Source organism: Rhizobium terricola (assembly GCF_012927355.1).
Classification (GTDB): Bacteria; Pseudomonadota; Alphaproteobacteria; order Rhizobiales; family Rhizobiaceae; genus Allorhizobium; species Allorhizobium terricola.
Genome location: NZ_JABBGK010000003.1, coordinates 396,122 through 508,309 on the forward strand (window position 1 = coordinate 396,122; position 112,188 = coordinate 508,309).

Consider the following 112,188-nt stretch of genomic DNA (forward strand, 5'->3'; position numbering starts at 1 on the left):
CCAGCCCGTCCCGTCGGTCCAGTCGGGCCAACTGCCACCGCCCAGTGGCGCTCCCGGCCAGTTCCCGGCCGCGCCCCAGGCCGCGACGCAAACCGCCGCCGCAGGCGTAGCACCGGCAACCGCGCTCGACGTGACGAAGGAATCGATGGTCGGCAACTGGCGCGTATCGAGCGCCGGCGCGTCCTGCGACATGTTCCTGACGCTGACCAACCTCGGCAGCGGCTCGCGCGGCGGCACGCGCGGTTGCGCAGGCCCGCTGACGGCCATGGGCTCCTGGGAAGTGTCCGGCAAGCAGGTCGTTCTCAAGGACCGCAGCGGAAATGAGCTGGGTCGTCTCTACAAGACAGCCGACGCCCGCTTCGACGGCACGGTCAGCACCGGGCAGCCGATCAGCCTGAGCCGCTAAGCTCCCCATTCATCAAAGCCGAGCGGCGGTGGCCCCGGCGGCGCCCCGCGTTTCAAGCGGAGCTTGCGCATGCAGCCCATCCCCGACTACGCGCTGAGCGTCGCCGAGCAATTGCGGTCGATGACCGAGGCCGGCACGCTCAGGGCGGACAAGGCGCAGATGGAGGTGGCTGACCACCTCGATCGAATTCTCCAGGACATGAAACAGCGCAAGCCGGCCGCCAAGAAGAGCGCGCTCGGCTGGATGTTCGCGCAGAAGCGCAAACCGCTGCAGCCCGGTCGCGGGCTCTACGTGCATGGCAGTGTGGGGCGCGGCAAGACCATGCTGATGGACCTGTTTTTCAAGCTCGCGCCGGTCGAGAAGAAGCGCCGTGCGCATTTTCACGAATTCATGGCCGATGTGCATTCGCGCATCCACGCCCACCGGATGAAGCTGAAGAACGGCGAGACGCGGCAGGCCGATCCGGTTCCGCCGGTTGCGGCGGCGCTGCGCGAAGAGGCGGAGCTCCTGTGCTTCGATGAGTTCACCGTGACCGACATCGCCGATGCGATGATCCTCGCGCGGCTTTTCACCGAGCTCTTTGCCCGTGGCTGCACACTGGTTGCGACGTCGAACGTCGAACCCGGCAATCTTTACCGCGACGGGTTGAATCGTGGGCTTTTCCTGCCCTTCATCGAGCTCCTGAAGCGGCACGTCGATGTGACCACGCTCGATTCCCCGACCGACTACCGCATGGAAAAACTGGAGAGCCTGCCGGTCTATGTGGCGCCGCTCTCGCCCGATGTCGGCCGCCTGATGGATCTTGCCTGGAAGCGGGTCACGGAGGGGCGGCCGGAAGCTGCTGCGGAGATCGACATGAAGGGGCGTGTCATTCCCGTCCCCCGTTCCGTCGGTCGCGCTGCACGCTTCAGTTTCGCCGAGCTCTGCGAGCGGCCGCTGGGTGCCTCGGACTATCTCGAAATCGCCAGGCGCTACGATGTGGTGTTCATCGACCACATCCCCCATCTCGGACCGGCGAAGCGCAACGAGACGAAACGATTTATTATCCTTGTCGATGCACTCTACGACGCGGCCGTCCGGCTCTTCGCCTCGGCCGAGGCCATGCCTGAAGAGCTTCTCACCGAGAAGAAGGGTACCGAAGGTTTCGAATTCGACCGCACCGTTTCGCGGCTTTTCGAGATGCGCAGTGCCGACTATCTGGCGCTCCACAAGGCTCAGCGTGGGCAATTGTGACGCTTCTACGTCAGAATGTTTGACGTTTACGTAAGAATTTTATGATCTAACCGATTGAAAATACTGCGCCAAAAATAATCGGTTGCAGTTTTTTTCAAGTGTCGTTATGCGATTTTTCACAATGCCCGGCTATATGAGGCCGTCAGCCTTGGTTTTGGATCTAAAAGGAAGCACTTCAATGGCGCGCAACAAGATCGCTCTTATCGGTTCTGGAATGATTGGTGGAACGCTGGCGCATCTCGCCGGCCTCAAGGAGCTGGGCGATATTGTCCTGTTCGACATCGCCGACGGTATCCCGCAGGGCAAGGGCCTCGACATCGCCCAGTCCTCCCCGGTCGAAGGCTTCAACGCCAAGCTGACCGGTGCCAGCGACTACTCCGCCATCGAAGGCGCAGACGTCTGCATCGTCACCGCCGGCGTCGCCCGCAAGCCGGGCATGAGCCGCGACGACCTGCTCGGCATCAACCTCAAGGTCATGGAACAAGTTGGCGCCGGCATCAAGAAGTATGCCCCGAACGCCTTCGTCATCTGCATCACCAACCCGCTCGACGCGATGGTCTGGGCCCTGCAGAAGTTCTCGGGTCTTCCGACCAACAAGGTCGTCGGTATGGCCGGCGTTCTCGACAGCGCCCGCTTCCGCCTGTTCCTTTCGGAAGAATTCAACGTTTCGGTCCAGGACGTCACGGCTTTTGTGCTTGGCGGCCACGGCGACACCATGGTGCCGCTTGCCCGCTACTCCACGATCGGCGGCATTCCGCTGACAGACCTCGTCAAGATGGGTTGGGTCACCAAGGAACGCCTGGAAGAAATCATCCAGCGCACCCGTGACGGCGGCGCGGAAATCGTTGGCCTCTTGAAGACCGGTTCGGCTTACTATGCGCCGGCCGCCTCCGCCATCGAGATGGCTGAATCCTTCCTCAAGGACAAGAAGCGCGTTCTGCCTTGCGCCGCCTACCTGTCCGGCCAATACGGCGTGAAGGACATGTATGTCGGCGTGCCGACGATTATCGGCGCCGGCGGTGTAGAGCGCATCATCGAAGTCGAATTCAACAAGGCCGAGGAAGAAGCCTTCCAGAAGTCCGTCGGCGCGGTCGCCGGCCTCTGCGAAGCCTGCATCAATATCGCCCCCGCCCTCAAGTAACCGCCATTCGGCCCAGAACTAGGGACTAGACGATGAATATTCATGAATATCAGGCCAAGGCTCTCTTGAAGGGCTACGGCGCCCCGGTCGCCGAAGGTGTGGCGATCTTCTCCGCGGAAGAAGCCGAAGCTGCCGCCAAGCAGCTTCCCGGCCCGCTCTATGTGGTCAAGAGCCAGATCCATGCCGGTGGTCGCGGCAAGGGCAAGTTCAAGGAACTCGGTCCGGACGCCAAGGGCGGCGTTCGCCTCGCCTTCTCGATTGACGAAGCCAAGGCCCATGCCAAGGAAATGTTTGGCAATACTCTGGTGACCGCCCAGACCGGCGAAGCCGGCAAGCAGGTCAACCGTCTCTACATCGAAGACGGCGCCGACATCGCCCGCGAACTCTACTGCTCGCTGCTGGTCGACCGTTCGGTCGGTCGCGTTGCCTTCGTCGTCTCGACGGAAGGCGGCATGGACATCGAGGCGGTCGCCCATGACACGCCCGAGAAGATCCACACGATCGCCATCGACCCGGAAGCCGGCGTCACGGCCGCCGACGTTGCCGCCATCTCCAAGGCTCTCGAGCTTTCGGGCGCTGCCGCCGAAGACGCGAAGTCGCTCTTCCCGGCGCTTTACAAGGCCTTCAACGAGAAGGACATGGCGCTGCTCGAGGTCAACCCGCTGATCGTTATGAAGAATGACCATCTGCGCGTCCTCGACGCCAAGATGTCGTTCGACGGCAATGCGCTCTTCCGTCACGACGACGTCCGGGCACTGCGCGACGAGACTGAAGAAGACGCTAAGGAAATCGAGGCCTCCAAGTGGGATCTCGCCTATGTCGCGCTCGACGGCAACATCGGCTGCATGGTCAACGGCGCAGGCCTTGCCATGGCAACGATGGACATCATCAAGCTGTACGGCAAGGAGCCGGCCAACTTCTGCGACGTCGGCGGTGGCGCCGGCAAGGAGAAGGTGGCTGCAGCCTTCAAGATCATCACGGCTGACCCGAAGGTCGAGGGCATCCTCGTCAACATCTTCGGCGGCATCATGAAGTGCGACGTCATCGCCGAAGGCGTTGTCGCAGCCGTTCAGGAAGTCGGTCTGAAGGTTCCGCTGGTCGTCCGTCTCGAAGGCACCAATGTCGAGCTCGGCAAGAAGATCCTGAACGAGTCGGGCCTTGCGATCACGGCTGCCGATGACCTGGACGACGCGGCCAAGAAGATCGTCGCGGCGATCAACGGCTAATTTGAGGGACCTGAACCAATGTCGATTCTCGTCAATAAGAACACCAAGGTCCTCGTTCAGGGCCTGACCGGCAAGACCGGTACCTTCCACACCGAACAGGCGCTCGCCTATTACGGTACGCAGATGGTCGGTGGTATCCACCCCAAGAAGGGTGGCGAAAACTGGACCGGCTCCAAGGGCGAAACCCTGCCGATCTTCGCGACCGTCGCCGAAGCCAAGGAAAAGACCGGTGCCGACGCATCCGTGATCTACGTTCCGCCGGCCGGCGCCGCTGACGCTATCATCGAGGCGATCGACGCCGAGATCCCCTTCATCACCTGCATCACCGAGGGCATCCCGGTCATGGACATGGTCCGCGTGAAGGCAAAGCTCGACAAGTCGAAGTCGCGCCTGCTCGGCCCGAACTGCCCGGGCATCCTGACGCCGGAAGAATGCAAGATCGGCATCATGCCGGGCTCGATCTTCCGCAAGGGTTCGGTCGGTATCGTCTCGCGCTCCGGCACCCTCACCTATGAGGCCGTGTTCCAGACCTCGAACGAAGGCCTTGGCCAGACGACCGCTGTCGGCATCGGCGGCGACCCGGTCAAGGGCACCGAGTTCATCGACGTGCTCGAGATGTTCCTGGCCGACGAAGCCACGACCTCGATCATCATGATCGGCGAAATCGGCGGCTCGGCTGAAGAAGACGCAGCCCAGTTCCTGATCGACGAAGCCAAGAAGGGCCGCAAGAAGCCGATGGCCGGCTTTATCGCAGGCCGTACTGCTCCGAAGGGCCGCACCATGGGCCATGCAGGCGCGGTCGTCTCCGGCGGCAAGGGCGACGCAGAATCGAAGATCGCCGCGATGGAAGCAGCCGGCATCAAGGTTTCGCCTTCGCCGGCCCGTCTCGGCAAGACCCTGGTTGAAGTCCTCAAGGGCTGAGACCACCTAAAGAATGCCAGGCAGGAGGGCCACCCAGGTGTGGTCCGCCTGCCTGATTTGGCGTTTTAAGATCCGGATCGCACGGGGCGGTCCAAGAAAGCGGCAGGCCGGTCTCCGGTCATCACCTCAAGTCGGGAGGCGGACGGAAACGTTCGCAGGACACCATGGCAAGGCAAGAAGCCAACGAGCAGTTTCAGATCACGTCGTTCCTCGACGGTTCGAACGCTGCCTATATCGAGCAGCTCCACGCGCGTTATGAGGACGATCCGGCATCCGTGCCGGCCGAATGGCAGGCCTTCTTCAAGGCCCTTGCCGAAAATCCGTCCGATGTGAAGAAGGCCGCCGCCGGTGCGTCCTGGCAGCGCAAGAACTGGCCGATCGCCGCCAACGGCGAGCTGGTCTCGGCGCTCGACGGCAACTGGGGTCAGATCGAGAAGGTCGTCGAGACCAAGGTCAAGGCCAAGGCGGAAGCCGCCGGCCAGACGATCTCGGCCGAACAGGTTCTCCAGGCGACCCGCGATTCGGTGCGCGCCATCATGATGATCCGCGCCTATCGCATGCGCGGCCACCTGCATGCCAATCTCGATCCGCTCGGCATCGCCGCCCCGGTCGAGGACTTCAACGAGCTCTCCCCGGCAGCCTACGGCTTCACCGAGGCCGACTATAGCCGCAAGATCTTCATCGACAACGTGCTTGGTCTCGAATACGCGACCATCCCGGAAATGCTCGATATCCTGAAGCGGACCTATTGCTCGACGCTCGGCGTCGAGTTCATGCACATCTCCAATCCGGAGGAGAAGCACTGGATCCAGGAACGCATCGAAGGCCCCGGCAAGGGCGTTGAATTCACCGCGAACGGCAAGAAGGCCATTCTCTCGAAGCTGATCGAGGCCGAAGGCTTCGAGCAGTTCATCGACGTCAAGTACAAGGGCACCAAGCGCTTCGGTCTCGACGGCGGTGAATCGCTGATCCCGGCGCTCGAGCAGATCATCAAGCGCGGCGGCCAGGAAGGTCTTGAAGAGGTCGTGTTCGGCATGGCCCATCGCGGCCGTCTGAACGTCCTCACCAACGTGATGGCGAAGCCGCATCGCGCCGTGTTCCACGAGTTCAAGGGCGGTTCGTTCAAGCCCGACGAAGTCGAAGGTTCGGGTGACGTGAAGTACCACCTCGGTGCGTCCTCAGACCGTGAATTCGACGGCAACAAGGTTCACCTGTCGCTGACGGCAAACCCGTCACACCTCGAAATCGTCAACCCGGTCGTCATGGGCAAGGCCCGCGCCAAGCAGGACCAGCTCGCCAAGGTCTGGGAAGGCGACATCATTCCGCTGCGCGAACGCGTCAAGGTCCTGCCGCTCTTGCTGCACGGCGACGCCGCCTTTGCCGGTCAGGGCGTGGTTGCCGAAATTCTCGGCCTGTCGGGTCTGCGTGGCCATCGCGTCGCCGGCACCATGCACTTCATCATCAACAACCAGATCGGCTTCACCACCAACCCGGCCTTCTCGCGTTCGTCGCCCTATCCGTCCGACGTCGCCAAGATGATCGAGGCGCCGATCTTCCACGTCAACGGCGATGATCCGGAAGCCGTCGTCTACGCCGCCAAGATTGCCACCGAATACCGGATGAAGTTCCACAAGCCGGTCGTGGTCGACATGTTCTGCTACCGCCGCTTCGGTCACAACGAAGGCGACGAGCCTGCGTTCACCCAGCCGAAGATGTACAAGGCAATCCGCGCCCACAAGACCGTCGTTCAGCTCTATGCCGAGCGTCTGATCGCGGAAGGCCTGATCTCCGAAGGCGAATTCGAGAAGATGAAGGCCGACTGGCGTGCTCATCTCGAGCAGGAATTCGAGGCAGGCCAGTCCTACAAGCCCAACAAGGCCGACTGGCTGGATGGCGCGTGGTCCGGTCTTCGCACGGCCGACAACGCCGACGAGCAGCGCCGCGGCAAGACCGCGGTGCCGATGAAGTCGCTGAAGGAAATCGGCCGCAAGCTGTCGACCATTCCGGAAGGCTTCAAGGCGCACCGCACGATCCAGCGCTTCATGGACAACCGTGCGCAGATGATCGAAACGGGTGAAGGTCTCGACTGGGCAATGGGCGAAGCCCTTGCCTTCGGTTCGCTCTGCGTCGAGGGGACCAAGATCCGCCTCTCCGGTCAGGATTGTGAACGCGGCACCTTCTCCCAGCGCCACTCGGTTCTCTACGATCAGGAGACCGAAGACCGCTTCATCCCGCTTGCCAATCTGGCGCCGAACCAGGGTCGCTACGAGGTCATCAACTCGATGCTCTCGGAAGAGGCCGTGCTCGGCTTCGAATACGGCTATTCGCTGGCCCGTCCGAATGCGCTGACCCTCTGGGAGGCCCAGTTCGGCGACTTCGCCAACGGTGCGCAGGTCGTCTTCGACCAGTTCATCTCGTCGGGTGAGCGCAAGTGGCTGCGCATGTCCGGCTTGGTCTGCCTGCTGCCGCACGGCTATGAGGGCCAGGGTCCGGAGCACTCCTCTGCCCGCCTCGAGCGCTGGCTGCAGATGTGCGCCGAAGACAACATGCAGGTCGCCAACGTCACCACTCCGGCCAACTACTTTCACATCCTGCGCCGTCAGGTGAAGCGCGACTTCCGCAAGCCGCTCATCCTGATGACGCCGAAGTCGTTGCTGCGCCACAAGCGTGCGGTCTCCAGCCTGTCGGAACTGGCCGGGGAAAGCTCTTTCCACCGCCTGCTGTGGGACGATGCCGAAGTCATTAAGGACGGCCCGATCAAGCTGCAGAAGGACAACAAGATCCGTCGCGTCGTCATGTGCACGGGCAAGGTCTACTACGACCTTCTCGAAGAGCGTGAAAAGCGTGGCATCGACGACGTCTACCTGTTGCGCATCGAACAGCTCTATCCGTTCCCGGCCAAGGCGCTCATCAACGAGCTCTCCCGTTTCCGCAACGCGGAGATGGTCTGGTGCCAGGAAGAGCCGAAGAACATGGGCGCATGGTCGTTCATTGATCCGTATCTCGAATGGGTGCTCGCCCATATCGACGCCAAGTACCAGCGCGTTCGCTACACCGGCCGTCCGGCGGCTGCCTCGCCGGCGACGGGTCTGATGTCGAAGCACATCGCCCAGCTCGAAGCCTTCCTCGAGGATGCGCTGGGGGGCTGATGCCTCCCAACGCCGAGACCCCATCGACAGAAACGTTCTCTGATCAACGGAATTGAGATCATGGCCACAGAAATCCGCGTACCCACCCTGGGTGAATCCGTCAGCGAAGCCACCGTCGGCACCTGGTTCAAGAAGGTCGGCGATGTCGTCAAGGCCGACGAACCGCTCGTCGAACTCGAAACCGACAAGGTAACCGTCGAAGTTCCGGCTCCGGCTTCGGGCGTGCTCACCGAAATCGTTGCCGCCAATGGCGAAACCGTCGGCCTCGGCGCGCTGCTCGGCCAGATCGCCGAAGGTGCATCGGCGGGTGCCGCCGCTCCGGCTGAAGCCGCCAAGCCCGCCGCACCGGCTGCCGCTGCCGCTCCTGCTGCACCGGCCGTTTCCGCTCCGGCTCCCGCCGCAGGCGCAATGCCGGCCGCTCCGGCCGCCGCCAAGATGCTTGCCGAAAACAATCTCTCGGCCGACCAGGTCGAGGGTTCGGGCAAGCGCGGTCAGGTTCTGAAGGGCGACGTGATCGCCGCGGTCGCCAAGGGCGTCACCGCTGCAGCCGCTCCGGCGCCCGCTGCCGCTCCGCGCGCACCGTCGGCCGCCGAGGACGCCGTCCGCGAAGAGCGCGTCAAGATGACCCGCCTGCGCCAGACCATCGCGAAGCGTCTGAAGGACGCCCAGAACACCGCGGCCATGCTGACCACCTACAACGAGGTGGACATGTCGGCCGTGATGAGCCTGCGCAACAAGTACAAGGACATCTTCGAGAAGAAGCACGGCGTGAAGCTTGGTTTCATGGGCTTCTTCACCAAGGCCGTGACGCATGCGCTCAAGGAACTCCCGGCCGTCAACGCCGAGATCGACGGTACCGACATCGTCTACAAGAACTACTGCCACATCGGCGTCGCCGTCGGCACCGACAAGGGCCTGGTCGTTCCGATTGTGCGCGATGCCGACCAGATGTCGATCGCCGAAATCGAGAAGGATATCGGCCGTCTCGGCAAGCTCGCCCGCGACGGTGCGCTGTCGATGGCGGACATGCAGGGCGGTACCTTCACCATCTCCAATGGCGGCGTCTACGGTTCGCTGATGTCCTCGCCGATCCTCAATGCACCGCAGTCCGGTATTCTCGGCATGCACAAGATCCAGGACCGCCCGGTCGCCATCGGCGGCCAGGTCGTCATCCGTCCGATGATGTATCTGGCGCTCTCCTACGACCACCGGATCGTCGACGGCAAGGAAGCCGTGACCTTCCTCGTTCGCGTCAAGGAAAGCCTGGAAGATCCGGAACGCCTGGTTCTCGATCTCTAAGACAACACTTGCGAGAGGCTGCCCCGGCAGCCTCTCGTGCAATCCGGCATAGCGGCCAGCCGCATACTTGCGCTGCGCCGGAAGGGAAACGATGATGCACGCCTATCTCCTGGAACTCGCATCTCTGATGGCCGTCTTCTCCTTCGCGATCGTCGCGCCCGGAGCCGACACCGCGATGGTCATGCGGCAGGCGATGGTGCACGGGCGCCGCGCGGCGATCCTGACCAGTGTGGGGATCGGCACGTCGCTGATGTTCCATGTGACCTACACGATCCTCGGTCTCGGCATCATCATTTCCCAGTCGCTGCTCCTGTTCGGCATCATCAAGTGGGTGGGTGCCGCCTATCTCATCTACATGGGCGTGATGTCGCTTCGTGCCGGCAAGACCGAGCTGGAGCCTTCTGCGGGTGAAACGGACGCGCCGCGCCAGAGCGCGTTCCGCGCCTTCGGTCTCGGCTTCCTTGCCAATGCACTGAACCCCAAGCCCGTCCTCTTCTTCCTGTCGATCTTCTCGGCGCTCGTCAGCGCCTCGACGCCGGGCATGGTGAAATTCGGCTACGGCCTCGTGATGGCAACCTGCCTGATTACCTGGTTTGTCGGGGTTTCCTTCTTCATGACGACGCCGCGTATGCGTGCGGTCTTTTCCCGCATGAGCAAGTGGATCAACCGGGCTTCCGGTCTGGTGTTCATCGCCTTCGGGCTGAAGCTTGCCGCGGCAAAGGCGAACTGAGATGAGGCGCCGCCGAACGCTGTCGATCGCGTTGGCTTTCTGCGGCGGCGCCTTGCCGGCGATCGCCGCAGACTGCCCGATCGAACGGGCCGTCTATCGGGAAGCGGAGACCAACATGGAGATCCGCTTTCAGGCGGCGAGCGGCGAAAACACGCCTGTCAGCCACCGCTTCACGCTCGCGACCCCTTCAAGCAAGGCGACCGTCGAAGGCCATGTGATGTTCGATCCGGAAATCGAGCGCCCCGTCGCGATGGTCATGCACAATTGTCCGGAAGGGGATGTGACGGGGGCGGATCTCGCTGCCTGCACGATCTGGACCGGCATCATCTACGCTGCCGACAAGGCGACCGGCCATATCGATCTCCTGCCGCCCGAAGGGGCTGCGGCGCCGGACAGCCTGCTTCTGCCCGGTTTTGGGCCCGCCGTATCCCGGTCGGTGATCGGCAAGGATCTGGACGCCATGCCCTTTGATGTGTTCGCGCGCAATGAGTGCTCGAAATGACCGGCCGGCCCGTCGTCCTGATCACCGGCGGAAGCCGTGGTATCGGCGCAGCGGTTGCCCGCAAGGCCGCAGACCAGGGCTGGGACGTGCTCATCAACTATGTCGCCCGGAAGGAAGCGGCGCAGGTGCTCGCCGATGAGGTCCAGGCGGCAGGCGGACGCGCCGAGATCGTCCAGGGCGATACCGGCACCGAAGCCGGCATTGCCGCCATCTTCGCGGCCCTCGACGAGCGCTTCGGCCGGCTCGACGCCCTGGTCAACAATGCCGGCGTCGTGGACCAGACCGAGCGCGTCGAGGATTTCAGCCGGGAACGCCTGGACCGCATGTTCGCGATCAACGTGATCGGCAAGATCCGCTGTGCGGCCGAGGCGGTCCGGCGCATGTCGACGAAGCACGGCGGACAAGGCGGTTCGATCGTCAACCTGTCCTCCATGGCTGCAATCATCGGCAGTCCGGGACAATATGTCGATTACGCCGCCTCCAAGGGGGCGATCGACACCTTCACGGTCGGCCTGTCGAAGGAGGTCGCAGCCGAAGGCATCCGCGTGAACGCGATCCGCCCCGGCATCATCGATACCGACATCCACGCGTCCGGCGGTATACCCGACCGGGCGAGTGCCATGGCCTCGGCGATCCCCATGCAACGTCCCGGTCAGGCCGGTGAAGTTGCCGATGCAGTTCTTTATCTCATGTCCAGCCAGGCATCCTATGTGACTGGCGCCATCTTGAATGTCAGCGGCGGACGCTAGTCGCCGGAAACGAAGGAAGCAGCCCATGTCTTACGATGTCATCATTATCGGCTCCGGCCCCGGCGGTTATGTCTGCGCAGTGAAGGCCGCCCAGCTTGGTCTCAAGGTCGCGGTCGTCGAGAAGCGCGCCACCTATGGCGGTACCTGCCTCAATGTCGGCTGCATCCCGTCCAAGGCCCTCCTGCACGCTTCGGAGACCTTTCATCACGCGGCCCACGGCATGGATGCGCTCGGCGTCGAGGTTGCTGCGCCGAAGCTCAACCTCGCCAAGATGATGGCGCACAAGGACGCGACCGTTAAATCGAACGTCGAGGGCGTTTCCTTCCTGTTCAAGAAGAACAAGATCGACGGCTTCCAGGGCACCGGCAAGGTGGTTTCGGCCGGCAAGGTGTCGGTGACCAATGATAAGGGCGAGGAGCAGATCCTCGAGACCAAGAACATCGTCATCGCAACCGGCTCGGACGTCGCCGGTATTCCGGGCGTTGCCGTCGAGATCGACGAGAAGGTCATCGTTTCCTCCACCGGCGGCATCGCGCTCGACAAGGTTCCTGGCAAGATGATCGTCGTCGGCGGCGGGGTCATCGGCCTTGAGCTCGGCTCAGTCTGGATGCGTCTTGGTGCCAAGGTGACGGTGGTCGAGTATCTCGACACCATCCTCGGCGGTATGGACGGCGAAGTTTCCAAGCAGTTCCAGCGCATGCTCTCCAAGCAGGGCATGGAATTCAACCTCGGTGCCAAGGTCACCGGCGTCGCAAAGACCGACAAGGGCGCAAAGGTCACCTTCGAACCCGTCAAGGGCGGTGAGGCGCAGACCGTCGATGCCGACGTCGTGCTGATCGCGACCGGCCGCAAGCCCTACACCGAAGGCCTCGGCCTGGCGGAAGCCGGCGTTGCGCTCGATGGCCGCGGCCGCGTCGAGATCGACGGCCACTACCGCACCAACGTCGCTGGCATCTATGCCATCGGCGACGTCGTGAAGGGCCCGATGCTCGCCCACAAGGCTGAAGACGAAGGCGTGGCACTCGCCGAGATCCTCGCCGGCCAGCATGGGCATGTGAACTACGACGTCATCCCGGGCGTGGTCTACACGCAGCCGGAAGTGGCTTCCGTCGGCAAGACCGAGGAAGAACTCAAGACGGCAGGCGTCGCCTACAAGGTCGGCAAGTTCCCCTTCACCGCCAACGGCCGCGCCCGTGCGATGCTGGCCACCGACGGTTTCGTCAAGGTTCTCGCCGACAAGGAAACCGACCGCGTGCTCGGCGTTCACATCGTCGGTTTCGGTGCCGGCGAGATGATCCACGAGGCGGCCGTCCTGATGGAATTCGGCGGTTCGTCGGAAGACCTCGGCCGCACCTGCCACGCCCACCCGACGATGTCGGAGGCCGTCAAGGAAGCCGCGCTCGCGACCTTCTTCAAGCCGATCCACATGTGATCCAGCTCAGAGATTAAAAGTTCTCCATGTTGAGGGCCGCGTCTTGCTTAGCAGGGCGCGGCCTTTATCATTCGGAGGTAATTGCCCTCGACCTATTGATAAAAGGCAACTCTGATGTCTTCCTCCCCCGTTCTTTCCTATTCCATTCCCCAGCGTCTGATCCATTGGCTGATGGCCGGCCTGATCCTTTTCAACCTCCTCTTCGCCGAAGCCATGGAAGAGGTGAGCGAAGCCTTCGAAGATGGCCAGACACCCTCCGCGGACATGATCGCATCGGCCAATATTCATGCCTATGTCGGGATTGCGGTGCTCTGTCTTGCGATCATCCGTGTCATCCTGCGTTTCACGCATGGCGCACCTGAAGCTCCGGCCGATGAGCCGCCGCTGGGTAAGATTGCCGCCAAGGTTGCTCACGGCGCCTTCTACCTGCTGTTCTTCGCCCTGCCGATCAGCGGTGCGCTGGCCTATTACGGTGGCGTCGGAGCCGCTGGCGGCATCCATGGCGGACCGATGAAGCTGCTCATGTGGATCCTGATCGTCGTGCATGTCGTGGCCGTCCTGGTGCATCAGTTCGTCTGGAAGACCACCGTTGCCCAGCGCATGACCAAAGGCTAAGTGTGCAGTCTGCGGATTGTGAGCAAGAGGAAGCGCCATGGCCCATATCGTTCCGGAAGACCCGGCGCTTCCGCATTCCGCGCTGCCGGACGCAGACTGGGCCGATCGCTATGTCGTCCTGTCGCCCGAGCGGTCCATGCCGGCGATCCGTGCGGCGCGGCTTGCGCTCGGCCAATCACCGGCCTGGGTTCGCGGGCTTCTTGGCCTGCGCAACCGCATCGTCGCGCCGTTCGGCCTCAAGGCCGCGGAAATGAAGCTCGGTGAAGCGGGCGCGGTCGGCGCCTTCCCGGTCGTCAGCGTCCGGGACGACCAGGTCGTGCTCGGCTTCGACGACAGGCATCTGAATTTCAGGATCGTGGTCGATGTGGCTGCTGCCGGAGCGGAGGGGAGCAGCGTCGCGGTGACGACGCTCGTCGACCGCCACAATCTGTTCGGCCGGCTTTATATCCTGGCCGTCACGCCGTTCCACCGGCTGATTGTTCGCACGACGCTGGCGCGCCTGGCCGATCCGGCAGTGCTCAGCCGTTGACGGCCGTGACCTTGAAACCCTGCTTGCGCAGCAACTCTACCAGCCCGCCCTTGCCTGGCAGATGAAGTGCGCCGACGGCGACGAAAACGTTGCCCTCTGCCAGCATCGGCGCGGCGCGCTCGGCCATGACCTTGTTGCGATCGAGCACGATGCGCTGTTCGAAGGCGGCGTAGCCACTCTCGTCCTCACCGGGCTTGCCTGGGGTGACGGCTGCCAGCATCGGCATCGTCATGCCGGTCTCGCCGGCAAGATAGAGCATCGTCATGGTTTCGATCACGTCGTCCATGCGGTCGCCAAGTTCAAGCGTCTCGATCAGGGCCTGCAGATGGAATTCGACCGGCAGGTCAGCCATGGCCTTGAGCTGCTCGGCGAGCGTTTCCAGTCCGGCGACCTTTTTGCCGGCTTTGATCGCATCTTCGGCGATCAGCTTGTCGAGGAAGGAGGCGCCGCCTGCCTTGCGGGCGATTTCGCAGGCCGGCAGCGCGACGAAACTCGAGATGATCCACGGCTTCATCCGGGCGACGGCGGCAAGGGCGAGCCCGCGTTCCTTCAAGCCGTCCTCCAGCAGTGTCGCGTCTTCAGCGGAAAGATGGTCGCGGATCGTCGTGCCGTCCATGAACATGGTGAGTTCCGGATGCATCAGCATCGCTGCGGCAGCCTTCTTCTCGTCGAGGATCTCGTCGGATTCGATGACGATGGTCGAGGCGTCCGCCGCAGCCTTGCGCGCGGCCGCCGGCATCGTGAGCACCCGCGGGTCGGTGACGTGCATCGTGCCAAGCAAATAGGAGGGCTTGAGGCCCTCCTTTTCGATCTTCCAGAAGAGGCCCTTGCCGTTCGGCGTCTTCTCCGCCTCGGCGAGGATTTTCCGATAGGCGGCAGGGTCACTCTGCTGAAGGCCGGGCAAGAGGTTCTTGCCGTTGCAGGTGACCGGTTCGGCGGCGTTCGCCGACGCGACCGACAGGAGTGCCACGACGACCGCGGCAAGCAACGCCAGCGGCAGGGCTGCGGCGAGCCAGAGGAGAACATCGCCCGGCGACGTCATCGTCAGCCTGTGGCGGAAGCGGTCGAAGGAAAGCGCGATCATCAGCCCGTCCGTTTTTCGGTCGCGGCACTCTAACGACGGGGCCCCTCACGTTCCATTAAAAGGTTTGGTTAATGCGGGCGCCTTCTCAGGCGCGAGGATGGGCCTTGTCGTAGACGTCGAGAAGGCGCGCGGCATCGATGCCGGTATAGACCTGTGTCGTCGAAAGGCTCGCATGGCCGAGCAATTCCTGGATGGTGCGCAGGTCGCCGCCGCTGCCGAGGAGGTGGGTCGCGAAGGAATGGCGCAGCGCGTGCGGGGTGGCCGAATCGGGCAGGCCGAGGGCCGAGCGCAGGCGCTGCATCTCGCGCTGGATGATGGCCGGCTGCAGCTTGCCCCCGCGCGCCCCGCGAAACAGCGGTTCGGTGGCCGGCAGGTGATAGGGGCAGAGTTTGGCGTAGGTGTCGACGGCCTCGTGGATCGCCGGGAGCAGGGGCACAAGCCGGGTCTTCGAGCCCTTGCCGGTGACGCGGAGTGCCGTCGGGCGGCCGGTGAAATTACCCGGCGTGAGGTCGAGCGCTTCGGAGATACGCAGGCCACAGCCATAGAGCAGGGTGAGCACCGCCGCATCGCGGGCCGCGATCCAGGGTTCGTCATGCATCTGGGCCTCGCGGCTGACGACGGTCATCGCCTGGCTGCCGGACAGCGGTTTGGGCAGAGACTTGGGTTGCTTCGGGGAGCGTATCGCGCCGGCGCCGGCGGCGTTGACCAGGCCCTTCCGTTCGAGGTGCCTGAGGAATGACCTGAGGCCCGCCAGATGACGTCCGAGCGAGCGGGCGCCCGCCCCCTCCTTGCGGCGGAAGGCCAGAAAGGATCGAAGGTCTGCCGGGCGCAGGGCCGAGACATCGCTGATGCTCGCCGGCCCGCCGACATGAGCCGTCAGAAAGGAAAGGAACTGCCGGGTATCGCGCTCATAGGCATCGAGCGTATTGGCGGCAAGCCTGCGTTCGCCGGCGAGACTCTCCAGCCAGGCGGCCCGTTCGGCCAGCAGGTCTTCGGCGGCGAGGATCAGCAGCTTGTCCACGCTGTTTCCTTTGCAAAATCGTGTCGGTGGAGCATGTCATCCCGATCGTTAGGGAATGGCTAACGCAGGAATTGTCTGTCATTCTTCGATCACATTGGACTGCGATAGAATTGAGCCCGGTTTGATCGGAGTTTTGCATGACGCGGCGTGATTCGATGACCACTTTCGAGCAATTCGCCGAGGCCGTGGCGCTGGTTTCGCATGGCAAGCCCGGCCACATCGTCGATACGCTGATTGCCGAGCGCGGCCAGAAGATCGTCAAGAGCCCTCTTTGGCCGGTCATGCGGCCCTTCCTCTACACATTGCTGCGCTACGCCAAGGCGATCGAGTTCGCCAACGACATCGCCAACATGCCCGGTTGCCAGGCCTTCGAGTATCTCAGCGATATCCTCAGGCTTGAAACCAATGTCAGGTTCGGCGAACGAATCCCCGACCGTGGCGGGTTCATCCTGGTCAGCAATCATCCGACCGGGATCGCGGACGGCATCGCCATGTTCGACCTGCTGAAGGAGCGCCGGCCGGACATGATGTTCTTTGCCAATCGTGATGCGTTGCGCGTCAATCCGCGCTTTGCCGAGATGGTCATTCCCGTCGAGTGGCGGGAGGAGCACAAGAGCAAATTGAAGGCGCGCGAGACTCTCAAGCTGACGACGCGGGCGGTCGAGGAGCAGAAGGCGACGGTTCTCTTTCCCTCCGGGCGCATCGCCTACTGGGCGAACGGCCGGTTGAATGAGAGGCCGTGGAAGACGTCCGCGGTCGGACTGTCGCGCAAATACAATCTGCCGATCCTGCCGGTTCACATGGCGGCGCGCAATTCGGGGCTGTTCTACTGGTTCGCCAAATGGTCGACGGAACTGCGCGACATGACGGTATTCCACGAACTCTTGAACAAGAAGGGCGACCGGTTCGACTTCACGGTTGGCCGGATGATCCAGCCGGACCAGTTGAGCGGTGATCCGGTCGACGTGACGGCCGCGCTCGAACGGCATACCGTCCATGCGCTCGCGGCGGACGGCAATGCGGAATTCGGTTCCGGCATATGACCGGTCGCATCGCTCAGCTTCCCTGATCCTCTGCACGGCGCCGCCTTTTCGGTTTTCTTTCCAGCCGCGCAAGGGCAAACATGACGTCCCATGAAAGACGATTCGCCCGGACTTTTCGGCCCGCTGCCAACATCCCGCGTCGTGCCCGTGCTGGTGCCGATGCCGGCACCTGTCGCCTATAGCTATAGCGTTCCGGCCGGAATGGCTGTCGAGGCAGGCTCGATCGTGCAGGTACCACTTGGTCCGCGACAGGTCATCGGCGTGGTCTGGGACGGACCGGACGGCGGATCAGTCGATCCGAAGAAGCTGCGGCCGATCAGCAAGGTGTTCGATTGCCCGCCGCTCGACAAGGACATGCGCACCTTCCTCGACTGGGTGGCGGCCTATACGCTTTCCCCGCCCGGCTATGTCGCGCGCATGGCACTGCGGGCACCGGCGGCCTTCGATCCGGAACCGATGGTCGAGGGTTTTCGTTTTTCCGGCATCGAGCCGGAGCGCATGACGCCGGCGCGCCGCAAGGTGCTCGATCTTGCGGCCGACGGGCTGTCCTGGACGAAGAGCGGCCTTGCCCATGCGAGCGGCGTTTCGGCGAGCGTGATCGACGGCCTCGCGACCCAGGGCGTATTCGAGACGATCTTCCTGCCGCCGCCGCCGCTCGTGGCGCGACCGGATCCGGATTTCGCTGCTCATCGGCTTGCCGGTCCGCAGAAGGAAGCCGCCGACGAAATCCTCGACGGTATCGCCAAGGGCGGCTTTTCCGTCGCGCTGATCGACGGTGTCACCGGTTCCGGCAAAACGGAGGTCTATTTCGAGGCGATTGCCGAGACGCTGCGACGGGGCAAGCAGGTGCTGATCCTCCTGCCGGAAATCGCGCTCACCGCCAATTTCCTCGAACGCTTCCAGGACCGGTTCGGCGCCAAGCCCGGCGAATGGCATTCCGATCTGGCGACCCGCACCCGCGAGAAGGTCTGGCGGCAGACGGCGACGGGCGAGATCCGCGTCGTCGCGGGCGCGCGCTCGGCCCTGTTCCTGCCCTTCGAGGAACTGGGCCTGATCATCGTCGACGAAGAGCACGATCCGGCCTTCAAACAGGAAGACCGGGTCTTCTACAATGCGCGCGACATGGCGGTGGTCAGGGCGCGGATCTCCGGCTTTCCCGTCGTCCTGGTCTCGGCCACCCCGTCGGTCGAAAGCCAGGTGAACTGCCAGGCCGGCCGGTATCGGCGCATCCACCTGCCGACCCGCTTTGCCGATGCGGCCCTGCCCGATCTGCATCTCGTCGACATGCGTCGCCATCCGCCGGAGCGCGGCGGCTTCCTGTCTCCCATCCTGCTGAAGGCGATCGGCAAGACGGTCGAGCGCCAGGAACAGGCGCTGCTGTTCCTCAACCGGCGGGGTTATGCGCCGCTGACGCTTTGCCGCGTGTGCGGTCATCGCTTCCAGTGCCCGCAATGCTCGAGCTGGTTGGTCGAACACCGTTTTCGCGGCCAGATACAGTGCCACCAATGCGGCTATGCCGAGCCGACGCCGCAGGCATGTCCCGAATGCGGAACGCTCGATCATCTCGTTGCCTGCGGTCCCGGCGTCGAGCGGATTGCGGAAGAGGTGGAGCGGCATTTTCCCGACGCGCGCACGCTGGTGCTCTCCTCAGACCTCGGCGGGGTCAAGCGGCTGCGGCTCGAACTGGAGGCCATCGCCAACGGGGAGGCGGATATCGTCATCGGCACGCAGCTGGTCGCCAAGGGGCATAATTTCCCGCTGATGACGCTGGTCGGGATCGTCGATGCCGACATCGGGCTCGCCAACGGCGATCCGAGGGCGGCCGAGCGCACCTTTCAGCTTCTCTCCCAGGTAACCGGCCGGGCCGGACGAACCGGACGCAAGAGCCACGGGTTGCTGCAGACCTTCCAGCCGATGCATCCGGTGATGCAGGCGCTGGTGTCGGGGGATGCGACCGCCTTCTACGAGCGGGAGATCGCCGAACGGGAGCGAGCTGCCCTGCCGCCCTTCGGCCGTCTGGTCTCGATCATCGTCTCGGCCGATACACGGCCAGAGGCCGAGACGCATGCGCGCCAGCTCCGGCAGTCGGCGCCCATCGAGCGCGACATCGCCATTCTCGGTCCGGCGGAGGCGCCGCTCGCACTGATCCGCGGGCGTCACCGGTTCCGCCTGCTGGTGCATGGACGGCGCAACAGCGACATGCAGGGCTTCGTCCGGCAGATGCTGGCGAACGGTCCCAAGGAGCGGAAGTCGATCCAGGTCCAGGTCGACGTCGATCCGCAGAGCTTCCTCTAGCGTCCGGTCGGTCCCGGCGTTGCGCAAAAGCCGAGAAAAAAGCCGCCGGGCCGATACCTCGCCCGTCAATCTTGTGCGATAAGCGCGTCTCTCGATTTGCTTGAAGACGGGGACTGACGATGGAGTTCTATTTTCCGACGGAATTCGGCGAGCAGCTGGCTTTCGGTGCCGCCGCAATCGCGGGGGTGATCGGCTTGCTGGTCATGTTTGCACCGGGGCTGACGCTGAGATTTTTCGCGCTTGAACCGCGCGACATGCGGCCGGACGGCTATGGCGCGGTTCGCTCGGCCGGAGGGCTGATCACCGGATTTTCCGCAACGGCCCTGCTTCTGGCTCAGCCGATGGTCTATCTCGCGTTCGGTGCCGCGCTCGCGCTGGCTGCCTTCGGACGCATTCTGTCGATCATGTCCGATCGTGGCGCGACCGTTCGCAATTTTCTACTTCTGGTAGTGGAGATTGTTCTTGCAGCGTTGCCGATCGTTTACGTGTTCGGACTGGTCTGACGGGAGCGAGCGGCAGGTCTGGTCGCGGTTTTGCCAATTTGACGCAGAATTCGACAAAATTGCAGCCAAGGCCTTGTCCTAAAGGCTTATTCCGTTAATACGCGTGTTGCGAGTCCAAACTTCCTATGCTAGACGGACCGCGAAATTCGGAAAACGCAAGCGGGCGACCTTTGTGTTTTTCAGGAAAAACCTAACGATTTCAGGGAAATATCGCTTCGGCTGTCGATGCGAAAAAGACCTGGGTCAAAATCAGGGAATATTTTGCCCGTGGCAGACACATCCCAAGTCATTTCAGGTGTGGCGGAGCGCTATGCGACGTCCCTTTTTGAGTTGGCCCTCGAGGCTGGCTCGCTCGACGCGGTCGGCGCCGATCTCAATCGTTTCCAGGCCATGATCGACTTGAGCGATGACCTGAAGCGGCTGGTCGCCTCGCCCGTGTTTTCGGCCGAAGACCAGACCAAGGCGATCGTCGCCATCTGTGAGAAGGCCGGTCTCGGTGGTCTCGTCGCAAACTTCCTGAAGGTTGTTGCCGGCAATCGCCGTCTCTTCGCCGTTTCGGGCATGATCGCCGCCTTCCGGCAGATCGCAGCCCGCCATCGTGGCGAAATCACGGCCGATGTGAAGTCGGCTCATGCCCTGTCTTCCGAGCAGGAAAACGAATTGAAGGCGGCGCTGAAGAGCGTCACCGGCAAGGACGTAACGATCGCGGTCACGATCGATCCGTCCATTCTCGGTGGTCTGATCGTCAAGGTCGGCTCGCGCCAGATCGACACGTCTCTTCGCACCAAACTTTCCACCCTTAAGCTTGCACTGAAAGAGGTTGGCTGATGGATATCCGCGCCGCGGAAATTTCCGCAATTCTTAAAGATCAAATCAAAAACTTCGGCAAAGAGGCGGAAGTCTCCGAAGTCGGTCAGGTGCTCTCCGTCGGTGACGGTATTGCCCGCGTCTACGGTCTCGACAACGTCCAGGCCGGCGAAATGGTCGAGTTCCCCGGCGGCATCCGCGGCATGGCGCTGAACCTCGAAGCCGACAACGTCGGTGTCGTTATTTTCGGTTCGGACCGTGACATCAAGGAAGGCGACACCGTCAAGCGGACCGGCGCCATCGTTGACGTTCCGGTTGGTCCGGAACTGCTCGGCCGCGTCGTCGACGCGCTCGGCAATCCGATCGACGGCAAGGGCCCGATCAATGCGACCCGCCGTTCGCGCGTCGACGTCAAGGCTCCCGGCATCATTCCGCGCAAGTCGGTTCATGAGCCGATGTCGACCGGCCTCAAGGCCATCGACGCGCTGATCCCGGTCGGCCGCGGCCAGCGCGAGCTGGTCATCGGTGACCGCCAGACCGGCAAGACCGCCATCATTCTCGACACGATCCTGAACCAGAAGGCCATTCACGACAATGGTCCGGACGGCGACAAGCTGTTCTGCGTCTACGTCGCTATCGGCCAGAAGCGTTCGACGGTTGCCCAGTTCGTGAAGGTTCTCGAAGAGCGTGGCGCTCTCAAGTACTCGATCATCGTTGCCGCAACGGCGTCCGATCCGGCTCCGATGCAGTACCTCGCACCGTTTGCCGGCGCTGCCATGGGCGAGTATTTCCGCGACAACGGCATGCATGCCCTGATCGGCTACGACGACCTTTCCAAGCAGGCCGTCGCCTATCGTCAGATGTCGCTGCTGCTGCGCCGTCCGCCGGGCCGCGAAGCCTATCCGGGCGACGTCTTCTACCTGCATTCCCGCCTTCTCGAGCGCGCTGCAAAGCTCTCCGACGAAAAGGGTGCCGGCTCGCTGACCGCTCTGCCGGTCATCGAAACCCAGGGTAACGACGTTTCGGCCTTCATTCCGACCAACGTGATCTCGATCACCGACGGCCAGATCTTCCTCGAAACCGACCTGTTCTACCAGGGCATCCGCCCGGCCGTTAACGTCGGTCTGTCGGTTTCGCGCGTCGGTTCGGCCGCGCAGATCAAGGCGATGAAGCAGGTTGCCGGCTCGATCAAGGGCGAACTCGCCCAGTATCGCGAAATGGCAGCCTTCGCCCAGTTCGGTTCCGACCTAGACGCCTCGACCCAGCGCCTGCTGAACCGCGGTGCACGCCTGACCGAACTTCTGAAGCAGCCGCAGTTCTCGCCGCTGAAGACCGAAGAACAGGTTGCCGTGATCTTCGCCGGCGTTAACGGTTACCTCGATAAGATCGCCGTCAACCAGATCGGCAAGTTCGAGCAGGGCCTGCTCTCCTACCTTCGCTCGGAAGACAAGGCCATTCTCGACGCCATCCGCACGGAAAAGGCTATCAGCGACGACACCAAGGGTAAGCTCAAGGTTGCTCTCGACTCGTTCGCCAAGTCTTTCGCGTAATCGGGGCTCAAGCCAAGGACGGATAACGGATGCCTTCACTTAAGGATCTGAAAAACCGGATCGCCTCCGTCAAGGCGACGCAGAAAATCACCAAGGCGATGAAAATGGTCGCCGCGGCGAAGCTGCGTCGTGCGCAGGAGGCGGCCGAGGCCGCACGTCCCTATTCGCAGCGCATGGGTGCCGTCCTTGCCAACATCGCTCAGGCGGTCGGCAGCGATGACGGTGCACCGAAGCTGATGACCGGGACCGGCAGGGACGATGTGCATCTGCTCATCGTCTGCACGGCCGAGCGCGGCCTTTGCGGCGGTTTCAACTCGCAGATCGCCCGCTTTGCCCGCGATCACGCCCGCAAGCTCCTGGCGGCCGGCAAGACCGTCAAGATCTTCTGCGTCGGCAAGAAGGGTTACGACAGCCTGCGTCGCGAATTCTCCGCCAACATCGTCGAGCGCACCGATCTGCGCGAAGTCAAGCGCGTCGGTTTTGAAAATGCCGATACGATTGGCCGCAAGGTCATCTCGATGTTCGAGAAGGGCGAGTTCGACGTCGCGACGTTGTTCTATTCGGAATTCAAGTCGGTCATCAGCCAGGTGCCGACCGCTCAGCAACTGATCCCGGCTGCCGCTCCGGAAGCGGTTGCCACGACCGGTGCTGCCGCCGTCTACGAATATGAGCCCGATGCCGGCGCGATCCTCGAGGATCTCATCCCGCGCAATATCTCGGTGCAGATCTTCCGGGCCCTGCTCGAAAACGTCGCCGGTGAAATGGGCGCCAAGATGAGCGCGATGGACAATGCGACGCGCAATGCTGGTGAGATGATCAACAAGCTCACGCTTTCGTACAACCGTCAGCGCCAGGCCCAGATCACCAAGGAACTCATTGAAATCATTTCGGGCGCGGAAGCGCTCTGAGGTTAAGGAAAGAGGGTAAGAAACATGGCTAAGGCAGCTACCCCGAAATCTACCGCGGCGAAGGCCGCAGCCGGCTCCGCAGGCCGGGTTACTCAGGTCATCGGCGCTGTTGTTGACGTTGCGTTCGACGGCGAGCTGCCTGCGATCCTGAACGCGCTGGAAACCGACAACGGTGGCAACCGCCTCGTTCTCGAAGTTGCCCAGCACCTCGGTGAAAACCAGGTTCGCACGATCGCCATGGACTCGACCGAAGGTCTGGTTCGCGGTCAGCCGGTCAAGGATACCGGCGCTCCGATCACCGTTCCGGTCGGTCCCGAGACCCTCGGCCGCATCATGAACGTCATCGGCGAGCCGGTCGACGAAGCCGGTCCGCTCACCACGTCCGGCAAGCGCGCCATCCACCAGGAAGCCCCGGCCTACATCGAGCAGTCGACCGAAGCCCAGATCCTGGTTACCGGCATCAAGGTCGTCGACCTTCTCGCTCCTTACGCAAAGGGCGGCAAGATCGGCCTGTTCGGTGGCGCAGGCGTCGGCAAGACCGTTCTCATCATGGAACTGATCAACAACGTCGCCAAGGCGCACGGTGGTTACTCGGTGTTCGCAGGCGTGGGTGAACGTACCCGCGAAGGCAACGACCTCTATCACGAAATGATCGAGTCGGGCGTTAACAAGCACGGCGGCGGCGAAGGCTCCAAGGCCGCGCTCGTCTACGGCCAGATGAACGAGCCGCCGGGCGCACGCGCTCGCGTCGCTCTCACCGGTCTGACGATCGCTGAAGACTTCCGCGACAAGGGCCAGGACGTTCTGTTCTTCGTCGACAACATCTTCCGCTTTACCCAGGCAGGTTCCGAAGTGTCGGCTCTGCTCGGCCGTATTCCTTCGGCCGTGGGCTATCAGCCGACGCTGGCAACCGACATGGGCGCCATGCAGGAACGCATCACCACCACGACCAAGGGTTCGATCACCTCGGTTCAGGCCATTTACGTTCCGGCCGACGACTTGACCGACCCGGCTCCGGCCACCTCGTTCGCCCACCTGGACGCAACGACCGTTCTGTCGCGCTCGATCGCTGAAAAGGGTATCTACCCGGCCGTTGACCCGCTCGACTCCACCTCGCGCATGCTCGACCCGATGGTTGTCGGCGAAGAGCACTACGAAGTGGCTCGTAAGGTCCAGTCGACCCTGCAGCGCTACAAGGCTCTCCAGGACATCATCGCCATCCTCGGCATGGACGAACTGTCCGAAGACGACCGTCTGGCCGTTGCCCGCGCCCGCAAGATCGAGCGCTTCCTGTCGCAGCCGTTCTTCGTCGCCGAAGTCTTCACCGGTTCGCCGGGTAAGCTGGTTGCTCTCGAAGACACGATCAAGGGCTTCAAGGGTCTCGTCAACGGCGAGTATGACCACCTGCCGGAAGCTGCCTTCTACATGGTCGGCTCGATGGACGAGGCGATCGAAAAGGCCAAGAAGCTGGCCGCTGAAGCTGCCTGATAACGGACTTGGCGCGCGCTTCTCGGCGCGCGCCGTTCCCGCCTCTATCGAAGAAGTGAACAACCATGGCTGACAATTTCAATTTTGAACTCGTTTCGCCCGAGCGCCTGCTGCTTTCCGAAAAGGTGAGCGAAGTTGTCATTCCGGCAACCGAAGGCGAAATGACCGTCATGGCCAATCACGCGCCGACGATGACGACGATCAAGCCGGGCGTGGTTTCGGTCAAGCTGGCCTCGGGTCAGGTGACCAAGTATGTGGTTTTCGGCGGTTTTGCCGACATCGTTCCGACCGGCTGCACGCTGCTTGCCGAATCGGCTGTCGCACTCACCGATCTCAACCGCGAGACGCTCAGCAAGCGCATCGAAGACGCCCGTGCAGAACTCAAGGCGACTGAGAGCCATGAGCACCGCACCCGTCTCGAGCAGTATCTCGACGAGCTTACCCATCTGAACGGCATCCTGATCGCCGCCTGATGGCAGGTCGGCCTTAGCGGGTCGGATAACGAAATTCAAAAAGCCGGGCCTTGGGTCCGGCTTTTTCGTTTTCCGTCTACCGGGCGTCCTCGAGGACCAGGTCCGCTGCCTTCTCCGCGACCATCATGGTCGGCGCGTTGATGTTGCCGGCCGTCACATTGGGGAAGATGGAGGCGTCAACGATCCTCAGACCTGCAAGGCCGTGCACCCGCAGGCGATGGTCAACCACGGCGTCCTGCCTATCCGGACCCATCGCACAGGTCCCGCAGAGGTGATAGATCGAACCGCTGTTCTGTCGAAAATAGTCGAGAAGCTGTTCATCACTTTCCGCCGACGGAGAGGGGGAAACCTCTTCCTCGATGATGCCCGCCAGGGCGGGTGCCGCCGCAATCCGGCGAACGAGCCGGCTGCCTTGAACGGCCTCCGCGACATCGTCTTCGGTGGAAAGGAAGTTCGGGCGGATCAATGGTGCTGCGGAGGGGTCCGGCGAGCCGAGGAGGATGTCGCCACGGCTGGTTGGCCTGCAGGGGTTGAACGCTATCAGGAAGCCGGGATAGGGCTCCGGGCGAAGTCCGGCGCCGGGATTGTTCGGGATACGATAGGACAGCGGATTGAAATACAGCTGGATATTGGGTCTCGTGGCGTCCGGGCTCCCGCGGAAAAAGCCGCCGGCCTGGTTCACGCTCATCGCGAACGGGCCCTTGCCGGCCAGCAGATACTGCAGCCCGAACGCCGCCTGTCCGATGAGGCTGGCAAAGCTGCCGTTCAACGTTGGCCGGTTGGCGCGATAGTAGAAGCTGGCGCAAAGATGATCCTGAAGGTTCCTACCGACGGCCGGCAGGTGGTATCTTGTCTCGATACCCACGGCCGATAGCCGGCTACCATCGCCTATCCCGGACAGCTGCAGCAACTTGGGGGAATCCACCGCGCCTGCGGCCAGGATCACCTCGCGACGGGCGGAGAACCGTCGACGCCGTCCTTCCTGAATGACTTCGACACCCTCGAGGCGGCCGTTTGCAGCGAATAGAAGGCGCTGTGCGACGGCGTTTCGCTCGACGGCGAGATTGCTGCGCTTCAGGGCGGGGCGGAGATACTCGGCACTCGAGTGCGAGCGGCGCCCACGGCGGGTGTTGATGTCATAGACGCCGGCGCCCTCGATCGACGAACCATTGAAATCCTGATTTGCCGGAAGGCCGAGTTCGGCACAGGCGGCGAGAAACGCATCGCTGACAGGGTGGGTCATGCCGCGCATCGGCGTCACATGGATAGGCCCCCGGTCGCCATGCCAGTCCGATGCGCCCCGGGCGTGGGTTTCCATCTTCTTGAAGTGGGGCAACACGTCTTCAGCGCCCCAGCCGGGATTGCCTGCCGCCCGCCAGTCGTCAAAATCCTGAGCCGCTCCGCGGACGAAGACCATCGCGTTGATCGAGCCAGAACCGCCCTGCACCTTGCCGCGCGGCACGTAAAGGCGCCGGTTGGCGAGCTCGGGCTCGGGTTCGGTCGAGTACATCCAGTTGACCTTGGGATTGTAGTAGCTCTTCGCATAGCCGACGGGGATCTTGAACCAGAACGAATCATCGCTCCCGCCTGCCTCGACCAGCAAGACGCTGTGGCGCCCGTCTTCGCTGAGCCGGCTGGCGAGGATGCAGCCAGCCGAACCCGCGCCGATGATGATGAAGTCGAATGTCATGGCCCTTGATCAGCCCTTGGCCGGGATGAAGGCTTTGACGTCGGCTGGCTCGGCTGCCATCTGCAGGTGAAGGCGGTCGCCGGTATAGGGGCTATGGCGTTGGACAACCTCCAGGTCGAGCTCGATCCCGAGGCCCGGCTCTCGCGAGGGGATCAGGTAGCCATCGTCGAACTGAAGCTTGGACTTCAATACCTCCGCGTGGAACCCGCCGAAATCGATGATCGCCTCGTGGATCAGGAAGTTTGGCGTGGCCGCCGAAAGCTGGATGCTGGCGGCCGCGCCGACCGGGCCGTTGTAGAGATGCGGAGCGATCTGGGCATAGAAAGCCTCGGCCATGCCGGCGATCTTCTTGGCTTCCAGCAGGCCGCCGACGCGGGCGACATTCATCTGCAGGATCGAGGCAGCCCCGGTCTGGAGAACGCGCTGAAACTCGTATTTGGTGGTGAGCCGCTCGCCGGTCGAGACCGGAATGGATGTGCCCCGCGCTACCTCCGCCATCGCGGCCTCCTGACCCGGGGGAACAGGTTCCTCGAACCACAGCGGGTCGTATTTTTCCAGCCGCTTGGCGAGCCTTATCGCCGAGGACGGAACCATCTGTCCGTGGGTGCCGAAGAGGATCTCGGCGCGGTTGCCGATCGCGTCGCGGATCTTACGGCAGAACTCCTCGCAGCGATCCATGACGCCGAGCGAAAGCTGATGCCCGGAATAGTTGGTATAGGGTCCGGCCGGATCGAACTTCACTGCGGTGAAGCCCATCTCGACCATACGGACCGCCTCTTCCGCAGCAAGGTCGGGATCGTTGTAGTCGTATTCACCGGCCGCATTCTTCGGGTAGAGATAGGTGTAGGCCCTGAGCCTCTCATGTACCGTGCCGCCGAGCAGGTCTGCGACCGGCCGGCCGGCAGCCTTGCCGATAATGTCCCAGCAGGCGATCTCGAGGCCGGAGACGATGCCCATCATCGTCGGGTCGGGCCGCTGCGTGAAGCCGCTCGAATAGGCGGCGCGCCAGAAGCGTTCGATCCGGTGCGGGTCGTGGCCCAGGAGATAACGCTCAAAGACGTCCTCGATCAGTGGCACCAGTCCGGAAGGATGGAAGGCGCTGTCGTAGAGTTCGCCGACGCCCTTGATGCCGCAGGCCGTCTCAAGCTCGACGAAGATCCAGTACATCCCGCCGACATGCGGCGGCGGAACGGCGACGACATGGGTCTTGAGCGATGCGATCTTCATGGTTGTTCCCCGGGGCAATCTGTTTGGAGTGTTGGGCAGTGTGGCGTCGTCAGGCTCGTCGGTCAGTGCTTCAGGACGACGAGCCGGGTCTGGGTGAATTCCAGCATGCCGTGCTTGCCGTCGTCGCCGCCGAGGCCGGACCGTTTCCAGCCGGCGTGGTAGCCCTGGTAGGGATCGGCGGGGAAACGGTTCACGTAGAGCTCGCCGGCCTCGATCTCCGTCGCGGCTTTCATCACCTTGCGGTAGTTCTCGGTGAACACCACGGAGGCGAGGCCGAACTGGTGATCGCTGGCCATCACCAGTGCATGGTCGAAATCGCCATAGGACATCACGGCCAGTACCGGACCAAAAATCTCCTCCCGTACGATCTCCATGTCCTGCCGGCAATGGGAAAGAAGTGTCGGCGGGTAGAAGTAGCCTTCGCCCGGCGGAATGAAGCCGCCTGTCTCGACCTTCGCGCCGTCCTCCCTGGCACGCTCGACCATGTGGTGGACCCGCAGGCGCGCGGCGGCGTTGGCGAGAGGTCCCATGTGATCGGGTGCAGCCCCTCGGTCGCCATACGACCGTGCGGAAAAGGCATCGCGCAATTTCTGGAGGAGAGCCCCGTGTACCGAATGGTGCACGTAGAGCCGCTCGACGGAGGTGCAGACCTGTCCGCAATGGGCCGTCTTCGCGGCAAGGACCATGCGTGTCACCGCATCGAGGTCCGCGTCCGGCTCGACGATGACGGGCGTCTTGCCGCCGAGCTCAAGCGAGGGCTTGGCGATATTGGCCTTGCAGTATTCGAGAACCGTCTGGCCGGCCGCGACGCTGCCGGTGAGCGTAATCATGCCAACCTCGGGGCGCGTGCACATGACGCCGGCCGTCTCGTGGGTCATGGCCATGATGCTGACCAGGCCAGACGGAAGTCCCGCCTCCTCGATCGCTTCGGCGAACACCATGGCCGACGTGGGTGTGGTGTTGCTCGGCCGGACGACCACCGCGTTGCCGGTGATGAGCGCGGGCGCGATCTTGCGGACCAGCGTGTAGATCGGGAAGTTGAAGGGGATCAGGCAGGCGACGACGCCGATCGGGGCGCGCATCAGCATTAGCGTTTCGTCGGGCGTGTCGCTCTCGATGACTTCGCCCTCGATGCGTCGCGCCCATTCGGCGTGATAGCGCATCAGGACGACGGCGTAAGTGGTCTCCGCGAGGGCATCCGCGTGGCTCTTTCCCGATTCGCGCGCCAGCGCCTCACCGATCCGATCAGCCTTGCGTTCGACCGCGTCAGCGAGACGCCGAAGTGCGTCGGCCCGCTCGATGGCCGGCAGCTTCGCCCAGCTTCTCTGGGCGGCTTTCGCCAGATCGACGGCTTCGATCACATCGGCTTCGCTTGCCATCGTGCCGTGTGCAAAAGGCTTGCCGCTTGCCGGGTTGACGACCTCGATCGACGGGTGCGCGCCGCCTTCGATGAAGCGGCCGCCTATGAAGTTGCCATGGATGTTCATCGGCGTTTCCTCCCGCAGCGGATCATCCGCCAAGTAGGATCCGCCACGCCCTCCGGTGCAAGCGAGTTATTTTCTGGTTCATCATTCCAAAAAGGAATGTTTCAGAGAGAGGCCGTCTTCCTGGTGGCGGGTTCCTCAGGGGCGAGCTCCGTGCCGAGCCACCGGCGGAAGGCCGCCACATTGGCCGTTTCGGGCTGTTCCGTGCGGGTCACGAGCCAATAGGATTCATGGCCCTCGACCTCCACGTCGAGAACCTGCACCAGCCGGCCGCTTTCCATCAACGGGGCGACCATGGCGCGGTCCGCGACCGTGACGCCAAGCCCGCTGCAGGCCGCTTCGATCGCCATGTCGAGCAGATCGAATTCGAGACCGCCGCGCGTGTCCGTGTTGCTGAGGTCGGCGGCGTCGAGCCAGTGCTGCCAGGTCAGGTAACGCTGGTCGGAAGAGGCGAGCACATGCAGGAAGGTCAGCCCGGAGAGATCGATCGGCTGACCCGAAGTCCGGCCGGCCAGCAGTTGCGGGGCGCAGACGGCGATATGGCGTTCGGTCATCAGCAGCTGCGACTGCAGCAATGGCCATTCACCGTCGCCGAAGCGGATCGCGCAGTCGAGAATGCTGCGCTCCGTCAGGCTGTCCTGCAGGTCGGTGGTGATGCTGATCTCGATGTCCGGCAGAAAGGCGCGCAGGCTGCCGAGGCGTGGCATGAGCCAGCGCTTGGCGAATGTCGGCGGCACGTTGATGCGAAGCCGGTGGTGGTTGCTCTTTTCCATGATGTTGCGGACGACGAGTTCCACGCCGTGGAATGCCTGCTGCAACGCTTCCAGCAACTCGACGCCCGAGGGCGTCAATTCGAGATGATGATGGCGACGGATGACCAGCGTCTCGCCGAGCTGCTCCTCCAGATTACGCACCTGGCGGCTGACGGCGCTCTGGGTCAGGTTCAGCCGGTCGGCGGCGCGGGTGAAGCTGCGGGTCTGGCCCACCACCTCGAAGACCTTCATGGCTGAAAGGGCCGGCAACTTTCGCATGATTGTCCCATCTCGTCCGTGGATCGCTCGGTGTCGTCACATCATTCAAACAAAGGCAGCGTAACGACGTCACGCAGTTTCGCCTCCAGCTTTCTGTCGCGCAAGTCTTCGACTAGGATCAGCGCGCGGCGGACGGCATGGCCGTTTCGGCCAACGGAATTGAACGAGGGAGATCCGGGATCATGAAAGTCGGTATCGTCGGGGCGGGCATGGTCGGAAGCTCGGCGGGCTACGCCCTTGCCCTCATGGGCATTGCCAGCGACCTCGTGCTGGTCGACAAGAATGCCGCCCTCGCCCTTGCCCAGGCGGAGGACATCTCCCATGCCGTGCCTTTCGTCTCGGCGACCACGGTGATTGCCGGGGACTACGCTGCGCTGGCCGGGGCACGCGTGGTGATCATCGCTGCCGGCGTCAGCCAGAAACCCGGCGAGAGCCGGCTGGAACTTCTGGAGCGCAATGCCGCGGTGTTTCGCGATGTGGTCGCAGCCGTGCTCAGGGTGGCACCCGAGGCGATCCTGCTGATCGCCTCCAATCCGGTTGACATCATGACCCAGATCGCCACTCGCCTTTCCGGCCTGCCGCCGCAGCGGGTCATCGGCTCGGGCACCATTCTCGATACGGCGCGCTTCCGCAGCCTGGTCGGCCGTCATCTCGGGATCTCGCCGCAGTCGGTGCATGCCTATGTGCTCGGGGAGCATGGAGACAGCGAGGTTCTGGCCTGGTCCAGTGCCCGGGCCGGTTCGATCGCGCTCGGCTCGTTTGCCGATCAGGTGGTCAAGCCCCTGACCGACGAAGTCCGGTTGTCGATCGATGACGGTGTGCGCAATGCGGCCTACAAGATCATCAACGGCAAGGGATCGACCTATTACGGGATCGGGGCGGGTCTGGCGCGGATCGTCAAGGCGATCGCCCAGGACCAATGCGACGTCCTTTCGGTATCGATCGTCACGGCGAAGGTCGCCGACATCGAAGACGTGGCCCTGTCCATCCCGCGGGTGATAGGCGCCGGGGGCGTGATTGCCGATCTCTTTCCCGATCTCGATGACGGGGAGTATCAGTCGCTCAATCGCAGCGCCTCGATCCTCAAGGAACGTGCCGAGTCCGTCCGGCTCGCCTGACGCATGAGCCGGGCGAAGCCGGTTTACCATGGGCCTTTCGGACCAAGCTTCGACACAAACCTGCATTATTGGCATTTTCGTGCGCGGCGCGATATCGTATAGGCGATTGCGTATATATCTCACGAGGTCGGACCGCTTCATGAACTTACCGCAGATCAAGGCCGGGATGGAAAAGGAACAGCTCGAAGGCTTCATGTCGAAAGCCCGTGCTGCCAGCACTCTCCTCAAGGCGCTGTCCCACGAAACGCGCCTGCTGATCCTCTGCATCCTGAGCCAGGGAGAGAAGACGGTTGGCGAGATCGAAGGGATCCTGGGCCTACAGCAGGCGGTGGTGTCGCAACAGCTCGCGCGTCTCCGGCTGGAACAGATCGTCCAGACGCGCCGCGAGGGCCGGCTCATCTACTACATGATCGCCGATCCCGCACTCAACGAGCTGATTTCGGTCCTCTACAGCATGTATTGCGAGCCGCGCACGGTCGTGCCCTTTGCTCCGGTCGCGTCTGCCGACGACTGAACCCGTTCGAGGCGACGGTCCTCCGATCTCTCCATGGCATCCCGTCACCGCGCCATTTGCGCCCGGATCGCTTCGGCCCTAGTGTCACGGCCAAGGAGAGCCGATGATCGACAAGCTTGAATTCTTCATCGCGCTGGCGCGCGCCCAGCATTTCGGCCGGGCGGCGGAGGAGTGCGGCATCACGCAGCCGACATTGTCGGCGGCGATCCGGCAGTTGGAGGATCAACTCGGCGTGATGCTGGTGCAGCGCGGATCCCGCTATCAGGGCCTGACGCCCGAGGGGCAGCGCGTGCTCGAATGGGCGCGCCGGATCGTCGGCGACGCCCGCACTATGCGCGAGGAGATGCGCGCGGCGCGGCGGGGTCTTGCGGGCCACATCCGCATCGCGGTGATCCCGACGGCCCTTTCCATGGTGCCGCGCATCACTGGGCCCTTCCAGGAAAAGCACCCGGACGTAACTTTTTCGGTCAGTTCCCGCACCTCGCTGCAGGTCTTGAGCCTGCTTGAAAATCTCGAAGTCGACGCCGGCATCACCTATCTCGACAACGAGCCGCTCGGCCGCGTGACGTCCGTACCGCTCTACGAGGAGCGCTATCATCTCATCACCGCCGCTGGCACGCCGCTCAGCGATCGCGACGAAGTGACCTGGCGGGAGGTTGCCGATCTTCGGCTTTGTCTATTGACGGCCGACATGCAGAACCGTCGCATCATCAATCAGCATATGGCGGAGGCTGGAGCCTCGCCAAAGCCGACGCTCGAATCGAACTCGATGATCGTGCTCTTTTCGCATATACGCACCGGCCGCTGGGCCTCGATCATGCCGCGCAATGTGGCGGAATCCTTCGGCTTTTCCAAAGAGATCATGATGATCCCGATCACCGAACCGGACGCGGCACATTCGGTCGGCCTGGTCGCGCAATATCGCGAGCCCTTTACGCCGCTGGTGTCGGCCTTGTTGCACGAGGCGCGGCGGCTTTCCGACCTGCAGGCATTTCAATAGAAATCTTCTATCAATTCACGTGACTGCTTTATTGACCGCGCCCGGCTCGCGGGCGCATTCTATCAGAATGTCAAAGAGTTCTGCAGGAAAGCGGACTTCGCCAGCGCGTAAACATTGAAAATCGGCTGACATTCGCTTCTCATTGGCTCCTCTGGTTGGCGATGTTCGTGTCGGTTTGGGAGGGCTGATCATGAATATACGGTCATCTGCGGATGATTTGGTTTCCCGCACGCAAGCGATCGTGGCGGAATTGAAAGGTCTGGAAGGACCGCTTCTGCCGATCCTGCATTCGATTCAGGAAAGCTTCGGCTATGTGCCGGACGAAGTGAAACCCGTGCTTGCCGAAGCGCTGAACCTCTCGCGCGCCGAAGTCCATGGTGTGATCTCCTTCTATCACGATTTCCGGACGCATCCCTCGGGCCGTCATGTCCTGAAGCTCTGTCGTGCCGAGGCCTGCCAGTCGCGAGGCGGCGATGCGCTGGCCGATCGCGCTCGTGCGCTGCTCGGCATCGATTTCCACGAGACCACGCCGGATGGCGCCGTGACGCTGGAGCCGGTCTATTGTCTCGGCCTGTGCGCCTGTGCGCCGGCAGCCATGCTCGACGACGAGCTTCACGGACGGCTGGATGCCGACTGTCTCGAGGCGCTGGTCGGGGAGGCGCGCCGATGAGCGTTACGATTTTCGTTCCCCGCGACGCGGCGTCCGTCGCCGTCGGCGCCGACAAGGTGGCCGCCGCCATCGAGGCGGAGGCTCTCGCCCGTGGTCTCGACGTGACCGTGGTCCGCAACGGTTCCCGCGGGCTGCTCTGGCTCGAGCCGTTCGTCGAGGTCCGCACCGGACGTGGCCGTATCGGCTATGGTCCGGTGACCGTTGCCGACGTTGCCGGCCTGTTCGATGCCGATTTCCTGGGCGGTGGTGATCACCCGCTCTGTCACGGGCTGACCAAGGATATTCCTTATCTCGCGCGCCAGACGCGGCTCACCTTTTCCCGCTGCGGCGTGACCGATCCGTTGTCGCTCGCCGACTATCGTCACTACGAGGGTCTGAAGGGGCTCGAAAAGGCCATCGCCATGGGCCCCGCGGCGATCGTCAAGACCGTCACCGACAGCGGCCTGCGCGGACGCGGCGGCGCCGGCTTCCCGACCGGCATCAAGTGGAAGACCGTCGCCGATGCCGCCGGTCCGCAAAAATACATCGTTTGCAATGCCGACGAGGGCGACAGCGGCACTTTCTCCGACCGGATGATCATGGAGGGCGATCCCTTCGTGCTGATCGAAGGCATGGTGATCGCCGGCATCGCCACCGGCGCGACCAAGGGCTATATCTATACCCGTTCCGAATATCCGCATGCCATCCGCACCATGCGGGCCGCGGTGGACATCGCCCGTGTGGCCGGCATCCTTGGTCCGTCCGTCATGGGATCTTCCTACGCCTTCGACATGGAAGTCCGGATGGGTGCCGGCGCCTATGTCTGCGGTGAGGAAACCTCGCTCCTCAATTCGCTCGAAGGCAAGCGGGGCATCGTTCGCGCCAAGCCGCCGCTGCCGGCGCTGCAGGGCCTCTTCGGTCGGCCGACGGTGGTCAACAACGTGATCTCGCTCGCCTCGGTTCCGGTCATTCTCGACCGTGGTGCCAACTTCTATCGCGACTACGGCGTCGGCCGTTCTCACGGAACGATCCCGATCCAGCTGGCGGGCAACATCAAGCATGGCGGGCTCTACGAGACGGCTTTCGGCCTGACGCTCGGCGAGCTGATCTATGACATCGGTGGCGGCACGGCGAGCGGCCGTCCGGTCAAGGCGGTTCAGGTGGGCGGTCCGCTCGGGGCCTATTTCCCGCCGTCGCTGTTCGACACCGTCTTCGACTACGAGGCGTTTGCCGCCCGTGACGGGCTTATCGGCCATGCCGGCATCGTGGTGTTCGACGACACCGCGGACATGCTGAAACAGGCGCGTTTCGCAATGGAATTCTGCGCCGTCGAGAGCTGCGGCAAGTGCACGCCCTGCCGAATCGGTTCAACGCGCGGTGTCGAGACGGTCGATCTGATCGCCCGGGGCATCGAGCCGGAGAAGAACAGGGCGTTGCTCGCCGATCTCTGCAACACGATGAAGTTCGGTTCGTTGTGCGCGCTTGGCGGGTTCACGCCTTATCCGGTGATGAGCGCGCTTCATCATTTCCCCGATGATTTCGCGCCGGCACCGTTGGTGGAGGCTGCCGAATGAGCGGGACAGAAAAAGTGAAGGGACCGGCGTCCTACTTCCCGTCGATCGAGAAGACCTATGGCAAGCCGATCGCACACTGGCAGGACATCATCCGGGCCCAGGACGGCAAGGCGCATATGCAGATTGTGGCCTTCCTCAAGGAAACCCACGGTCTCGGCCATGGTCATGCCAATGCGCTGGTCGCCGCGACGCTGACCGAGCGCAAGTCATAAGCAGAGTTGAAGTTTCACCGCCCGGCCTCGCAGTGTGGCGGAATGATTTACCCGGAGGTTCCCATGTCCCTCGTTTCTGAAATCGACTACGGCACGCCCGCGTCCCGATCCACCGAGACGGTGACGCTCACCATTGACGGCCGTCAGGTCACCGTTGCGGCCGGAACGTCCGTGATGCGTGCCTCGATGGAGGCCGGCATCCAGGTGCCGAAGCTGTGTGCCACCGACATGGTGGATGCCTTCGGCTCCTGCCGCCTCTGTCTTGTCGAGGTCGAGGGTCGCAATGGCACGCCGGCTTCTTGCACCACTCCTTGCGCTCCTGGCATGGTGGTCCACACCCAGACAGAGCGGCTGAAGCAGCTCCGCAAGGGCGTGATGGAGCTCTATATCTCCGACCATCCGCTCGACTGCCTGACTTGTGCGGCGAACGGCGACTGCGAGCTGCAGGACATGGCGGGTGCCGTGGGCCTGCGTGACGTGCGCTACGGCTACGAAGGCGAGAACCACGTCAAGGCACGGCAGAACGGCGAGGCCAATCTGCGCTGGATGCCGAAGGACGAGAGCAATCCCTATTTCACCTATGATCCTTCGAAATGCATCGTGTGCTCGCGCTGCGTCCGTGCCTGCGAGGAAGTGCAGGGCACGTTTGCGCTGACGATCGAGGGACGCGGTTTCGACAGCCGTGTGTCGCCGGGTGCGCACGAGCATTTCCTGGAATCGGAATGCGTGTCCTGCGGCGCCTGCGTGCAGGCCTGCCCGACCGCGACGCTCACCGAAAAGTCAGTGATCGAGATCGGCCAGCCGGAGCACTCGGCCGTCACCACCTGCGCCTATTGCGGCGTCGGCTGCTCGTTCAAGGCGGAAATGCGGGGCGAGGAACTGGTGCGCATGGTGCCGTGGAAGGACGGCAAGGCCAATCGCGGCCATTCCTGCGTGAAGGGCCGCTTTGCCTATGGCTACGCGACCCACAAGGACCGCATCCTCAATCCGATGATCCGCGAGAAGATCTCCGATCCGTGGCGTGAAGTCACCTGGGAGGAAGCCTTCGCGCATGTGGCTTCCGAGTTCCGCCGCATCCAGTACCAGTATGGCCGGGAATCGATCGGCGGGATCACGTCGTCGCGCTGCACGAACGAGGAAACCTTCCTCGTCCAGAAGCTGATCCGGGCCGGCTTCGGCAACAACAACGTCGATACCTGCGCCCGTGTCTGCCATTCGCCGACCGGCTACGGCCTTGGCCAGGCCTTCGGGACGTCAGCCGGCACGCAGGATTTCGATTCGGTCGAATACTCCGATGTCATCATGGTGATCGGCGCCAACCCCTCCGCCGCCCATCCGGTCTTCGCCTCGCGCATGAAGAAGCGCATCCGCCAGGGTGCCAAGCTCATCGTGCTCGACCCGCGCGTGACCGAGACTGTGAACTCGGTGCATGCCAAGGCCGATTTCCACCTGCCGCTCAAACCCGGCACCAATGTCGCGGTCGTGACCGCTCTCGCCCACGTCATCGTCACCGAGGGCCTTTTCCACGAAGCCTTCATTCGCGAGCGGTGCGACTGGTCCGAGTTCGAGGACTGGGCCGCCTTCGTGTCGGAGCCGCAGCACAGCCCCGAAGAGACGGAAGCCTTCACTGGCGTGCCGGCCGATCTCGTGCGCGGGGCGGCCCGTCTTTATGCCAAGGGCGGCAACGGCGCGATCTATTACGGCCTCGGCGTCACCGAACACAGCCAGGGTTCGACGACCGTCATGGCGATCGCCAACCTTGCCATGGCAACCGGCAATATCGGACGCCCGGGCGTTGGCGTTAATCCGCTTCGCGGCCAGAACAACGTCCAGGGTTCCTGCGACATGGGCTCCTTCCCGCATGAGCTTCCCGGTTATCGCCACATCTCCGACGACGCGACGCGCGAGACCTTCGAGAAATTGTGGGGCGTCACTCTCAACAACGAGCCGGGTCTTCGCATTCCGAACATGCTGGATGCGGCCGTCGACGGCACATTCAAGGGCATTTACATCCAGGGCGAGGACATTCTGCAGTCGGATCCGGACACGAAGCATGTGTCGGCCGGTCTCGCCGCCATGGAATGCGTCGTCGTGCACGACCTCTTCCTCAACGAGACGGCGAACTATGCCCATGTCTTCCTTCCGGGTTCGACCTTCCTCGAAAAGGACGGCACGTTCACCAACGCCGAACGCCGCATCAACCGCGTCCGCAAGGTGATGACGCCGAAGAACGGCCTCGGCGACTGGGAGGTCACGCAGAAGCTGGCGCAGGCCATGGGGCTGCCGTGGAACTACAGCCATCCGTCCGAGATCATGGATGAGATCGCGGCCACGACGCCGAGCTTCGCCAATGTCTCCTACGACTATCTGGAAAAGATGGGTTCGGTGCAGTGGCCCTGCAACGAAAAGTATCCGGAAGGCTCACCGATCATGCACGTCAACGGTTTCGTGCGTGGCAAGGGCAAGTTCATCCGTACCGAATATGTCGCGACCGATGAACGCACTGGCCCGCGCTTCCCGCTGCTGCTGACCACTGGCCGCATCCTGTCGCAGTACAATGTCGGCGCCCAGACACGCCGGACCGAAAACGTCGCCTGGCATGCGGAGGACCGCCTGGAGATCCATCCGCATGATGCCGAACAGCGGGGCATCAAGGAGGGTGACTGGGTCCGGCTCGCCAGCCGCGCCGGAGAAACGACGCTTCGTGCTCTGATCACCGATCGGGTTTCGCCGGGGGTCGTCTACACGACCTTCCATCATCCCGAGACTCAGGCCAATGTCATCACCACGGATTTCTCCGACTGGGCGACCAATTGCCCGGAATACAAGGTGACGGCCGTGCAGGTCTCGCCGTCGAACGGTCCGTCCGAATGGCAGCAGGATTACGAAGACCTGTCGCGCCAGTCGCGACGTATTGCCGGCAAGCTCGAGGCGGCGGAGTAGGATATGCCAATGGGTGGGGCCGATACGCCATGAAGACCTCCACTTTCGTCCGCGAATTGCAGTTCCGCAACGGCGCGCTTGCCACGGCAAGCCGCGTCGTTCCGGAAGAGGTGCCGATTGCCTTCTCCTATGGCGGGTCGACGCATGCCGTGATGATGGCGACGCCGGCAGATCTCGAGGATTTCGCATTCGGTTTTTCGTTGACCGAGGCCATCATTTCCGATCGCGCCGACATTGTTTCGCTGGAGGCCGTCGATGCCGGTGACGGCATCGACCTGCAGATCGTGCTGGCCGACCGGACGGCGGCGGCGCTGACGACGCGGAGGCGGCACATGGCGGGGCCCGTCGGTTGCGGCCTCTGCGGAATCGAGTCGATCGAGCAGGCGACCCGGCAGGTGCCGTCTGTCGATCATTCGACCTTTACCATCACGCCGGCACAGATCGCCGAGGCCGTCCGCCTGGTCGACGAGGGCCAGCGGCTCAATCGCGAGACGCGTGCCGTTCACGGTGCCGGCTTCTATGTGCCGGGCCGCGGCCTCACCGCCCTTCGGGAGGATGTCGGCCGGCACAACGCGCTCGACAAGCTGGCGGGTGCGGTGCTGAAATTGAACGTTGATGGTTCGTCCGGGGCGGTGGTCGTGACCAGCCGGCTGTCCGTGGAAATGGTGCAGAAAGCCGCCGCGCTCGGATCGGCCATGCTGGTCGCCATTTCGGCACCGACGGCGCTGGCGATCCGCACCGCAGAGGCTGCCGGAATGACGCTCGTAGGCATTGCCCGCGGAGAAGAATTCGAGATTTTCACACGACCGGAGCGCATCGTCGCTGGAGCAGTTGCCAATGTCGCATGACACCCACGAAAAAATCGTCCGCATGGCGAACCAGATCGCCACATTCTTCCTGTCGCAACCCGAAGCGGTGCGCGTGGACGGGGTGGCGAATCATATCAACAAGTTCTGGGAACCCCGGATGCGCCGCCAGCTGTTCGAGCATATAGACAAGGGTGGCGAAGGCCTGTTGCCGCTGGTCATCGAGGCCTCCAAGGTGGTCAAGCGCCCGGTTGCAGCCTAAGGCATCGCACGCCCCCGATAGTTTTGGCGTTTGCCGCTACCTCTGCTATGCATGACCTGACGTTGAACGTGGGGAGGCGGGCGACAAGGTGCGTGCAGAAACGGCGCGAAAGGTCCAGGCGACCGAAAGGGATCCCGAGTTCGGGCCGTGGCTTGCGCAGGCGAGCATTCTCGTCGTCGATGACGAGCCCGGCATGCGGAACTTCCTGGTCCGGACACTGGCGCCGCGGTGCAAGCGCATCGAGGAGGCCGCCGACACGGAAGAGGCTTCCCGCAAGCTCGATCAGCACCATTTCGACGTCGTCATCCTCGACAACATCATGCCCGGCAAGAACGGCGTGGACTGGCTGAACGAACAGCGGGCAATCGGCTTCTTTGCCGATGCGATCCTGATGACCGCCTATGCGGACCTTGAAACGGCGATCCGGGCGCTAAGGGCAGGTGCCGTCGATTTCGTTCTCAAACCCTTCCGTTCCAACCAGATCCTCAATGCCGTCGCCCGCTGTCTCGACCGCATGCGGCTGCAGCGTGAAAATTTCGTCTTGCGATACGAGCTGAAGGCCACCGCCGATCATATCCTGCTTCGCGACAAGCTGATCGGCGGGTCGGCGGCCATCGAACAGGTGCGCGAGACGCTTGCGAAGGTCGCCCCGCTGCCGACGACGGTGTTGCTGACCGGTGCATCCGGTACGGGCAAGGAGGTGGCGGCCCGCTCGCTGCATGCCCTTTCCGACCGCGCGGCGAAACCCTTCGTCCCGGTCAACTGCGCCGCCATCCCGCCGGATGTGATCGAGTCCGAGCTCTTCGGTCATATTCGAGGGGCCTTCACCGGAGCCGAAGCCGACCGCGAGGGGCTGTTCCTGCATGCCCAGGGCGGCACGCTCTTTCTCGACGAGATCGGCGAGATGCCACTCGCAACCCAGAGCAAGCTGCTGCGGGTGATCGAGGACCGGCGGGTCCGTCCGGTCGGTGCCGAGCGCGAGGTGCCGGTCGACCTGCGCTTCGTTTTTGCAACCAATGCGGATCTCGAAAAGCTGGTCCAGCACGGTTCGTTCAGGGCCGACCTGTTTTATCGCATCAATGTGATGCAGCTGAAACTGCCGCCGCTCAGCGAGCGCGGCAACGACGTGATCGAGCTTGCGGAACTCTTCATGCGCAAACTTTCGCAGCAGCTCGGCATGCCGCCATTGCCGATCGACACGCGGGTCCGGGCGGCCCTTTCCGCCTATGGCTGGCCTGGAAATGTGCGGGAGCTCAGGAACCTCATCGAGCGGTCGCTGATCCTCGGCGGATTCCCTGCCGATTTTTCAGGAGGCGCTACACCGGGGGTCGCGGCACTGTCGGGAACCCTGGAAGAGGTCGAGCGGCGACATATCCTGGCAGTCCTTGCCGAGACGGGCGGCGACCGCGACGAGGCGGCCCGGCGGCTTGGTATTTCCCGCAAGACGATAGACCGCAAGTTCGTGGCCAGGAATGGCTAGGCGGGTTGCGGCAGGCACAAGGCCCGGCAATGGCGGCTCGATCCGTTTCCGCCTGCTTGCCATCGCCCTTCTGCCGACGCTGGTGATCCTGCCGCTGCTGCTTGCCGTCACCATGGCGCGGTGGGAGGCCAAGTTCGACGCGGTGCTTACCTCCAAGGTCAACGGCGATCTCACCATTGCACATCAGTATCTCTCGCGGATCCTCGAAAATACCGGGGAGCACCTCAATGCGCTGACCGCGTCTGTCGCCTTTCGCGAGGCGGTGATCAAGGACGACCGGGGCGCGCTCAACAGCTATCTCGACGACAATCGCAAGCGGCTCGGGCTTGATTTCCTGTTCATCATCGAGCCCGGCGGCGAAGCGATAGGGCTTCCGCAACGGCCCGATGCCGTCCGGGTGAGAACCGATTGGCCGGTGCTCGCTTCCGCCTTCGCCGGCGAGGCGAAGACTGCGATCGACATCCTTTCCGAAGCGGAGCTTCAGGCGATCTCGCCGCAACTGGCAGCCCGGGCGAGGCTGGAGCTGGTGGCGACGCCGAATGCGGTTGCCACCGACCGTTCCGCCGAGACGCGGGGCATGGTGGTGCATTCCGCGAGCCCGGCACTGGTTCCGGGGTCGAAGGCCGTGCTGGTCGGCGGTATCCTGCTCAATCAGAACCTCGTTTTCATCGACACGATCAACGATCTCGTCTACCGCGAGGCGAGCCTGCCGGAGGGAAGCAAGGGCACTGCGACGCTTTTCCTCGAGGATGTCCGGATCAGCACCAATGTCCGCCTGTTCGAGGATCGGCGCGCACTCGGTACGCGGGTTTCTGCTGCGGTCCGCTCGACTGTTCTCGATCAGGGGCGCGTCTGGCTCGACAGCGCTTTCGTCGTCAACGACTGGTATGTCTCGGCCTATGAACCGATCAGCGACAGCTACGGCAAGCGGGTCGGCATGCTTTATGTCGGTTTCCTGGAGGCGCCGTTCGCCCGGGCGAAGACCGAAACGATCGTCGGGATTGCCTTCGCCTTCCTCGTGGTGACTGCCGCAAGCGTGCCGATCTTCCTGCGCTGGGCGCGGGCGATCTTCAAGCCGCTGGAGCGCATGACCGGCACGATCGCGCGGGTCGAGGCGGGCGACCTCGGTGCCCGTTCGGGTCTTTCCGGTGCGCGCGACGAGATCGGTGTTGTTGCGACCCATCTCGACAGTCTGCTCGACCAACTGCAGCAGCGCGACCGCGAATTGCGCAACTGGAATGATGAGCTCAACGACCGGGTGGCCGAGCGCACGCGTGAACTCGAACTCGCAAACCGCCAGCTTGAGGCGACGACCAAGCAGCTCATCATGTCGGAGAAGCTCGCGGCGATCGGTGAGATCACGGCCGGCGTCGCGCATGAGATCAACAACCCGGTCGCGGTGATGCAGGGCAATCTCGACGTCGTGCGCAGCGTGCTCGGAGAGCGCGCCGATGAACTGGCGACCGAGTTCAGGCTGATCGACGAGCAGATCCACCGGGTGAACCAGATCGTCACCAAGCTGCTGCAGTTCGCCAAGCCTGAGGAGTATGCCGGTTATGTCGACAGGCACGTGGTCGCCGAGGTGATCTCGGACTGCCTGCCCCTCGTCCAGCATCTGCTCAACAAAGCCGAGATCACCGTCGAGCGCGACGATCGGGCGAGCCGGTGCGTCCTGATGAACCGCACGGAGCTGCAGCAGGTCCTGATCAATCTGATCGTCAATGCCATCCATGCTATGCCCGACGGCGGTCGTCTCGGGCTCGTGAGCCGCGACGAGGACCGCGATGACCGCCCCGGCATCGTCATTCAGGTGATCGACACCGGGATCGGCATGGCGCCCGAGGTGATGCAGCGCATCTTCGATCCGTTCTTCACCACCAAGCGTCGCGAGGGCACCGGTCTCGGACTGTCGATCAGCCAGACCCTGGTCACCCGCCAAGGCGGGACCCTGGTCGCCGAGAGCGCCCCGGGCAAGGGAACGACCTTCACGATCTGGTTGCCCGAGGCGAACTGAGGTTCACTGCTCTGGACATTTTGTCCCGCGAAACCGGACATTCTGTCCGTCACGAGCTTTCCCCAATCACTTAAGCCATTGAAAAGACGAAAGCCACCCGATTGGCATGCGGGTTGCTCCCTGTCCTGCGTCACCGGTCGCCGCAGATGCCCGAGGAGGGATGCGTTCGGTGCGGGGAGGAAGTGGCGCTTTGCTGCTTCAGGAGTGGCCGGCCAGGTTGGCGCAGCGTCCGGGGAAAAGGACGGGCTGCCGCCGCCATCTTGACGGTCTGGAACAGGCACCATCGGCATGGCCGATGGAAGGGAGGATTGCACATATGTCTGCTACAGAAACCTTGACGGGCGGATACGAAGGCACCGGCCTTCTTGACCGCGAACGCATCATTGCCAAACCCGGTTTCAATCGATGGCTCGTGCCGCCGGCGGCGCTCTCCATTCATCTCTGCATCGGCATGGCCTACGGGTTTTCCGTGTTCTGGCTGCCGCTCACCAAGTCGCTCGGCATCAGCCAGTCGGTCGCGTGTCCGGACCTGACGCTCGCTTCCGCCCTCTTCACGACCAGCTGTGACTGGCGGGTCAGCGACCTCGGGTGGATCTATACCCTGTTCTTCGTGCTGCTCGGCTCGTCGGCCGCAATCTGGGGCGGCTGGCTGGAGAGGGTCGGTCCGCGGCGGGCCGGTTTCGTTTCGGCCTGCTGCTGGTGCGGCGGCATCCTGATCGCAGCGCTCGGCGTGATGACCCACCAGCTCTGGCTGATGTGGCTGGGCGCCGGCGTGATCGGCGGCATCGGCCTCGGTCTCGGCTATATCTCGCCGGTCTCGACGCTGATCAAGTGGTTCCCCGACCGCCGCGGCATGGCGACCGGCATGGCGATCATGGGCTTCGGCGGTGGCGCGATGATCGGTGCGCCGCTGGCCGACATGCTGATGAATACCTTCAAGGGCGAGGCCTCCGTCGGTGTCTGGCAGACCTTCGTGGTGATGGCCGGCATCTATTTCGTCTTCATGATGGGTGGCGCCTTCGGCTACCGCATTCCGCCGGCCGGCTGGCTGCCTGAGGGCTGGACGCCGAAAACTACCAGCAACGCGATGATCACTCACGGTCACGTCCATCTGAAGGACGCGCACAAGACGCCGCAGTTCTGGCTGATCTGGGCGGTTCTCTGTCTCAACGTGTCGGCCGGCATCGGTGTCATCGGCATGGCCTCGCCCATGCTGCAGGAGATCTTCGCCGGTTCGCTGATCGGCCTGCCGGAACTGAAGTTCGCCGACCTCAGCAAGGAACAACTCACCGCGATCGCCGCCATTGCCGCAGGCTTCACGGGGCTCTTGTCGCTCTTCAACATCGGTGGCCGCTTCTTCTGGGCTTCGCTGTCCGACAAGATCGGCCGCAAGAACACCTATTACGTCTTCTTCCTGCTCGGCATCGTGCTCTACGCTTCCGCTCCCTGGGCCGCCGGCATCGGCAGCAAGGTTTTCTTTGTCGCGGCGCTCTGCATTATCCTGTCGATGTATGGCGGCGGCTTCGCCACCATACCGGCCTATCTGGCGGACATCTTCGGGACCCAGTTCGTCGGCGCCATTCATGGTCGGTTGCTGACCGCCTGGGCGACCGCCGGCATCATCGGGCCGGTTGTCGTCAACTACATCCGCGAGGCGCAGATCGCCGCGGGCATTCCGCGCGCACAGGTCTACGACTTCACGATGTATATCCTGGCAGGCATGCTGGCTCTCGGGCTGGTCGCCAATTTCCTCGTCCGTCCGCTCTCGGACAAGTGGTTCATGTCGGACGAGGAAGTTGCGGGGCTGCAGGCGAAGACAAAGGCTGCCTCGGCCGGTCCGACCGGCTCGTTCGGCATCGGCAAGGGCGGTCTCGACGGCAGGGCGGCGCTCGCCTGGGCGGTGGTCGGCCTGCCGATCCTCTGGGGTATCTGGATCACCCTGCAGAAGACCTTCGTGCTCTTCGGTTGAGGGCCGGCCTTCCAATCCGAAAGGGAAAAAGGCGGCGCAAGCCGCCTTTTTCATCGTGCCCGAGCGGGTGCTCAGGCGGCCGCGGCGATCCGGCGTTTGTGCCCCGCGGCGTCGATACGAAATTCCCGCAGCAGACCGTGAAGGCTGTCGGCCTCCCGTGCCAGTCCGTGGCTGGCTGCCGTCGTCTCCTCGACCATCGCGGCGTTCTTCTGCGTTGCCTGGTCCATCTGATTGACCGAGTGGCTGATCTCGCGAAGGCTAGCGGCCTGTTCGCGGGCGGCACCCATGATGGCGTTGACGTTCAGGTCGATCTCGCCGACGCGCGAGACGATCTCGCTAAGCGCCGCACCCGTCTTGCCGACGAGTGAAACGCCTGATGACACCTGTTCGCCCGAGGTGTGGATCAGTGTCTTGATCTCCTTCGCCGCGCCGGCCGAGCGTTGCGCGAGCTCGCGAACCTCCTGTGCCACGACAGCGAAGCCCTTGCCGGCTTCACCGGCACGGGCCGCCTCGACGCCTGCGTTGAGAGCGAGGAGATTGGTCTGGAAGGCGATGTCGTCGATCACGCCGATAATGCTGGTGATCTGGCCCGAGGACTGCTCGATGCGGCTCATCGCCTCGATCGCCTGCTCAACGATTTGACCCGAGGACTGGGCGCTTCGGCGCGTCTCTCCGACCAGGCGACCAGCCTCATCGGCCCGCTGGCTGGCATCGGCGACGGTGGTGGTGATCTCCTCCAGTGCTGCGGCAGCCTCCTCGAGCGCTGCCGCCTGGCGTTCCGTACGCTTGGCGAGGTCGTCGGAGGCCTCGCGAACCTCAGCGGCGGCCGAGGCAATGCCTTCTGCATTTCCCGCCACCGTCTGCATGGCGGCGCGCAACTTGGCGATCGCCGCGTTGAAGTCGGCCCGGACCTTCTCCATCGTCGGAACGAAGGCCTGCTGCAGGCACTGTGTGAGGTCACCGTCGGCTACTGCGGTCAGGGCTTCCCCGAGCGCGTTGATGGCGCTCATGCGGGGAGTGACGTCGGTCGCGAACTTCACCACCTTGTAGACCTGTCCGGAAAGGTCGTGGATCGGATTGTAGGTCGCCTGGATCCAGACCTCGCGGCCACCCTTGCCGTAGCGGACGAATTCGTTGGCAAGGAAGCGGCCCTGGGCGAGATCACCCCAGAAAGCCTTGTAGGCCGGGGACGCCACATATTCCGGTTCGCAGAACATGCTGTGATGACGGCCGACGATCTCGGACAGGGCATAACCCGTGGCCTGGCAGAAATTCTCGTTGGCGGACAGGATTTCGCCCGTCGGGGTGAATTCGATGACGGCTTGCGAGCGCGAGATCGCGCTGATCTTGTTGGCGTCTTCGAGTGCACGCCGCTTGGCTTCCGTGATGTCGGTGGCGATCTTGACGACCTTGTAGGGCTTGCCGCCGGAAAATACCGGGTTGTAGGACGCCTGGATCCAGATTTCCTTGCCGCCCTTGCCGAGGCGCTTGTACTCGCGGGCGTCGAACCTGCCGGCGGCGAGGTCATTCCAGAACCGCTTGTATTCGGCGGATTCCGCGTAGGCCTGTTCACAGAACATGCGGTGATGTTGACCGATGATTTCGTCGCGCCGGTAGCCAAGCGCGCTGCAGAAGTTCTCGTTTGCATCGAGAATCTTGCCGTTCAGATCGAATTCGATGAAAGCCTGCGACTTGGAAAGCGCAGCATGCACGTTCTTGTGGTCCTTGCCTGCAAACAGTCCCATTGTCTCACCCTTTGGCCCGATCTCACCGACCGGTGCCTTCCCCGCCGTCATCGCGCTTCCGCCGGTTCATCCGGTCAGGAGAGATGCGAATACACGCAATGATGGCGATCGCAGACTTAACAATCGTCTAATTTTGCTGGTGAATTTTTGTATTTTCTAAAAAGCAAAGATTTGCAGAAACGAAAAACCCCCCGGCGATGCGGGGGGCTTTCAATCCTTGCCGAGATCCGGAGGGACGAGCGTCAGGCCGCCAGGTCCTCAATCTCCGTTCCCTTGAACATCTTAGCGAGGTTCAGGAAGCAGATCATGCCGTGTTCGTTGGCGATGATGCCTTCGGAGAACGACTTGTCGAAGGAAGCCGAAATTTCGGGAACCGGCTGAACCTGGCTCGAAGGGATCGTCAGGATGTCCGAGACGCGGTCGACCAGCATGCCGATGACCATGTTGTGCACTTCGGCAACGACGATCGCGGAGCGTTCGTTGGCGACCGTGCTCTTCATGCCGAGCTTGTAGGCCAGGTCGATGATCGGGATCACCGAACCGCGCAGGTTCATCACGCCGATGACGTCGGCAGGTGCGTGCGGGATCGGCGTGGACGGTGCCCAGCCGCGGATTTCGCGGATGGTCGTGGTCTTTACGCAGAACTCCTGATCATGCAGCCGGAAAGCGATGATTTCGAGGGTTTCACCGTTGAAGCTTGTCGAGTTGATCGTCGTCGCCATTAAAATTCTTCCCAACTTTCCTGTGCCTGGGCGGTTGCAGCGCCACCGGTAGCGGCGCGAGCGACCTTTGCCATGAGTTTGCGTGCCGGGGATGCGACAGGTCTGGCATCAGGACGCGCTACAGTTACTGTATTCGAAGAGTGTTGCCCAAATCTAAACTGAGCCAGGAGATTGCGAAGGGTTTCGGCTTCCCTGGCAAGGCTGTGGCTGGCAGCGGTCGTCTCCTCGACCATCGCGGCATTGTGCTGCGTGTTCTGGTCCATGGCGTTGACCGCCTTGTTGATCTCCTGCAGACCGGTCGCCTGCTCACGGGACGCTTCGACGATGGCGATGACGTTCAGGTTGATGTCCTTAACTTCCGTGACAATCTGCTCGAGCGCCTTGCCGGTCTGGCCGACCAGGGTGACGCCGTTGCGGACCTGTTCGCCGGACGTGGTGATCAGCGCCTTGATCTCCTTCGCCGCATTGGCGGACCGCTGGGCCAGTTCGCGAACCTCCTGGGCGACGACGGCAAAGCCCTTGCCGGCTTCTCCAGCGCGGGCGGCTTCGACACCGGCATTCAGCGCCAGCAGGTTGGTCTGGAAGGCAATGTCGTCGATCACGCCGATGATGTTGGATATCTCGCGGGAGGACGCTTCGATCTGGCCCATGGCGTCGATGGCGCTCTTGACCACTTCCCCGGATTTCTCCGCGCCGGCCTTGGTTCTCGCCACGAGCGAGCCTGCTTCCTCGGCCCGCTTGGAGCTGTCGCTGACCGTCTGGGTGATCTCTTCCAGCGCGGCTGCGGTTTCTTCCACAGCTGCGGCCTGCTGCTCGGTGCGCTTGGCCAGGTCGTCGGAGGCCGACTGGATCTCTCGCGAACCGGCGGCGATCGCATTGGTATTGTCGCCGACCGTGCTCATCGTCGCCTGGAGCTTGTCCAGCGAGTTGTTGAAGTCGATGCGCAGGCGGTCCAGGCTCGGCAGGAGCGGGTGATCGATCCGAACCGTGAGGTCGCCGTCTGCAAGCGCGGTGAGGCCGACCGCCACATCATCGACCGAGCGGACGCGCTCGGTGACATCGGTGGCGAACTTGACGACCTTGAAGACCTTGCCGTTCATGTCAAAGATCGGATTGTAGGAAGCCTGGATCCAGACCACCTTGCCACCCTTGCCGATGCGCTTGAATTCCTCTGCGACGAATTCGCCGGCGGCGAGTTTCTGCCAGAAGCGCTGGTAGTCGGCGCTCTGTGTGTAGGCTGGTTCGCAGAACATAGCATGGTGCTTGCCTTGGATCTCCCCGAGGCTGTAGCCGAGCGTATTGAGGAAATTGTCGTTCGCCGTCAGGACCTCGCCCGTCGTGGTGAATTCGATCACGGCTTGAGCTCTGGACACTGCGGCGAGCTTACCCGCATCCTCGGCCGCCTTGAGTTTAGCCGCGGTGATGTCGGTTGCGAACTTGATAACCTTGTAAGGTTTTCCCCCGCTGAAGACCGGGTTGTAGGAGGCCTGGATCCAGACGTCCTTGCCGGTCTTGGTGATCCGCTTGTACTCGCGGGCGTCGAACCGGCCGGCGGCCAGCGAGGCCCAAAAGTCCTTGTATTCTTGCGTCGCAGTATAGGCAGGATCGCAGAACATCCGGTGATGCTTGCCTTTGATCTCCGACAGTTCATAACCCAGCGCACGACAGAAATTTTCATTGGCGGTCAGAATATTGCCGCTCAGATCGAATTCGATAATTGCTTGGGATTTACTCATAGCGGCCAAGATCGCCTTTGCATCCGAGCCAAATAGTGTCATGCCCACGTTCACCCCCAAATTTGCGCTCGGTTTTCGAAACGATACCCGCGCCGTTCGTTGCCAAATCTTCGCAAAGCCGAGCGTCGCTATGCCGAAACGGTCTAGAGCGCTTGCTTCCCCCCAAAATTTAGGGAGGAAAAGTTAAGGGGTCATAAACGATATTGAATAAACGCATTTCTGCGCCTTATAGCGCGAAGTACTTTCAAAGTTCAGCCTAAAGTAATAGTGAATACAGTGCCGATCTTCTGGGGGTATAGGGCCGGCGGATGCCGGCCCCTTATCGAGTGATCGATGGCAGGCGTCGCATCAATGTGTCGCAGGGCCCTTCGCCAGCACCGTGTCGATCCGTTCCAGCGCCCAGTCGACCTGGTCGCGGGTGATCACCAGCGGCGGAGCGAGCCGGATCGTGTCGACATGGGTGTCCTTGGCGAGCAGGCCGGCATCTTTCAGTGCATAGCAGTACTGGCGCGCGCCGCCGGCTTCGGGATCGAGCTCGACGGCCAGCATCAGGCCGCGGCCGCGGACATCGCGAATGATGTTCGAACGGATCGATTTCAGCCCTTCCAGGAAATAGGCGCCCATTTCCGCGGAATTCTCGACCATCTTCTCCTCGACCAGGACCTTGAGGGCCTCGCGGGCGATCGCGCAGGCGAGCGGGTTGCCGCCGAAGGTCGAGCCGTGCTGGCCCGGCTTCAGCACACCGAGAACCTCCGAATTGGAAAGCACCGCCGAGACGGGATAGAAGCCGCCGGACAGGGCCTTGCCGATCAGCGTCACGTCGGCCTCGATGCCTTCATGCTCTTCGGCGAGCAGCTTGCCGGTGCGGCCGAGACCGGTCTGGATCTCGTCGAGGATCAGCGTGATGTTCTTTTCCGTGCACAGTTCGCGGACGCGCCGCAGATAGCCGGCCGGCGGGATGACGACGCCGGCTTCACCCTGGATCGGCTCGATGAGTGCGGCGACCGTATTCTCGTTGAGCGCATCCTCGAAGGCCTGAGCATCGCCGAAAGGCACGGTGCGGAAGCCGGAAGTGAAAGGCCCGAACCCGCCGCGCGCATCCGGATCGGTCGAGAAGGAGACGATGCTCAGCGTGCGGCCGTGGAAATTGCCGGAGCAGACGATGATCTCGGCCTTGCCTTCCGGCACGCCCTTCGTCTCGTAGCCCCATTTGCGTACGGCCTTGATGGCGGTTTCGACCGCCTCCGCGCCCGAATTCATCGGCAGGATCTTGTGCGAGCCCGTCAGCGCCGCCAGTTCTTCATAGAGCAGCGCGAGCTGGTCGTTGCGGAAGGCGCGGGAGGTAAGCGTCAGCTTCGACGCCTGCTCGGTCATTGCGGCCAGGATGCGCGGATGGCAATGCCCCTGGTTGACGGCGGAATAGGCCGACAGGCAATCGAGATACTGCTTGCCGTCGCTGTCCCAGACATGGACGCCCTGACCACGGGTCAGGACGACGTCGAGAGGCTTGTAGTTGTGGGCGCCGAGGCGCTGTTCGGTGGCGATGAGGTCTGCTGCGTTCGACATCGTTTGATCCTCGGTCTGTTTCAGGCGGCGCGTGTGGGGCGGTCGAGAATGCGGCGGCCGAAGAGGCTCGCTGCCAGCTCGACGATGACGCGGGCGCTCTTGCCGCGATCATCGAGGAAGGGGTTGAGCTCGACGAGATCGAGCGACGAGACAAGGCCGCTGTCATGCAGCATTTCCATGATCAGGTGCGCCTCGCGGAAGGTCGCGCCGCCGGGCACGGTGGTGCCCACGCCCGGCGCCACGTCCGGATCGAGGAAATCGACGTCGAGGCTGACGTGGAGCAGGCCGTTGGCACGGGACACGTCGGCGATGATGCGCCGCATGATGGCGCCGATGCCTTCCTCGTCGATGGCACGCATGTCGAAGACGTTCACGCCGTTTTCGGCGATCGCCTGGCGCTCTTCCTCGTCCACCGAGCGGATACCGACCTGGTAGACATGGCGGGGATCGACGAAGGGCCGGTCGGCGGGCAGGATCGGCGCGAACTCCGCCTTGCCGCAGTAGAACGCGACAGGCATGCCGTGAATGTTGCCGGAGGGCGAGGTCGTCGGCGTGTTGAAGTCGGCATGGGCATCGAGCCACAAGACGAAGAGCGGCCGGCCAATGTTGCTGGCGTGGCGCGCCATGCCGGACACGCTGCCCATCGACAGGCTGTGGTCGCCGCCCAGCAGCACCGGCATCGAACCGCCGCCCGCCGTACGGTAGGTCTCCTCTTCGATCGCACGGGTGAAGGCGCCGACGATCGGAAGATGATGAGCCTTAGGGTTTTGCCCGAGGTCGGTGGCGGGCGCAGGGCGAAGGTCGCCGGCGTCGGCGACGCGGTAGCCCAGCTCGCCGAGTGCCTGGCCAATGCCGGCAATGCGCAGCGCCGCCGGGCCCATGGCGCAGCCGCCGCGGCCCGAACCTTCCTCAAGGGGGACGCCGATCAGGGTGGCGGCCTTCGTCTTCTCTTTCATCAAGATCTCCTCGTGCATGAGCAAGGATCATCTTCAAAGCGCGCGTCTGCAAAAAGATGGAAAATAATCGGAAAGTCAGTTAAATTGGGCAAAACGCCGGCATGTTCTGACGAAGTGTAGATATGGACGATCTGGACCGCGATATCCTCAGTGCCCTGCGCCACAACGCGCGCATTCCCGCCTCCTCACTTGCAGCGATGACCGGCGCCTCACGCGCGACGATTGCCGCACGCATCGAGCGGATGGTGGCCGACGGAACGATTGCCGCCTTCACCATCCGCACCGGCAGCGAGATTCGCCCCGCAGGGGTCAGGGCCATCGTGATGATCGAGGTGGTGGGGAAGTTCGCCGACCGCGTCGCCCACCAGCTGCGCGGCCTGCCGCAGGTGCGGGCGCTGCACAGCACCAATGGTCGCTGGGACTTCATTGCCGAGCTCGAGGATCGCGATCTCGCGGCCTTCGACGAGACCCTGCGGCGTATCCGCCTGATCGAAGGGATCAATACGACCGAGTCGAGCATTCTGCTGAAGACCAGCAAGGTCAGCTGACGATCAGTGGAGCCCGCTGGCGGGGCTCAGTATTCCTTCTCATAGAAGATCCCGCCGCCGGCCCCTTCTGCGCCGGCTTCGCCCTTGAGCTTCACGCCGCGGCCGATGTCGAGATTGATCACCGCCTTCGTTTGGCCGGTTCCGCCCTGCTGCAGCTCGATATAGGTGCGGTCGTTGAGATACTTGCCGGCGCTCACCTTGGCCTGGCCGGTCTCGTCGGTCGAGATGTCGAGGTCGTCGACGCCGAGCGTCGAGCGCAGGGCCTCGAACAGCGACGTCGAACGGCCGCCGGCGAGCTGGGCCGCAGCGTCGGCAAGCTGGGCGATCTGCAGTGCCGAGAGCCGCGACATCGACTGGCCGAAGATCAGCTGTGCGAGGATTTCGTCCTGCGGCAGCGCGGGCGAGGAGGAGAAGGAAACCGTCGGATCATTTGCGAAGCCCGAGATGGTGATGGTGATCGTCGTCGAGCCCGAGGTCGTCGTCGCCTCCATGTCGAGGATCGGAATCAGGCCGCCGCCGAAGGTGATCGTGCCGCTGGTGAATTGCATGCGCTTGGTGAGCACGGAGAGGCGACCGCGTCTCAGCTCGAAGGCGCCGGCGACGTTCGGCGACTGGGCATTGCCCGTGACGCTGACCGTCCCGCCGAGCTCCGCATCGATGCCGCGGCCGCGCACGAAAATCTGGGTCGGCGACGATACGGTCAGGTCCAGGCCGATCGTCGACTGACTGCCGTGGCGCTCGGTCTTGGTGATCCTGGCCATCTGGGTTTGCACCTTGCCAGGAGCGTTCCGGTGCTTGATGTCGAGTTCCGAGAGGCTCGTCGGCAGGCGTTCGGGAATGGTGATCGCTGTCTTGGTCAGATTGACCGTCCCGGCAAGCACGGGTGCCGACAAGAGCGGGCCCTTCAAGGTCAGCTGGCCGTCGGCAGTGCTGGCGACCATCGTGCCGTCGACATAGACGGCCTTGTCCAGCGTGATCGCAATGTCTGCCGGCATGCCCGGCGAGAGGATGTCGATCGTTCCGCCGCCGGAAATCCGTCCGCCGCTCGCGAGCTTGCCGACCAGCCCCGTGACCGAGGCGCGGTTGCCCTCGAGCGTTACCGTCGCGGTCAAGTCTTCGATTGCGAGGTTGCGGCGCACGTCGATCAAGCGTGCTCCTGCGGTGCGCACGGTGCCGGTGATTTGCGGCTTGCCGAGCCCGCCCGAAAGTGTGACATCGGCATTGGCCTTGCCTTCGAGCACGAAACCCTGTCGGCCCAGCAGCCCGTTCAGTGCCGCGAATGGCAGGTTTCCGGCGAATTTCATCGCGATCGGCCGATCCCCGGATATCGCCAGCGTTCCTCCTCCGGAAAGCGTCAGGCCCGATTGTCCGCTGGCGCGCCCGTCGAGCGAAAGCCTGCCGTCGCGGAAATCGCCCTTGGCCGTGATCGAGAAAGCCTCCAGCCCTGCCGAGCGGGTCGGCGCGGCAGCGGCGTTCGCCCAGTCGAGATTGTAGGCGACGACGGGGGCGGCGGGCGTGCCTTTGATGGTGATGTCGCCGGAGATCGCGCCTTCCGGCGCAATGGACGGTGCGACGGTGGAGGCTAGCGATGCCGGTAGGTTTCGTAGCGTCGCGACGAGGTCCAGGGTCTCGCCGGCTCCGCCCTTGATGTCGACCGTGCCCGACCCGGCCGTGATCGTCGCCGTCTCGACGTCCACCTTGCCGTTCGCGACCCTGACCGCGGCGGGCTTGGCGAGCTTCAGGGGAATGCGGCGAGGAGCGGCCGAAAGCTGGTCGAGCGCAATCCGCATCGCGCCGGCATCCTGCTCCAACCGTCCCCGCGCGACGAGCGGTGCTCCGTCATAACGTCCGTCAAGGGAGAAAGCGGTGTTCGAACCCTCGCGCGTGAAGCCGAGTTTCAGGGCTTCGACGCGGTTGTTCCCGACCGAAATGGCGGAGGCCGCGATCGTTCCTTCGGCGGAAAAACGGGCGAGGTCCGAGATTGAAAGGCCAATCTTGGGCTCGGTGACGGACAGGGTATCGCGCGTCAACACCGAGCCGCTCGCTTTCACATCGGCGGAAAGCCTGCCGTCGGTCTCGGTGAGCACGATGTCGCCCTTCAGGTCGCCTGCCGCAGTCTGGCCGGCAAGGGCGGCAAGCAGGCCGACCTCGGGCAGGTCGAAGGTGAGCTTTCCGCTCGGCAGGAAGGCCGGTGAAAAGGCAAGCGCGCCTTCGATCCGGTTTGTTCCGGCAGCAATCTTCAGCGCCGGAATGGCCGAACGGCCGCCTTCCGCGACGAGGTCCGCGGTGCCTTCGATCGGCTGGCCGTCGAGTTTGCCCGACATGCGAAGGGTGCCCTTGGGCGCAGACCTGTCCGCCGTGCCCGCAATCTCGACTATGAGGTCCTCCAAGTTACGCCCTGCGGCCACGGCCTCTTCCGAACGAAGGGAGAGCTGGGCCGCCAGCGCATCGAGCGGACCGGTCGCCGTGAGAGCAAAATCGGCGCTGCCCGAGATATTGGCGGCGAGAACTTCCAGCTTGGCGATGTGACCCTTCAGGTCGGCGACCAGCGTGTCGTCGGCCGCGAGGTTTGCGGATCCGGTAACATCGCCGAGGCCGGTCGTGATCTTGAGGTTGCTGAGCGCGATCTGGCGCGGCAATGCGTAGTCGAGTTTGCCGGAAAGGCCGATCATGCCCTCGAACTTGGCAGCCACGCTGTCCGGCAGCACCGCCGGCACGGCGAACAGTTCGAACGTGGTTTCGAGAGCCTTTGTCTCCAGCCCGTAACGGCCGCTCGCCGTGCCGCCGATCGTCGGGCTTTCGATGCTGGCGCCGTCGAAGGCAAGGCTGTCGCTGGCGATCGACAAGGGTGCCTTGACCGTCAGTGGAGCCTTGATGATGCGATCGAGTTCGGGATTGGCAAGCGCTCCTCCGGCAACCGCGATGGTCGCTGCGAGGGGACCGGTTCGGGTCGAGAGGTCGAAGGTGTTGCTTGCCACCGCGACGTTCACGCCCGAAAGCTCGCCCTGCGGATGCGTCAGCGTGGCAAGCCGTGCCTTCAGGTCAACGGACGCTGACTTGGCCGGGCCGCTGATCGCAAGCGAGAGGCTTTCGATGGCGGCGGAGATCGTGTCTTCGCCGCTCGTCCAGCTGATGGGAACCGGTTCCGTCTTGCCGACGAGACGGGCCTTGAGGTCGTTGTTGCCCTTCGGATCGTACCGTCCCGACGCTGCAAGATCGAGCGCCGCGGTCGCGACGTTGCCGGTCTCGATCGTCACCGCGCCGTTGCGGTCGATACTCGCGGCGAGATCGATGACGGTTTCTCCGTCGAAGAGCGGGCGAACGGTCGGCGGCAGCAGCGCGTCGAAGCGGCCGCCGCCTTTCGCGGTGATGCTGCGCAGCCCGGCGGCGAGGCGGTGGGTGGCTTCCACGGCAAGGGTCGGGCGGCCATCGACGTCGGCCGTCACCGTGCCCTTCCAATCGTTCAGCTGACCGTCGCCATCAACGCCGATACGAAGTGCAGGTGCGCCGGGCAGCTTGAGAAGACCGGCGACCATGCCGCCCTGCGGTTCGTTCAGTTCACCGGTTAGCCGAAGGCGGTTGTCCGCCGGGGCATAGACGAGATCCGCGGTCACGCCAGCCTCAGGCGCATCGGCGCGCTTGACGGCGATCTGCGCCGCGATGCGTTCGCTTACGGCTTGGCCTGCTCCTGTCACGGACAGCAGCATATCGCGGGTGGCGAGAGCCGCGCCCAACTCGACGCGCGGCAGGTCGATCGCCCCGATGTCCAGTTCGACCGGCAACGAGAAGCCGCTTTCATCCGTCTCGGCCGGTACGGCGGTCGTGACGGGAGCGCGATCGATCCGGACGGAACTGGCGGCAAGACGGGACGCCGTCAACCGGCTATCCAGCAGGTCGAGTGGCGACCAGTCCATGGCCAGGTCGCGGATTTCGGCATAGCGCCCCTCTGTATCAGCGAGCGCGATCGCACCGACGCGCAGTTCTCCGCCGAGCAGTGGCCCGGCATTCTCGATAGTGATGCGGCGGTCGGGGGTCGACAGCATGGCGGCCACCTGGCGGGCGACGAAATTGCCGCCGGCGGCCGTAAAGCCGGCAATCAGGAATACCGCTACGCCAACAACCAGGGCGCCGCCGAACACCAGGGCGATAATGCGCAAGGCATGTTTGATGAGGCGTTTCAGCAGCTGCATGCGGGCTCCCGTCGTCTTTCCGGTCTACGCTCAGAAGCTCTGACCAATGCCGGCATAGATGCCATAGGTGCTGCCGCCTTCGTAGCGGTCGAGCGGCATGGCTACATCAAGGCGCAGCGGGCCGAACGGCGTCTGGTATCGCAGGCCGAGGCCCGCGCCCATGCGCATATCCGAGAAATCGGGATAATTCGCGGCAGTCACCGAACCAATGTCGAGGAAGGGCACGATGCCGATCTTGTCGGTGACGGCGATGCGCGCCTCGAAGGAGCCGAGCGCATAGGCGCGTCCGCCCGTCGCGTCGCCGGCCGCGTTGTAGGGCGAGATTTCCTGATAGGCATAGCCACGCACGGAGCCGCCGCCGCCGGCAAAGAAGCGGCGGGTTGCGGGCAGGGCCTCGAGATCGCCCGCGCCGACCAGAACCCCGGCGGAAACCCTGGCGGCAAGAACAATGCGGTCCTCGGCGCCGATCCCGTAATAGCCGGAAACCGACCCTTCGAAGGAAGAGAAGAAGGTCTCGCCGAGGATTTCGTAGCTCGGGATCGCACTCAGCGTCGCGTTCAGGCCTTCGGTCGGATTGAGCTTGTTGTCGCGGGTGTCCCGCGCATAGGTGATCGGCAGGCCGAAGGTAAGGTAATTGTTGTTGCCGAAGGCGTCGTCGATGTCGTCGTAGGAGAGTGACACGCCCCCGCTGACCTTGTCATAGTCGGTGATCTCGTAAGCGAGGGCCACCTTGCCGATCACGGAGGCGGCATCATAGGACTCGGTGGTGAGCGTAGCGCCCTTGATACTCGCTTCCAGGGTGGCAGACGGGAAGAAGGCGCCCGGCTTGATGAAAGTGACACCTGCCGAGTAGTCGAGATCCTGGACGCTGCTGAAATCGCCCAACCCACCGACCTTGCCTTCCAGCCGCAGCGATTCCGCCCGGCCGAAGAGATTGCGGTGGCCCCAATAGCCCTCGAGGCCCAGTCCGTCGATCGAGGAGACGCTGGCGCCGATGCCGAAATAGCGCTGCTTGCCTTCGGCCACCACGATGCCGAGCGGCAGGTCGCCATCGGCCGAAAGCGTGTCTGCCTCGTTGATCGTCACGCTGGAAAAGACCCCGAGCGCGCGGAGGCGCTCAGCGGCCTTCTTCAATTGTTCCGGGGAGTAGGGCTGTCCTTCACGCAGGCGGGAATAGCGGCGGATGAACTCGGCATCGACCTTGCGTGCACCCTTGACCGTCACCTCGCCGATCGGGGCGACCGGGCCTGCGTCGACCGCGAGCACGACGTCGACCGTGTTGGTCTCGTGATCGGCAACCACATCGCGCCGTGTCAGTTCGGCAAGCGGACGACCCTCCGCTTTCAGGTCGTCGACGATCCTGCCGCCCGCCTTGAGGATCACCAGCGAACCCGCCGGATTGCCGGGTGCGAGATCGTAGGCGCCGGGATCGATGCCCGCCGCATCGCCTTCGAGCGTCACCTTGCCGAGTGTGAAGGCGGGGCCGGGGTCGACGCGAACCGTCACCGGGATCTGGCCGGAGCGGGGAAAAGTCGGGTTGGGCGGAAGATTGTCGATGTCGCGACCGTCGACGAGCACCCGGACGACGCCGGCATAGCGTGCGTTTTCGTAAAGCGTGGCGATCAGCCGGTCGCGATCGTCGCGTGCCTTGATGACGAGGCCGAGGTCTCCCGAAACGGGGGCTTCTTCTCCCTGAACCAGCAGCGAACTTCGCTCGAGCGCATCGGCGAGATCCTTGTCGGCGCCGTCGGTGTCGAGGGTGACATCGTATCGAACGGGATCGATGACTTCGTTCGTCGCCTCGTCTTCGCCGAAGAGCGTGATGCCGAAAATCTTGAAGGCGAAGGCCTGATGGGCGAGGGCGGGGGACAATGCGAGCGCGAGACCGAGCCCGAGTGCGGTGCCGGATCGCCGAAACGCAGTACTGATCTTCGGTGCTATCGGTTTACACGGCATGCGCAGCTTGGCTCGTTGCAATCGGTAGCTCGGCAGGGCATCCCGCCAGCTGGACCGAGTTTAAACGCAAACGCGCCAAAAGGGATATCTTTTTTAGAAAAATGCTCGCGAAACGAGTCCCGGCGCGAACGCCGGGACCGTATTTCGGCCGAAAATCAGTAGCCGCGCGGGCAGCTGTCGACGTAGCGGCGGCCGTAGCGGTCGCGGTAGTAGCACTGGCCGGGCTGGTCGGCGACGTTGCCGATTACGGCGCCGGAGACGCCACCGATTGCCGCGCCGACAGCCGCCCCGCGGACGTCGCCGGTGATGGCGCCGCCGATGATCGCGCCCGAAGCGGCGCCGATTGCGGCGCCCTTTTCGGTCTGGGTGCAGCCGGCGACCGACAGGCCGATCAGAGCGAGCACAAGAGCTTTCTTCATGATTTTTCTCTCCACTGTTTTACGCGGCCGGGTTCGCCGGTCCATGTTTTCTCCGCCAGGACGCCGGGTGCGTCTCCACTGGGCGGTCGCGCGCCCAGAATAGCCGGCAATTCGGGAAAGTCCACGGAATTGAAAGTCGAATGCGCCGCTCCAGAAAGGACTGTGCGCTGCGTCACAGTAGAGGCGGAATCTATGCTGCGGCGCGAAAGATAAAAATTCCGTCCGACCCCAAAGTACCGGTTGATCGTGCAGTGAAAAAGTCAAATGATAGCTCATGTGTCCGGGAGAGACACGAGGAGGAACAATATGGCAAAAGTAACGCTGACGGTGAACGGCCGGACAGTGAGCGGGGAGTGCGAGGATCGTACCCTGCTCGTCCATTTCATTCGCGAAAAGCTTGGGCTGACCGGAACGCACGTCGGTTGCGATACCACGCAATGCGGTTCCTGCGTTGTGCACATGGACGGCAAATCCGTGAAGAGCTGTTCGATCCTGGCCGTCCAGGCGTCCGGCTCGGCGATCACCACGATCGAAGGGCTTGCCAGCAATGGCGAGCTGCACCCGGTCCAGGCGGCGTTCAAGGAACATCACGGCCTGCAGTGCGGCTTCTGCACGCCCGGCATGGTCATGACGGCGGTCGACATGATCAACCGCCACGGCGGACATCTCGACGAAGCCACCGTGCGCCACGAGCTCGAAGGCAACATCTGTCGTTGCACCGGCTATCACAACATCGTCAAGGCCGTCCTTTCCGCCAATGCCGAGATGCATGGCGGACGCCAGGCTGCCGAATAACCAGTCGTCCTCCGGCTTGACGTCGCGACAGAGGACTTTTCGCGACTGGATGCCGGACCGAAACCCCATCGGGAGGAAATCATGGGTGTTGAAGGAATCGGTGCGCGCGTCACGCGCAAGGAAGACAAGCGCTTCCTGACCGGCAAGGGTCGGTATACGGACGACATGGTCGTTCCGGGCATGAAATTCGCCTACTTCGTGCGGTCGCCCTATGCGCACGCCAGGATCAAGAATGTCGACATCTCCGCCGCCAAGGCCATGCCCGGCGTGATCGACGTGCTCGAGGGCAAGCAGCTGCTGGCCGACGGGATCGGCAACATCATCTGCGGCTGGATGATCCATTCCAAGGACGGCACGCCGATGAAGATGGGCGCCTGGCGTCCGCTGGCGCACGACACCGTCCGCTATGTCGGCGATGCGGTGGCAATCGTCGTCGCCGACAGCGTGGGTGAGGCGCGCGATGCCGCTGAAGCCGTGGTGGTCGACTATGAAGAACTGCCTGTCGTGACGCAGGCGACCGAGGCTCTCAAGTCCGGCGCGCCGCAGATCCATCCCGAGGCACCGGGCAACCTGATCTTCGACTGGGAGATCGGCGACAGTTCCGCTGCCGACCGGGCGATTGCCTCTGCCGCGCACGTGACCGAGATCGAGATCCACAACAACCGTCTCTCGCCCAACCCGATGGAGCCGCGCGCCACGCTCGGCATCTACGACACGGCCGAGGATCACTACACCTGCTACACGACTTCGCAGAATCCGCATGTCGCGCGGCTGGTGATGAGCGCCTTCTACAATGTCGCGCCGGAAAACAAGCTGCGCGTCATCGCGCCGGATGTCGGCGGCGGCTTCGGCTCGAAGATCTACATCTACCCCGAAGAGATCGTCTGCCTGTGGGCCTCGAAGAAGACGGGTGTCCCCGTGAAGTGGACGTCCGACCGCACCGAAGCCTTCCTCACCGATGCCCATGGCCGTGATCACGTGTCGAAGGTGAAGATGGCCTTCGACAAGGACCACAAGATCATCGGGCTGAAGGTCGACACGATCGCCAATCTCGGCGCCTATATGTCGCTCTTCTCGTCTTCGGTGCCGACCTATCTCTACGCGACGCTGCTCTCGGGCCAGTATGCGATCCCGGCGATCCACGCCAATGTGCGGACCGTCTATACCAATACCGTGCCGGTCGATGCCTATCGTGGTGCCGGGCGTCCGGAGGCGACCTATCTACTGGAGCGCACCGTCGAGACGGCGGCCCGCGAACTTGGCATCTCGCCGGCAGAGCTGCGCCGCAAGAACTTCGTTCGCACCTTCCCGTACCAGACGCCCGTGATCATGTGCTACGACGCCGGCGACTACGACGCCTCGCTTGAAGCCGCGATGTCCGCCTCGGACTGGAACGGCTTCCCGGCCCGCAAGGCGGAAGCAGCCGCCCGCGGCCGCAAGCGCGGCATCGGCATGAGCTGTTACATCGAGGCCTGCGGCATCGCGCCGTCGGCGGCCGTCGGTTCGCTTGGCGCCGGGGTCGGTCTCTGGGAATCGGCCGAGGTCCGGGTCAATGCCGTGGGCACCGTCGAGGTTCTGACCGGCTCGCACAGCCACGGCCAGGGCCACGAGACCACCTTCGCCCAGCTGGTATCGGACCGCCTCGGCGTGCCGATCGACAATGTCTCGATCGTCCATGGCGACACCGACAAGGTGCAGATGGGCATGGGCACCTACGGGTCCCGTTCCGGCGCCGTCGGCATGTCGGCGATCGTCAAGGCTCTCGACAAGGTCGAGGCCAAGGCCAAGAAGATCGCCGCGCATCTGATGGAAGCGGACGAGAGCGACATCGTCATCGAAAACGGCGAGCTGAAGGTCGCCGGCACCGACAAGACGGTACCGTGGTTCCAGGTTGCCCTTGCCGCCTACACCGCCCACAACCTGCCGGGCGGCATGGAGCCGGGGCTGAAGGAAGGGGCCTTCTACGACCCGTCCAACTTCACCTTCCCCGCCGGCTGCTACATCTGCGAAGTGGAGGTCGATCCGGAGACCGGCAAGACCGACATCATCCAGTTCGTCGCGGCCGACGACTTCGGCAACATCATCAATCCGATGATCGTCGAGGGCCAGGTTCACGGCGGCATCGCCCAGGGTATCGGCCAGGCGCTGCTCGAAGGGGTGCGCTACGATCCCTCCAACGGCCAACTGCTGACGGCGAGCTACATGGATTATGCCATGCCGCGCGCCGACGATCTGCCGTCCTTCCAGGTGTCGCACCAGAACACCCCGTGCCCGGGCAACCCGCTCGGCATCAAGGGCTGCGGCGAGGCCGGTGCCATCGGCTCTCCGCCGGCGCTGATCAACGCCATCACCGACGCCATCGGCAACAACAACCTCAACATGCCAGCCACCCCGCTTGCCGTCTGGTCGGCAATGCAGGCCGCCGAGTAACGGGAGGACGACCATGTATCCCTATTCGACCACCTATCATCGTGCATCCTCGGTGGAAGACGCCGGCAAGCTGCTGTCGGGTGCTGCCGACGGCAAGTATGTCGCCGGCGGCCAGACGCTGGTCGCAACGCTGAAACAGCGTCTCGCCCAGCCCTCCGACCTCGTCGACCTGCGCCACGTGCCGGCCCTCAAGACGATCTCGGTCGAGGGTCGCGCCGTGACGATCGGTGCCGCGGTCACCCATGCGGAGGTTGCCGGCTCGGCGGCCATCCGTGCGGTCTGCCCTGCGATCTGCCATCTCGCCTCGCTGATCGGCGATCCGCATGTTCGCCATCTCGGCACGATCGGCGGTTCTATCGCCAATGACGATCCGGCCGCCGATTATCCGGCTGCCATGCTGGGCCTCGGGGCGACGATCGTCACCGACCGCCGCGAGATCGCGGCCGACGATTTCTTCGTCGGCCTGTTCGAGACGGCGCTCGACGAGGACGAGATCATCACCGCCGTGCGCTTCACCGCGCCGGAAAGGGCTGGCTATGCGAAGTTCGCAAACCCGGCCTCGCGATTCGCGATGACCGGTGTCTTCGTCTCAAAGGGGGCTGCGGGCGTTCGGGTTGCCGTGACCGGGGCGGGTTCGGGTGGTGTTTTCCGCCATGAAGGACTTGAGGCGGCACTTGCCGGCGACTGGTCGCCCGGGGCGTTGGCCGGGGTGAACGTCGATCCGACGGACCTGATGTCCGATCTGCATGCGACGGCCGAGTATCGCGCCAATCTCGTGAAAGTGATGGCGAAGCGGGCCGTTGCGGCCTCTTGATCGCGGGCTGATCGCCTATTCCGGGAAAGGGCGGCCACGGCCGTCCTTTTTCGATTCAGCTTGACGCAGATCAAGTTTGCATCGTGGGCAATCGGTTAGCAATTTTCTGGAAAGATTCTTGAATTGCACCTTTTGTCGCAGTTTAGAATGAATTTACTGTGCCGGGGTTGACCGCAAACGCGTTGGATCTCAAAAGGGACGGAACGGACTGGAGTTGGACGATGGATTTCGAGGCGTTTTTCAAGGGCGAGTTGGAAGGTCTTCACGAAGAAGGCCGATACCGGATCTTCGCCGATCTTGAGCGACAGAGGGGCAATTTCCCCCGCGCCACGCGATACACCGACAATGGCCAGCAGGATGTCACCGTCTGGTGCTCGAACGACTATCTCGGCATGGGCCAGAATGCCGAAGTGATCGCGGCGATGAAGAACGCCATCGATCACTGTGGTGCGGGTGCCGGTGGCACCCGTAATATTTCCGGCACCAACCACTATCACGTCCTTCTCGAGCGCGAACTGGCCGACCTGCACGGCAAGGAATCGGCGCTGATCTTCACCTCGGGCTATATCTCGAACTGGGCGACGCTCGGCACGCTCGGCCAGAAGATCCCGGGCCTTATCATCTTCTCCGATGCGCTGAACCATGCCTCCATGATCGAGGGTATCCGCTACTCCAAGTGCGAGCGGGTCATCTGGAAGCACAACGACGTCAAGGACCTCGAAGCCAAGCTCACAGCCGCCGATCCGAAGGCGCCGAAGCTGATCGCCTTCGAATCGGTCTACTCGATGGACGGCGACATCGCGCCGATCAAGGAAATCTGTGATCTCGCCGACAAGTATGGCGCGATGACCTATCTCGATGAAGTGCATGCCGTCGGCATGTATGGCGCACACGGTGGCGGTATCGCCGAACGCGAGGGCCTGATGGACCGCCTGACGGTCATCGAAGGCACGCTCGGCAAGGCCTTCGGCGTGATGGGCGGCTATATCACCGGCTCTACCGCACTCTGCGACTTCGTCCGTTCGTTTGCTTCGGGCTTCATCTTCACGACGGCGCTTCCGCCGGCGCTGGCTGCCGGTGCGGTCGCGTCGATCCGCCACCTGAAGTCCAGCCAGCTCGAGCGTTTCGCTCATCAGGAGCGTGTGCGCCGCCTCCGGTCGATGCTCGACGCTCGCGGCATTCCCCACATGCCGAACCCGAGCCATATCGTGCCGGTCATGGTCGGCGATGCCGCCAAGTGCAAGTGGATCTCCGACCTGCTGCTCGACAATTTCGGCATCTATGTCCAGCCGATCAACTATCCGACCGTTCCGAAGAAGACCGAGCGCCTGCGCATCACGCCGACGCCGGTGCATTCGGACGGCGACATGGAGCATCTGGTCGGCGCGCTGCACCAGCTGTGGTCGCGTTGCGCACTGGCTCGCGCCGTCGCCTGAGGCGGCGGTCTCCCATCGAAATCGTCAGAGATTGAAGAAGCCGCCTGTCCTTCAGGCGGTTTTTTCGTGCTCAATGATCGCGGACGCCACTTGGCGCGCCTCGGCGTCGGCCTCGAAGACGGCGTCTATGCTGCCCGCCGATCCGCAGTCGAGCAGACGATCCATGGTCGCCTCGACGATATCGGCCATGTCGAGAAAGCCGATCTTTTCCTCGACGAAGGCGTCGAAGGCCGTTTCCTCGGCGGCGTTCATGATCGCCGCCTGCAGGCCGCCGCGGGTCAGTGCCGTGCGTGCAAGGCGGATGGCGGGGAAGCGCACCTCGTCCGGGGCTTCGAAGTCAAGCCGGGCGAGCTTGGCGAAGTCGAGGCGATCGACCTTGAGCGACGGCCGCTTCGGATAGGTGAGCGCGTATCCAATGGCGGTCCTCATGTCGGGTGCGCCGAGCTGGGCGATCACCGAGCCGTCGCTGTAGCCGACCATCGAATGAATGATCGACTGCGGGTGAACCACCACTTCAATCTGTTCGGGCGCGACACCGAAGAGATGCTTGGCCTCGACCATTTCGAGCGCCTTATTGAACATCGAGGCGCTACCGACCGAGATCTTCAGGCCCATCGACCAGTTCGGGTGGGTGCGTGCCGTCTGCACCGTCACGCCGGCCATCTGTTCGCGGGTGAAGGTGCGGAACGGACCTCCGGAGGCCGTCAGGATGATGCGTTCCAGCGCATGGCGCTGGTCGTTGTCGAGGCACTGGAAGATCGCGCTGTGTTCGCTGTCGACGGGAATCAGGCGCCCGCCGCCGGCCTTGACCGCCTCGACGAACAGCTCGCCCGCCGAGACCAGGCATTCCTTGTTGGCAAGCGCGATGTCGGCGCCGCGCGCGGCGGCTGTCAGGGTGGGGCCAAGTCCCGCCGTGCCGACGATTGCCGCCATCACCCAGTCGGCGTCAAGGCTCGCGGCCTCCTGCAGGCCGGATCGGCCGGCAGCGACGTCGACGCCGCTGCCCGAAAGGGCATCCTTCAGGGTCATATACTGGCTCTCGTCCGCGGTGACGGCCAGTTTCGCGCCGGTGGCGCGGGCCTGCTCGGCGAGAAGCTCGATATTGCCGTTGCCCGTCAGCGCACCGATCTCGAACGCGTCACGGCCACCGAGCTGCCGGACCACGTCGAGCGTGTTGACCCCGATCGAGCCGGTCGAGCCGAGGATCGTCAGGCGGCGCGGCTGTTGCTTTTCGATGGTCATACGGGCTGTCCGGAAGATTGCTTCATCTGCAGATGCGTCTACAAGGGATTGCTGAAGGCGGCAAGCTTCCCATTCGGTGACCGCATGCCGCATCAGGAGACTGTCCGGAGGTCCCATGGTCGGTGAATACGAGAGCCTGCGCCGTTTTGGTTTGCCGGTTCTGGCGCTTCTTGCCTTGATGACGCTTGCCGGCGGTGGTCTCGCGTCCTTTTCCGATCAGGTGGCGTGGGCCTATCGCCTGTGGTCGACCGGCACCGCACTTGTTCTTGTCGCGCTTCTCGTCGAGATCGTCCGGTCGCTGGCGCGAGGGCAGTTCGGCCTCGACATCATCGCGGGGCTCTCCATGGGCGCGGCCCTTGCCTTCGGCGAACCGCTCGCCGGCAACATCGTCGCCCTGATGTATGCGGGCGGACAGCAGCTCGAGAACTTTGCGGAAGGCCGTGCCCGGCGCGAAATGACGGCCTTGCTTGGACGCACGGCGCGCACGGCCATGCGTCACGCCGGCAGTGCGCTCGAGGAGGTGCCGATCGAGGTGCTGGCGCCCGGAGACCGCATCCTGATCCGCCGCGGCGAAGTGGTGCCGGTCGACGGAAGGCTGCTCGCGGCACGGGCGGATATCGACCTTTCGGCCCTCACGGGCGAGTCCCTGCCGGCGCGTTTCGGCCAGGGCGACGACATTCCGAGTGGCGGCACCTCGATCGGCGCGGTCTTCGATCTCGAAGTCTCGCGCACGGCTGCGGAAAGCACCTATGCCGGCATTGTGCGGCTCGTCGAAAGTGCTCAGGCAAGCAAGGCGCCGATGGTGCGGATTGCCGACCGCTTCGCCCTCTGGTTCCTGCTGTTCACCGTCTCGATCGCCGGGGCTGCCTGGTGGATGACATCTGATCCGCTGAGGGCGTTGGCGGTTCTGGTCGTCGCAACGCCCTGTCCGCTGATCCTCGCGGTTCCGGTCGCCATCATCTCCGGCATGTCGCGGGCTGCCTCGCTCGGCGTGTTGGTGAAGAGTGGCGGAGCGTTCGAAACGCTCGCCCGGGTGCGGACCGCCGTGCTCGACAAGACGGGTACGATGACCAGCGGCAAGGCCGGCGTGGTCGAGATCCGCACCGCCGACGGCGTGGAGCCGGACGAGGTATTGCGGCTTGCCGCGTCGCTCGACCAGGCCTCCAACCATGTCAGCGCCGAGGCTCTGGTCCAGTCGGCGCACGAGCGGGGCATGGTGCTCTCCTACCCGTCCGATATCGTCGAGGCGCCGGGAAGCGGCATCGAGGGCAAGGTCGACGGAAGGCGGCTGGCCGTCGGCGGCAGCGACTTCGTCCGCGGGCGCTGCCTGTCCGGCGATCCGCGTGATCTCGGCCGGGACCTGCCACCCGGAACTGCTGTCGTGGCGGTCGGTATCGATGGCGTGGTCGCCGGCATCATCCTGCTTTCCGACCGGCTGCGCGACGATGCCCGCGCCGCCATCGCGGCCTTCCGCCATGCCGGGATCCGTCGCTTCGTCCTTGCCTCAGGCGACCAGGCCGATGCCGTGGAGGCAACCGGGGCACTGCTCGGGGTCGATCTGGCCCGAGGCGCCCTCCAGCCGAGCGAAAAGGTCGAGGTGGTCATCGCCGAGCGGCGCGATGCGCCGGTGATGATGATCGGGGACGGCGTCAACGACGCACCCGCCCTTGCCGCAGCCGATGTCGGTGTCGCCATGGGTGCGCGGGGCGCTGCAGCTTCTTCCGAATCTGCCGATGTCGTGCTGCTCGTCGATCACCTGGGGAGAATGCCCGCGGCCCTTTCGATTGCTCGCCGAACGCGCCACATCGCGTTCCAGAGCGTGGCCGTCGGATTGGGTCTTTCGATCGTCGCGATGGTCGCCGCGGCGCTCGGCTACCTGCCGCCTGTCCAGGGTGCCGTCCTGCAGGAGGTGATCGATGTGGCCGTGATCCTCAACGCGTTGCGGGCCTTGAGCGTACCCACCGGAGAGGCGAGGGCAGGAGAAGGACTGCCGAGCGGCGGAATCGGTCGCTGATCCGGAACAAAAGCCTGGGTGTCGCGGTTTGACAGGTGCAAATGCTCTCAAACCAGGAGACACCCGAAATGGCACAGAAGACTCTGGACGACCTTTTCCATGAAACGCTCAAGGACATCTACTATGCCGAGCGCAAGATCCTGAAGACCCTGCCGAAGATGGCGCGCGGTGCCCAGGATCCGAAGCTCCAGGCGGCCTTCGAAAAGCACCGGGAAGAAACCGAAGGCCAGATCGAGCGCCTCCAGCAGGTGTTTGAGATCATCGGCAAGCGCCCCCGCGCGAAGACCTGCCCGGCAATCGACGGCATCGTCGAAGAGGGCGAGGAAATCCTGGAGGAGTTCAAGGGCACGGCGGCGCTCGATGCCGGCCTCCTGGCCGCCGCGCAGGCGGTCGAACACTACGAGATCAGCCGCTACGGCACCCTCAGTGCCTGGGCCAAGCAGCTCGGTTTGAAGGACGCCGTGAAGCTTCTCGACGAGACGCTCGCCGAAGAGTCCAAGACTGACGAAGCTCTGTCGAAGATTGCCGTCTCGGCCGTCAATACCGCCGCGACGGAGAAGAAGGCTGCGTGACGCAGCCCTTGATCGGATGATCATGCGCCAAGGGCGTTGCCGGAATTTTCGGGCGACGTCCCTGGCGTTTTTCTTTCCACGCTACCGCTCCGCTCGCCATGCTTGGTTCTGCTTCCCATCCGACGGCGGGCTCGTCGTGGGGAGAAAGATTAATTAACAATTCTCAAGTACGTTCGTTCTTTATAAGTATTGTCATTATTTGGGGGTTGCAGCCTATGTTTGCTGCGCATGCCGTCCAGTCCTGTGAAGTCCAGTCGGATGACATCTACCGCAAGATATTCTACGAGGTTGCCGACGGTATTGTCGGGATCGACGAAAACGGCATCATCAGCCTATGCAATCCCTCCGCAGAGGTCATGTTCGGATGGCAGCCGGGTGAACTCATCGGCCGCCCGCTCGATGTGCTGTTGCCGGAAGAGGTTCGGCCTCACCATCATCATCACATTGCTGATTTCCAGTCGGGAGCGGTCGATGCCCGCTACATGGGTCAGCGCCTTGCCAACACGATTGGCCGGCGCGCCGATGGGAGCGAGATCAATCTCGGCATCACGATCCTCAGGACGCAGACGGAGGCCGGTCCGATCATGGTCGCAGTGGTTCGCGACATCACCGAGGTCCGGCGCTACCAGAGCGAGCTTCAGCGGCTTGCGGATACCGATCCGCTGACCGGGCTGCTCAACCGGCGTGCCTTCAAGTCGAAAGCCGAGCACGAAATCGCCCAGAGCCTCAGCCAAGAGCACGATGTCTCGGCCATTTTATTCGACATCGACAACTTCAAGATGATCAACGATACCTTCGGCCATGACGCCGGCGACGATGTCATTCGCAACTTTGCCTGCACCGTGCGCAAGGTGATGGAGGGATATGATCTCGTCGGCCGCTGGGGAGGCGAGGAATTCGTCGCGGTGGTGGCCAACACGTCGCTCGGCCGGGCGGCGGAGATTGCCGAGGCGGTTCGGCTAGACGTCGAGGAGCAGTGTCTGCTGCCGGCCGACGGCGCTCCGGTAAAGGTGACGGTAAGCGCGGGCGTGACTGGATTGAACCGCAAGGAAAAGTCCCTGTCGCCGCTGATCTCGCGGGCCGATGCGGCGCTCTACGAAGCGAAGCGCCACGGACGAAACCGGGTGATGCTCCTCTGACCAGGCGACGGTCAGCGGACGCGGTCGTCAGTCTTTCAATTCGCCGACGTTTCACCGAGCTCACGCCGCAACTGGCGTCGTGCGCGGTTGAGCCGGCTCTTCACTGTGCCGATCTTGCAGCCGCAGATCTCGGCGGCGTCCTCATAGCGTTCGCCCAGCATGACGATCAGGATCAACATTTCCCGGTGATGATGGGGCAGGCGGTATAGCGCGCGGCGTACGTCGTCGGCCTGCATGATCCAGTCCTGGTTCGGCTCCACGCTCAACCGATCGGCTATCCCGTCCGGAAGCCCAACTGTCTCTCGGCCACGTCGCTTGAAACGCGTGCAGAAGGTGTTGCGCATGATGGTGAACATCCAGGACTTCAGTCGCGTGCCCGGTTCGAAAAGATCGATATGGGCGAGCGCCTTGGTGAGTGTCTCCTGCACGAGATCGTCCGCCTCTTCCGGCTTTGGGCAGAAAGTGCGGGCGAATGCTCGGAGCGCGGGGATGAGATCGACCACTTCCGACTGCGTCACATGTTCGGGGTTCATGGTCGCCAAGACCTCACCTCCATCATCGTTGGCCCGTGAACAACAGGTCGTAAACGCAGCTGTCGTTGCATGGTTCCGCCGGTTCGCAGCCAATGCGTGTTCCTCTTGGATGCGGAGTAGCGACATGTTCGAGCGTAAAGGTAGCTGGCTACCTTTGTTCTCGACGCTGCTGGGATGCACGATGTTCCAGGATTTTTTCGGCCCTTTTGGAACATCGGGCCTTCCGTTGGTGTTGGAAGCCGACAAAAAAGTGATGCACCCGATCTCCCTGAGGCCGGCGCGCGCAATGCTCGGACAAAGTGACGGGCAGCTGGAGAAGAAAGGCGACGCCGTGGCAGGTGGAAGAAAGCACGATCCCCGGAACGACGATCTCAGATCCACACTCGATCAACTGTATGTCGAACTGCAGCGTTCGGCCGTTCCGGACGAGATGGCGAGGCTGGCAAGCCAGGTTCAGCTCGCACTGAACGCCAGACGCAAAAAAAGCCTGACACCTTCCCCCCGTCGTTCATCGCTGTAGCGGAGCAATCGCATTCTGCAGGGGTTGCCCGGCGACGATACCTCGCTCACCGTCGGCGGGATATCGTCCGCTGGTGTCGAGTACCACGGTGTAGAGTTTCTCATTGCGGAAGGCGCTGGCGAAGCTTGTCGATACGTCTTCCGCCGGCTTGGCGCCGATGTCGCGAAAGTCCGTCTCCGCCTCACTCGCCACAAGGCGCGCGTCGCCGGTCGAGCGCGCACGCACGACGACTTCACCCTGAAGCGATACGTTCTGCCAGTTGGGGTCGGTGAGCGGCGCGGACGGCAACAGACGATAGATCTGCAGTTCTTCCTTCTCGATCATGATATCCTCCATTGTTGGAATTGGGAAACGGTTGGAATTGGGGAACGTCCGGACGGTCCTGCCGTTCCATCGATCTTCTTCGGAACCCGGACCCCTGTCCGACGGTTACATCTGCCGGGCCGCGCGCCGGCAGGCGAGAACCCGACGGGGCGGCCGTTCAGGGGCGGAAGAGAACGCAATCGGGGAAGACTGCCATGCAGAAGACTGCACACCTCCAGCATGCGATCGACGTCGCCGCCGGCGCTCATGAAGGCCAGATGGACAAGCTCGGCCGGCCCTATTTCGAGCACTGCCAGCGGGTCGCCGGCGCGGTTTCGGGGGAGGAGCCGAAGATCGTGGCCTACCTGCACGACACTTGTGAGAAAGGGCGGGGCTGGACGCTTGACCGGCTGAGGGAGGAGGGTTTCGCGGCGGCGATCGTGGCCGCCGTCGATGCTTTGACGCGTCGCCCTGGTGAGGCGGAAGAGGAGTTCCTACGCCGTGCCGCCGGCAATCCGCTCTCGTCTGCGGTCAAGCAGGCAGATCTCGAGGACAATCTGTGGCAGGCGGAGATGGCGGGTAGCGACAGGCGTCGGTATCAGCAGGATCTCGAAACTCTCGCCGCTCTTGCCAGACCCGGTACCGGACGCCATTGAACAGCGATTGTGCGGAAGATGGTGATCCCGACGCGATTCGAACGCGTGACCCTCAGATTAGGAATCTGATGCTCTATCCTGCTGAGCTACGGGACCACTGGCTGAACTCAATACAAAAGCCGTGCCGGTAAGCCAAGCATTTTCGGTCGTTGTGGGAAAGAGGCGTGCGCCGGCGTGCCTTGTGGCGCGCCGGCCGGCTGTCGGTCAGTCTGTCAGCCGTTGCTCCGCAAGGCGAACCCAATAGGAGATGCCGTAGGCCAGGACCTCGTCGTTGAAGTCATAGGCCGGGTTGTGCAGGCCCGGCGTGTCGCCGTGGCCGATCATGATGTAGGCGCCGGGGCGGGCCTGCAGCATGAAGGCAAAGTCCTCTCCGGCCATCGACGGGTCGACTTCGGTGTTCACCTTGTCGATGCCGGCGACGTCGGCGGCCGCACGCGCGGCATGTTCTGTTTCGGCCGCGTGATTGACTGTGACCGGGCAGGCGCGTTCGTAGATCACTTCAGCATCTCCGCCGTTGGCGGCAGCAAGGCCCCGGGCAATCTCCCGGATACGGCTTTCGGCCATGTCGCGAACCTGTTCGTCGAGGCTGCGGACCGTGCCGGAGATCGATGCCTCCTCGGGGATGATGTTGTGGCTGGTGCCGGCATGGAAACGGGTGACCGAGACCACGACCGAACGCAGTGGGTTGGTGTTGCGCGAGGCGATCTGCTGCAGGTTGGTGACGATCTGCGCGCCGATCGCGATCGGATCGACCGCCTTGTGCGGTTCCGCAGCATGGCTGCCGCGTCCCTTGACGGTGATGAAGAACTTGTCCGGCGCGGCCATGATGCCGCCCTTGCGGATCGAGAAGGTGCCGACCGGCTGTCCGGGCATGTTGTGCATGCCGTAGACTTCCTCGATGGCGAACCGCTCCATCAGGCCGTCCTGCACCATGGCAAGGGCGCCGGCGCCGCCTTCTTCGGCCGGCTGGAAGATCACCACCACGCGGCCGTTGAAGTTGCGGGTTTCCGCCAGGTGCCGGGCGGCACCGAGCAGCATGGCGGTGTGGCCGTCGTGGCCGCAGGCGTGCATCCGGCCCTTGATCTTCGAGGCCCACGGCTTGCCACTGATCTCTTCCAGGGGCAGGGCGTCCATGTCGGCGCGAAGCCCGATCGCGCGGGTGCTCGTGCCCCGGCCGTTGATCACGCCCACGACACCGGTGCGGCCTATGCCGGTCACGATTTCGTCAACGCCAAACTCTTCAAGCTTCTGCGCAACGAAGGCGGCCGTGTTCTCGACGTCGTAAAGAATCTCTGGATTTTCATGGAGATGGCGACGCCATTCGCTAACCTCCGCCTGGAGTTCGGCAGCGCGGTTCAATATCGGCATGTTGCAGTCCTGCTTGTCGACTTCGATATATCGCTTGGTGGGCGCGCAGAATGTGCGCCTTGAGATTGACGTAATCAATGGGTCTTGCCATTGCTTGCAGTCATAGGTCAATTGTCGGGCCTTTGCGAGACGCTTCCGCATTTAAGAGGTTTTCATCGTGTCGTCGAAGAAATTCAGCATGCCGTCAAAGGCGCGCCGCAACCGCCGTTTCGCGGCTCTCGTCTGCACCGTAGCCGCTTGCATGCCCAGCCTCACCCTTGCCAATCCGCAGATGGTGGTCGACGTGAACACCGGTCGGGTAATCGCGCACGAGGACGCCTTCCGCAAGTGGTACCCGGCATCGCTGACCAAGCTGATGACCGCCTACACCACATTCAAGGCGATCCGCGCGGGCGAAGTGTCGCTGGAAAGCATCGTGGTGATGAGCAAGAAGGCTGCCGACCAGCCCGCCAGCAAGATGTACTACAAGCCGGGCACGCAACTGACCCTCGACAGCGCGCTGAAGATCCTGCTGGTGAAGTCGGCCAACGACATTGCTGTCGCGATCGGCGAGCGGGTCGGCGGTTCGCTCGACAACTTCGTCGCGCGCATGAATGCCGATGCCCGGAGCCTCGGCATGACCTCGTCGCACTTCATCAATCCGAACGGCCTGCCGGGCAAGGGCCAGTATACCACGGCCCGGGATCTCGCCGTTCTCGCCGTCGCGCTGCGCCGCGAGTTCCCCGAATATGCCGGTTACTTCTCGCTGGAAGGGATCAATACCGGCAAGAAGGAATACCCGAACTATAACCTCCTGATCGGCCGCTTCGACGGGGCCGACGGCATGAAGACCGGCTATATCTGCGCCTCTGGCTTCAACCAGGTCTCATCGGCCACCCGCAACGGCCGGACCGTGGTCTCGGTGGTGCTCGGCGCCGACAGCCTTGGTGCGCGTGCCGACGTTTCCGCCGATCTCCTACAGAAGGCGCTGACGACCGGCGGTTCCGGCCCGCGCCTTGATACCCTTCAGCCCTACGGCGATGGCCGCGACAGTGTCGCGGACATCAGCGCCGAGATCTGCAACCCGCAGGCCCGTCAGGTGCGCAGCGAAGGACGCGACGATGCCGGACGCATGAAGCTGCTTTCGCCCTATATCCATGAGATGGGCCGTCCGCCCCGTACCGTGTTTGCCGGCGCCATTCCGGGAACCGAGCCGGTCAAGAACGGCGCCGCCGGGGTCGCCGAGATCGCCAACGTTCCGATCCCGAAGCCGCGTCCGACCTTCTGATCCGGGAGTTCACCATGTCACCAGTCAACGGCCGGATCCCCGTGTCGATCATCACGGGCTTCCTCGGTGCCGGAAAGTCGACCCTTCTCAACCGCATCCTCAAGGATCCGGCCATGCGGGACGCGGCCGTGATCATCAACGAGTTCGGCGAAGTGGGTATCGACCACATGCTGGTCGAGGCCTCGAACGATTCGATCGTCGAACTCGCCGACGGCTGCCTGTGCTGTACCGTACGCGGCGAATTGGTGGACACGCTGGCCGAACTCATTGACGGCATGCAGACCGGCAAGCTCAAGGCTCTGTCGCGGGTGGTGATCGAAACGACCGGGCTTGCCGATCCGGCGCCGGTCATGCAGTCGGTCATGGGACATCCGGCGATCGCGCAGCATTTCGACCTCGACGGCATCGTGACGGTCGTCGACGTCGTCCACGGCCTGTCCACGATCGCGACCTATCCGGAAGCGCTGAAGCAGGTCGCGGTCGCGGACCGGCTGGTGCTGACCAAGGCGACGCTTGCCGGGGCGGCGCAGCGCGCCGAACTCATCGAACGGCTGCGGTCGCTCAATCCGCGGGCGGACATCACGGACGGCGACACGGAAGAGGCGGGCACCGCTGCGATCCTTGCCAACGGCCTCTACGACCCGGCGAGCAAGATCCCCGACGTCGGCCGATGGCTGAAGGACGAGGCGCATGCCGGCCATGGGCATGACCATGGGCACGATCATGGCCACGGCCATCATGGGCACCATCACCACCATCACCACCACGACGTCAATCGTCACGGCGACCAGATCCGCTCCTATTCGATCATGCATGACCAGCCGATCGACCCGATGGCGCTGGAGATGTTCCTCGACATCCTGCGCTCGACGCATGGCGACAAGCTGTTGCGGATGAAGGCGGTCGTGGCGCTGACGGATCGTCCGGAAAGGCCGCTCGTGCTGCATGGGGTACAGACGGTCTTCCATCCGCCGGTGCGTCTTCCGGCCTGGCCCGATCCCTCGGATCGGCGCACGCGGCTGGTGCTGATCACCCGCGATCTGCCGGAAAGCTATGTGCGGGAGCTGTTCGATGCCTTCACGGGCCGCGTGCAGGTCGACCGACCCGATCGGGCGGCGCTCGAAGACAATCCGCTCGCCATTCCCGGCCTGAAGATGTGACAGGGCGCGGGGGCGTTCAGCCCTTGCGGATCAGGAAGCGATGGCCATGGTCGAGCTTTGCCTGCCCGATCAGTTCGTGGCCGTCCTCCCGGCAGAAATGCGGAATGTCGATGACTGCCAGCGGATCGGTCGTTTCGATGCTGAGTTCCTCGCCGCGCTGCATGCTTGCGAGCTTGCGCCGGGTCTTGAGCACCGGCAAGGGGCATTTCAGCCCCTTGAGATCGTAGAAGACGTGGGCGCTCATTGCGACGGCTGCGACTGCCAGAACATCCAGAAGGGCTTCTTATTCGTCTCGGCTGTCTGGACCGGGGCGGGTGCGGCCATCGGGTTCGGCTGCGGAACCGGTACGGCGCCGGCCTGGGCGGGCATGGTCGTGGCGCTTGCCGTCGCGGCAGCAGCATTGGCCGGGTTCTGTGTGGCCGGTGCAGCGGTTCTCGAGGTCTTGGCAGCCGGTGCGGAGGCAATCTGCTCGATCGCGGCCGGTGCCGTCTTGGCCGGGGCGCTGGCCGCCGTCGTCTGGTTCTCGTAATCCTCGATCTTCATCAGCTTGCCGGCCTTCAGCGCCGAGCCGGTCGGGGCATAGGCGAGGTCGTGGCCCTTGCGCTGGTCGGCGACGATCGCCTTGCGTTCGGCCTCGGTCGGATCATACCAGATCTTGCCGTCGAACTTCTTCGTGGCCTTGGCGTAATCCTTGGCATAGGTCGCATTGTACGAGGCGAGCGCCATCTGGAGTGCCGGCGGCGTGGTCATGGCGGGGCAGGCGGCAGAAGCGCTCAGCGCCTTTCCATCCTCGACCTGCTGGTTGAAGACGTATTTCTTGTCGCAGACGGCGACTTCCGGGGGACGCTTCGTCACTTCGAAATTGTCGTAGCCGACCTTCAGCATCTGCCAGAAGGCAAAATGCGGGCTGTGCTGGTGGCGCGCCATGTTCTCCGCGGTCATGCGGAAGGGGAATGCCTGCAGCTGGATGGTCTGCTGACCGCCCTTGAAGGCGTCGCGGGCAAAGGCGTAGATCTCAAGGATCTGGGCGTCGGTCATCGAATAGCAGCCCGACGACGAGCAGGCGCCATGGATCATCAGGTTGGTGCCGTTGCGGCCGTTGGCCTGGTCGAAGCGGTTCGGAAAGCCGGTATTGATGGCGAGGTAATACTTGGAATTCGGATTAAGGTGATAGGGCGAAAGCGGGTAGAAGCCCTCTGGTGCCTGACGGTCACCCTCCTTGACCTTCGGGCCCAGTCGGCCCGACCAGGCGCAGATCTGGTATTCCTTCACCTTGTCGAAGCGATTGTTGGTCTTGGCCTTCCAGATCTCCAGGACGCCTTCTTCCTTGAAGATGCGGATGGCGATCGGCGAATTGCGATCCATGCCCTTGGCGCGCAGCTCGGCCAGCATCTTCGACGACAGCGGGTGGTCGTCCTTGTCGGAGATCTTGGACGTATCGACGCTGTCCAGCGTTTCATTGACGGTACAGCCGGCAAGTGCGGCGACGAGGGTCAAAACGAGAGCGGTCGATTTCCAGCGCATTTCCGAAGGCTCATCAGATAAAGGACAGAACAGCTTTCGTCAGAAAGCATACCTTTTTAGTCTATAACGCTTTTCTTCACAAACCATTAACCAACGGCGCAGTCGAACCGCGGCATCACCGCGCTTAACTTGCGAAAGCAGCAGCATTGTGACGGGCGCTGAACGCCCGGCCTTAGAGATTGCGTCCGATGTTGAGGAATTTCTGGCGGCGTTCGCTGCGCAGCTGATCACCGGGGCGGGGCGAGAGCTCGCCAAGCGCGTTGGCAATGACGTCGCCGGCCGCCTGGATGACCGTCTTCGGATCGCGATGTGCGCCGCCGACCGGTTCCTGAATGATGCCGTCGATGACTCCGAGGGATTTCAGGTCCTCGGCGGTGATCTTCATGTTGGTCGCGGCCTCCTTGGCGCGGGTAGAATCGCGCCACAGGATGGAGGCGGCCCCTTCCGGAGAGATGACCGAGTAGATCGCATGCTCAAGCATGTAGACGCGGTTGCCCGTGGCGATCGCGATCGCGCCGCCGGAGCCGCCTTCACCTAGCACGACGGAAACGATCGGCACGCGGATGTTGAGGCACATCTCGGTGGAGCGGGCGATGGCTTCCGCCTGGCCACGCTCCTCGGCGCCGATGCCCGGATAGGCGCCGGCGGTGTCGATCAGGGTCACGACGGGCAGGCCGAAGCGGTCGGCCATTTCCATGACGCGGATCGCCTTGCGATAGCCTTCCGGACGGGGGCTGCCGAAATTGTGCTTGAGGCGCGACTTGGTGTCGTTGCCCTTCTCCTGGCCGATCACGGCGACCGGCTGGCCGCGAAAGCGGGCAAGGCCGGCCTGGATCGCGGCATCTTCCGCAAACTTGCGGTCGCCGGCGAGCGGCGTGAAGTCGGTGAAGAGCTCGGAGGCATAGTCGACGAAGTGCGGACGCTGCGGGTGGCGGGCAACCTGCGTCTTCTGCCAGGCGTTCAGCTTGGAATAGATCTCTTCCATCGCCTCGCGGGTGCGGGCCTCCAGCCGACCGATCTCCTCGGAGGTGTCGATGCTCTCATCCTCTTCCGCGAGCTTCTTCAGTTCGTGGATCTTTGCTTCGAGGTCGGAGATGGGCTTTTCGAAGTCGAGATAGTTGTGCATGAAATCGGGTTCCGATCGTTTTGCCCTTTGCCATTCGGGCGCTTGGCACCGGCGTTGCCGGTCCTAATCGAGGTTTTTGGCCTTTTTTGCAAGAGGGTGATGCGTCTGGACCAGTTCCTGCAGCCTTTCATCGAGCACATGCGTATAGATTTGTGTCGTTGAAATGTCGCTGTGGCCCAGCAGTTCCTGCACCACGCGCAGGTCTGCTCCGTTCTGCAAAAGATGGCTGGCAAAGGCGTGGCGCAGCACGTGCGGCGAGACGGACGCGGCGGGAAGTCCGGCCCGGACGGCGAGATCCTTCAGTTCGCGCGCGAAGACCTGGCGCGGCAGGAAGCCCTCCTTGCTTGCCGCCGGAAAGAGGAAGGGCGAGGCTTCCCGGTCGCCGCGTTCCTCAGCCATCAGGTCGCCGTAGCGGGCGAGTGCCGCGACCGCTGCCTTGGACAGCGGCACCAGGCGTTCCTTGTTGCCCTTGCCGCGGACGACCAGGAAACGCCCCTCCTGGGTCAGCACCCTGGCGGGCAGGGCAACCAGCTCGCTGACGCGCATGCCGGTCGCATAAAGGAGTTCGATGAGGGCGAGGGTGCGCAGGCGCAGCAGGCGGCCGGGACCTTCGAGCGCTGCTTCCTCCTCGGCAAGCCTCAGCAGCCGCCCGACCTGTTCGACACTGAGGAATTTCGGCAGCGGACGTGCCTTCTTCGGCGAGTCGAGGATCGCCGTCGGGTCGTCGCCGCGCAGTCCTTCGGCATAGAGGAACTTGTAGAACTGCCGCATGCTCGACAGGCGCCGGGCCTGGGAGGTCGGCTGGAAACCGCGCTTGGCGAGGTCGGAGAGATAGGCGGACAAATCGCCGCGCTCGGCCGCGTCGAGGCTTGTCTTCCTGCCGGACAGGAAATCGCAGAGGTCGTCGAGGTCGCGCTCGTAGGAGGCAAGCGTGTTGGCCGCCGCCCCGCGTTCGGCGCTCATCATCTCCAGGAAGGCCTCGACATGGGCGCGGCTCAGATCGGCCAAGGACGGCTCCTTCGTCTACTGTCCGGCGCCGTCTTCGGGCGGGTTGACCTGCTCGGAGGGAATGCGGATCGTCACGTCGCGTTCGCGCGGCTCGACGAAGACCACGAGCGACCACATGGCGGCATAGACGATCCCGACGATCGTTGCGCAGAAGAAGAGAAAGCGGAATAGCGTCGGCATAGCATCGTCCCCGGGCTGCGAACGGCACCTGATATGATGGGGCGCCGCTGACTGTGCAATGCGCGCAGTCGTCGCATTCATTCCAGTGTATGGCTTGACGCTCGGCGTTCATTTGTCAATACCGTTGGGAAACGGATGCGAACAGGTCGATGAGCGATATCATATTTCCCGTTGCCCCCACCTTGGGTGAACGCGCGCGTGCTGCGCTGGGACGACGCAATCTCGTCTTCGTCGGACTGATGGGGGCAGGCAAGTCGGCTATCGGCCGGATGACCGCCGCCCAACTCGGCCTTCCCTTCATCGACACGGACACCGAAATCGAACGCGTCTCGCGCATGACGATCAGCGAACTCTTCGCGGCCTATGGCGAAGAGGAGTTCCGGGCGCTGGAGACGCGGGTGATCAAGCGGCTCCTCAGGTCCGGCCCGCGGGTCGTCTCGACCGGCGGCGGTGCCTTCATCAACGAGAAGACACGCAAGCAGATCGAGCGGGGAGGCATTTCTATCTGGTTGAAGGCAGACCTCGAGGTGCTGTGGGAGCGGGTCAACAAGCGCGACCACCGTCCGCTGCTGAAGACCGAGAACCCGAAGCAGACGCTCGAAAACCTGATGAACCAGCGCTATCCGGTTTACGAGCTTGCCGACATGACGGTCCACTCGCGTGATGAGCGCAAGGAGACGATCGTCAACGAGGTGCTGGAAGCGATCATTGAATATACGGGTAAAGGCAGCAAGAACGATGAGTAAGACCGAGAGCGAAGAGCGGCTCGTCCATGTGCCGCTCGGCGAGCGCGCCTATGACATCCTGATCGGGCCTGGCCTGATCGGGCGTGCGGGCGGCGAAATCTCCACGCGCATCAAGGGCCGGAAGGCCGCGATCATCACCGACGAGAATGTCGGCGGCATCTATCTCGACCCGCTGATGGACAGCCTCCAGACCGACGGCATCGAGGCCGTGTCGCTGACGCTGCCGCCGGGCGAGAAGACCAAGAGCTTCGACTACCTGACCAAGGTCTGCGACGTGCTGCTCGAGGCCCGCATCGAGCGCAACGACGTGGTGATCGCGCTCGGCGGGGGCGTGATCGGCGACCTCACCGGCTTTGCCGCCGGTATCGTGCGGCGCGGCGTTCGCTTCGTCCAGGTGCCGACCTCTCTGCTGTCCCAGGTCGACAGCTCCGTCGGCGGCAAGACCGGCATCAATACGCGCCAGGGCAAGAATCTCGTCGGCGTGTTCAACCAGCCGGACCTCGTTCTCGCCGATACCGACGTTCTCAATACCCTGAGCGAGCGTGAATTCCGTGCCGGCTATGCCGAGGTCGCAAAATACGGCCTGATCGACCAGCCGGATTTCTTCGCCTGGCTCGAGCGCAACTGGCGTGAGGTGTTCTCCGGCGGTGCGGCCCGCATCGAGGCGATCGCCACGAGCTGCCAGGCCAAGGCCGATGTCGTCGTCGCCGATGAGCGCGAGACCGGCCGCCGGGCACTCCTGAACCTTGGCCACACCTTCGGTCATGCCCTCGAAGCCGCGACCCAGTATGACAGCAGCCGCCTCGTGCATGGCGAAGGCGTGTCGATCGGCATGGTTCTCGCCCACCGTTTCTCGAACCGGCTGAACCTGATCGGCGTCGAGGATGTGGCCCGCGTCGAGGCCCATCTGAAGGCTGTCGGCCTGCCGACCTCGATCGACGATATCGAGGGAGAACTTCCCTCGACCGAGGTACTGATGGATGCCATCGGCCAGGACAAGAAGGTCAAGGGCGGCAAGCTCACCTTCATCCTGACGCGCGGCATCGGCCAGTCCTTCGTCGCCGACGACGTCCCTGCTTCAGAAGTCTATTCGTTCCTGGAGGACATGCGGGCGAAATGACGGCTGAACGGGGGGGCTTGTCGCGGTTCGTCAATGCGATGGTTCGGGGGCTTCTCCGTACCTTCAAGGTCGATCTGTCGCAGGAGACCCTGTCGCTTTCCAGCTACGACGACCTGCAGGCGGCGCTCGCCATCGTCCATCACGATGCCCATCTCGACAAGACCGATCGCGACCGTCTGGGTGGCGTGCTCGACCTCGGCGAGCTCGAAGTCTCAGACATCATGATCCACCGCATGGCGATGCGGGCGGTCAATGCCGACGAGCCGCCGGAAGTCGCCGTCCGCGCCGTGCTCGACAGCCCCTACACGCGCATGCCGCTCTGGCGCGGTGCGACCGACAACATCATCGGGGTCGTGCACGCCAAGGATCTGCTGCTTGCGCTTGCCGAACCGGATGCCGACGTCTCGCGCCTTGATCTGGTGAAGATCGCCCAGAAACCCTGGTTCGTGCCGGATACGACCAACCTCAAGGACCAGCTCGCCGCATTCCTGCGCCGCAAGATGCACTTCGCCGTCGTGGTGGACGAATATGGCGAGGTGCAGGGCATCGTCACGCTCGAGGACATCATCGAGGAGATCGTCGGCGACATTTCCGACGAGCACGACCTGGAGATCCAGGGGGTGCGGCAGGAGGCCGACGGCTCGATCGTCGTCGATGGCGCCGTGCCGATCCGCGACCTCAACAGGGCTCTCGACTGGTCGCTGCCGGATGAGGAGGCGACGACGATCGCCGGGCTGGTCATCCACGAATCGAAATCGATCCCGGAAGAGCGGCAGGCCTTCACCTTCCATGGCAAGCGCTTCATCGTGATGAAGCGCGAGAAGAACCGTATCACCAAGCTGCGCATCCGCCCGGCCGACGAGACTTCAGGCCGCGACCAAGCAACCGGTCCCGCTTGACGGAGTGTCCTGGCCGTCCCATCTGAGCGTCAGCAATCCTCTTGGAAAGCAGTCTACCAGCGCGTTTCCTCGCCGGGTGCCGCGGGTTCGATCGCCAGCGCGTGCAGCCCGGCATCGAGTTCCGGCTGCAGGAGTTCGGTGATCGCCCGATGGCGGGCGAGCCGGGTCATGCCGGTGAAGACGGGGGCGACGATCCGCACGCGCATGTGTGTGCCCTCGGCGCCTTCGAAGCCGGGCTGGTGGCCGGCATGCTGGCTGCTTTCGTCTATGACGAAAAGGCGTTCCGGGCTGAATGCCTCGCGCAGTTTCGCCTCAATTCTGTTGCGTAGAGACATGACCTTCCTTGCGCTTTGCCGGCTCGAAAAAAGCCTCACAAAGCCTAGAACAATCACGTTTGTCAATTCTTGTTGTCGACTGCCGGAGGCACCATAATTACCGGATGAAACTCGATTCAAAATACTTCGACCGGATCCGCACGCGGCGGAAACGGGAGCCGGAGGCGGAGAAAACCACGCCGACCTGCCAATGGGACGGGTGCGACAAGCCCGGGGTTCATCGGGCACCCGTCGGACGCAACGCCGAAGGGCAATTCTTTCTGTTCTGCTTCGAGCACGTGAAGGAATACAACAAGGGATACAACTACTTCTCCGGCCTGTCCGACACCGAGATCGCCCGCTACCAGAAGGAGGCGATCACCGGCCATCGGCCGACCTGGACGGTTGGCGTCAACAAGAATGCGAAAGCGAGCCCGCTGCATTCGACCGCCCGGTCCGGCTCGGCGGCCTCCCAGGCGCGCATCAAGGACCCGTTCGGTTTCGTCCAGCAGGGGCGCGGCAACGGTTCGCGCCTCCAGCCGCAGGCCCGCAAGCTGAAGTCCCTCGAGGCCAAGGCGCTCGATACGCTCGGGCTTGCGGCCAACTCGAGCGCGCAGGAAATCAAGAGCCGCTACAAGGAACTTGTAAAAAAACACCACCCTGACGCAAATGGCGGAGACAGGGGCTCGGAAGAGCGTTTTCGCGCTGTCATTCAAGCGTATCAATTGTTAAAGCAGGCGGGTTTCTGTTAATCGATAGTGCCTGTAACGCGCTTTATTTGGAAGGCCGGTCGGCGCCGCCCGGCATGGAGAGACGATGAGCAAAATTGAACTTGATATTTCCAATCTCCCCGACACCACCGTGTCGGTGCGCGAGGTGTTCGGTATTGACAGCGATATTCGCGTCCCGGCCTACAGCAAGGGAGATGCCTATGTGCCCGACCTCGATCCGGACTACCTGTTCGATCGGGAAACGACGCTCGCCATCCTCGCCGGTTTCGCCCACAATCGCCGCGTCATGGTCTCCGGTTTCCACGGTACCGGCAAGTCGACTCACATCGAGCAGGTCGCAGCCCGGCTCAACTGGCCGTGCGTGCGCGTCAACCTCGACAGCCATGTGAGCCGTATAGACCTCGTCGGCAAGGACGCGATCGTGCTCAAGGATGGTAAGCAGATTACCGAGTTCAAGGACGGCATCCTGCCCTGGGCCTACCAGCATAACGTCGCGCTCGTCTTCGACGAATACGATGCCGGCCGCCCGGACGTCATGTTCGTCATCCAACGCGTGCTGGAAAGCTCGGGCCGCCTGACGCTTCTCGACCAGAGCCGCGTCATCCGTCCTCACCCGGCCTTCCGCCTTTTCGCGACTGCCAACACCGTCGGCCTCGGCGACACGACCGGCCTTTATCACGGTACGCAGCAGATCAACCAGGCGCAGATGGACCGCTGGTCGATCGTCACGACGCTGAACTATCTGCCGCACGACAAGGAAGTCGACATCGTTCTCGCCAAGGTGAAGAGCTTCGGCAAGACTGAAGATGGTCGCGACACGGTCTCGCGCATGGTTCGCCTCGCCGACCTGACCCGCTCGGCCTTCATCAACGGCGACCTGTCGACCGTCATGAGCCCGCGTACCGTCATCACCTGGGCCGAGAACGCCGAGATCTTCGGTGACGTGGCCTTCGCCTTCCGCGTGACCTTCCTCAACAAGTGCGACGAACTCGAGCGCACGCTGGTCGCCGAGCAGTATCAGCGCGCCTTCGGCGTCGAGCTGAAGGAAAGCGCTGCCAACATCGTGCTCGGCGCCTGAGAGGGCGATCACGATGGCAGGTCGCGGGGATAATTCGAGAGCAAAGCCCGGCACGGGAGTGGACACCGAGCCGCTTCGCCGGGCGATCACCGGTTGCGTTCGTTCGGTGGCAGGCAGCCCCGAGGTCGAGGTCGTGTTCGCCAACGAGCGACCGGGCCTCGCCGGGGAGCGTGTCCGGCTGCCGGAACTGTCGAAGAAGCCCACGGCCCACGAACTCGCGGTAACCCGCGGGCTCGGTGATTCCATGGCGCTACGCATCGCCTGCCACGACCAGAAGATCCATGCGACGATGGCGCCTCAAGGACAGGATGCCCGTTCGGTCTTCGATGCGGTCGAACAGGCCCGTGTCGAGTCGATCGGTTCGCTCCGGATGAGCGGCATGGCGACGAACATCACCGCCATGAACTCGGAAAAATACGCCAAGGCGAATTTTTCCGGCATCAATCGCCAGGAAGACGCGCCGATCCAGGAAGCCGTCGCCATGCTGGTGCGCGAGAAGCTCACCGGCGAAAAGCCGCCTGAATCCGCCGGCAAGGTGCTCGACCTTTGGCGTCCGTTCATCGAGGACAAGGCCGGTTCCAGCCTTGAAGACCTGCCAGCTGCGATCAACGACCAGCAGGCCTTTGCCCGCGTCGTGCGCCACATGCTGTCCGCCATGGAAATGGCGGAAGACGTCGGCGACGAGACCGAAGAGGGCGAGGACGAAGATCAGTCCTCCGAGGACCAGCCGCGCTCCAACGAGGAAGAGCAGGAAAGCGCCGAGGAGGAGGCCGGCTCCGAGCAGGCTCCCGCCGAGGAGAGCGAAGCCTCGCAGGAGCAGATGGACGACGGCGAGATGGACGGCGCCGAAATCTCCGACGACGACATGTCGGACGAGGGCGAGGACGACAGCGAGACGCCCGGTGAGATGCGCCGTCCGGCAAGCCCGTTCGACGATTTCAACGAAAAAGTCGACTACAAGATCTTCACCCAGGAATTCGACGAGGTCGTGACGGCGGAGGAACTCTGCGACGAGGCCGAACTCGACCGCCTGCGCGCCTTCCTCGACAAGCAGCTGGCCCATCTGCAGGGCGCCGTCGGGCGCCTCGCCAACCGCATGCAGCGCCGTCTGATGGCGCAGCAGAACCGCTCCTGGGATTTCGACCTGGAGGAAGGCTATCTCGATACCGCGCGGCTCACCCGCATGGTTATCGATCCGATGCAGCCGCTGTCCTTCAAGATGGAGCGCGACACCAAGTTCCGTGATACCGTCGTGACGCTCGTCATCGACAATTCCGGGTCGATGCGTGGCCGTCCGATCACGGTCGCCGCGACCTGCGCCGACATTCTTGCCCGCACGCTTGAGCGCTGCGGCGTCAAGGTCGAGATTCTCGGCTTCACCACCAAGGCCTGGAAGGGCGGGCAGTCGAGAGAGAAGTGGCTCTCGGGCGGCAAGCCGCCGACACCCGGCCGCCTCAACGACCTCAGGCACATCGTCTACAAGTCCGCCGATGCGCCGTGGCGCAGGGCGCGCCGCAATCTCGGCCTGATGATGCGCGAGGGGCTGCTCAAGGAAAACATCGACGGCGAGGCGCTGATGTGGGCGCACAGCCGCCTGATGGCTCGCTCGGAGCAGCGCAAGATCCTGATGATGATTTCCGACGGTGCGCCGGTCGACGACTCGACGCTTTCGGTCAATCCGGGCAACTACCTTGAGCGCCATCTGCGCGCCGTCATCGAACAGATCGAGACCCGCTCGCCGGTCGAGCTTCTGGCGATCGGTATCGGTCACGACGTAACGCGTTACTATCGCAAGGCGGTGACCATCGTTGATGCGGACGAGCTGGCCGGTGCTATGACCGAGCAGCTCGCGGCCTTGTTCGAAGACCAGGAACAGGGCGGCAAGCGCGGCGGCAGGGCACGCCGCGCCAGCTGATCATCAGGCTTCGACGGCGGCCTCCGAGGCCTCCGTGCTGCCAGCCGAGGTCGTGCCCTTGTCCACGCCAAGCCGTTCCTTGATCAGTTCGGCAATGTCCTCCTCGATCGCCTTGCGGGCATCGGGATCCATCGCGGCGAGCGATTCCTCGGTGAGGCCCTGATCCTGCAGATACTGCGCGCGGATGAGTTCCGCGACGTCCATATGCGCCCATTCGGAAAATTCCTCGATCAGGCTCTTGGCCTCGGCGCGTGCCTGTTCCTCTTCCGGCGTTGTGTCGTAGGCAACTGTGTTTTCGTCTTCGAGCGAGAAGGACGAACCGCCGTCATAGGAGAGGAGTGCGTCGGAAAAGCCGCCGCTGTCGGTGCCGGCGGACTGGCCCGAACGGTAGAGGAGGGGAGCATATTGCTTGTCGCTAACGCCGTTGATCACTGCAAACTCCTGAAATAGTGGCTTGGATGGAATGGGCGAAGGCTCGCATGCGTAGCTTGTCCCGGCCTAAAGCCCGAGCTCCGTTTCCCGGTGCTTTGCCGGTCGGGGCGTCCGTGGCATAAGGCGGTGAACGCTCCTCCCATTCAGGGTCAAGTCATTGCCATCCCGCCGCCCTCTCGCCTTCGCCTGCATCCTCGCCGCCGCCATGATCCTGCCTCTTCCCGCCAGGGCCGAGCCGGCTCGGATCGATGCCCTGGCGATCGCCAATTTCGCGTCCGATGCCCGCAGCCGCTTCGGGGCGCTGGAATTCGTCGGCGGCCTGGAGCTTTCCTCGCCCGAACCGCTTTTCGGTGCCTGGTCGGGTATCCGTTTCCTCCCCGATGGTGAACACTTCCTCGGCGTTCTCGATACCGGCCACTGGATTTCGGGAAGGATTACGCGGGACGACGCCGGCCGGCTCGGCGGGCTCTCCGACGTGACGATCGCGCCGATGCTCGACGTCAACGGCGCCTCCAACCGGCGCAAGCGTTCCGTCGATGCCGAAAGCCTGGCGTTCCGCGGCGGGGATGTATTCGTCGGCTACGAGCAGATGCATCGTGTGAGCGGCTACCGGCCCCTCTCGTCCATCGAGACGGCGCGTCCGTTCGCCATGGCCTTGCCCCTGCCGATCCCGGTCCGGGAACTGCGCGGCAATGGCGGGCTGGAGACGCTTGCCCTGTCACCGCCGTCGAGCCCGCTTTCCGGTGCCCTCGTCGCCGTGGCGGAGAAGAGCTATGACGGAAACGGTCATCTCTTTGCCGGCATCCTCGACGGACCGCTCGAGGGGGCGTTCCGGGTCGTCGCCCATGACGGTTTCGACGTGACGGACGGTGCCTTCCTGCCTGACGGCGATCTTCTTCTGATGGAGCGGCGCTTCTCACTCGCTACCGGGGTGGCGCTGCGCATGCGGCGGATTGCCGGCGAGAGCATCAAGCCGGGTGCCGTCGTCGACGGCAGCATCATCCTCGAAGCCGGGATGGACGAGGAGATCGACAACATGGAGGGGCTGGACGTCGTGGTCGCGCCCGACGGCTCGACGCGCGTCATCCTCGTCTCGGACGACAATCATTCGATCCTGCAGCGGACGCTGATGCTGGAGTTCCGGCTCGTCGACTGAGATCGGTGACGAGCCGGCTTGTTCTTCCGCCTAGGCGGAACGGGCCGGTGCCATGGGGCGCAGGACGCTCATCAGGGCGCCATAGGGCAGAAGCATCACGACGCCGACGAGCATCTTGACTGCGAAATCGCCGATCGCCCAGGACATCCAGCGCGGTGCATCGGTTGCCAGCACGCCGAGGATCGGTGCCCATTCGATGGCAAAATCGTCGTTCGGGCCGATCAGCGTGAAGATCGGGGCGAAGGCCAGAGAGAAGAAGATCATCGTATCCATCACGGACCCGAAGACCGACCCGATCAGTGGCGCTTTCCACCAGGCGAGCCGGCGCAGGCGGTTGAAGACGGTGATGTCGAGCAGCTGTCCGGCAAGATAGGCCGAGCCGGAGGCGATCGCGATGCGCGGCGACGAGGTCACGAAGGACAGCGCGACGCCGACGACGAAGCCGATGAAGACGACCTTTCGCGCGGTCTGCGGGCCGAACTGTCGATTGGTGAGGTCGGTGACGAGGAAGGCGACCGGGTAGGTGAAGGCGCCGTAGGTCAGGAGGTCGCCGAGCTGGATCCCTGCGAGCGTACCCGAGAGCGGATACTGGACCAGGATGTTCGAGGCGACCACGATGGCCGTCATCAGCAGGCTGTAGATAAGGATATGGCGTGCGTTCAGCATTTTTTTATCCTGGGTGATGCCACCAGTTGGAGTAACGATGATGCAAAAGGAAAAGGCTTGTACGGGCGGTCCCGTTCAAGCCTTCTGACCTTGTCGAAGCGTTGCGAACCGCGGATTAGGCGGCAGCTGCAGTCTTCTTGACGATCTGGCGACGCAGCAGGCGGGCGCGCATCGACAGTTCGTTTTCGTTGGCCTTCAGAAGGAAGGCGTCGAGGCCACCACGGTGCTCGACCGAGCGCAGAGCGGCTGCGGAAACGCGCAGGCGGTAACGCTGGCCAAGTGCGTCCGAGATCAGCGTGACGTCGCACAGGTTCGGAAGGAACTTGCGCTTGGTCTTGTTGTTCGCGTGGCTCACATTGTTGCCCGACTGGACGCCCTTGCCGGTCAATTCGCAACTGCGGGACATGATACACCTATATTTTTCTTGGCCATCGCATTGCTTCCGGGCAAATACCGGCGTGGCAATCCAACGGCGTTTGATTGGAAAGTTGCGGTTCTATAGTCAGACTGGCCGGGCGCGTCAAGCCAAACCTTGGATTTTCGCGCAAGTGCGGGAAATTCCCGCTATTTTGTTGCCACAGTCGCTGCACAGGATAAGCGCGATCATCACTCGCCGTCAAACGAGAGGCGGGATCCGACCCTGGGGGCCGCCGTTGCGTTTATTGAGCCTTTTAAGCTGTCTGCTTGTCCTTGCCGTCGGGCCCGCCGCGGCTGAGAACCTGCGTTACCGCACGGACTACCGCGTGACGCTCGGCGCACTGCCGATCGCGCGCGCCTCCTTCGTCACCGAGGTCAATCAGTCGAGCTACACGATCTCCGGCAGCTTCAAATCGTCGGCGATCGTCAATGTCGTCACCACGATCTCCGCCGTTTCCAACGTGTCCGGAACCCTTCATGGCGACCGCATGCAGACCGACCGCTATACGCTGGTCTATCAGAAGGGCCGCAAGAAGCTCACCTATGATGTGCACTACCAGGACGGCAACGTCACCCAGACGACGATCGAGCCGCAGCCGAAGCGGCGGCCCGAGACCTGGATCGAAGTCACCCAGCAGGATCTCATGGCGGTGCTCGATCCGATCAGCGGCCTCATCATTCCGGAGGGGGAGGCCGCCTGCCCGCGAACGCTTCCGATCTATGACGGCGAAAGCCGCATGGATATCGTGTTGACGCCCAAGGGGCGCGAAAGCTTCTCGGTCGGGGGCGTCAAGGGTGAGGCGATCGTCTGCTCCATGCGGTATGTCCCGAAGTCCGGTTTCCGCAAGGGCCGCAAGGACATCGAATACCTGCGCAAGGTGGACGGCATGGAAATCTGGTTTGCCAAGACGTCCACGCTGAAGGTATATGCTCCTGTCTATGCGCGCGTGCCGACGCAGATGGGGACAATCTATGTTTCGGCGGTCGAATTCGACGGCTGAGGAGGTGCGGGCCTGATCCCCGCGAGGGGAGACACGGGTGAAGACCAAAGCAACGCTGATCGGCTTCACGGCCATCCTGATGTGGTCGTTTCTGGCACTGCTCACGGCCGCGTCCGGCACGATGCCCCCGTTCCAGCTTTCGGCGATCACGTTTGCGATCGGCAGCCTGCCGGGCATCGTGACCTTCATCCTGAAGCCGGAACGCATCCGCGAATTGCGCCAGCCTCCTAAGGTCTGGCTCACCGGCGTGATCGGCCTTTTCGGTTATCATTTCCTCTACTTCACGGCCCTGCGTAATGCTCCGGCCGTCGAGGCCGGTCTGATCGCCTATCTCTGGCCCCTGCTCATCGTCGTCGGCTCGGCTCTTCTGCCGGGCGAGCGGCTGCGCTGGTATCACGTGGCCGGTGCGCTTGCCGGGCTTGCCGGCACGGTGCTGATCGTCGCCAAGAACGGCATTGCCTTCGATCCGGCCTATGCATTCGGCTACATGGCCGCGCTCCTGTGCGCCTTCACCTGGTCGGGCTATTCGCTTCTCACGCGCCGCTTCGAGGCCGTGTCGACCGACGTGGTGACCGGTTTCTGCCTTGCCACCTCGATCCTCTCGGCGCTCTGCCATCTCGGTCTCGAGACGACGGTCTGGCCGGACAGCGTGTCGCAGTGGGTTGCCGTCGTCGGCCTCGGCATCTTCCCGGTCGGTCTTGCCTTTTATGCCTGGGACCATGGCGTGAAGAACGGCGACATCCAGATCCTCGGCGCGTCGAGCTATGCCGCGCCGCTGCTGTCGACGCTCATCCTGACCCTGTTCGGCTTCGCCGAGCCGAGCCTCAGGATCGCCTTCGCCTGCCTGCTGATCACCGGCGGTGCCATGCTCGCGGCGCAGGACATGATCCGCCGCAAGCGCAAGGCCGAAGCCTGATCGGCCGATTGTTGGGGAGGGGACGATGGAAGCCGCTGCCACGATCGTCCTTTCGATCGCCGTCCTTGTCGGGCTCAGCTATTTCCTAATCCTGAACAAGCCGCCGAGCCACAGGCGTGCGTTCTGGAAGACCCTGCCGGTCTCGCTGCTTGCGCTCTATGCCCTTGTCATGGAGGCGCCGCATCTGATGGTCGCGGGGCTTGCGCTCAGCGCGCTCGGCGACGCCTTCCTGGCCTATGAGGGCGAGCGGAACTTCATCGGCGGCCTTGCCTCCTTTCTCCTCGCTCATCTGGCCTACGGGGCACTGTTCTACCAGATCGGCGATGTCGGACTTGTCACTGCAGAGGCCTGGAGGATGGTGGCTGCGGTCGTCGCCGTGCTGCTTGCCGGGGCCCTTGTCGGTTTCCTCTGGCGTGCGGCCGGCGAACTGGCGCCGGCCGTGCTCGCCTATGCCTCGGCGATCGCCGGCATGGCGGTCCTGTCGCTCGGCGTTTCTTCCGTCGCGGTCTTTGCGGGCGCCTTGCTCTTCATGTCGTCCGATGCGGTGCTGGCCGTCGAGACCTTCAAGATGACAAAAGATCACCCGCTGCGCCGTCTTGCCGCCCGCTATGTGTGGGCGAGCTACTTCGGTTCGCAGGTCGTGCTGACCCTGTCGGTCGTGGCAATCGCGTCCTGACCGGCCGCGAGACTACCTGACGTCCGCCGTCAGTGTCCGGGCGACCAGCCGGGTGGTGCCATCTCGAAGCTCTGATAGTCGAAGCCGGGTGCGACCGTGCAGCCCACCAGCGTGAAGTCGCCGAGGCTTTCGGCGGCCTGCCAGCCGTCGGCGGGGATCACGGCCTGCGGGCGCTCGCCGCGCAGGAGATCGGCCCCGAGCACGATGGTCTCGACGTTCGTTCCGTCGGGCGCGCTGTAGAGCGCCAGCGGCGCGCCGGCATGGTAGTGCCAGACCTCGACAGCGTCACGGACCCGGTGCCAGTGGGAACGTTCCCCCGCCTTCAGCAGGTAGTAGATCGCCGTCGAGTGTCCCCGCGGTCCGCCGGCACCGTCGCGAAAGGTTTCGACGAACCAGCCGCCCTCGGGGTGGGGCTGCATCCCGAGGGTCTCGATCACCTCTTCTGCCGTCATCAGAAGTGATCCTTGCGCTTGCGGATTTCGGCAAACACTTCCGTGTCCGTCGCGCCTTCCATCAGGAGGTTGCGGCGGATCGACGGGTCGGCGGCGCGCAGGAAGGGGTTCGTCTCCTTCTCCAGGCCGATCGTCGTCGGAATGGTGAATTCGCCCTTCTGGCGCTTGGTCTCGATCTCGGCGGCGCGGTTCTTCAGCCGGTCGTTCTCGGGGTCGATGGTGAGGGCAAAACGGGCGTTGGACAGCGTGTATTCATGGCCGAAGTAGACGGCCGTCTCGTCTGGGAGGGCGGCGAGCTTCTGAAGCGAATGCCACATGTCGGCCGCAGGGCGCTCGAAGAGCCGGCCGCAGCCGAGGGCAAACAGGGTGTCGGCGGCAAACAGCAGCTTGTCGTCGGGGAGGTGGTAGCAGACATGGCCGGCGGTGTGGCCAGGCGTCTCGATCACCTGCACCATATGGCCGCCGAAGTCGAAGCTGTCGCCGTCGCCGACCGCGCGGTCGAGCCCGGGGATCGCCACGGCCTCCTCGCGAGGGCCGATGATCTCGCAGCCGAACTTCTCCTTCAGTGCCAGGTTCGCCTCGACATGGTCACCGTGGTGATGCGTGGTGAAGACATGGGTGATCTTCCAGCCGCGGCGAGCCGCGGCGGCGAGGATCGGCTCCAGTTCGGGAGCGTCGATCGTGGCGGTGAGACCGCTTTCCTGACAGTGGATGAGAACGCCGAAATTGTCGCTCCGGCAGGGAAAGACGTCGAGGTCGAGGGGCTTCATCGGGCCTTTGTCCGTTGTGCTTCGATTGCTGAAATGTAGCGTGTTGCGCCTTGAAGTCCACCGGCCGCCTGCTATCAATGGCGCCATGCACGTCGATATCGTCGATCTCCGCCAGTTCTACCATTCCATGCTGGGCCGCATGGCGGAGGAATCGATCGCCATGGCGCTTTCGGCGCTCTGGGTGCGGCTGCCGCAGGAGCGTCTCGTCGGCCTCGGCTATGCCATCCCGTTCCTCGATCGCTTCCGGGCTGACACGGAACGAACCTTCGCCTTCATGCCGGCCGGACAGGGTGCGGTGAACTGGCCGGTCGGCGAGCCGTCTGCCACGGCGCTGGTGTTCGACGAGGAGCTGCCGTTACCGGATTCCTCGGTCGATCGGGTGCTGATGGTCCATTCGCTGGAATTCGCCGAAAACCCGCGGGAAAGCCTGAAGGAGATCTGGCGGGTGCTGGCACCCGGCGGGCGGCTGGTCGTGGTGGTGCCGAACCGGCGCGGGGTCTGGGCCCGGATGGAGCACACGCCTTTCGGATCCGGCCGCCCCTATTCGCGCGGCCAGCTGACCGCACTTTTCCGCGAGACCAATTTCACGCCGGGGGCGAGCGCGGAGGCGCTGTTCTTCCCGCCGTCGAAGATCCGCGCGGTCTTGCGTCTGCGGCGCAGTTTCGAGCGGCTGGGGCGTTTTGTCTGGCCGGCCTTCTCCGGCGTCATCGTCATCGAGGCGCAGAAGCGCCTCTATCAGGGCCTGCCGGTCGCGGCACGAGCTTCGCGCCGTGTCTTCGCGCCCGTTCTCGCGCCTCAAGGGGTGCCCACGACACGGGTGAAGGCGCTGCCGGAGCGCTGATCCGGAGGACGGCTGCGACAGCGGTCGCCCTCGACAAAACCGGCTTTCCGTTTTATGGGCTCTCATCCGATATTGCCGGGCGTCCGCCCGGAATTTCAACGACAGAAAGCCACATCGATGAGCAGCGAAACCATGAAGCCGACCCCGCGTCCGGGTATCCTTGACATTGCCGCCTACGTGCCGGGCAAGGAACATGCGCCGGGCGTCGCGCGGGTCTTCAAGCTGTCGTCGAACGAAACCCCGCACGGTCCGAGCCCCAAGGCGATCGACGCCTTCAAGCAGAGCGCCGGCCATCTCGAAATCTACCCGGACGGCCAGGCGGTGGCGCTGCGCGAGGCGATTGCCGAAGTGCACGGCCTGAACGCCGCCAACATCCTGTGCGGCAACGGTTCTGACGAACTGCTCGGCCTGCTTTGCCACGTCTATCTCGGCCCGGGCGACGAAGGCATCATCACCGAGCACGGCTTCCTCGTCTACAAGATCCAGATCATGGGCGCCGGTGCGACCCCGGTCGTGGTGAAGGAAAAGGATTGCACGGTCGATGTCGATGCGATCCTTGCCGCCGTGACGGAGAAGACGAAGATCGTCTTCCTCGCCAATCCGGGCAATCCGACCGGCACCTATGTGCCGGCGAGCGAGATCCGTCGCCTGCATGCCGGCCTGCCGGGCAATGTCATCCTGGTGCTCGACGCGGCCTATGCGGAATATGTCCGCCGCAACGACTACGAGGCCGGCATCGAGCTCGTCTCCGGCAACCGCAACGTCGTGATGACCCGCACCTTCTCGAAGGTCTACGGGCTTGCGGCGCTGCGCATCGGTTGGGCCTATGCGCCGCTGGAGATCATCGACGCGCTGAACCGCGTGCGTGGTCCGTTCAACATGAATGCGCCGGCAATCTCTGCGGGTGCGGCATCGGTCCGCGACCAGGCCTTCGTCACGATGGCGGCCGACTACAATCTCGCCTGGGTCGAGAAGGTCTCGACCGCGCTCTCAGCTCTCGGCCTCAAGGTCACGCCTTCGGTTGCCAATTTCGTGCTGGTTCATTTTCCTGACGTCGACGGCAAGCGCGCCGCCGAGGCCGACGACTTCCTGACCAGCCGCGGCTTCATCCTGCGCGCCGTGCGCGGCTATGGCTTTGCCAATTCGCTGCGCATGACGATCGGCAGCGAAGAGGCCAATCGCGGCGTGATCGATGCGCTGACCGAGTTCATGGGGCGTGCCTGATGACTGCGATGTTCGACCGGATCGCGCTGATCGGTATCGGCCTCATCGGCTCGTCGATCGCCCGCGACGTGAAGGAACTGGGCCTTGCCCGTGACGTTGTCGTCTCGACCCGCAGCGCCGACACGCTGAAGCGCGCGGAAGAGCTTGCCCTCGGTACGGCCTACGAGCTGTCGGCGGCGGATGCGGTCAGGGATGCCGACCTAGTGATCGTCTCGGTTCCGGTCGGCGCCTCAGAAGCCGTGGCCCGGCAGATCGCCCCGCATCTGAAGCCGGGTGCAATCGTCACCGACGTCGGCTCGACCAAGGCGTCGGTCATCGCCCAGATGGCGCCGCACATGCCGGACAACGTGCATTTCATTCCAGGGCATCCACTTGCGGGCACGGAAAAGTCCGGCCCGGATGCCGGCTTCACCGGTCTGTTCCAGGGGCGCTGGTGCATCTTCACGCCGCTGCCGGGCACCGATGCCGGCGCGCTTGCGACGCTCCGTGCCTTCTGGGGTGCGCTCGGCTCCAAGATCGACGAGATGGACCCGGAGCATCACGACAAGGTGCTGGCGATCGTCTCGCACCTGCCGCACATCATCGCCTACAACATCGTCGGCACGGCGGACGACCTCGAGACGGTGACGCAGTCGGAAGTGATCAAGTATTCGGCGTCCGGTTTCCGCGACTTCACCCGTCTTGCGGCCTCTGATCCTACCATGTGGCGCGACGTCTGCCTGCACAACAAGGACGCGATCCTCGAAATGCTGGCGCGCTTCTCTGAGGATCTCGCCTATCTGCAGCGGGCGATCCGCTGGGGTGAAGGCGACAAGCTGTTCGATCTCTTCACCCGCACCCGCGCCATTCGCCGCTCGATCATCGAGGCTGGCCAGGATGTCGACGTGCCGGATTTTGGCCGCCACTCGCTGGAGAAGAAGGCCTGACCGCTTCGCTCAGAGCGGCGGCAGGACACCGATCGGGATGATGCCGAGGGAGACGACGCCGTTCGTCAGCCTGAGGTCGGCGCCGCCCTTGTCCTGACCGCCGAACAGCGCCTTCAGCACATTGGCAGCGCTGTCGATGCTGTCCTTCTCCTCGGGGAACGCTGCGTTCAGGGTATCCCGCCAGGCGGCGATGCCCTCGATTTCGAAGCGAAGCCTGCCGGACAGCATGCCGTCATCGCCGACCGAGATAGGGCCGCTGATCGTCACGACGCGGCCACCGCCCATGTCTGCCACGAGGCGGCGGATCTCGCCCTCGCTGCCGTAGAGCCCTTCCCCGCGGTCGCCCTTGAGTTCGAGATACTTGGCTTTGCCGACGAGCGTCATGTCCAGGCTCGATGATACCGGCGGCAGGAGCGACGTCTGGCCGCGCACCGACACCACCGCGTCGCGTGACAGGAGCGCGATGTCCAGGTCCTCGCCGGAGCGGCGAAGGTGGGCTTCCGCATGCGGCGCCGTCGTCTCGATGGTCGCCCCGTCGACCAGGGTCGTCAGAAGAACCTGCAGACCGGTCGCTTCGAGCGAGGTGCGGTCGAGGCCGGAGAGCCCGGCATTGAGGCTCGAACGCAGCGCCTGCCATTCCAGCGCCAGCGAGAAGCCTAGCGCCGAGCGGACCTGGCCGGGGCTGTCCAGTTCCCAGACCACATGGCCCGGGGCATAGACCTGTGCCGCCGAGCGGAATGCGCCGAAACTTGCTGACAGGCCATGGAAATGGTCGTCGACGGACAGCCGGCTGCAGGTGACGCCGACGCGGAAGGGGAAGCCGCCGACCTGCATGTCGTCGCATTCCGCGGTGATGGCCGCGGGATTGGCGCCGGAAAGGACCGCCGTCAATTTGTCCCTCAGGGCCCCTGCCGCGCCGTACCACAGGCCGCTATAGACGAGGATGCAGAGCACGACGGCAATGCCGAGTCGTACGACCTTCAGGGTGGCGACACTCCGGTTTTCCTCACTCGACGTTGCCATCAGGCGCTCCAAACGTAAAATGGTGATCCGGTAATCGGGCCGGTATTCTGGAATGACCTGCGATATGGACGAATTTTGGGTGTTTGGCTACGGATCCCTGATGTGGAATCCGGGCTTTTCCTACGAGGAGCGGGCCCAGGCCCTGATGTTGGGCTATCGCCGCTCGCTGTGCGTGCGCTCCTGGGTCCATCGCGGCACACAGGAATGCCCGGGGCTGGTGCTGGGACTGGATCACGGTGGCTCGTGCCGCGGCGTCGCCTTCAGGGTCGCCGAAGCAAACCGGGAGGAAACCATCGACTACCTTCGCCAGCGCGAGCTCGTGACCCATGTCTATCTGGAGCGCACCCTGCCGATCCGCCTCTCCGACGGACGGAAGGTCAGGGCGCTGACCTATGTCATCGATCGCGGGCATCATCAGTATGCCGGGTCGGTTTCCGTCGGTGAGGCGGCCGAGATCGTCAACCGCGCGGTCGGTGTGTCGGGACCCAACCCGGTCTATGTGGCCAACACGGTCGCGCATCTGCGCGAACTCGGCATCCGGGACCACTGGCTGGAGCAGGTCGCCGCCGAAATCGAGCGGCTTGAAGGCGTTGCCTGAGCCTCAGGCGTCCTTTTCGGCCAGAAGCTCTTTCATCCGCTTGGCGGCGGACGGCGGCAGCGGAAGGCCGGGATTGTTCTCCACCGTCTCGATGAGGAGTTCGTCGCTTACCCATTCGAGTTTTTCGATGAGGGTTTCGTAGAAGGTGTCAGGATCGAGCCCGGGCGCGATCGGCGGCAGGATCTTCACCTTGAAATGCCCGGGGAAGCGGAGGAACTTGCGGCGCGGCCAGAACAGGCCGGGATGCATTGCGACGGGTACGACCGGAACTTCGAGGTCGCGATAGATGCGGGCAATGCCGTATTTGTAGGCCGGCTCGGCGCCCGGCGGACGGCGGGTGCCCTCCGGGTAGATGATGAGCTGGCGGCCGTCGGCCATCTCCTTCTTGGTGCGCTCCATCACCCCGACCATCACCTTGCCCTTGGCGCCGCGATCGACCGGGATCATCTTCTGCCGGGCGACATACCATCCGAAGATCGGGATCCACATCAATTCCCGCTTGAGAATGTAGACCGGGTCGTCGAGCCAGGGCAGCAGCGCGTAGGTGTCCCAAAGGGACTGGTGCTTCGGCGCAAGGATGTAGCCGCCCTTCGGAATGTTCTCGAGCCCCTCCACGGTGAATGTCGTGCCGACGATTTTCTCCATCAGCCAGTGGTTGGAGCGGGCCCAGTTCTTCGGAATGACGAAGGCCTTCTTGCGTGGCGCCAGGAAGTAATAGGGCGACAGCAAGATCATCTGCAGGATCAGGTTTGCATAGAAGAGCGTGTTGAACAGGATCGAACGCAGTATGATCATCGGGCAGGATTTCCTAAGACGGGCGTGACACCGTCCCTAACGCATATTGCCCGGGATAAAAAGCCGTGTTTTGCCGGTCGCGGCCGGCTCAGCCCGACGTCTTCGCGAACTTGGCCGTCGAGCGCAACCCGTCGCCGGCACCCCATCCAATCACGCCGCGTGCATAGGCGATCAGCGTCTTGCCGTATTCCGACAGGAGGGTGCGCACGACATTGGGATCGGCATACCAGGCGGTGTGCTTGAGATCGGCATTGACCACCGGATAGGGAATGAAGTTGGTCGCGCGATCGATACGGCGCAACTCCATGAGGCTGCGCGGCATGTGATAATTGTTGGTGACGACGAGAACTGAGGCATAGCCGTGATCATGGATCCAGCGCGAGGTCTCATTGGCGTTGCCGATCGTGTCCAGCGCCTCGTAACCGACGTCGACGCAGCATTCGAAGAGGTCCGGCGAACTCTGGGTCATCTTGCGGATCTGCGCCGGAGATGTCGTCGGATGGGCACCGGAGATGAGCAGGCGCCGACCGGAACCGCGGCGCAGGAGTTCCACCGCCTGGTCAATCCGCTGATAGCCGCCGGTCAGCACGACGATGGCATCGGCGCGGGCATCGGCGGGCGGGACGAGGGTGGTGACCGAATCGGCAAACCACAGGAAGCCGGCAAGGATGACGGCGCAAAGCAGGATCGCGATCAGGCCGGCATAGTGCAGAAAACGACGTAGCAGGCCCCGGCGCGCAAGAAGGCCGCCGGCGGGGTTCTTTGGCAGATCCTCGCGGAATGCTCTATCGCGTCTCATCCGACCCATCGTCATTGTTCGTGCATAGCGTGCTTCTGCCATGCGGAACAGGCGGCTTTGTGGCATTCAACAGGCTTTCACGGCGTCAGTCACTCAGCAACCCGTCCGTGCGTGCCGGGTCGGAGCGTATGCTGTCGATTTCATAGATTGTGCGGATAACCGTCAGCCGGGCGGTCAGCGTCGTCAGAAGGGCAATGACGATCATCGTCGCGAAGATGCCGAGATAACCCATATATCCGATCGAAAACGTGCCGAAGAGTGCGCTTGCCTGATCGCTTTCCGGCGTGGCGAGCGACCGGCTCTGCCAGTAACCGGCGATGGCGAAGAGGGCGGCTGCAAGCAGGCCGCCGGCGGCGGCACCCTTCAGGCTGATCTTGAGAAAATGCTTCTGGAACTCCCGGGCGACGAAGGAGCCCTCGGCGCCGACGAAGTGCAGGACCTCGATGATGTGACGATTGCCGGACAGTGCCCCGCGGGTCGCGAACACCACCGTCAGCACCATCGCGGTGAAGACGAGCAGGAGGATTGCCGAGCCGATCAGCACGGTGGTGCGGGCCATCTGAACGAGCCGGTCGACCCAGGTGCGGTGGTCGTCGAGGAAAGCCTGCGGAACCTCGGTCTTCAGCATATCCCGCATCGCCGCGAAGTCCGGCGGGTTGCTCTCGTCGATGGTGACGATGACGAGCCGCGGGACGGGCAGCTCGTGAAGGTCGAGTCCGGTGCCGAGCCAAGGCTCAAGCAGGCGTGCCGTTGCCGCATCGTCCATGATCTGGCCGTCCTTGGTGCCGACGAAGGTCAGGGCCAGGTCACGGGCCTTGGCAAGTGCCTTGTCCATGTCGAGGCCGTCCTCGGGCTTGATCTGGATGGTGACCTCGCGGGAGATCTGGCTCTGCCAGCCGGCGGCGGTGGCGCGCACCATGCTGACCGCGCCGAGCGTCAGGCAGGCGAGGAAGGCCATGATGGCGATCACCACCATCAGCGCATTGCCCTGGATGTTGGAGGGCGGCAGGATCGCGCCCGTCGGGCGCACGGTCATCTCGGTGCGCCGCGCGGCCTGCTGAGGGGATGCGGTGCGCGGGGCGTGGCTCTCGTAGTGATCGTGATCAGTCATAGATGTCGAGCCGCCCGTCGGTGAGGATCATGCGTCTTGCATCGACCTGATCCATCAGCGCCAGGTCATGGGTGGCGATGACGACGGCCGTGCCAAGGCGGTTCAATTCGAGGAACAGGCTGAGCAGTCGGCGCGCCATCGGCGGATCGACATTGCCCGTCGGCTCGTCGGCAAGCAGGATCTCGGGCCGGTCGATCAGGGCGCGGGCGATCGCCACGCGCTGCTTCTCGCCGCCGGAGAGCACCGGCGGCAGCACGTTGATGCGCTCGCCGAGACCGACCCATTTCAGGAGCTCGATCACGTCCTTGCGGTAGGTTGCCTCGTCCTTGCCGCGCACCCTCAGCGGCAGCGCGACATTCTCGTAGGTCGTCAGGTGGTCGAGCAGCTGGAAGTCCTGGAACACGATGCCGACGCGGCGTCTCAGCATCGGCAATTCCGCGCGCGGGATCTTGGTGATGTCGCGGCCGAAACTGCGGATCAGTCCGCGCGTCGGCTGGAGCGACATGAACAGAAGGCGTAGCAGGGTGGTCTTGCCGGCACCGGAAGGCCCGGTCAGGAACTGGAAGGAACGTTTCGGAATATCGAAGGTGAGGTCGCGGAGAATTTCCGGTCCCATCCCATAACGCAAGCCGACATTTTCGAAATGGATCAAGGGCCCAGCCAGTCTGACAGATCGCGGATCCGCGACATCTTAACGAATGAGGTTAACAGTGGGTAAATCCCGGTCGAATTACGGCCGTTGCGGCCCCTTCTTTCCGAAGCATTAACCATTTGAATTTACGTCTGGAGAGGATTCGTTTCAATGCCCAGATTTGGCCGGTCCGCGGGCGATTGCGAAAGGCTGTTGGAAGATGAACGCATTCCGCTCCAGAAGGCACGCCGCCGCACCGGACATCGACCTCCTGCCGCCCGACAGGCCGAGGATGACGCATGCCTGGCCGATCCGCGTGACGGAAGACATCGTCGACGCCGAGTTCGTCACGGTCCGCGAAAGCGCGCCGCGCCGGCCCTCCGATGCCTGCAGCTCCAACGACAATCACCGCCGGACCGCCGACAGGGGCTGGTCGGCGTCGCGGCCAGTCAGCAGGCGCACCTTTGCCGCAGGCATCCTGTCCCGGCTGGAAAACCTGCTGCAGACACTTTCAGACAAGGGGTTCGCCGCCTTCGTTTCGCTCGTCTTCGTCGCGATCTTCGCGCTTGCCGGGCTGATGGTCGGCGAGCCGGGGACGAGGGCCAATGCCGAGCCGCTCGACATCACCCACGTCAGCCTCACGCCGCACGACGACGACGGCATGCGGGTCCTGCAGGTCAACGCGATCATCGAGAACCGTGGGACGCGGACAAGCGTGCTGCCAAAGCTGCGCGCCGACCTGATCGCGGGCGGCCAGGTGATCGCCAGCACCTATATCGCCACCCCTGTCAGCGAAATCGATGCCGGCCACAGCCGCGGCATCACGGCCAGGCTCCTGCATCCCGGTGGAAAAATGCCGGAACTTCGGCTTTCCTTCGAGGAAACGGGTGCCTCGCGCTCCTGACTATGCTATCGGCCAACACTCTCGACGCTCGGTCCCGACAGGCCGTGCCGCAGTCCTGAAGGAGTGAACCATGCCCGTCGTCCGCGGAAAGAACATCGAACCGCTCTATACCGCCCGGCAGATCAACGAGCGCAACCACCAGATCGCCGCCGAGATCGCCAAGGGACCTGCCGACGATCTGCTGGTGATTGCCGTGCTCAAGGGCTCCTTCATCTTCGCTGCCGACCTGATCCGTGCGCTGCATGACGTCGGTCTTGCTCCGGAGGTCGAGTTCATCACCCTGTCCAGCTATGGCACAGGCACTGTCTCGCAAGGGGTCAGGATCGTGAAGGACATCGACAGCGACGTGAAGGGCCGCAACGTGCTCCTGATCGATGATATCCTCGAGTCCGGCCGGACGCTCAAGTTCGCCAAGGAACTGCTTTACGAGCGTGGTGCCGCCCATGTTTCGCTGGCCGTGCTTCTCGACAAGAAAGTCAAGCGCCAGGAACAGCTTGAGGCCGATCACGTCGGCTTCGAATGCCCCGACTACTTCGTCGTCGGCTACGGCATGGACGTGGCCTATGCCTTCCGCGAACTGCCCTTCGTCGGCGTCGTCACGGGCGACGCCTGAGGTCTTCGCCGGGGCTGACTTTCGCCCCGAAACGAAGAGCACTTGTTAACCATGGGGGCGGTCGGCCCCCGCGGCGTTTACCGATCGCAAAGGAAACTCTGGTGATTTCGCTTCCGGGACAGCGAATGAACGGAGTAGCGATCATGGCGAGAATTCTGATTACCGAGGACGAGGATTCCCTCCGCTCCTTCGTGGCGCGCGCCCTCCGTCTCGACGGCCATGAGACTTTCGAGGCCGCCGACGGTGCCGAAGGCCTGGAGCGCCTGGGTGAGAAGGAGTTCGATCTCCTGCTGTCGGATATCCGCATGCCGGTGATGGACGGGATCGAGCTTGCCCATCGCGCCGCGTCATCTTTCCCAGACCTCAAGATCCTGCTGATGACCGGCTATGCCGAGCAGCGTGAACGCGCCGACGATCTCGCCGCGAAGATCATCGATGTCGTGTCGAAGCCCTTTGCGCTGCCGGACATCCGTGCCGCCGTTGCCCGCGCACTGGCGAGCTGACGTCTGCCTGCCGGGCGACATGTCGGCCGGCGATAACCCTGCCTACTGGATGTCGAGCAGTCGTTCGAGATAGCGCCGCTCCAGTTCCGGACCGGCATTCTCCCCAAGCTTCTTGCGGATCGCCTCGAGGATTTCGCGTGCGCGCTGCACGTCGATCTCGTCGGGCACGTTGACGCGTTCGCCGAAGTCCGGGCCTGAGCTGGCTCTCGGCCGACCGAGCGGATCGCGGCCGTTCTGGCCGCCTTGCCCCATGCCCTGCTGCTCGCCCTGCTGGCCCCGCATGGCCTGCATCATCTGGTTCATCATGTCTCGCGCGCCCTTGCGCAGGGCCTCCAGAGCCTTGCCCTGTCCCTCGACGGCGCGGCTGCCCTGGCTCTTGCCGAGCGCTTCGCCCGCGCCGCGCATCTCGCGTCCGGCCTCTCCGAAACCCTCGCCGGGCTCGACGCCCAGTTCCTTCAGGCCCTTCTGCAGTTCGCCGAGCTGCTTGCCGAGCTGCTCCTGCTGGGCACGAAGGTTCTTCAGTGCCTCGCGCAGCTGTTCGGCGGTCATGCGATCGGTCGGAGAGCCCTGTTGGCCGTCCTCGCCCTGCTGGCCCTCCTGCGGCTGCTGGCCGCCTTCTCCTTCCGGCGGCATCTGCTCGAGAAACTCGCCGTCCTCGCCGTCGCCGGGATCGCCACGCTGCATGCGGTCCTTCAGCGCCTGGTCGAGACGGAAGGTCTCGTCCATCAGCTTCTGCTGCTCCTGCATGATCTCGCCGAGCTTGTCGATCTGCTGGCGGACCTGGCTGTTCTCCTGCTGCTGGCCGCCGCGCTGCGGGCGTCCGGCCTGCAGGTTGTTCATCATGCGCTGCAGCTCGGAGAGCATCTGGCGCGCGGCGTCGCGATTGCCGGAGCGCGCCAGGTTCTCGATCTGGTTCATCATGTTTTCGAGGTCGCGCTGGCGCAGCACGTTCTGGGCCGACTGCTGCTGCTGTTGCCCCTGGGCATCCGGCTGCCGTTCCGCGAGCGCCTTCATGAAATCCTGCATGGCGGCGCGTAGCTCGTCCATCAGCTTCTTGACTTCCTCGTCCGGGGCGTTGCGTTCGAGCGCGTCGGCGAGGGCCTGCTGGGCGTCGCGCAACTTGCGTTCGGCAAGCGACAGGTCCCCGCCGTCGATGCCGAGCGCGATCTCCCAGAGATAGTCGGCGGTGCCTTTCAGATCTTCCGTCGTGCGGGCAAGCTTCATGCGCGCCTGGGCCGACTGGATCAGCAGGTAGTGCGTGGTGTTGGGGATCGTTTCGTCTGGACGGAGCGACAGTGCCTCGTTGAGGGCGATCGATTGCGGCAGGTCGCGCACATCCAGCGCGAAGACCTGACGCTCCTCGGCGACCGCGGCGGCCAGCGGCTCGACGAAGGCGCGCGCCGGCAGGACCATCTCGTGGGGCTGGCTGCGCCCGGTCTGGCCGGCACCATCGGCCGCGACGAGAGTGATCCTGACCTTGCGGCCTGAAAGCGGATGTTCCGTGATGTTGCGGCTCGAGACGCCCTTGGCTTCGCGGGAATTATGGCGCGGCAGGTCGAGCTTGTAGTCGGGCAGCGGGTAGAGCGGCAGGGCATCGGGCTTCTGATCGACCGGCTCGATCTCGGCAAAAGCCTTGGAAAGCCCGTAGTCGTCCTGCGCCTTGAAGCCGATTTCGAGCGCGCCGTTTGCGCTGCGCCGCGGAAGGCCGTCGAAGGCGATCTCCGGCGCCTTGTCGGCGATCACCTCGATCCGCCACTGGTGCCCACCGACCAGCAGGTCCCCGCTCGTTCCGAGCTTCCATTCGTAGACACGGGCGGCGGGTGCCGCTTCCGCCGTCTGCTGCTTGGCCGGATCTTCCGCGGTTTCATCCTCAGGGACCGCGGCTGCGACGTCCGTCACGGCACCGCTGTCGGCGGCACGGAAGATCACCTTTTCATCGGCGCCACCGCCGGTGATGCGCACGGTCGCCTGGGCATTCTGCGGCACCCGCACAAGGCCTTCGGTCGCACCGTCCAGACCCGACAGGAAGACCGGAGCCTGGCTGGTATAGGCCGGCGGGGTGATCCAGGCGTCGATGCGCATGTCGGGCATGTCCCCGGTCCGCGGCTGCTGGCGGAAGGCGTCGGCGATGACGCCGGCGCCGTTCGAGCTGGAATAGGCGAGTGCGACGGCAAACAGCAGCGCGGGGATGGCGCGCAAGGCATAGCGGTCGAAGCGGGCTATGTCGGGGCGTGGCAGGCCGGCGTCCAGGGCCGCGATCGTCTCGGCCATGCGCCTCTGGTGTTCGACCCACAGCGCACGGGCGAAGGGTGTCTCGAAGGCGGGTTCGTCATCCTGTACGGCGACCGGCTGGTGCGGCAGGTGGTTGCGCTCCTCGAGCAACCGGTCGGCCTCTTCGCTTGCCGGCCAGCGCAGCCGGGCGAAGGGCAGGAGGCTCGCGACGAAGGCGAAGGTCAGCACGAAGACGAGAACGAGCCGAACGGCGTCGGGCAGTTGCCGATAGACGCCGAGCCAGGCGAGCGAGATGAATATGGCGGCGATGCCTGCCAGCGGTATGAAGAGCGGCAGAAGCCGTTCGGCAAACAGCACGAGCCTTGCGAGGAAGCGCTTGATCGCCACCCGCCGCGCCAGGGCCGGGTCGTTGCGAAACGCTCCTGTTCTCGTTCCACCCGGCTGAGGAGGGGTCATCCGTCGGGTCTCCGTTGAGCGGGCCTTGGACCGGGAAAGGTCGCGAGCCGGCCTTTTGCCTTCTCCGGGGAGGATAGCATTGTTTGTGGCGAAGACGAGGGCGGACGGCGCGCTCAGTCCGCTTTTTTGCCGCGGTCGCCGAAAAGTGAACGGCCGCCGCGGGTGCCGATCAGTCCAGCCAGGCCGGAACCGAATCGAGTTTGATCATGTCGTCATAGCTCGGACGCGGGCGAATCACATGGAACTCGCTGTCCTTGACCAGCACTTCCGGCACCAGCCGGCGGGTGTTGTAGGTGCTCGCCTGGACGGCGCCATAGGCGCCTGCCGAGCCCACGGCCATCAGGTCGCCCGCCTTCGGCATCGCCATTTCCCGGTCGAGCGCGAGATAGTCGCCGGTCTCGCAGACGGGGCCGACGACGTCGGCGCGGATGCGCGGTGCGCTTGCCGCCTGGATCACTACCGGGCGGATCTCATGGTGGGCCTCGTAGAGGGTCGGGCGGATCAGGTCGTTCATCGCCGCGTCGACGATCACGAAGGTCTTTTCGCCGCCGTCCTTTACATAGATGACCTCGGTCACCAGGATGCCGGCATTGCCGACGATCAGGCGGCCCGGCTCCGCGACGATCTTGCAGTTCAGCCCGGCCAGCTGTTCCTTGACGATCCGGGCATAGTGGTCCGGTTCCGGCGGCGGGTTGTTGTCGTCCTTGTAGGGAATGCCCAGGCCACCGCCCACGTCGACGTGATCGATCGCATGGCCGTCGGCGCGCAGCGTCTCGACCAGTTCGCGCAGCAGCCGGAACGCGTCCTCGAAGGGCTGCAGCTCGGTGATCTGGCTGCCGATGTGCATGTCGATGCCGGTGACCTTGATGCCGGGCAGGCTGGCTGCGCGGGCATAGACGGCACGGGCGCGCTCGAAGGAAATGCCGAACTTGTTTTCCTTCTTGCCGGTCGAGATCTTGGCGTGGGTCTTCGCATCGACGTCCGGATTGACGCGGAAGGAGACATGCGCCTGCTTGCCCGCCTTGACGGCACGGGCATTCAGAACCTCGAGTTCCGGTTCGCTCTCGACGTTGAAGCAGTAGATGCCTGCCTCGAGGCCCAGGTCCATTTCGGAGACCGTCTTGCCGACGCCGGAAAACATGATGCGGTTTGCCGGGATGCCGGCGGCGAGCGCGCGGCGCAGTTCGCCTTCCGAGACGACATCGACGCCGGCCCCGAGCCTGGCGAGGGTCTTGAGGACCGCCTGGTTCGAGTTGGCCTTCATCGCATAGCAGACCATGGATTCGACGCCGGCGAAGGCCTTGGAGAAGACCTTGTAGTGACGTTCGAGGGTGGCCGTCGAATAGCAGTAGAAGGGTGTCCCGACCGCCTTGGCGATGTCGAGTACGGAAACGTCCTCGGCGTAGAGCACGCCGTCGCGATAGTCGAAGTGGTTCACGGGCTACGACCTGTCAGAGAAGGGGATCGAGGATGAAGGGGTCGTCGGCGACGGTCGGTTTCTGTGCCTTCTGGCCGGGTGCCAGCTTGTTCTGCTCGGCCGCCGGCATGTTCGGCGGATCGAGGTCGGCCTTTCGTCCGCAGCCAGTCAGCACCAGGGCGGCTGCCAGGATGCCGGCTGCCATCGTCGCACGGGAAAGCGTCTTCACCATCACCCAATCCATCGAAAATCTCGTCTCTTTAGCCTGTAGCGAAAATTGGGGCGCTTGTGCACCCTCAATCTCGTGATGACGGCTTAAACGAGCGTGATCAGTTGCGCGCCCGCCACCAGGCGATCTGCCGGCGCACTTCTTCCGGTGCGGTGCCGCCATAGCTCTTGCGGCTGGCGACGGAGGCCTCGACGGTCAAGACGTCGAAGATGCCGGCGGTGATGGCCGGGTTGATCGACTGGAGGTCTTCGAGCGACAGTTCCGACAGGTCGCAGCTCTTCGCCTCGGCCATGGCGACGGCCTTGCCGGTCGCATGATGGGCGTCGCGGAACGGAAGGCCCGCCTCGCGCACCAGCCAGTCGGCGAGATCGGTCGCGGTCGAGTAACCCGAACCGGCCGCTGCCTTCATCTTGTCGGTGCGCACCGTCATGTCGCGGACCATGCCGGTCATGGCGGCGATTGCCAGTTCCAGGCTTTCGGCCGAGTCGAAGACCTGTTCCTTGTCTTCCTGCATGTCCTTGGAATAGGCGAGCGGCAGACCCTTCATCACGGTCAGGAGCGCGATCAGGGAACCGTTGATGCGACCGGTCTTGGCGCGCACCAGTTCGGCGGCGTCCGGGTTCTTCTTCTGCGGCATGATCGACGAGCCGGTGGAAAAGGCGTCCGACAGGCGGATGAAGCCGAATTGCGGGGTCGACCAGATGACGATTTCTTCGGCGAGCCGTGACAGGTGCGTGGCGCAGATCGAGGCGATCGACAGGAACTCGAGCGCGAAGTCGCGATCGGACACGGTGTCGATCGAGTTGCGGGTCGGTTCGCGGAAGCCGAGCGCCTGAGCTGTCATGTGGCGGTCGATGGCAAAGCCGGTGCCGGCAAGGGCGGCTGCCCCGATCGGGCTCTCGTCCATGTGTTCGATCGCGTGTCGCACGCGCTGGCGGTCGCGGCCGAACATCTCGACATAGGCCATGCAGTGATGGCCGAAGGTCACCGGCTGGGCGGTCTGCAGATGGGTGAAGCCGGGCATCACGGTCGCGGCGTGTTCTTCGGCGCGGTCGAGGAAGGCGGCGATCAGCGACGTCAGAGATCCCTCGACCTTCTGCAGTTCCTCCTTGACCCAGAGACGGAAATCGAGCGCCACCTGGTCGTTGCGCGAGCGGGCGGTGTGAAGGCGTCCGGCGGCCGGGCCGATCAGCTCGGCAAGGCGCGCCTCGACGTTCATGTGGATGTCCTCAAGCTTGCGCGAGAACTCGAACCGGCCTTCCTCGATCTCTGACAGGATCGTGTTCAGGCCGTGAACGATCTTGTCTTTGTCTTCGCCGGTGATGATGCCTTGATGGGCGAGCATGGTCGCATGGGCGATCGAGCCGCGGATGTCCTGGGCGTAAAGCTTCTTGTCGAAACCGATCGAGGCATTTATCTCCTCCATGATGGCGGCCGGCCCGGACGCGAAGCGACCGCCCCACATCTGGTTGGAGGATTTCGTGTTCGTGGTGTCCTCAGCCATTCGATGCCCATCCTGGAGACTGCGATGACAGAAAAAAGACCGCTCGGACTTCCTTCCGCCAAGCTTGTGTTGATTGCGGCGGTCGCCGGGATCATGGCCGGCGCGGTCGCGGTATACGTGAAGCAGGCCGGGTCTGGCAATGGCGCCGAGACGGCGGACGCGGCCCAGTGCGCGGGGAGCATCGAAAAGGCCGCGGCCTTGAAGCCCTTCACCGCTGGCGAAGTCGCGGCGATGGTGGCGGCTAGCGAGCCGCGCCTGATCGGCGGTCTCAACTTCAAGGACCAGGCGGACAAGGCCACGACCCTTGCCGACTTCTCCGGCAAGACGCTGCTGGTCAATCTCTGGGCCACGTGGTGCGTGCCCTGCCGCGAGGAAATGCCGGCCCTCAACGCGCTGCAGAAGGCCGAGGGCAGCGACAGGTTCCAGGTGCTGGCGATCAACATCGATACCGGGCCGGTCGACAAGCCGAAGGCTTTCCTCGACGAGATCGGCGTCGATGCGCTCGGGCTTTATCGCGACGCCAGCATGGGCGTGTTCAACACGATGAAGAAGGAAGGCCTCGCCTTCGGCCTGCCGGTCACCCTGCTTCTCGACGGCAAGGGCTGCCTGCTCGGTGCGATGAACGGTCCTGCCCAATGGGACAGCAAGGATGCCCGGGCGCTGGTTGCGGCAGCGGCAGGCTCGTGAGCGCCTGAGCCCACCTGCTGTATGGATGACTTTTTGCGGCTGTCATGATAGTCTTTTTTGATAGACGAAGGGGTTCGCGATGACGCTGCAGATCAGAGATGCCCGTGCTCGCGCCCTCGCGCAGGAACTTGCGGAAAAACGCAAGGTGACCCTGACCACGGCGGTCATTCAGGCGCTGGAGGGCGAACTGAAGCGGGAGGGCGGCAAAGTGAGCCTCGCCAAGAGGGTCGCGCAACTGGCTGGCGAGTTGAAGGATCAGGCGGGACCTGGCGGGCGGACGCCGAGCAAAGACGAGATCGACGACATGTGGGGTCAACCGTGATCTTCATCGACACGTCGGTCATCGTCGCCCTTCTCGCGGGCGAGGACGATGCCGCCGCCTATGCGGATCGTATCGAGAGATCAGGCGCTCGCTTCACGTCCGGTCTGGTGGTCCTGGAGGCGTCGATGCGCCTCGCGACCATGCTGGACCTTGATCCCGTCCTGGTCGAATCCCGAATTCAGGTCCTTTTGCGCGAGGCCGAGATCGAGCTTCTGCCGATCGACGGTCCGGTCGCCACCGTCGCTGTCCAGGCCTTTGCGACCTATGGCAAGGGGAGAGGACATCCCGCGCGGCTCAATCTCGCGGACTGCATGTCCTATGCCTGTGCCAGGGTTCACGGCCTGTCATTGATGTTTAAGGGCGAGGATTTTGCCCTGACGGACATCCCCGCCGCCTGAAGCGTCTTTACCGCGTCGGGACCGGCACTTCGCCGCGGTAGTCGTAGAATCCGCGGCCGGACTTGCGGCCGAGCCAGCCGGCCTCGACATACTTCACCAGCAGCGGACAGGGGCGGTACTTGCTGTCGGCCAGGCCGTCGTGCAGCACCTGCATGATCGACAGGCAAGTGTCGAGGCCGATGAAGTCGGCAAGCTGCAGCGGGCCCATCGGATGGTTGGCGCCGAGCTTCATCGCGGTGTCGATCGCCTCGACCGAGCCGACGCCCTCATAGAGCGTGTAGATCGCCTCGTTGATCATCGGCAGCAGGATGCGGTTGACGATGAAGGCCGGGAAATCCTCGGCGACGGTGATCGTCTTTTCCAGCGAACGGACGAAGGTCTTAGCGGTTTCGAAAGTCACCTCTTCGGTCGCGATGCCGCGCACCAGCTCGACGAGCTTCATCACCGGAACCGGGTTCATGAAGTGGATGCCCATGAAGCGTTCCGGGCGGTCGGTCGAGGCGGCGAGGCGGGTGATCGACAGCGAGGAGGTGTTGGTGGCGAGCAGCGCCTCCGGCTTCAGGACCGGGCAGAGCTGGGCGAAGATCTTGCGCTTGACCGTCTCGTCCTCGGTGGCGGCCTCGATCACGAGGTCCATCGGCGCCATGTCGTTGATATCGGTGGTGCCGGAGATGCGGGCAAGGGCCGCCTTGCGGTCCTCATCGGCGAGTTTGCCGTTGGTCACCTGGCGGGCGAGATTGCCGTTGATGGTGGCGAGGCCGGCCTCGATGCGATCCTTGGCCAGGTCGTAGATGGTGACCTTGTAACCCGCGAGCGCCGAAACATGGGCGATCCCGCAGCCCATCTGGCCCGCGCCGACGATCCCCACATTGCCAATAGTCGTAGCCATCCCGTTCTCCTCGCCAGGCTTTGATCGCATTTCATGAAAATGCCGGGCCAACGAAAGCCGGCCCGGCAAATTGATAGACCCCCGCGGGGCGTTTTTCCAGCCCTTTCGCAGTTGCGAAAGGAACGCGGATCAAAGCGCCTTCTGGAGTTCCGGCAGGGCCTCGAAGAGGTCGGCGACGAGGCCGTAGTCGGCGACCTGGAAGATCGGGGCTTCCTCGTCCTTGTTGATCGCGACGATGACCTTCGAGTCCTTCATGCCGGCGAGGTGCTGGATGGCACCCGAGATGCCGCAGGCGATGTAGAGCTGCGGGGCGACCACCTTGCCGGTCTGGCCGACCTGCCAGTCGTTCGGCGCATAGCCGGCATCGACGGCGGCGCGGGACGCGCCGACGGCGGCACCGAGCTTGTCGGCGACGGGCAGGATCACTTCCTGGAACTTCTCCGACGAGCCGAGTGCGCGGCCGCCCGAGATGATGATCTTGGCGGAGGTCAGTTCCGGGCGGTCCGACGACGACAGGGCGTCCGAGACATGGCTCGAAAGACCCGGATTGGCAGCCGCCGAGATGGTCTCGACAGCGGCCGAGCCACCTTCGGAGGCCGCGGCGAACGACGCCGTGCGCACGGTGATGACCTTCTTGGCGTCGGTCGACTGGACGGTCTGGATGGCGTTGCCGGCATAGATCGGACGCTTGAAGGTGTCGGCCGAGACGACCTCGATGATTTCCGAAACCTGCATCACGTCGAGAAGGGCGGCAACGCGCGGCAGCACGTTCTTGCCGACCGAGGTGGCCGGGGCGATGATCGTGTCATAGGCGCCGGCCAGCGAAACGATCAGGGCTGCGAGCGGCTCCGCCAGGTTGTTGGCGAGAGACGCGTCGTCCGCGAGAAGCACCTTGGAAACGCCAGCGAGCTTTGCCGCCGCGTCGGCGGCAGCCTTGGCGCCGGCACCGGCGACCAGCACATGGACGTCGCCGCCGATCTTGGTCGCGGCGGTGAGCGCCTTGGCCGTCTGGTCGGAGACGGTTGCGTTGTCGTGTTCTGCCAGAAGAAGAATGGCCATGTTCAATATCTCCTCAAATCTTCCGGATCAAAGCACGCCGGCTTCGGTCTTCAGCTTCTCGACCAGTTCGGCGACCGACTTGACCTTGACGCCAGCCTTGCGACCCGACGGCTCCTCGGTCTTCAGCACCTTCAGGCGAGCAGCGGTGTCGACGCCGAAATCGGCCGGGCTCTTCTTGTCGAGCGGCTTCTTCTTTGCCTTCATGATGTTCGGCAGCGAGGCATAGCGCGGCTCGTTGAGGCGAAGGTCGGTGGTGACGATCGCCGGGAGCTTGACTTCGATGGTCTGCAGGCCGCCGTCGACTTCGCGCGTCACCGTCGCCTTGTCGGCGCGGAGATCGAGTTTCGAGGCAAAGGTCGCCTGGCTCCAGCCGAGCAGGGCCGAAAGCATCTGGCCGGTCTGGTTGGCGTCGTCGTCGATCGCCTGCTTGCCGGTGATGACGAGGCCCGGGGCTTCCGCCTCGACCACGCCCTTCAGGATCTTGGCGACCGCGAGCGGCTCGACCTGATCTTCGGTCTCGACCAGGATCGCACGATCCGCACCCATTGCAAGCGCCGTGCGCAGCGTTTCCTCTGCCTTGGCCGGGCCGATCGAAACAACCACGACTTCGTCCGCCTTGCCGGCTTCCTTCAGGCGAAGCGCCTCTTCGACCGAGATTTCGTCGAACGGGTTCATCGACATCTTGACGTTCGCCAGCTCAACGCCGGAACCATCAGGCTTCACACGGATCTTGACG

General features: G+C 63.7%; 105 protein-coding genes, 1 tRNA gene and 1 pseudogene (2 of these 107 only partly in view). 65 read left to right on the forward strand and 42 right to left on the reverse strand.

From position 1 onward, the window contains the following. The 13 genes from HHL25_RS16865 to HHL25_RS16925 all read left to right on the forward strand — a co-directional run. Positions 1-406, forward strand: partial view of a protease inhibitor Inh/omp19 family protein gene (locus HHL25_RS16865; protein WP_169593726.1) — the 3' portion only. The gene continues 116 nt to the left of window position 1, outside the view; only the last 406 of its 522 coding nucleotides appear in the window; its start codon lies off the left edge, out of view; the stop codon is at positions 404-406. A gap of 69 nt (positions 407-475) precedes the next feature. Then, a complete protein-coding gene (gene zapE, locus HHL25_RS16870; protein ID WP_169593728.1) occupies positions 476-1,639 on the forward strand; it encodes a cell division protein ZapE in 1,164 nt (387 codons plus the stop codon). Between the two features lie 178 nt (positions 1,640-1,817). After that, positions 1,818-2,780 carry a malate dehydrogenase gene (gene mdh / locus HHL25_RS16875; RefSeq protein WP_169593730.1) on the forward strand — a complete coding sequence of 321 codons (963 nt, stop codon included), beginning with the start codon at positions 1,818-1,820 and terminating at the stop codon, positions 2,778-2,780. A gap of 32 nt (positions 2,781-2,812) precedes the next feature. Continuing rightward, positions 2,813-4,006, forward strand: coding sequence for an ADP-forming succinate--CoA ligase subunit beta (sucC, locus tag HHL25_RS16880; protein ID WP_169593732.1), 1,194 nt, complete (start codon positions 2,813-2,815; stop codon positions 4,004-4,006). Between the two features lie 18 nt (positions 4,007-4,024). Then, positions 4,025-4,927: a succinate--CoA ligase subunit alpha gene (gene sucD / locus HHL25_RS16885; RefSeq protein ID WP_169593734.1), complete on the forward strand. Its 903-nt coding sequence runs from the start codon at positions 4,025-4,027 to the stop codon at positions 4,925-4,927. 164 nt (positions 4,928-5,091) lie between these two features. Next, entirely contained in the window at positions 5,092-8,076 is a 2,985-nt protein-coding gene (locus tag HHL25_RS16890; protein ID WP_169593736.1) for a 2-oxoglutarate dehydrogenase E1 component, read from the forward strand. Between the two features lie 60 nt (positions 8,077-8,136). Beyond that, positions 8,137-9,375: a 2-oxoglutarate dehydrogenase complex dihydrolipoyllysine-residue succinyltransferase gene (gene odhB, locus HHL25_RS16895; protein WP_169593738.1), complete on the forward strand. Its 1,239-nt coding sequence runs from the start codon at positions 8,137-8,139 to the stop codon at positions 9,373-9,375. Positions 9,376-9,469: 94 nt separating this feature from the next. Then, positions 9,470-10,105: a LysE family transporter gene (locus tag HHL25_RS16900; protein ID WP_169593740.1), complete on the forward strand. Its 636-nt coding sequence runs from the start codon at positions 9,470-9,472 to the stop codon at positions 10,103-10,105. Position 10,106: 1 nt separating this feature from the next. Beyond that, on the forward strand, positions 10,107-10,607 hold the full coding sequence (locus tag HHL25_RS16905; RefSeq protein ID WP_169593742.1) for a hypothetical protein: 501 nt from the start codon (positions 10,107-10,109) through the stop codon (positions 10,605-10,607). Continuing rightward, the gene (locus tag HHL25_RS16910) at positions 10,604-11,356 is read left to right on the forward strand and encodes an SDR family oxidoreductase (protein WP_169593744.1); all 753 of its coding nucleotides are present in this window, start codon (positions 10,604-10,606) and stop codon (positions 11,354-11,356) included. The genes HHL25_RS16905 and HHL25_RS16910 overlap by 4 nt, the downstream gene beginning before the upstream one ends. Positions 11,357-11,381: 25 nt before the next feature. After that, positions 11,382-12,788, forward strand: coding sequence for a dihydrolipoyl dehydrogenase (gene lpdA / locus HHL25_RS16915; RefSeq protein WP_169593746.1), 1,407 nt, complete (start codon positions 11,382-11,384; stop codon positions 12,786-12,788). A 114-nt stretch (positions 12,789-12,902) separates the two neighbouring features. Further along, positions 12,903-13,403 (forward strand): cytochrome b, encoded by a 501-nt coding sequence (locus HHL25_RS16920; protein ID WP_169593748.1) that lies wholly within the window; start codon positions 12,903-12,905, stop codon positions 13,401-13,403. 37 nt (positions 13,404-13,440) lie between these two features. After that, on the forward strand, positions 13,441-13,932 hold the full coding sequence (locus HHL25_RS16925) for a DUF2867 domain-containing protein (RefSeq protein WP_169593750.1): 492 nt from the start codon (positions 13,441-13,443) through the stop codon (positions 13,930-13,932). On the opposite strand, the gene HHL25_RS16930 is transcribed toward HHL25_RS16925, so the two are convergent. Both HHL25_RS16930 and HHL25_RS16935 read right to left on the reverse strand, forming a co-directional pair. Next, positions 13,922-15,016, reverse strand: coding sequence for a TraB/GumN family protein (locus HHL25_RS16930; RefSeq protein ID WP_169593752.1), 1,095 nt, complete (start codon positions 15,014-15,016; stop codon positions 13,922-13,924). The genes HHL25_RS16925 and HHL25_RS16930 overlap by 11 nt on opposite strands. A gap of 85 nt (positions 15,017-15,101) precedes the next feature. Beyond that, positions 15,102-16,037 (reverse strand): tyrosine recombinase XerC, encoded by a 936-nt coding sequence (locus HHL25_RS16935; RefSeq protein WP_169593754.1) that lies wholly within the window; start codon positions 16,035-16,037, stop codon positions 15,102-15,104. A gap of 137 nt (positions 16,038-16,174) precedes the next feature. Between HHL25_RS16935 and HHL25_RS16940 the strand changes: the two genes are divergently transcribed. The 8 genes from HHL25_RS16940 (at position 16,175) to HHL25_RS16975 (ending at position 25,104) form a co-directional block, all read left to right on the forward strand. Then, positions 16,175-17,080: a GNAT family N-acetyltransferase gene (locus HHL25_RS16940; RefSeq protein ID WP_169593756.1), complete on the forward strand. Its 906-nt coding sequence runs from the start codon at positions 16,175-16,177 to the stop codon at positions 17,078-17,080. Between the two features lie 90 nt (positions 17,081-17,170). Further along, positions 17,171-19,375, forward strand: coding sequence for a primosomal protein N' (locus tag HHL25_RS16945; RefSeq protein WP_169593758.1), 2,205 nt, complete (start codon positions 17,171-17,173; stop codon positions 19,373-19,375). Between the two features lie 119 nt (positions 19,376-19,494). Beyond that, a complete protein-coding gene (locus HHL25_RS16950; protein WP_169593760.1) occupies positions 19,495-19,878 on the forward strand; it encodes an AGROH133_08824 family phage infection protein in 384 nt (127 codons plus the stop codon). A 261-nt stretch (positions 19,879-20,139) separates the two neighbouring features. Beyond that, positions 20,140-20,706 carry a F0F1 ATP synthase subunit delta gene (locus HHL25_RS16955; protein WP_169593762.1) on the forward strand — a complete coding sequence of 189 codons (567 nt, stop codon included), beginning with the start codon at positions 20,140-20,142 and terminating at the stop codon, positions 20,704-20,706. Then, positions 20,706-22,235: a F0F1 ATP synthase subunit alpha gene (gene atpA, locus HHL25_RS16960; RefSeq protein WP_169593764.1), complete on the forward strand. Its 1,530-nt coding sequence runs from the start codon at positions 20,706-20,708 to the stop codon at positions 22,233-22,235. Before HHL25_RS16955 ends, atpA begins: the two co-directional genes overlap by 1 nt. 29 nt (positions 22,236-22,264) lie before the next feature. Further along, entirely contained in the window at positions 22,265-23,143 is an 879-nt protein-coding gene (locus tag HHL25_RS16965) for a F0F1 ATP synthase subunit gamma (protein WP_169593766.1), read from the forward strand. Between the two features lie 24 nt (positions 23,144-23,167). Beyond that, positions 23,168-24,631: a F0F1 ATP synthase subunit beta gene (atpD, locus tag HHL25_RS16970; RefSeq protein WP_169593768.1), complete on the forward strand. Its 1,464-nt coding sequence runs from the start codon at positions 23,168-23,170 to the stop codon at positions 24,629-24,631. A 65-nt stretch (positions 24,632-24,696) separates the two neighbouring features. Further along, complete coding sequence (locus tag HHL25_RS16975; protein WP_169593771.1) at positions 24,697-25,104, forward strand: F0F1 ATP synthase subunit epsilon; 408 nt, start codon at positions 24,697-24,699, stop codon at positions 25,102-25,104. 76 nt (positions 25,105-25,180) lie between these two features. On the opposite strand, the gene HHL25_RS16980 is transcribed toward HHL25_RS16975, so the two are convergent. From HHL25_RS16980 to HHL25_RS16995, 4 genes are all read right to left on the reverse strand, one after another. After that, positions 25,181-26,794 carry a GMC family oxidoreductase gene (locus HHL25_RS16980; protein ID WP_169593772.1) on the reverse strand — a complete coding sequence of 538 codons (1,614 nt, stop codon included), beginning with the start codon at positions 26,792-26,794 and terminating at the stop codon, positions 25,181-25,183. 9 nt (positions 26,795-26,803) lie between these two features. Then, positions 26,804-28,021, reverse strand: a complete 1,218-nt coding sequence (locus HHL25_RS16985) for a mandelate racemase/muconate lactonizing enzyme family protein (protein WP_169593774.1) — start codon at positions 28,019-28,021, stop codon at positions 26,804-26,806. 62 nt (positions 28,022-28,083) lie between these two features. Further along, positions 28,084-29,508: an aldehyde dehydrogenase family protein gene (locus HHL25_RS16990; protein ID WP_169593776.1), complete on the reverse strand. Its 1,425-nt coding sequence runs from the start codon at positions 29,506-29,508 to the stop codon at positions 28,084-28,086. Between the two features lie 101 nt (positions 29,509-29,609). Beyond that, positions 29,610-30,536, reverse strand: a complete 927-nt coding sequence (locus tag HHL25_RS16995; RefSeq protein ID WP_205927883.1) for a LysR substrate-binding domain-containing protein — start codon at positions 30,534-30,536, stop codon at positions 29,610-29,612. A gap of 182 nt (positions 30,537-30,718) precedes the next feature. Here HHL25_RS16995 and HHL25_RS17000 point away from each other — a divergent pair, with 182 nt between their 5' ends. From HHL25_RS17000 to HHL25_RS17055, 12 genes are all read left to right on the forward strand, one after another. Then, the gene (locus HHL25_RS17000; protein ID WP_169593778.1) at positions 30,719-31,654 is read left to right on the forward strand and encodes an L-lactate dehydrogenase; all 936 of its coding nucleotides are present in this window, start codon (positions 30,719-30,721) and stop codon (positions 31,652-31,654) included. Positions 31,655-31,793: 139 nt separating this feature from the next. Continuing rightward, positions 31,794-32,168 carry an ArsR/SmtB family transcription factor gene (locus HHL25_RS17005; RefSeq protein WP_169593780.1) on the forward strand — a complete coding sequence of 125 codons (375 nt, stop codon included), beginning with the start codon at positions 31,794-31,796 and terminating at the stop codon, positions 32,166-32,168. Between the two features lie 103 nt (positions 32,169-32,271). Continuing rightward, the gene (locus tag HHL25_RS17010) at positions 32,272-33,168 is read left to right on the forward strand and encodes a LysR family transcriptional regulator (protein WP_169593782.1); all 897 of its coding nucleotides are present in this window, start codon (positions 32,272-32,274) and stop codon (positions 33,166-33,168) included. Positions 33,169-33,358: 190 nt separating this feature from the next. After that, positions 33,359-33,838 (forward strand): formate dehydrogenase subunit gamma, encoded by a 480-nt coding sequence (locus tag HHL25_RS17015; protein WP_169593784.1) that lies wholly within the window; start codon positions 33,359-33,361, stop codon positions 33,836-33,838. Continuing rightward, a complete protein-coding gene (locus HHL25_RS17020; RefSeq protein WP_169593786.1) occupies positions 33,835-35,391 on the forward strand; it encodes a formate dehydrogenase beta subunit in 1,557 nt (518 codons plus the stop codon). The genes HHL25_RS17015 and HHL25_RS17020 overlap by 4 nt, the downstream gene beginning before the upstream one ends. Further along, positions 35,388-35,603, forward strand: a complete 216-nt coding sequence (locus tag HHL25_RS17025) for a DUF4287 domain-containing protein (protein ID WP_169593787.1) — start codon at positions 35,388-35,390, stop codon at positions 35,601-35,603. Before HHL25_RS17020 ends, HHL25_RS17025 begins: the two co-directional genes overlap by 4 nt. A gap of 63 nt (positions 35,604-35,666) precedes the next feature. Next, positions 35,667-38,546 carry a formate dehydrogenase subunit alpha gene (gene fdhF / locus HHL25_RS17030; RefSeq protein ID WP_169593789.1) on the forward strand — a complete coding sequence of 960 codons (2,880 nt, stop codon included), beginning with the start codon at positions 35,667-35,669 and terminating at the stop codon, positions 38,544-38,546. Between the two features lie 29 nt (positions 38,547-38,575). Beyond that, the gene (gene fdhD / locus HHL25_RS17035) at positions 38,576-39,394 is read left to right on the forward strand and encodes a formate dehydrogenase accessory sulfurtransferase FdhD (protein ID WP_169593791.1); all 819 of its coding nucleotides are present in this window, start codon (positions 38,576-38,578) and stop codon (positions 39,392-39,394) included. Beyond that, positions 39,384-39,614, forward strand: coding sequence for a formate dehydrogenase subunit delta (locus HHL25_RS17040; RefSeq protein ID WP_246701859.1), 231 nt, complete (start codon positions 39,384-39,386; stop codon positions 39,612-39,614). The genes fdhD and HHL25_RS17040 overlap by 11 nt, the downstream gene beginning before the upstream one ends. Before the next feature lie 88 nt (positions 39,615-39,702). Further along, complete coding sequence (locus HHL25_RS17045; protein ID WP_169593795.1) at positions 39,703-41,094, forward strand: sigma-54-dependent transcriptional regulator; 1,392 nt, start codon at positions 39,703-39,705, stop codon at positions 41,092-41,094. Beyond that, entirely contained in the window at positions 41,087-43,108 is a 2,022-nt protein-coding gene (locus tag HHL25_RS17050) for a sensor histidine kinase (RefSeq protein ID WP_169593796.1), read from the forward strand. The genes HHL25_RS17045 and HHL25_RS17050 overlap by 8 nt, the downstream gene beginning before the upstream one ends. 316 nt (positions 43,109-43,424) lie before the next feature. Next, on the forward strand, positions 43,425-45,077 hold the full coding sequence (locus tag HHL25_RS17055) for an OFA family MFS transporter (RefSeq protein WP_169593798.1): 1,653 nt from the start codon (positions 43,425-43,427) through the stop codon (positions 45,075-45,077). 71 nt (positions 45,078-45,148) lie between these two features. Here HHL25_RS17055 and HHL25_RS17060 read toward each other — a convergent pair whose 3' ends face one another. The 5 genes from HHL25_RS17060 to rocF all read right to left on the reverse strand — a co-directional run bounded on the left by HHL25_RS17060 (position 45,149) and on the right by rocF (position 51,802). After that, a complete protein-coding gene (locus HHL25_RS17060) occupies positions 45,149-46,822 on the reverse strand; it encodes a methyl-accepting chemotaxis protein (RefSeq protein WP_169593800.1) in 1,674 nt (557 codons plus the stop codon). Positions 46,823-47,064: 242 nt separating this feature from the next. After that, positions 47,065-47,544 carry a chemotaxis protein CheW gene (locus HHL25_RS17065; protein WP_169593802.1) on the reverse strand — a complete coding sequence of 160 codons (480 nt, stop codon included), beginning with the start codon at positions 47,542-47,544 and terminating at the stop codon, positions 47,065-47,067. Beyond that, positions 47,544-49,322, reverse strand: coding sequence for a methyl-accepting chemotaxis protein (locus HHL25_RS17070; protein ID WP_169593804.1), 1,779 nt, complete (start codon positions 49,320-49,322; stop codon positions 47,544-47,546). Before HHL25_RS17070 ends, HHL25_RS17065 begins: the two co-directional genes overlap by 1 nt. A gap of 306 nt (positions 49,323-49,628) precedes the next feature. Beyond that, positions 49,629-50,846, reverse strand: coding sequence for an ornithine--oxo-acid transaminase (gene rocD / locus HHL25_RS17075; RefSeq protein WP_169593806.1), 1,218 nt, complete (start codon positions 50,844-50,846; stop codon positions 49,629-49,631). Positions 50,847-50,866: 20 nt separating this feature from the next. After that, the gene (gene rocF / locus HHL25_RS17080) at positions 50,867-51,802 is read right to left on the reverse strand and encodes an arginase (RefSeq protein WP_169593808.1); all 936 of its coding nucleotides are present in this window, start codon (positions 51,800-51,802) and stop codon (positions 50,867-50,869) included. A gap of 122 nt (positions 51,803-51,924) precedes the next feature. On the opposite strand from rocF, the gene HHL25_RS17085 reads away from it, so the two are divergent. Next, complete coding sequence (locus HHL25_RS17085) at positions 51,925-52,350, forward strand: Lrp/AsnC family transcriptional regulator (RefSeq protein WP_169593810.1); 426 nt, start codon at positions 51,925-51,927, stop codon at positions 52,348-52,350. A gap of 26 nt (positions 52,351-52,376) precedes the next feature. Here the strand turns inward: HHL25_RS17085 and HHL25_RS17090 are convergent, their stop codons facing one another. The 3 genes from HHL25_RS17090 to HHL25_RS17100 all read right to left on the reverse strand — a co-directional run bounded on the left by HHL25_RS17090 (position 52,377) and on the right by HHL25_RS17100 (position 58,915). Further along, positions 52,377-56,540: a translocation/assembly module TamB domain-containing protein gene (locus tag HHL25_RS17090; RefSeq protein WP_169593812.1), complete on the reverse strand. Its 4,164-nt coding sequence runs from the start codon at positions 56,538-56,540 to the stop codon at positions 52,377-52,379. 30 nt (positions 56,541-56,570) lie between these two features. Continuing rightward, on the reverse strand, positions 56,571-58,496 hold the full coding sequence (locus HHL25_RS17095; RefSeq protein WP_169593814.1) for an autotransporter assembly complex protein TamA: 1,926 nt from the start codon (positions 58,494-58,496) through the stop codon (positions 56,571-56,573). Between the two features lie 155 nt (positions 58,497-58,651). Next, on the reverse strand, positions 58,652-58,915 hold the full coding sequence (locus tag HHL25_RS17100) for a YMGG-like glycine zipper-containing protein (protein WP_169593816.1): 264 nt from the start codon (positions 58,913-58,915) through the stop codon (positions 58,652-58,654). Between the two features lie 306 nt (positions 58,916-59,221). Between HHL25_RS17100 and HHL25_RS17105 the strand changes: the two genes are divergently transcribed. The 4 genes from HHL25_RS17105 (at position 59,222) to hemA (ending at position 64,390) form a co-directional block, all read left to right on the forward strand. Further along, positions 59,222-59,710 carry a (2Fe-2S)-binding protein gene (locus tag HHL25_RS17105; protein WP_169593818.1) on the forward strand — a complete coding sequence of 163 codons (489 nt, stop codon included), beginning with the start codon at positions 59,222-59,224 and terminating at the stop codon, positions 59,708-59,710. A gap of 81 nt (positions 59,711-59,791) precedes the next feature. Continuing rightward, the gene (locus HHL25_RS17110) at positions 59,792-62,140 is read left to right on the forward strand and encodes a xanthine dehydrogenase family protein molybdopterin-binding subunit (protein ID WP_169593820.1); all 2,349 of its coding nucleotides are present in this window, start codon (positions 59,792-59,794) and stop codon (positions 62,138-62,140) included. Between the two features lie 13 nt (positions 62,141-62,153). After that, a complete protein-coding gene (locus tag HHL25_RS17115) occupies positions 62,154-62,954 on the forward strand; it encodes an FAD binding domain-containing protein (RefSeq protein ID WP_169593822.1) in 801 nt (266 codons plus the stop codon). Between the two features lie 221 nt (positions 62,955-63,175). After that, positions 63,176-64,390: a 5-aminolevulinate synthase gene (hemA, locus tag HHL25_RS17120; RefSeq protein ID WP_169593824.1), complete on the forward strand. Its 1,215-nt coding sequence runs from the start codon at positions 63,176-63,178 to the stop codon at positions 64,388-64,390. A 51-nt stretch (positions 64,391-64,441) separates the two neighbouring features. On the opposite strand, the gene dxr is transcribed toward hemA, so the two are convergent. Then, on the reverse strand, positions 64,442-65,632 hold the full coding sequence (dxr, locus tag HHL25_RS17125) for a 1-deoxy-D-xylulose-5-phosphate reductoisomerase (RefSeq protein WP_169593826.1): 1,191 nt from the start codon (positions 65,630-65,632) through the stop codon (positions 64,442-64,444). 115 nt (positions 65,633-65,747) lie between these two features. Between dxr and HHL25_RS17130 the strand changes: the two genes are divergently transcribed. The 3 genes from HHL25_RS17130 to HHL25_RS17140 all read left to right on the forward strand — a co-directional run bounded on the left by HHL25_RS17130 (position 65,748) and on the right by HHL25_RS17140 (position 69,357). Further along, positions 65,748-67,646 (forward strand): heavy metal translocating P-type ATPase, encoded by a 1,899-nt coding sequence (locus HHL25_RS17130; protein WP_169593828.1) that lies wholly within the window; start codon positions 65,748-65,750, stop codon positions 67,644-67,646. Positions 67,647-67,714: 68 nt separating this feature from the next. Further along, positions 67,715-68,218: a YciE/YciF ferroxidase family protein gene (locus HHL25_RS17135; protein ID WP_169593830.1), complete on the forward strand. Its 504-nt coding sequence runs from the start codon at positions 67,715-67,717 to the stop codon at positions 68,216-68,218. Between the two features lie 215 nt (positions 68,219-68,433). Then, positions 68,434-69,357 carry a GGDEF domain-containing protein gene (locus tag HHL25_RS17140; protein WP_169593832.1) on the forward strand — a complete coding sequence of 308 codons (924 nt, stop codon included), beginning with the start codon at positions 68,434-68,436 and terminating at the stop codon, positions 69,355-69,357. Between the two features lie 35 nt (positions 69,358-69,392). Here the strand turns inward: HHL25_RS17140 and HHL25_RS17145 are convergent, their stop codons facing one another. After that, complete coding sequence (locus tag HHL25_RS17145; protein WP_169594050.1) at positions 69,393-69,890, reverse strand: sigma-70 family RNA polymerase sigma factor; 498 nt, start codon at positions 69,888-69,890, stop codon at positions 69,393-69,395. A gap of 124 nt (positions 69,891-70,014) precedes the next feature. Here HHL25_RS17145 and HHL25_RS17150 point away from each other — a divergent pair, with 124 nt between their 5' ends. Then, positions 70,015-70,410: a hypothetical protein gene (locus HHL25_RS17150; protein ID WP_169593834.1), complete on the forward strand. Its 396-nt coding sequence runs from the start codon at positions 70,015-70,017 to the stop codon at positions 70,408-70,410. Here HHL25_RS17150 and HHL25_RS17155 read toward each other — a convergent pair. Next, positions 70,399-70,734: a hypothetical protein gene (locus HHL25_RS17155; protein ID WP_169593836.1), complete on the reverse strand. Its 336-nt coding sequence runs from the start codon at positions 70,732-70,734 to the stop codon at positions 70,399-70,401. The two genes, HHL25_RS17150 and HHL25_RS17155, sit on opposite strands and share 12 nt — an antisense overlap. Before the next feature lie 194 nt (positions 70,735-70,928). Here HHL25_RS17155 and HHL25_RS17160 point away from each other — a divergent pair, with 194 nt between their 5' ends. Continuing rightward, positions 70,929-71,369 (forward strand): metal-dependent phosphohydrolase, encoded by a 441-nt coding sequence (locus HHL25_RS17160; protein ID WP_169593837.1) that lies wholly within the window; start codon positions 70,929-70,931, stop codon positions 71,367-71,369. Positions 71,370-71,388: 19 nt separating this feature from the next. On the opposite strand, the gene HHL25_RS17165 is transcribed toward HHL25_RS17160, so the two are convergent. Next, positions 71,389-71,465 (reverse strand) — tRNA-Arg (locus HHL25_RS17165). A gap of 108 nt (positions 71,466-71,573) precedes the next feature. Beyond that, positions 71,574-72,737 carry a M20 aminoacylase family protein gene (locus tag HHL25_RS17170; protein WP_169593840.1) on the reverse strand — a complete coding sequence of 388 codons (1,164 nt, stop codon included), beginning with the start codon at positions 72,735-72,737 and terminating at the stop codon, positions 71,574-71,576. A gap of 178 nt (positions 72,738-72,915) precedes the next feature. Here HHL25_RS17170 and HHL25_RS17175 point away from each other — a divergent pair, with 178 nt between their 5' ends. Next, positions 72,916-74,004, forward strand: coding sequence for a D-alanyl-D-alanine carboxypeptidase family protein (locus tag HHL25_RS17175; protein WP_169593842.1), 1,089 nt, complete (start codon positions 72,916-72,918; stop codon positions 74,002-74,004). Between the two features lie 14 nt (positions 74,005-74,018). Continuing rightward, the gene (locus HHL25_RS17180; protein WP_169593844.1) at positions 74,019-75,164 is read left to right on the forward strand and encodes a CobW family GTP-binding protein; all 1,146 of its coding nucleotides are present in this window, start codon (positions 74,019-74,021) and stop codon (positions 75,162-75,164) included. Between the two features lie 16 nt (positions 75,165-75,180). Here HHL25_RS17180 and HHL25_RS17185 read toward each other — a convergent pair whose 3' ends face one another. The 5 genes from HHL25_RS17185 to HHL25_RS17205 all read right to left on the reverse strand — a co-directional run bounded on the left by HHL25_RS17185 (position 75,181) and on the right by HHL25_RS17205 (position 79,002). After that, positions 75,181-75,408, reverse strand: coding sequence for a sulfurtransferase TusA family protein (locus tag HHL25_RS17185; protein WP_169593846.1), 228 nt, complete (start codon positions 75,406-75,408; stop codon positions 75,181-75,183). Beyond that, positions 75,405-76,688, reverse strand: coding sequence for a L,D-transpeptidase family protein (locus HHL25_RS17190; protein ID WP_169593848.1), 1,284 nt, complete (start codon positions 76,686-76,688; stop codon positions 75,405-75,407). The genes HHL25_RS17185 and HHL25_RS17190 overlap by 4 nt, the downstream gene beginning before the upstream one ends. Positions 76,689-76,860: 172 nt before the next feature. Continuing rightward, positions 76,861-77,814, reverse strand: coding sequence for an acetyl-CoA carboxylase carboxyltransferase subunit alpha (locus tag HHL25_RS17195; RefSeq protein WP_169593850.1), 954 nt, complete (start codon positions 77,812-77,814; stop codon positions 76,861-76,863). Between the two features lie 63 nt (positions 77,815-77,877). Beyond that, entirely contained in the window at positions 77,878-78,822 is a 945-nt protein-coding gene (xerD, locus tag HHL25_RS17200) for a site-specific tyrosine recombinase XerD (protein WP_169593852.1), read from the reverse strand. A 15-nt stretch (positions 78,823-78,837) separates the two neighbouring features. After that, positions 78,838-79,002, reverse strand: a complete 165-nt coding sequence (locus tag HHL25_RS17205; protein ID WP_169593853.1) for a hypothetical protein — start codon at positions 79,000-79,002, stop codon at positions 78,838-78,840. 149 nt (positions 79,003-79,151) lie between these two features. Here HHL25_RS17205 and HHL25_RS17210 point away from each other — a divergent pair, with 149 nt between their 5' ends. The 3 genes and pseudogenes from HHL25_RS17210 to HHL25_RS17220 form a co-directional block, all read left to right on the forward strand. Further along, a complete protein-coding gene (locus HHL25_RS17210; RefSeq protein ID WP_169593854.1) occupies positions 79,152-79,748 on the forward strand; it encodes a shikimate kinase in 597 nt (198 codons plus the stop codon). Beyond that, positions 79,741-80,868, forward strand: a complete 1,128-nt coding sequence (gene aroB / locus HHL25_RS17215) for a 3-dehydroquinate synthase (protein WP_169593855.1) — start codon at positions 79,741-79,743, stop codon at positions 80,866-80,868. The genes HHL25_RS17210 and aroB overlap by 8 nt, the downstream gene beginning before the upstream one ends. Before the next feature lie 11 nt (positions 80,869-80,879). After that, positions 80,880-81,767 (forward strand): annotated as a pseudogene (locus tag HHL25_RS17220) (HlyC/CorC family transporter); the annotation flags it as partial. Positions 81,768-81,820: 53 nt separating this feature from the next. Here the strand turns inward: HHL25_RS17220 and HHL25_RS17225 are convergent. After that, positions 81,821-82,102 (reverse strand): BolA family protein, encoded by a 282-nt coding sequence (locus HHL25_RS17225; protein WP_169593858.1) that lies wholly within the window; start codon positions 82,100-82,102, stop codon positions 81,821-81,823. Between the two features lie 104 nt (positions 82,103-82,206). Here HHL25_RS17225 and HHL25_RS17230 point away from each other — a divergent pair, with 104 nt between their 5' ends. The 3 genes from HHL25_RS17230 to cobT all read left to right on the forward strand — a co-directional run bounded on the left by HHL25_RS17230 (position 82,207) and on the right by cobT (position 85,805). Then, positions 82,207-82,833 carry a J domain-containing protein gene (locus HHL25_RS17230; protein ID WP_169594052.1) on the forward strand — a complete coding sequence of 209 codons (627 nt, stop codon included), beginning with the start codon at positions 82,207-82,209 and terminating at the stop codon, positions 82,831-82,833. A 64-nt stretch (positions 82,834-82,897) separates the two neighbouring features. Next, on the forward strand, positions 82,898-83,890 hold the full coding sequence (gene cobS, locus HHL25_RS17235; RefSeq protein ID WP_169593860.1) for a cobaltochelatase subunit CobS: 993 nt from the start codon (positions 82,898-82,900) through the stop codon (positions 83,888-83,890). 13 nt (positions 83,891-83,903) lie between these two features. After that, positions 83,904-85,805: a cobaltochelatase subunit CobT gene (gene cobT, locus HHL25_RS17240; RefSeq protein WP_169593862.1), complete on the forward strand. Its 1,902-nt coding sequence runs from the start codon at positions 83,904-83,906 to the stop codon at positions 85,803-85,805. A gap of 3 nt (positions 85,806-85,808) precedes the next feature. On the opposite strand, the gene HHL25_RS17245 is transcribed toward cobT, so the two are convergent. Next, the gene (locus tag HHL25_RS17245) at positions 85,809-86,237 is read right to left on the reverse strand and encodes a hypothetical protein (RefSeq protein WP_169593864.1); all 429 of its coding nucleotides are present in this window, start codon (positions 86,235-86,237) and stop codon (positions 85,809-85,811) included. Positions 86,238-86,442: 205 nt separating this feature from the next. Between HHL25_RS17245 and HHL25_RS17250 the strand changes: the two genes are divergently transcribed. After that, entirely contained in the window at positions 86,443-87,393 is a 951-nt protein-coding gene (locus HHL25_RS17250; RefSeq protein WP_169594055.1) for an esterase-like activity of phytase family protein, read from the forward strand. Between the two features lie 30 nt (positions 87,394-87,423). Here HHL25_RS17250 and HHL25_RS17255 read toward each other — a convergent pair whose 3' ends face one another. Further along, positions 87,424-88,059, reverse strand: coding sequence for a queuosine precursor transporter (locus tag HHL25_RS17255; RefSeq protein ID WP_169593866.1), 636 nt, complete (start codon positions 88,057-88,059; stop codon positions 87,424-87,426). Positions 88,060-88,174: 115 nt separating this feature from the next. Beyond that, entirely contained in the window at positions 88,175-88,465 is a 291-nt protein-coding gene (rpmB, locus tag HHL25_RS17260; RefSeq protein ID WP_169593868.1) for a 50S ribosomal protein L28, read from the reverse strand. A 247-nt stretch (positions 88,466-88,712) separates the two neighbouring features. Here rpmB and HHL25_RS17265 point away from each other — a divergent pair, with 247 nt between their 5' ends. The 3 genes from HHL25_RS17265 to HHL25_RS17275 are packed head-to-tail and all read left to right on the forward strand — an operon-like array spanning position 88,713 to position 91,069. After that, positions 88,713-89,477: a DUF3108 domain-containing protein gene (locus tag HHL25_RS17265; protein ID WP_246701860.1), complete on the forward strand. Its 765-nt coding sequence runs from the start codon at positions 88,713-88,715 to the stop codon at positions 89,475-89,477. 37 nt (positions 89,478-89,514) lie between these two features. After that, the gene (gene yddG, locus HHL25_RS17270; RefSeq protein WP_169593870.1) at positions 89,515-90,393 is read left to right on the forward strand and encodes an aromatic amino acid exporter YddG; all 879 of its coding nucleotides are present in this window, start codon (positions 89,515-89,517) and stop codon (positions 90,391-90,393) included. Positions 90,394-90,418: 25 nt separating this feature from the next. After that, a complete protein-coding gene (locus HHL25_RS17275; protein ID WP_169593872.1) occupies positions 90,419-91,069 on the forward strand; it encodes a lysoplasmalogenase in 651 nt (216 codons plus the stop codon). Positions 91,070-91,098: 29 nt separating this feature from the next. Here HHL25_RS17275 and HHL25_RS17280 read toward each other — a convergent pair whose 3' ends face one another. Then, complete coding sequence (locus HHL25_RS17280; protein ID WP_169593874.1) at positions 91,099-91,521, reverse strand: cupin domain-containing protein; 423 nt, start codon at positions 91,519-91,521, stop codon at positions 91,099-91,101. Then, positions 91,521-92,291: a hydroxyacylglutathione hydrolase gene (gene gloB, locus HHL25_RS17285; protein WP_169593876.1), complete on the reverse strand. Its 771-nt coding sequence runs from the start codon at positions 92,289-92,291 to the stop codon at positions 91,521-91,523. Before gloB ends, HHL25_RS17280 begins: the two co-directional genes overlap by 1 nt. A gap of 85 nt (positions 92,292-92,376) precedes the next feature. On the opposite strand from gloB, the gene HHL25_RS17290 reads away from it, so the two are divergent. The 3 genes from HHL25_RS17290 to HHL25_RS17300 all read left to right on the forward strand — a co-directional run bounded on the left by HHL25_RS17290 (position 92,377) and on the right by HHL25_RS17300 (position 95,282). Then, positions 92,377-93,132, forward strand: a complete 756-nt coding sequence (locus HHL25_RS17290) for a class I SAM-dependent methyltransferase (RefSeq protein ID WP_169593878.1) — start codon at positions 92,377-92,379, stop codon at positions 93,130-93,132. 117 nt (positions 93,133-93,249) lie between these two features. Continuing rightward, the gene (hisC, locus tag HHL25_RS17295; protein ID WP_169593880.1) at positions 93,250-94,356 is read left to right on the forward strand and encodes a histidinol-phosphate transaminase; all 1,107 of its coding nucleotides are present in this window, start codon (positions 93,250-93,252) and stop codon (positions 94,354-94,356) included. Next, complete coding sequence (locus HHL25_RS17300) at positions 94,356-95,282, forward strand: prephenate/arogenate dehydrogenase family protein (protein ID WP_205927885.1); 927 nt, start codon at positions 94,356-94,358, stop codon at positions 95,280-95,282. Before hisC ends, HHL25_RS17300 begins: the two co-directional genes overlap by 1 nt. Positions 95,283-95,291: 9 nt before the next feature. On the opposite strand, the gene HHL25_RS17305 is transcribed toward HHL25_RS17300, so the two are convergent. Beyond that, positions 95,292-96,305, reverse strand: a complete 1,014-nt coding sequence (locus HHL25_RS17305; RefSeq protein WP_169593882.1) for a DUF2125 domain-containing protein — start codon at positions 96,303-96,305, stop codon at positions 95,292-95,294. 64 nt (positions 96,306-96,369) lie between these two features. Between HHL25_RS17305 and HHL25_RS17310 the strand changes: the two genes are divergently transcribed. Beyond that, positions 96,370-96,903: a gamma-glutamylcyclotransferase gene (locus HHL25_RS17310; protein ID WP_169593884.1), complete on the forward strand. Its 534-nt coding sequence runs from the start codon at positions 96,370-96,372 to the stop codon at positions 96,901-96,903. Positions 96,904-96,906: 3 nt separating this feature from the next. On the opposite strand, the gene HHL25_RS17315 is transcribed toward HHL25_RS17310, so the two are convergent. The 4 genes from HHL25_RS17315 to ftsE form a co-directional block, all read right to left on the reverse strand. Continuing rightward, on the reverse strand, positions 96,907-97,698 hold the full coding sequence (locus HHL25_RS17315) for a lysophospholipid acyltransferase family protein (protein WP_169593886.1): 792 nt from the start codon (positions 97,696-97,698) through the stop codon (positions 96,907-96,909). A gap of 88 nt (positions 97,699-97,786) precedes the next feature. After that, positions 97,787-98,506: a YdcF family protein gene (locus HHL25_RS17320; protein ID WP_390624518.1), complete on the reverse strand. Its 720-nt coding sequence runs from the start codon at positions 98,504-98,506 to the stop codon at positions 97,787-97,789. 76 nt (positions 98,507-98,582) lie between these two features. Beyond that, on the reverse strand, positions 98,583-99,533 hold the full coding sequence (locus HHL25_RS17325) for a cell division protein FtsX (RefSeq protein ID WP_246701880.1): 951 nt from the start codon (positions 99,531-99,533) through the stop codon (positions 98,583-98,585). Positions 99,534-99,600: 67 nt separating this feature from the next. After that, positions 99,601-100,260 carry a cell division ATP-binding protein FtsE gene (gene ftsE, locus HHL25_RS17330; RefSeq protein ID WP_169593890.1) on the reverse strand — a complete coding sequence of 220 codons (660 nt, stop codon included), beginning with the start codon at positions 100,258-100,260 and terminating at the stop codon, positions 99,601-99,603. A 199-nt stretch (positions 100,261-100,459) separates the two neighbouring features. Here ftsE and HHL25_RS17335 point away from each other — a divergent pair, with 199 nt between their 5' ends. The 3 genes from HHL25_RS17335 to HHL25_RS17345 all read left to right on the forward strand — a co-directional run bounded on the left by HHL25_RS17335 (position 100,460) and on the right by HHL25_RS17345 (position 102,259). Beyond that, positions 100,460-101,143, forward strand: a complete 684-nt coding sequence (locus tag HHL25_RS17335; protein WP_169593892.1) for a hypothetical protein — start codon at positions 100,460-100,462, stop codon at positions 101,141-101,143. A gap of 70 nt (positions 101,144-101,213) precedes the next feature. After that, positions 101,214-101,756 carry a hypoxanthine phosphoribosyltransferase gene (hpt, locus tag HHL25_RS17340; RefSeq protein WP_169593894.1) on the forward strand — a complete coding sequence of 181 codons (543 nt, stop codon included), beginning with the start codon at positions 101,214-101,216 and terminating at the stop codon, positions 101,754-101,756. 143 nt (positions 101,757-101,899) lie between these two features. Further along, complete coding sequence (locus tag HHL25_RS17345) at positions 101,900-102,259, forward strand: response regulator (protein ID WP_169593896.1); 360 nt, start codon at positions 101,900-101,902, stop codon at positions 102,257-102,259. A 42-nt stretch (positions 102,260-102,301) separates the two neighbouring features. Here HHL25_RS17345 and HHL25_RS17350 read toward each other — a convergent pair whose 3' ends face one another. The 4 genes from HHL25_RS17350 to argH form a co-directional block, all read right to left on the reverse strand. Further along, positions 102,302-104,947, reverse strand: a complete 2,646-nt coding sequence (locus HHL25_RS17350; protein ID WP_169593898.1) for a TIGR02302 family protein — start codon at positions 104,945-104,947, stop codon at positions 102,302-102,304. 169 nt (positions 104,948-105,116) lie between these two features. Then, on the reverse strand, positions 105,117-106,385 hold the full coding sequence (gene lysA, locus HHL25_RS17355; protein ID WP_169593899.1) for a diaminopimelate decarboxylase: 1,269 nt from the start codon (positions 106,383-106,385) through the stop codon (positions 105,117-105,119). Between the two features lie 13 nt (positions 106,386-106,398). Beyond that, positions 106,399-106,608 carry an LPS translocon maturation chaperone LptM gene (lptM, locus tag HHL25_RS17360; protein WP_246701862.1) on the reverse strand — a complete coding sequence of 70 codons (210 nt, stop codon included), beginning with the start codon at positions 106,606-106,608 and terminating at the stop codon, positions 106,399-106,401. Positions 106,609-106,693: 85 nt separating this feature from the next. Continuing rightward, positions 106,694-108,097 (reverse strand): argininosuccinate lyase, encoded by a 1,404-nt coding sequence (gene argH / locus HHL25_RS17365; protein WP_169593901.1) that lies wholly within the window; start codon positions 108,095-108,097, stop codon positions 106,694-106,696. A 24-nt stretch (positions 108,098-108,121) separates the two neighbouring features. On the opposite strand from argH, the gene tlpA reads away from it, so the two are divergent. The 3 genes from tlpA to HHL25_RS17380 all read left to right on the forward strand — a co-directional run bounded on the left by tlpA (position 108,122) and on the right by HHL25_RS17380 (position 109,504). Then, positions 108,122-108,784 carry a thiol:disulfide interchange protein TlpA gene (tlpA, locus tag HHL25_RS17370; RefSeq protein ID WP_169593903.1) on the forward strand — a complete coding sequence of 221 codons (663 nt, stop codon included), beginning with the start codon at positions 108,122-108,124 and terminating at the stop codon, positions 108,782-108,784. A 79-nt stretch (positions 108,785-108,863) separates the two neighbouring features. After that, positions 108,864-109,106, forward strand: a complete 243-nt coding sequence (locus tag HHL25_RS17375; protein WP_169593905.1) for a type II toxin-antitoxin system VapB family antitoxin — start codon at positions 108,864-108,866, stop codon at positions 109,104-109,106. After that, complete coding sequence (locus HHL25_RS17380; protein WP_315853085.1) at positions 109,103-109,504, forward strand: type II toxin-antitoxin system VapC family toxin; 402 nt, start codon at positions 109,103-109,105, stop codon at positions 109,502-109,504. The genes HHL25_RS17375 and HHL25_RS17380 overlap by 4 nt, the downstream gene beginning before the upstream one ends. Positions 109,505-109,511: 7 nt before the next feature. On the opposite strand, the gene HHL25_RS17385 is transcribed toward HHL25_RS17380, so the two are convergent. The 3 genes from HHL25_RS17385 to HHL25_RS17395 all read right to left on the reverse strand — a co-directional run. After that, positions 109,512-110,393 carry a 3-hydroxybutyryl-CoA dehydrogenase gene (locus tag HHL25_RS17385; RefSeq protein ID WP_169593907.1) on the reverse strand — a complete coding sequence of 294 codons (882 nt, stop codon included), beginning with the start codon at positions 110,391-110,393 and terminating at the stop codon, positions 109,512-109,514. A 129-nt stretch (positions 110,394-110,522) separates the two neighbouring features. Further along, positions 110,523-111,452: an electron transfer flavoprotein subunit alpha/FixB family protein gene (locus HHL25_RS17390; RefSeq protein ID WP_169593910.1), complete on the reverse strand. Its 930-nt coding sequence runs from the start codon at positions 111,450-111,452 to the stop codon at positions 110,523-110,525. 27 nt (positions 111,453-111,479) lie between these two features. Further along, positions 111,480-112,188, reverse strand: partial view of an electron transfer flavoprotein subunit beta/FixA family protein gene (locus HHL25_RS17395; RefSeq protein WP_169593911.1) — the 3' portion only. Its footprint extends 41 nt past the window's final position; only the last 709 of its 750 coding nucleotides appear in the window; the start codon falls outside the window, past its right edge; the stop codon is at positions 111,480-111,482.

Excerpts from the sequence above, each read along its gene's own strand:
- zapE (WP_169593728.1), top strand. The coding sequence starts at position 476 with ATGCAGCCCATCCCCGACTACGCGCTGAGCGTCGCCGAGCAATTGCGG.
- mdh (WP_169593730.1), top strand. The coding sequence starts at position 1,818 with ATGGCGCGCAACAAGATCGCTCTTATCGGTTCTGGAATGATTGGTGGA.
- sucC (WP_169593732.1), top strand. The coding sequence starts at position 2,813 with ATGAATATTCATGAATATCAGGCCAAGGCTCTCTTGAAGGGCTACGGC.
- sucD (WP_169593734.1), top strand. The coding sequence starts at position 4,025 with ATGTCGATTCTCGTCAATAAGAACACCAAGGTCCTCGTTCAGGGCCTG.
- HHL25_RS16890 (WP_169593736.1), top strand. The coding sequence starts at position 5,092 with ATGGCAAGGCAAGAAGCCAACGAGCAGTTTCAGATCACGTCGTTCCTC.
- odhB (WP_169593738.1), top strand. The coding sequence starts at position 8,137 with ATGGCCACAGAAATCCGCGTACCCACCCTGGGTGAATCCGTCAGCGAA.
- HHL25_RS16900 (WP_169593740.1), top strand. The coding sequence starts at position 9,470 with ATGCACGCCTATCTCCTGGAACTCGCATCTCTGATGGCCGTCTTCTCC.
- HHL25_RS16905 (WP_169593742.1), top strand. The coding sequence starts at position 10,107 with ATGAGGCGCCGCCGAACGCTGTCGATCGCGTTGGCTTTCTGCGGCGGC.
- HHL25_RS16910 (WP_169593744.1), top strand. The coding sequence starts at position 10,604 with ATGACCGGCCGGCCCGTCGTCCTGATCACCGGCGGAAGCCGTGGTATC.
- lpdA (WP_169593746.1), top strand. The coding sequence starts at position 11,382 with ATGTCTTACGATGTCATCATTATCGGCTCCGGCCCCGGCGGTTATGTC.
- HHL25_RS16920 (WP_169593748.1), top strand. The coding sequence starts at position 12,903 with ATGTCTTCCTCCCCCGTTCTTTCCTATTCCATTCCCCAGCGTCTGATC.
- HHL25_RS16925 (WP_169593750.1), top strand. The coding sequence starts at position 13,441 with ATGGCCCATATCGTTCCGGAAGACCCGGCGCTTCCGCATTCCGCGCTG.
- HHL25_RS16930 (WP_169593752.1), bottom strand. The coding sequence starts at position 15,016 with ATGATCGCGCTTTCCTTCGACCGCTTCCGCCACAGGCTGACGATGACG.
- HHL25_RS16940 (WP_169593756.1), top strand. The coding sequence starts at position 16,175 with ATGACGCGGCGTGATTCGATGACCACTTTCGAGCAATTCGCCGAGGCC.
- HHL25_RS16945 (WP_169593758.1), top strand. The coding sequence starts at position 17,171 with ATGAAAGACGATTCGCCCGGACTTTTCGGCCCGCTGCCAACATCCCGC.
- HHL25_RS16950 (WP_169593760.1), top strand. The coding sequence starts at position 19,495 with ATGGAGTTCTATTTTCCGACGGAATTCGGCGAGCAGCTGGCTTTCGGT.
- atpA (WP_169593764.1), top strand. The coding sequence starts at position 20,706 with ATGGATATCCGCGCCGCGGAAATTTCCGCAATTCTTAAAGATCAAATC.
- HHL25_RS16965 (WP_169593766.1), top strand. The coding sequence starts at position 22,265 with ATGCCTTCACTTAAGGATCTGAAAAACCGGATCGCCTCCGTCAAGGCG.
- atpD (WP_169593768.1), top strand. The coding sequence starts at position 23,168 with ATGGCTAAGGCAGCTACCCCGAAATCTACCGCGGCGAAGGCCGCAGCC.
- HHL25_RS16975 (WP_169593771.1), top strand. The coding sequence starts at position 24,697 with ATGGCTGACAATTTCAATTTTGAACTCGTTTCGCCCGAGCGCCTGCTG.
- HHL25_RS16980 (WP_169593772.1), bottom strand. The coding sequence starts at position 26,794 with ATGACATTCGACTTCATCATCATCGGCGCGGGTTCGGCTGGCTGCATC.
- HHL25_RS16985 (WP_169593774.1), bottom strand. The coding sequence starts at position 28,021 with ATGAAGATCGCATCGCTCAAGACCCATGTCGTCGCCGTTCCGCCGCCG.
- HHL25_RS16990 (WP_169593776.1), bottom strand. The coding sequence starts at position 29,508 with ATGAACATCCATGGCAACTTCATAGGCGGCCGCTTCATCGAAGGCGGC.
- HHL25_RS16995 (WP_205927883.1), bottom strand. The coding sequence starts at position 30,536 with ATGCGAAAGTTGCCGGCCCTTTCAGCCATGAAGGTCTTCGAGGTGGTG.
- HHL25_RS17000 (WP_169593778.1), top strand. The coding sequence starts at position 30,719 with ATGAAAGTCGGTATCGTCGGGGCGGGCATGGTCGGAAGCTCGGCGGGC.
- HHL25_RS17005 (WP_169593780.1), top strand. The coding sequence starts at position 31,794 with ATGAACTTACCGCAGATCAAGGCCGGGATGGAAAAGGAACAGCTCGAA.
- HHL25_RS17010 (WP_169593782.1), top strand. The coding sequence starts at position 32,272 with ATGATCGACAAGCTTGAATTCTTCATCGCGCTGGCGCGCGCCCAGCAT.
- HHL25_RS17015 (WP_169593784.1), top strand. The coding sequence starts at position 33,359 with ATGAATATACGGTCATCTGCGGATGATTTGGTTTCCCGCACGCAAGCG.
- HHL25_RS17020 (WP_169593786.1), top strand. The coding sequence starts at position 33,835 with ATGAGCGTTACGATTTTCGTTCCCCGCGACGCGGCGTCCGTCGCCGTC.
- HHL25_RS17025 (WP_169593787.1), top strand. The coding sequence starts at position 35,388 with ATGAGCGGGACAGAAAAAGTGAAGGGACCGGCGTCCTACTTCCCGTCG.
- fdhF (WP_169593789.1), top strand. The coding sequence starts at position 35,667 with ATGTCCCTCGTTTCTGAAATCGACTACGGCACGCCCGCGTCCCGATCC.
- fdhD (WP_169593791.1), top strand. The coding sequence starts at position 38,576 with ATGAAGACCTCCACTTTCGTCCGCGAATTGCAGTTCCGCAACGGCGCG.
- HHL25_RS17040 (WP_246701859.1), top strand. The coding sequence starts at position 39,384 with ATGTCGCATGACACCCACGAAAAAATCGTCCGCATGGCGAACCAGATC.
- HHL25_RS17050 (WP_169593796.1), top strand. The coding sequence starts at position 41,087 with ATGGCTAGGCGGGTTGCGGCAGGCACAAGGCCCGGCAATGGCGGCTCG.
- HHL25_RS17055 (WP_169593798.1), top strand. The coding sequence starts at position 43,425 with ATGTCTGCTACAGAAACCTTGACGGGCGGATACGAAGGCACCGGCCTT.
- HHL25_RS17060 (WP_169593800.1), bottom strand. The coding sequence starts at position 46,822 with ATGGGACTGTTTGCAGGCAAGGACCACAAGAACGTGCATGCTGCGCTT.
- HHL25_RS17065 (WP_169593802.1), bottom strand. The coding sequence starts at position 47,544 with ATGGCGACGACGATCAACTCGACAAGCTTCAACGGTGAAACCCTCGAA.
- HHL25_RS17070 (WP_169593804.1), bottom strand. The coding sequence starts at position 49,322 with ATGACACTATTTGGCTCGGATGCAAAGGCGATCTTGGCCGCTATGAGT.
- rocD (WP_169593806.1), bottom strand. The coding sequence starts at position 50,846 with ATGTCGAACGCAGCAGACCTCATCGCCACCGAACAGCGCCTCGGCGCC.
- rocF (WP_169593808.1), bottom strand. The coding sequence starts at position 51,802 with ATGAAAGAGAAGACGAAGGCCGCCACCCTGATCGGCGTCCCCCTTGAG.
- HHL25_RS17085 (WP_169593810.1), top strand. The coding sequence starts at position 51,925 with ATGGACGATCTGGACCGCGATATCCTCAGTGCCCTGCGCCACAACGCG.
- HHL25_RS17090 (WP_169593812.1), bottom strand. The coding sequence starts at position 56,540 with ATGCAGCTGCTGAAACGCCTCATCAAACATGCCTTGCGCATTATCGCC.
- HHL25_RS17095 (WP_169593814.1), bottom strand. The coding sequence starts at position 58,496 with ATGCCGTGTAAACCGATAGCACCGAAGATCAGTACTGCGTTTCGGCGA.
- HHL25_RS17100 (WP_169593816.1), bottom strand. The coding sequence starts at position 58,915 with ATGAAGAAAGCTCTTGTGCTCGCTCTGATCGGCCTGTCGGTCGCCGGC.
- HHL25_RS17105 (WP_169593818.1), top strand. The coding sequence starts at position 59,222 with ATGGCAAAAGTAACGCTGACGGTGAACGGCCGGACAGTGAGCGGGGAG.
- HHL25_RS17110 (WP_169593820.1), top strand. The coding sequence starts at position 59,792 with ATGGGTGTTGAAGGAATCGGTGCGCGCGTCACGCGCAAGGAAGACAAG.
- HHL25_RS17115 (WP_169593822.1), top strand. The coding sequence starts at position 62,154 with ATGTATCCCTATTCGACCACCTATCATCGTGCATCCTCGGTGGAAGAC.
- hemA (WP_169593824.1), top strand. The coding sequence starts at position 63,176 with ATGGATTTCGAGGCGTTTTTCAAGGGCGAGTTGGAAGGTCTTCACGAA.
- dxr (WP_169593826.1), bottom strand. The coding sequence starts at position 65,632 with ATGACCATCGAAAAGCAACAGCCGCGCCGCCTGACGATCCTCGGCTCG.
- HHL25_RS17130 (WP_169593828.1), top strand. The coding sequence starts at position 65,748 with ATGGTCGGTGAATACGAGAGCCTGCGCCGTTTTGGTTTGCCGGTTCTG.
- HHL25_RS17135 (WP_169593830.1), top strand. The coding sequence starts at position 67,715 with ATGGCACAGAAGACTCTGGACGACCTTTTCCATGAAACGCTCAAGGAC.
- HHL25_RS17140 (WP_169593832.1), top strand. The coding sequence starts at position 68,434 with ATGTTTGCTGCGCATGCCGTCCAGTCCTGTGAAGTCCAGTCGGATGAC.
- HHL25_RS17145 (WP_169594050.1), bottom strand. The coding sequence starts at position 69,890 with ATGAACCCCGAACATGTGACGCAGTCGGAAGTGGTCGATCTCATCCCC.
- HHL25_RS17150 (WP_169593834.1), top strand. The coding sequence starts at position 70,015 with ATGTTCGAGCGTAAAGGTAGCTGGCTACCTTTGTTCTCGACGCTGCTG.
- HHL25_RS17155 (WP_169593836.1), bottom strand. The coding sequence starts at position 70,734 with ATGATCGAGAAGGAAGAACTGCAGATCTATCGTCTGTTGCCGTCCGCG.
- HHL25_RS17160 (WP_169593837.1), top strand. The coding sequence starts at position 70,929 with ATGCAGAAGACTGCACACCTCCAGCATGCGATCGACGTCGCCGCCGGC.
- HHL25_RS17170 (WP_169593840.1), bottom strand. The coding sequence starts at position 72,737 with ATGCCGATATTGAACCGCGCTGCCGAACTCCAGGCGGAGGTTAGCGAA.
- HHL25_RS17175 (WP_169593842.1), top strand. The coding sequence starts at position 72,916 with ATGCCGTCAAAGGCGCGCCGCAACCGCCGTTTCGCGGCTCTCGTCTGC.
- HHL25_RS17180 (WP_169593844.1), top strand. The coding sequence starts at position 74,019 with ATGTCACCAGTCAACGGCCGGATCCCCGTGTCGATCATCACGGGCTTC.
- HHL25_RS17185 (WP_169593846.1), bottom strand. The coding sequence starts at position 75,408 with ATGAGCGCCCACGTCTTCTACGATCTCAAGGGGCTGAAATGCCCCTTG.
- HHL25_RS17190 (WP_169593848.1), bottom strand. The coding sequence starts at position 76,688 with ATGCGCTGGAAATCGACCGCTCTCGTTTTGACCCTCGTCGCCGCACTT.
- HHL25_RS17195 (WP_169593850.1), bottom strand. The coding sequence starts at position 77,814 with ATGCACAACTATCTCGACTTCGAAAAGCCCATCTCCGACCTCGAAGCA.
- HHL25_RS17205 (WP_169593853.1), bottom strand. The coding sequence starts at position 79,002 with ATGCCGACGCTATTCCGCTTTCTCTTCTTCTGCGCAACGATCGTCGGG.
- HHL25_RS17210 (WP_169593854.1), top strand. The coding sequence starts at position 79,152 with ATGAGCGATATCATATTTCCCGTTGCCCCCACCTTGGGTGAACGCGCG.
- aroB (WP_169593855.1), top strand. The coding sequence starts at position 79,741 with ATGAGTAAGACCGAGAGCGAAGAGCGGCTCGTCCATGTGCCGCTCGGC.
- HHL25_RS17225 (WP_169593858.1), bottom strand. The coding sequence starts at position 82,102 with ATGTCTCTACGCAACAGAATTGAGGCGAAACTGCGCGAGGCATTCAGC.
- HHL25_RS17230 (WP_169594052.1), top strand. The coding sequence starts at position 82,207 with ATGAAACTCGATTCAAAATACTTCGACCGGATCCGCACGCGGCGGAAA.
- cobS (WP_169593860.1), top strand. The coding sequence starts at position 82,898 with ATGAGCAAAATTGAACTTGATATTTCCAATCTCCCCGACACCACCGTG.
- cobT (WP_169593862.1), top strand. The coding sequence starts at position 83,904 with ATGGCAGGTCGCGGGGATAATTCGAGAGCAAAGCCCGGCACGGGAGTG.
- HHL25_RS17250 (WP_169594055.1), top strand. The coding sequence starts at position 86,443 with ATGATCCTGCCTCTTCCCGCCAGGGCCGAGCCGGCTCGGATCGATGCC.
- HHL25_RS17255 (WP_169593866.1), bottom strand. The coding sequence starts at position 88,059 with ATGCTGAACGCACGCCATATCCTTATCTACAGCCTGCTGATGACGGCC.
- rpmB (WP_169593868.1), bottom strand. The coding sequence starts at position 88,465 with ATGTCCCGCAGTTGCGAATTGACCGGCAAGGGCGTCCAGTCGGGCAAC.
- HHL25_RS17275 (WP_169593872.1), top strand. The coding sequence starts at position 90,419 with ATGGAAGCCGCTGCCACGATCGTCCTTTCGATCGCCGTCCTTGTCGGG.
- HHL25_RS17280 (WP_169593874.1), bottom strand. The coding sequence starts at position 91,521 with ATGACGGCAGAAGAGGTGATCGAGACCCTCGGGATGCAGCCCCACCCC.
- gloB (WP_169593876.1), bottom strand. The coding sequence starts at position 92,291 with ATGAAGCCCCTCGACCTCGACGTCTTTCCCTGCCGGAGCGACAATTTC.
- HHL25_RS17290 (WP_169593878.1), top strand. The coding sequence starts at position 92,377 with ATGCACGTCGATATCGTCGATCTCCGCCAGTTCTACCATTCCATGCTG.
- hisC (WP_169593880.1), top strand. The coding sequence starts at position 93,250 with ATGAGCAGCGAAACCATGAAGCCGACCCCGCGTCCGGGTATCCTTGAC.
- HHL25_RS17300 (WP_205927885.1), top strand. The coding sequence starts at position 94,356 with ATGACTGCGATGTTCGACCGGATCGCGCTGATCGGTATCGGCCTCATC.
- HHL25_RS17305 (WP_169593882.1), bottom strand. The coding sequence starts at position 96,305 with ATGGCAACGTCGAGTGAGGAAAACCGGAGTGTCGCCACCCTGAAGGTC.
- HHL25_RS17310 (WP_169593884.1), top strand. The coding sequence starts at position 96,370 with ATGGACGAATTTTGGGTGTTTGGCTACGGATCCCTGATGTGGAATCCG.
- HHL25_RS17315 (WP_169593886.1), bottom strand. The coding sequence starts at position 97,698 with ATGATCATACTGCGTTCGATCCTGTTCAACACGCTCTTCTATGCAAAC.
- HHL25_RS17320 (WP_390624518.1), bottom strand. The coding sequence starts at position 98,506 with ATGGGTCGGATGAGACGCGATAGAGCATTCCGCGAGGATCTGCCAAAG.
- HHL25_RS17325 (WP_246701880.1), bottom strand. The coding sequence starts at position 99,533 with ATGACCGTGCGCCCGACGGGCGCGATCCTGCCGCCCTCCAACATCCAG.
- HHL25_RS17335 (WP_169593892.1), top strand. The coding sequence starts at position 100,460 with ATGAACGCATTCCGCTCCAGAAGGCACGCCGCCGCACCGGACATCGAC.
- hpt (WP_169593894.1), top strand. The coding sequence starts at position 101,214 with ATGCCCGTCGTCCGCGGAAAGAACATCGAACCGCTCTATACCGCCCGG.
- HHL25_RS17345 (WP_169593896.1), top strand. The coding sequence starts at position 101,900 with ATGGCGAGAATTCTGATTACCGAGGACGAGGATTCCCTCCGCTCCTTC.
- HHL25_RS17350 (WP_169593898.1), bottom strand. The coding sequence starts at position 104,947 with ATGACCCCTCCTCAGCCGGGTGGAACGAGAACAGGAGCGTTTCGCAAC.
- lptM (WP_246701862.1), bottom strand. The coding sequence starts at position 106,608 with ATGGATTGGGTGATGGTGAAGACGCTTTCCCGTGCGACGATGGCAGCC.
- argH (WP_169593901.1), bottom strand. The coding sequence starts at position 108,097 with ATGGCTGAGGACACCACGAACACGAAATCCTCCAACCAGATGTGGGGC.
- tlpA (WP_169593903.1), top strand. The coding sequence starts at position 108,122 with ATGACAGAAAAAAGACCGCTCGGACTTCCTTCCGCCAAGCTTGTGTTG.
- HHL25_RS17375 (WP_169593905.1), top strand. The coding sequence starts at position 108,864 with ATGACGCTGCAGATCAGAGATGCCCGTGCTCGCGCCCTCGCGCAGGAA.
- HHL25_RS17385 (WP_169593907.1), bottom strand. The coding sequence starts at position 110,393 with ATGGCTACGACTATTGGCAATGTGGGGATCGTCGGCGCGGGCCAGATG.
- HHL25_RS17390 (WP_169593910.1), bottom strand. The coding sequence starts at position 111,452 with ATGGCCATTCTTCTTCTGGCAGAACACGACAACGCAACCGTCTCCGAC.